General features: G+C 66.6%; 112 protein-coding genes, 2 tRNA genes and 2 pseudogenes (2 of these 116 cut by a window edge). 74 read left to right on the plus strand and 42 right to left on the minus strand.

Annotation, left to right across the window (positions count from 1 at the left end; translation table 11 throughout):
• A protein-coding gene (gene aroQ / locus SMN802W_RS0106320; protein ID WP_019516058.1) for a type II 3-dehydroquinate dehydratase crosses the window boundary here: on the minus strand, positions 1-66 show its beginning. The gene continues 381 nt to the left of window position 1, outside the view; the window shows 66 of its 447 coding nt (coding positions 1-66); the start codon lies at positions 64-66; the stop codon falls past the left edge of the window.
• Positions 67-248: 182 nt separating this feature from the next.
• Between aroQ and thiS the strand changes: the two genes are divergently transcribed.
• Both thiS and SMN802W_RS0106330 read left to right on the plus strand, forming a co-directional pair.
• Entirely contained in the window at positions 249-1,256 is a 1,008-nt protein-coding gene (gene thiS / locus SMN802W_RS0106325) for a sulfur carrier protein ThiS (RefSeq protein WP_019516059.1), read from the plus strand.
• A gap of 85 nt (positions 1,257-1,341) precedes the next feature.
• Positions 1,342-1,524 carry a CsbD family protein gene (locus SMN802W_RS0106330; protein WP_019516060.1) on the plus strand — a complete coding sequence of 61 codons (183 nt, stop codon included), beginning with the start codon at positions 1,342-1,344 and terminating at the stop codon, positions 1,522-1,524.
• Positions 1,525-1,608: 84 nt separating this feature from the next.
• Here the strand turns inward: SMN802W_RS0106330 and SMN802W_RS0106335 are convergent, their stop codons facing one another.
• Positions 1,609-3,270, minus strand: a complete 1,662-nt coding sequence (locus SMN802W_RS0106335) for a thiamine pyrophosphate-binding protein (protein ID WP_019516061.1) — start codon at positions 3,268-3,270, stop codon at positions 1,609-1,611.
• 94 nt (positions 3,271-3,364) lie between these two features.
• Between SMN802W_RS0106335 and SMN802W_RS0106340 the strand changes: the two genes are divergently transcribed.
• From SMN802W_RS0106340 to SMN802W_RS0106430, 19 genes are all read left to right on the plus strand, one after another.
• Positions 3,365-4,285 (plus strand): SMP-30/gluconolactonase/LRE family protein, encoded by a 921-nt coding sequence (locus tag SMN802W_RS0106340; RefSeq protein WP_019516062.1) that lies wholly within the window; start codon positions 3,365-3,367, stop codon positions 4,283-4,285.
• A gap of 65 nt (positions 4,286-4,350) precedes the next feature.
• Entirely contained in the window at positions 4,351-5,001 is a 651-nt protein-coding gene (locus tag SMN802W_RS0106345) for an HAD-IA family hydrolase (protein WP_019516063.1), read from the plus strand.
• A 102-nt stretch (positions 5,002-5,103) separates the two neighbouring features.
• Positions 5,104-5,835 (plus strand): 3-oxoacid CoA-transferase subunit A, encoded by a 732-nt coding sequence (locus SMN802W_RS0106350; RefSeq protein WP_019516064.1) that lies wholly within the window; start codon positions 5,104-5,106, stop codon positions 5,833-5,835.
• A gap of 130 nt (positions 5,836-5,965) precedes the next feature.
• Positions 5,966-6,793, plus strand: a complete 828-nt coding sequence (locus SMN802W_RS0106355; RefSeq protein ID WP_019516065.1) for an HAD family acid phosphatase — start codon at positions 5,966-5,968, stop codon at positions 6,791-6,793.
• Entirely contained in the window at positions 6,793-7,440 is a 648-nt protein-coding gene (locus SMN802W_RS0106360) for a CoA transferase subunit B (protein WP_019516066.1), read from the plus strand. Before SMN802W_RS0106355 ends, SMN802W_RS0106360 begins: the two co-directional genes overlap by 1 nt.
• Positions 7,441-7,459: 19 nt before the next feature.
• A complete protein-coding gene (locus SMN802W_RS0106365) occupies positions 7,460-8,362 on the plus strand; it encodes an alpha/beta hydrolase fold domain-containing protein (RefSeq protein WP_019516067.1) in 903 nt (300 codons plus the stop codon).
• A gap of 70 nt (positions 8,363-8,432) precedes the next feature.
• Positions 8,433-9,860: a 3-isopropylmalate dehydratase large subunit gene (leuC, locus tag SMN802W_RS0106370; RefSeq protein WP_026325825.1), complete on the plus strand. Its 1,428-nt coding sequence runs from the start codon at positions 8,433-8,435 to the stop codon at positions 9,858-9,860.
• A 23-nt stretch (positions 9,861-9,883) separates the two neighbouring features.
• A complete protein-coding gene (locus SMN802W_RS18815; protein ID WP_019516069.1) occupies positions 9,884-10,006 on the plus strand; it encodes a hypothetical protein in 123 nt (40 codons plus the stop codon).
• Between the two features lie 4 nt (positions 10,007-10,010).
• Positions 10,011-10,640, plus strand: a complete 630-nt coding sequence (gene leuD, locus SMN802W_RS0106380; protein WP_026325826.1) for a 3-isopropylmalate dehydratase small subunit — start codon at positions 10,011-10,013, stop codon at positions 10,638-10,640.
• Positions 10,603-11,604, plus strand: coding sequence for an NADPH:quinone oxidoreductase family protein (locus tag SMN802W_RS0106385; protein WP_019516071.1), 1,002 nt, complete (start codon positions 10,603-10,605; stop codon positions 11,602-11,604). Before leuD ends, SMN802W_RS0106385 begins: the two co-directional genes overlap by 38 nt.
• A 70-nt stretch (positions 11,605-11,674) precedes the next feature.
• Positions 11,675-11,998, plus strand: coding sequence for a DUF1476 domain-containing protein (locus SMN802W_RS0106390; protein WP_019516072.1), 324 nt, complete (start codon positions 11,675-11,677; stop codon positions 11,996-11,998).
• A 5-nt stretch (positions 11,999-12,003) separates the two neighbouring features.
• Positions 12,004-12,237, plus strand: coding sequence for a BolA/IbaG family iron-sulfur metabolism protein (locus tag SMN802W_RS0106395; RefSeq protein WP_026325827.1), 234 nt, complete (start codon positions 12,004-12,006; stop codon positions 12,235-12,237).
• Between the two features lie 39 nt (positions 12,238-12,276).
• On the plus strand, positions 12,277-12,603 hold the full coding sequence (gene grxD, locus SMN802W_RS0106400) for a Grx4 family monothiol glutaredoxin (protein ID WP_019516074.1): 327 nt from the start codon (positions 12,277-12,279) through the stop codon (positions 12,601-12,603).
• A 316-nt stretch (positions 12,604-12,919) separates the two neighbouring features.
• A complete protein-coding gene (locus tag SMN802W_RS0106405) occupies positions 12,920-13,288 on the plus strand; it encodes a BlaI/MecI/CopY family transcriptional regulator (protein WP_026325828.1) in 369 nt (122 codons plus the stop codon).
• A complete protein-coding gene (locus tag SMN802W_RS0106410; RefSeq protein ID WP_019516076.1) occupies positions 13,285-14,937 on the plus strand; it encodes a M56 family metallopeptidase in 1,653 nt (550 codons plus the stop codon). Before SMN802W_RS0106405 ends, SMN802W_RS0106410 begins: the two co-directional genes overlap by 4 nt.
• Positions 14,938-14,993: 56 nt before the next feature.
• Positions 14,994-15,863: an MBL fold metallo-hydrolase gene (locus tag SMN802W_RS0106415; protein WP_019516077.1), complete on the plus strand. Its 870-nt coding sequence runs from the start codon at positions 14,994-14,996 to the stop codon at positions 15,861-15,863.
• Entirely contained in the window at positions 15,860-16,555 is a 696-nt protein-coding gene (locus SMN802W_RS0106420; protein ID WP_019516078.1) for a DUF4230 domain-containing protein, read from the plus strand. The genes SMN802W_RS0106415 and SMN802W_RS0106420 overlap by 4 nt, the downstream gene beginning before the upstream one ends.
• A 65-nt stretch (positions 16,556-16,620) precedes the next feature.
• A complete protein-coding gene (gene nadA, locus SMN802W_RS0106425) occupies positions 16,621-17,619 on the plus strand; it encodes a quinolinate synthase NadA (RefSeq protein ID WP_019516079.1) in 999 nt (332 codons plus the stop codon).
• Between the two features lie 51 nt (positions 17,620-17,670).
• Positions 17,671-17,976 carry an excalibur calcium-binding domain-containing protein gene (locus SMN802W_RS0106430; RefSeq protein WP_019516080.1) on the plus strand — a complete coding sequence of 102 codons (306 nt, stop codon included), beginning with the start codon at positions 17,671-17,673 and terminating at the stop codon, positions 17,974-17,976.
• Positions 17,977-17,988: 12 nt separating this feature from the next.
• Here the strand turns inward: SMN802W_RS0106430 and ppk2 are convergent, their stop codons facing one another.
• Positions 17,989-18,738, minus strand: coding sequence for a polyphosphate kinase 2 (gene ppk2, locus SMN802W_RS0106435; protein WP_019516081.1), 750 nt, complete (start codon positions 18,736-18,738; stop codon positions 17,989-17,991).
• A 71-nt stretch (positions 18,739-18,809) separates the two neighbouring features.
• On the opposite strand from ppk2, the gene SMN802W_RS0106440 reads away from it, so the two are divergent.
• From SMN802W_RS0106440 to SMN802W_RS0106450, 3 genes are read left to right on the plus strand one after another with little or no spacing between them, the layout of a single operon-like run.
• Complete coding sequence (locus SMN802W_RS0106440; protein ID WP_019516082.1) at positions 18,810-20,888, plus strand: prolyl oligopeptidase family serine peptidase; 2,079 nt, start codon at positions 18,810-18,812, stop codon at positions 20,886-20,888.
• Between the two features lie 48 nt (positions 20,889-20,936).
• Positions 20,937-21,713 (plus strand): metallophosphoesterase family protein, encoded by a 777-nt coding sequence (locus SMN802W_RS0106445; protein ID WP_019516083.1) that lies wholly within the window; start codon positions 20,937-20,939, stop codon positions 21,711-21,713.
• The gene (locus SMN802W_RS0106450; protein ID WP_019516084.1) at positions 21,710-22,081 is read left to right on the plus strand and encodes a hypothetical protein; all 372 of its coding nucleotides are present in this window, start codon (positions 21,710-21,712) and stop codon (positions 22,079-22,081) included. The genes SMN802W_RS0106445 and SMN802W_RS0106450 overlap by 4 nt, the downstream gene beginning before the upstream one ends.
• A 3-nt stretch (positions 22,082-22,084) precedes the next feature.
• On the opposite strand, the gene SMN802W_RS0106455 is transcribed toward SMN802W_RS0106450, so the two are convergent.
• The 4 genes from SMN802W_RS0106455 to SMN802W_RS18175 form a co-directional block, all read right to left on the minus strand.
• Entirely contained in the window at positions 22,085-24,511 is a 2,427-nt protein-coding gene (locus SMN802W_RS0106455; protein ID WP_019516085.1) for a TonB-dependent receptor, read from the minus strand.
• Between the two features lie 356 nt (positions 24,512-24,867).
• Positions 24,868-29,157: a DNA-directed RNA polymerase subunit beta' gene (gene rpoC / locus SMN802W_RS0106460; RefSeq protein ID WP_019516086.1), complete on the minus strand. Its 4,290-nt coding sequence runs from the start codon at positions 29,155-29,157 to the stop codon at positions 24,868-24,870.
• Positions 29,158-29,232: 75 nt separating this feature from the next.
• The gene (rpoB, locus tag SMN802W_RS0106465; RefSeq protein WP_019516087.1) at positions 29,233-33,414 is read right to left on the minus strand and encodes a DNA-directed RNA polymerase subunit beta; all 4,182 of its coding nucleotides are present in this window, start codon (positions 33,412-33,414) and stop codon (positions 29,233-29,235) included.
• Between the two features lie 116 nt (positions 33,415-33,530).
• Entirely contained in the window at positions 33,531-34,037 is a 507-nt protein-coding gene (locus SMN802W_RS18175) for a hypothetical protein (RefSeq protein WP_156818741.1), read from the minus strand.
• Between the two features lie 421 nt (positions 34,038-34,458).
• On the opposite strand from SMN802W_RS18175, the gene SMN802W_RS0106475 reads away from it, so the two are divergent.
• Complete coding sequence (locus tag SMN802W_RS0106475; protein WP_019516089.1) at positions 34,459-35,028, plus strand: hypothetical protein; 570 nt, start codon at positions 34,459-34,461, stop codon at positions 35,026-35,028.
• A 257-nt stretch (positions 35,029-35,285) separates the two neighbouring features.
• On the opposite strand, the gene rplL is transcribed toward SMN802W_RS0106475, so the two are convergent.
• Together rplL and rplJ are read right to left on the minus strand one after the other, a co-directional pair.
• Positions 35,286-35,660 (minus strand): 50S ribosomal protein L7/L12, encoded by a 375-nt coding sequence (gene rplL, locus SMN802W_RS0106480; RefSeq protein ID WP_019516090.1) that lies wholly within the window; start codon positions 35,658-35,660, stop codon positions 35,286-35,288.
• 66 nt (positions 35,661-35,726) lie between these two features.
• Entirely contained in the window at positions 35,727-36,242 is a 516-nt protein-coding gene (gene rplJ, locus SMN802W_RS0106485) for a 50S ribosomal protein L10 (protein WP_026325829.1), read from the minus strand.
• A 430-nt stretch (positions 36,243-36,672) separates the two neighbouring features.
• On the opposite strand from rplJ, the gene SMN802W_RS0106490 reads away from it, so the two are divergent.
• Together SMN802W_RS0106490 and SMN802W_RS18820 are read left to right on the plus strand one after the other, a co-directional pair.
• Positions 36,673-39,201, plus strand: coding sequence for a PhoX family protein (locus SMN802W_RS0106490; protein ID WP_019516092.1), 2,529 nt, complete (start codon positions 36,673-36,675; stop codon positions 39,199-39,201).
• 179 nt (positions 39,202-39,380) lie between these two features.
• Positions 39,381-39,515, plus strand: a complete 135-nt coding sequence (locus tag SMN802W_RS18820) for a hypothetical protein (protein ID WP_019516093.1) — start codon at positions 39,381-39,383, stop codon at positions 39,513-39,515.
• Positions 39,516-39,536: 21 nt separating this feature from the next.
• Here SMN802W_RS18820 and SMN802W_RS18480 read toward each other — a convergent pair whose 3' ends face one another.
• From SMN802W_RS18480 to secE, 7 genes are all read right to left on the minus strand, one after another.
• Entirely contained in the window at positions 39,537-39,815 is a 279-nt protein-coding gene (locus SMN802W_RS18480; protein WP_162139998.1) for a TonB family protein, read from the minus strand.
• 485 nt (positions 39,816-40,300) lie between these two features.
• On the minus strand, positions 40,301-41,470 hold the full coding sequence (locus SMN802W_RS0106505) for an alpha-hydroxy-acid oxidizing protein (protein WP_019516095.1): 1,170 nt from the start codon (positions 41,468-41,470) through the stop codon (positions 40,301-40,303).
• A gap of 72 nt (positions 41,471-41,542) precedes the next feature.
• Entirely contained in the window at positions 41,543-42,862 is a 1,320-nt protein-coding gene (locus tag SMN802W_RS0106510) for an OmpP1/FadL family transporter (RefSeq protein WP_019516096.1), read from the minus strand.
• 259 nt (positions 42,863-43,121) lie between these two features.
• Complete coding sequence (gene rplA, locus SMN802W_RS0106515) at positions 43,122-43,814, minus strand: 50S ribosomal protein L1 (protein WP_019516097.1); 693 nt, start codon at positions 43,812-43,814, stop codon at positions 43,122-43,124.
• 4 nt (positions 43,815-43,818) lie between these two features.
• Positions 43,819-44,250 carry a 50S ribosomal protein L11 gene (gene rplK, locus SMN802W_RS0106520; RefSeq protein ID WP_019516098.1) on the minus strand — a complete coding sequence of 144 codons (432 nt, stop codon included), beginning with the start codon at positions 44,248-44,250 and terminating at the stop codon, positions 43,819-43,821.
• Positions 44,251-44,449: 199 nt separating this feature from the next.
• A complete protein-coding gene (gene nusG, locus SMN802W_RS0106525; protein ID WP_019516099.1) occupies positions 44,450-44,986 on the minus strand; it encodes a transcription termination/antitermination protein NusG in 537 nt (178 codons plus the stop codon).
• Between the two features lie 20 nt (positions 44,987-45,006).
• On the minus strand, positions 45,007-45,234 hold the full coding sequence (secE, locus tag SMN802W_RS0106530) for a preprotein translocase subunit SecE (RefSeq protein WP_019516100.1): 228 nt from the start codon (positions 45,232-45,234) through the stop codon (positions 45,007-45,009).
• Between the two features lie 188 nt (positions 45,235-45,422).
• On the opposite strand from secE, the gene SMN802W_RS0106535 reads away from it, so the two are divergent.
• Both SMN802W_RS0106535 and SMN802W_RS0106540 read left to right on the plus strand, forming a co-directional pair.
• Entirely contained in the window at positions 45,423-45,833 is a 411-nt protein-coding gene (locus tag SMN802W_RS0106535) for an acyl-CoA thioesterase (RefSeq protein WP_019516101.1), read from the plus strand.
• Between the two features lie 71 nt (positions 45,834-45,904).
• Positions 45,905-46,159, plus strand: coding sequence for a hypothetical protein (locus SMN802W_RS0106540; protein WP_019516102.1), 255 nt, complete (start codon positions 45,905-45,907; stop codon positions 46,157-46,159).
• A 29-nt stretch (positions 46,160-46,188) separates the two neighbouring features.
• Here the strand turns inward: SMN802W_RS0106540 and SMN802W_RS0106545 are convergent.
• From SMN802W_RS0106545 to SMN802W_RS0106555, 3 genes are all read right to left on the minus strand, one after another.
• Positions 46,189-46,265, minus strand: a tRNA-Trp gene (locus SMN802W_RS0106545).
• A 56-nt stretch (positions 46,266-46,321) separates the two neighbouring features.
• Entirely contained in the window at positions 46,322-48,628 is a 2,307-nt protein-coding gene (locus SMN802W_RS0106550; RefSeq protein ID WP_051083525.1) for a putative bifunctional diguanylate cyclase/phosphodiesterase, read from the minus strand.
• Positions 48,629-48,752: 124 nt separating this feature from the next.
• The gene (locus SMN802W_RS0106555; protein WP_026325831.1) at positions 48,753-50,492 is read right to left on the minus strand and encodes a fatty acyl-AMP ligase; all 1,740 of its coding nucleotides are present in this window, start codon (positions 50,490-50,492) and stop codon (positions 48,753-48,755) included.
• A gap of 230 nt (positions 50,493-50,722) precedes the next feature.
• Here SMN802W_RS0106555 and SMN802W_RS16575 point away from each other — a divergent pair, with 230 nt between their 5' ends.
• From SMN802W_RS16575 to SMN802W_RS18720, 4 genes and pseudogenes are all read left to right on the plus strand, one after another.
• Positions 50,723-51,199, plus strand: coding sequence for a regulatory protein RecX (locus SMN802W_RS16575; protein WP_019516105.1), 477 nt, complete (start codon positions 50,723-50,725; stop codon positions 51,197-51,199).
• A 94-nt stretch (positions 51,200-51,293) separates the two neighbouring features.
• Positions 51,294-51,851, plus strand: a complete 558-nt coding sequence (locus SMN802W_RS0106565; protein ID WP_156818743.1) for a cold shock domain-containing protein — start codon at positions 51,294-51,296, stop codon at positions 51,849-51,851.
• A gap of 39 nt (positions 51,852-51,890) precedes the next feature.
• Entirely contained in the window at positions 51,891-52,286 is a 396-nt protein-coding gene (locus SMN802W_RS0106570) for an NADH:ubiquinone oxidoreductase subunit NDUFA12 (protein ID WP_019516107.1), read from the plus strand.
• 221 nt (positions 52,287-52,507) lie between these two features.
• A pseudogene (locus SMN802W_RS18720) lies at positions 52,508-52,741 on the plus strand (DUF2155 domain-containing protein); the annotation flags it as partial.
• A 35-nt stretch (positions 52,742-52,776) separates the two neighbouring features.
• Here SMN802W_RS18720 and aat read toward each other — a convergent pair.
• From aat to SMN802W_RS0106590, 3 genes are read right to left on the minus strand one after another with little or no spacing between them, the layout of a single operon-like run.
• The gene (aat, locus tag SMN802W_RS0106580) at positions 52,777-53,502 is read right to left on the minus strand and encodes a leucyl/phenylalanyl-tRNA--protein transferase (RefSeq protein ID WP_019516109.1); all 726 of its coding nucleotides are present in this window, start codon (positions 53,500-53,502) and stop codon (positions 52,777-52,779) included.
• The gene (locus SMN802W_RS0106585; RefSeq protein ID WP_019516110.1) at positions 53,502-54,209 is read right to left on the minus strand and encodes a ParA family protein; all 708 of its coding nucleotides are present in this window, start codon (positions 54,207-54,209) and stop codon (positions 53,502-53,504) included. The genes aat and SMN802W_RS0106585 overlap by 1 nt, the downstream gene beginning before the upstream one ends.
• Positions 54,210-54,261: 52 nt before the next feature.
• Positions 54,262-54,645, minus strand: a complete 384-nt coding sequence (locus tag SMN802W_RS0106590) for a hypothetical protein (RefSeq protein WP_026325833.1) — start codon at positions 54,643-54,645, stop codon at positions 54,262-54,264.
• 164 nt (positions 54,646-54,809) lie between these two features.
• Between SMN802W_RS0106590 and SMN802W_RS0106595 the strand changes: the two genes are divergently transcribed.
• The 20 genes from SMN802W_RS0106595 to SMN802W_RS0106690 all read left to right on the plus strand — a co-directional run bounded on the left by SMN802W_RS0106595 (position 54,810) and on the right by SMN802W_RS0106690 (position 78,772).
• On the plus strand, positions 54,810-55,787 hold the full coding sequence (locus tag SMN802W_RS0106595) for a cysteine synthase A (RefSeq protein WP_019516112.1): 978 nt from the start codon (positions 54,810-54,812) through the stop codon (positions 55,785-55,787).
• 46 nt (positions 55,788-55,833) lie between these two features.
• Complete coding sequence (locus tag SMN802W_RS0106600; RefSeq protein WP_019516113.1) at positions 55,834-56,121, plus strand: hypothetical protein; 288 nt, start codon at positions 55,834-55,836, stop codon at positions 56,119-56,121.
• A 343-nt stretch (positions 56,122-56,464) separates the two neighbouring features.
• The gene (locus tag SMN802W_RS0106605) at positions 56,465-56,965 is read left to right on the plus strand and encodes a division/cell wall cluster transcriptional repressor MraZ (RefSeq protein WP_026325835.1); all 501 of its coding nucleotides are present in this window, start codon (positions 56,465-56,467) and stop codon (positions 56,963-56,965) included.
• 8 nt (positions 56,966-56,973) lie between these two features.
• Positions 56,974-57,924, plus strand: coding sequence for a 16S rRNA (cytosine(1402)-N(4))-methyltransferase RsmH (gene rsmH, locus SMN802W_RS0106610; RefSeq protein ID WP_026325836.1), 951 nt, complete (start codon positions 56,974-56,976; stop codon positions 57,922-57,924).
• Positions 57,918-58,604 carry a hypothetical protein gene (locus SMN802W_RS0106615; protein ID WP_026325837.1) on the plus strand — a complete coding sequence of 229 codons (687 nt, stop codon included), beginning with the start codon at positions 57,918-57,920 and terminating at the stop codon, positions 58,602-58,604. Before rsmH ends, SMN802W_RS0106615 begins: the two co-directional genes overlap by 7 nt.
• Complete coding sequence (locus tag SMN802W_RS0106620; RefSeq protein WP_019516117.1) at positions 58,601-60,316, plus strand: peptidoglycan D,D-transpeptidase FtsI family protein; 1,716 nt, start codon at positions 58,601-58,603, stop codon at positions 60,314-60,316. Before SMN802W_RS0106615 ends, SMN802W_RS0106620 begins: the two co-directional genes overlap by 4 nt.
• A 67-nt stretch (positions 60,317-60,383) precedes the next feature.
• A complete protein-coding gene (locus SMN802W_RS0106625) occupies positions 60,384-61,811 on the plus strand; it encodes a UDP-N-acetylmuramoyl-L-alanyl-D-glutamate--2,6-diaminopimelate ligase (protein ID WP_019516118.1) in 1,428 nt (475 codons plus the stop codon).
• Positions 61,808-63,178, plus strand: a complete 1,371-nt coding sequence (locus SMN802W_RS0106630; RefSeq protein WP_019516119.1) for a UDP-N-acetylmuramoyl-tripeptide--D-alanyl-D-alanine ligase — start codon at positions 61,808-61,810, stop codon at positions 63,176-63,178. The genes SMN802W_RS0106625 and SMN802W_RS0106630 overlap by 4 nt, the downstream gene beginning before the upstream one ends.
• Entirely contained in the window at positions 63,179-64,249 is a 1,071-nt protein-coding gene (gene mraY / locus SMN802W_RS0106635; protein WP_019516120.1) for a phospho-N-acetylmuramoyl-pentapeptide-transferase, read from the plus strand.
• Positions 64,246-65,520 carry a UDP-N-acetylmuramoyl-L-alanine--D-glutamate ligase gene (gene murD, locus SMN802W_RS0106640; RefSeq protein ID WP_019516121.1) on the plus strand — a complete coding sequence of 425 codons (1,275 nt, stop codon included), beginning with the start codon at positions 64,246-64,248 and terminating at the stop codon, positions 65,518-65,520. Before mraY ends, murD begins: the two co-directional genes overlap by 4 nt.
• A gap of 51 nt (positions 65,521-65,571) precedes the next feature.
• Positions 65,572-66,786 (plus strand): FtsW/RodA/SpoVE family cell cycle protein, encoded by a 1,215-nt coding sequence (locus SMN802W_RS0106645; RefSeq protein ID WP_019516122.1) that lies wholly within the window; start codon positions 65,572-65,574, stop codon positions 66,784-66,786.
• Positions 66,783-67,928 carry an undecaprenyldiphospho-muramoylpentapeptide beta-N-acetylglucosaminyltransferase gene (gene murG, locus SMN802W_RS0106650; RefSeq protein ID WP_019516123.1) on the plus strand — a complete coding sequence of 382 codons (1,146 nt, stop codon included), beginning with the start codon at positions 66,783-66,785 and terminating at the stop codon, positions 67,926-67,928. The genes SMN802W_RS0106645 and murG overlap by 4 nt, the downstream gene beginning before the upstream one ends.
• The gene (murC, locus tag SMN802W_RS0106655; protein WP_019516124.1) at positions 67,925-69,340 is read left to right on the plus strand and encodes a UDP-N-acetylmuramate--L-alanine ligase; all 1,416 of its coding nucleotides are present in this window, start codon (positions 67,925-67,927) and stop codon (positions 69,338-69,340) included. The genes murG and murC overlap by 4 nt, the downstream gene beginning before the upstream one ends.
• Before the next feature lie 29 nt (positions 69,341-69,369).
• Complete coding sequence (gene murB / locus SMN802W_RS0106660) at positions 69,370-70,251, plus strand: UDP-N-acetylmuramate dehydrogenase (RefSeq protein WP_037523464.1); 882 nt, start codon at positions 69,370-69,372, stop codon at positions 70,249-70,251.
• Positions 70,248-71,216, plus strand: coding sequence for a D-alanine--D-alanine ligase (locus SMN802W_RS0106665; RefSeq protein ID WP_019516126.1), 969 nt, complete (start codon positions 70,248-70,250; stop codon positions 71,214-71,216). The genes murB and SMN802W_RS0106665 overlap by 4 nt, the downstream gene beginning before the upstream one ends.
• A complete protein-coding gene (locus SMN802W_RS16585; protein ID WP_019516127.1) occupies positions 71,213-72,139 on the plus strand; it encodes a cell division protein FtsQ/DivIB in 927 nt (308 codons plus the stop codon). Before SMN802W_RS0106665 ends, SMN802W_RS16585 begins: the two co-directional genes overlap by 4 nt.
• Before the next feature lie 26 nt (positions 72,140-72,165).
• The gene (gene ftsA, locus SMN802W_RS0106675) at positions 72,166-73,425 is read left to right on the plus strand and encodes a cell division protein FtsA (protein ID WP_026325839.1); all 1,260 of its coding nucleotides are present in this window, start codon (positions 72,166-72,168) and stop codon (positions 73,423-73,425) included.
• Positions 73,426-73,542: 117 nt separating this feature from the next.
• Entirely contained in the window at positions 73,543-75,141 is a 1,599-nt protein-coding gene (ftsZ, locus tag SMN802W_RS0106680; protein ID WP_019516129.1) for a cell division protein FtsZ, read from the plus strand.
• Between the two features lie 150 nt (positions 75,142-75,291).
• Entirely contained in the window at positions 75,292-77,565 is a 2,274-nt protein-coding gene (locus SMN802W_RS0106685) for an SPOR domain-containing protein (protein ID WP_026325840.1), read from the plus strand.
• A gap of 40 nt (positions 77,566-77,605) precedes the next feature.
• Positions 77,606-78,772 (plus strand): deoxyguanosinetriphosphate triphosphohydrolase, encoded by a 1,167-nt coding sequence (locus tag SMN802W_RS0106690; RefSeq protein WP_019516131.1) that lies wholly within the window; start codon positions 77,606-77,608, stop codon positions 78,770-78,772.
• A gap of 61 nt (positions 78,773-78,833) precedes the next feature.
• On the opposite strand, the gene SMN802W_RS0106695 is transcribed toward SMN802W_RS0106690, so the two are convergent.
• Positions 78,834-79,124: a hypothetical protein gene (locus SMN802W_RS0106695; protein WP_019516132.1), complete on the minus strand. Its 291-nt coding sequence runs from the start codon at positions 79,122-79,124 to the stop codon at positions 78,834-78,836.
• A gap of 178 nt (positions 79,125-79,302) precedes the next feature.
• Here SMN802W_RS0106695 and argS point away from each other — a divergent pair, with 178 nt between their 5' ends.
• From argS to tatC, 8 genes are read left to right on the plus strand one after another with little or no spacing between them, the layout of a single operon-like run.
• Complete coding sequence (argS, locus tag SMN802W_RS0106700) at positions 79,303-81,030, plus strand: arginine--tRNA ligase (RefSeq protein WP_026325841.1); 1,728 nt, start codon at positions 79,303-79,305, stop codon at positions 81,028-81,030.
• On the plus strand, positions 81,030-81,758 hold the full coding sequence (locus tag SMN802W_RS0106705) for an SPOR domain-containing protein (protein WP_019516134.1): 729 nt from the start codon (positions 81,030-81,032) through the stop codon (positions 81,756-81,758). Before argS ends, SMN802W_RS0106705 begins: the two co-directional genes overlap by 1 nt.
• A gap of 60 nt (positions 81,759-81,818) precedes the next feature.
• Entirely contained in the window at positions 81,819-82,820 is a 1,002-nt protein-coding gene (nagZ, locus tag SMN802W_RS0106710) for a beta-N-acetylhexosaminidase (RefSeq protein WP_019516135.1), read from the plus strand.
• Between the two features lie 10 nt (positions 82,821-82,830).
• Complete coding sequence (locus SMN802W_RS0106715; protein ID WP_019516136.1) at positions 82,831-83,559, plus strand: segregation and condensation protein A; 729 nt, start codon at positions 82,831-82,833, stop codon at positions 83,557-83,559.
• Positions 83,556-84,143 carry an SMC-Scp complex subunit ScpB gene (gene scpB / locus SMN802W_RS0106720; RefSeq protein WP_019516137.1) on the plus strand — a complete coding sequence of 196 codons (588 nt, stop codon included), beginning with the start codon at positions 83,556-83,558 and terminating at the stop codon, positions 84,141-84,143. Before SMN802W_RS0106715 ends, scpB begins: the two co-directional genes overlap by 4 nt.
• Before the next feature lie 26 nt (positions 84,144-84,169).
• On the plus strand, positions 84,170-84,409 hold the full coding sequence (locus SMN802W_RS0106725) for a twin-arginine translocase TatA/TatE family subunit (protein WP_019516138.1): 240 nt from the start codon (positions 84,170-84,172) through the stop codon (positions 84,407-84,409).
• A 29-nt stretch (positions 84,410-84,438) separates the two neighbouring features.
• The gene (gene tatB / locus SMN802W_RS16590) at positions 84,439-84,918 is read left to right on the plus strand and encodes a Sec-independent protein translocase protein TatB (protein ID WP_019516139.1); all 480 of its coding nucleotides are present in this window, start codon (positions 84,439-84,441) and stop codon (positions 84,916-84,918) included.
• Positions 84,915-85,682: a twin-arginine translocase subunit TatC gene (tatC, locus tag SMN802W_RS0106735; protein ID WP_019516140.1), complete on the plus strand. Its 768-nt coding sequence runs from the start codon at positions 84,915-84,917 to the stop codon at positions 85,680-85,682. The genes tatB and tatC overlap by 4 nt, the downstream gene beginning before the upstream one ends.
• Before the next feature lie 147 nt (positions 85,683-85,829).
• Here the strand turns inward: tatC and SMN802W_RS0106740 are convergent, their stop codons facing one another.
• The 3 genes from SMN802W_RS0106740 to SMN802W_RS18725 form a co-directional block, all read right to left on the minus strand.
• Positions 85,830-85,964: an entericidin A/B family lipoprotein gene (locus SMN802W_RS0106740; protein ID WP_019516141.1), complete on the minus strand. Its 135-nt coding sequence runs from the start codon at positions 85,962-85,964 to the stop codon at positions 85,830-85,832.
• A 309-nt stretch (positions 85,965-86,273) separates the two neighbouring features.
• A complete protein-coding gene (locus tag SMN802W_RS0106745) occupies positions 86,274-87,860 on the minus strand; it encodes a sensor histidine kinase (RefSeq protein WP_019516142.1) in 1,587 nt (528 codons plus the stop codon).
• A gap of 7 nt (positions 87,861-87,867) precedes the next feature.
• Positions 87,868-88,026 (minus strand): NepR family anti-sigma factor, encoded by a 159-nt coding sequence (locus tag SMN802W_RS18725; protein ID WP_019516143.1) that lies wholly within the window; start codon positions 88,024-88,026, stop codon positions 87,868-87,870.
• Positions 88,027-88,262: 236 nt separating this feature from the next.
• Here SMN802W_RS18725 and SMN802W_RS0106755 point away from each other — a divergent pair, with 236 nt between their 5' ends.
• From SMN802W_RS0106755 to SMN802W_RS0106805, 11 genes and pseudogenes are all read left to right on the plus strand, one after another.
• A complete protein-coding gene (locus SMN802W_RS0106755; RefSeq protein ID WP_019516144.1) occupies positions 88,263-89,057 on the plus strand; it encodes a response regulator in 795 nt (264 codons plus the stop codon).
• 69 nt (positions 89,058-89,126) lie between these two features.
• Entirely contained in the window at positions 89,127-89,264 is a 138-nt protein-coding gene (locus SMN802W_RS18570; RefSeq protein WP_019516145.1) for a hypothetical protein, read from the plus strand.
• A gap of 106 nt (positions 89,265-89,370) precedes the next feature.
• A complete protein-coding gene (locus SMN802W_RS0106765) occupies positions 89,371-90,012 on the plus strand; it encodes a sigma-70 family RNA polymerase sigma factor (protein ID WP_037523211.1) in 642 nt (213 codons plus the stop codon).
• Between the two features lie 170 nt (positions 90,013-90,182).
• Complete coding sequence (locus SMN802W_RS0106770) at positions 90,183-92,816, plus strand: bifunctional [glutamine synthetase] adenylyltransferase/[glutamine synthetase]-adenylyl-L-tyrosine phosphorylase (protein ID WP_019516147.1); 2,634 nt, start codon at positions 90,183-90,185, stop codon at positions 92,814-92,816.
• Entirely contained in the window at positions 92,809-93,255 is a 447-nt protein-coding gene (locus tag SMN802W_RS0106775; RefSeq protein ID WP_026325842.1) for a peroxiredoxin, read from the plus strand. The genes SMN802W_RS0106770 and SMN802W_RS0106775 overlap by 8 nt, the downstream gene beginning before the upstream one ends.
• Positions 93,252-94,046 carry a ferritin-like domain-containing protein gene (locus SMN802W_RS0106780; protein WP_019516149.1) on the plus strand — a complete coding sequence of 265 codons (795 nt, stop codon included), beginning with the start codon at positions 93,252-93,254 and terminating at the stop codon, positions 94,044-94,046. Before SMN802W_RS0106775 ends, SMN802W_RS0106780 begins: the two co-directional genes overlap by 4 nt.
• A 125-nt stretch (positions 94,047-94,171) precedes the next feature.
• Complete coding sequence (locus SMN802W_RS0106785) at positions 94,172-94,894, plus strand: M23 family metallopeptidase (RefSeq protein ID WP_156818744.1); 723 nt, start codon at positions 94,172-94,174, stop codon at positions 94,892-94,894.
• A 100-nt stretch (positions 94,895-94,994) separates the two neighbouring features.
• A pseudogene (erpA, locus tag SMN802W_RS17865) lies at positions 94,995-95,332 on the plus strand (iron-sulfur cluster insertion protein ErpA).
• Positions 95,333-95,342: 10 nt separating this feature from the next.
• The gene (gene xth / locus SMN802W_RS0106795) at positions 95,343-96,113 is read left to right on the plus strand and encodes an exodeoxyribonuclease III (RefSeq protein WP_026325843.1); all 771 of its coding nucleotides are present in this window, start codon (positions 95,343-95,345) and stop codon (positions 96,111-96,113) included.
• A gap of 158 nt (positions 96,114-96,271) precedes the next feature.
• Positions 96,272-96,919, plus strand: a complete 648-nt coding sequence (locus SMN802W_RS0106800) for a transporter (RefSeq protein ID WP_019516153.1) — start codon at positions 96,272-96,274, stop codon at positions 96,917-96,919.
• 144 nt (positions 96,920-97,063) lie between these two features.
• Positions 97,064-97,309, plus strand: coding sequence for a hypothetical protein (locus SMN802W_RS0106805; RefSeq protein ID WP_019516154.1), 246 nt, complete (start codon positions 97,064-97,066; stop codon positions 97,307-97,309).
• A 70-nt stretch (positions 97,310-97,379) separates the two neighbouring features.
• Here SMN802W_RS0106805 and SMN802W_RS0106810 read toward each other — a convergent pair whose 3' ends face one another.
• Complete coding sequence (locus SMN802W_RS0106810) at positions 97,380-98,564, minus strand: hypothetical protein (RefSeq protein ID WP_019516155.1); 1,185 nt, start codon at positions 98,562-98,564, stop codon at positions 97,380-97,382.
• Positions 98,565-98,651: 87 nt separating this feature from the next.
• Here SMN802W_RS0106810 and SMN802W_RS0106815 point away from each other — a divergent pair, with 87 nt between their 5' ends.
• A complete protein-coding gene (locus tag SMN802W_RS0106815; RefSeq protein ID WP_019516156.1) occupies positions 98,652-99,731 on the plus strand; it encodes a fatty acid desaturase in 1,080 nt (359 codons plus the stop codon).
• 55 nt (positions 99,732-99,786) lie between these two features.
• Here SMN802W_RS0106815 and lptG read toward each other — a convergent pair whose 3' ends face one another.
• The 13 genes from lptG to hspQ form a co-directional block, all read right to left on the minus strand.
• Positions 99,787-100,881, minus strand: a complete 1,095-nt coding sequence (gene lptG, locus SMN802W_RS0106820) for an LPS export ABC transporter permease LptG (protein ID WP_019516157.1) — start codon at positions 100,879-100,881, stop codon at positions 99,787-99,789.
• Entirely contained in the window at positions 100,878-102,074 is a 1,197-nt protein-coding gene (gene lptF / locus SMN802W_RS0106825; RefSeq protein WP_019516158.1) for an LPS export ABC transporter permease LptF, read from the minus strand. The genes lptG and lptF overlap by 4 nt, the downstream gene beginning before the upstream one ends.
• 98 nt (positions 102,075-102,172) lie before the next feature.
• Positions 102,173-104,098, minus strand: a complete 1,926-nt coding sequence (locus SMN802W_RS0106830) for an ATP-binding protein (RefSeq protein WP_019516159.1) — start codon at positions 104,096-104,098, stop codon at positions 102,173-102,175.
• A gap of 84 nt (positions 104,099-104,182) precedes the next feature.
• Positions 104,183-105,451, minus strand: coding sequence for a serine palmitoyltransferase (gene spt / locus SMN802W_RS0106835; RefSeq protein ID WP_019516160.1), 1,269 nt, complete (start codon positions 105,449-105,451; stop codon positions 104,183-104,185).
• 1 nt (position 105,452) lies between these two features.
• A complete protein-coding gene (locus SMN802W_RS0106840) occupies positions 105,453-105,695 on the minus strand; it encodes an acyl carrier protein (protein WP_019516161.1) in 243 nt (80 codons plus the stop codon).
• A 44-nt stretch (positions 105,696-105,739) separates the two neighbouring features.
• Complete coding sequence (locus tag SMN802W_RS0106845; RefSeq protein WP_019516162.1) at positions 105,740-106,633, minus strand: SDR family oxidoreductase; 894 nt, start codon at positions 106,631-106,633, stop codon at positions 105,740-105,742.
• On the minus strand, positions 106,630-107,748 hold the full coding sequence (proB, locus tag SMN802W_RS0106850; protein WP_019516163.1) for a glutamate 5-kinase: 1,119 nt from the start codon (positions 107,746-107,748) through the stop codon (positions 106,630-106,632). Before proB ends, SMN802W_RS0106845 begins: the two co-directional genes overlap by 4 nt.
• A gap of 90 nt (positions 107,749-107,838) precedes the next feature.
• Entirely contained in the window at positions 107,839-108,885 is a 1,047-nt protein-coding gene (gene obgE, locus SMN802W_RS0106855) for a GTPase ObgE (RefSeq protein WP_019516164.1), read from the minus strand.
• 51 nt (positions 108,886-108,936) lie between these two features.
• The gene (locus SMN802W_RS0106860; protein ID WP_156818745.1) at positions 108,937-109,524 is read right to left on the minus strand and encodes a TetR/AcrR family transcriptional regulator; all 588 of its coding nucleotides are present in this window, start codon (positions 109,522-109,524) and stop codon (positions 108,937-108,939) included.
• Positions 109,525-109,568: 44 nt separating this feature from the next.
• On the minus strand, positions 109,569-110,144 hold the full coding sequence (locus tag SMN802W_RS0106865; RefSeq protein WP_019516166.1) for a GNAT family N-acetyltransferase: 576 nt from the start codon (positions 110,142-110,144) through the stop codon (positions 109,569-109,571).
• Between the two features lie 147 nt (positions 110,145-110,291).
• Positions 110,292-110,561: a 50S ribosomal protein L27 gene (gene rpmA, locus SMN802W_RS0106870; RefSeq protein WP_019516167.1), complete on the minus strand. Its 270-nt coding sequence runs from the start codon at positions 110,559-110,561 to the stop codon at positions 110,292-110,294.
• 30 nt (positions 110,562-110,591) lie between these two features.
• Positions 110,592-110,891, minus strand: a complete 300-nt coding sequence (gene rplU, locus SMN802W_RS0106875) for a 50S ribosomal protein L21 (protein WP_019516168.1) — start codon at positions 110,889-110,891, stop codon at positions 110,592-110,594.
• 111 nt (positions 110,892-111,002) lie between these two features.
• The gene (gene hspQ / locus SMN802W_RS0106880) at positions 111,003-111,386 is read right to left on the minus strand and encodes a heat shock protein HspQ (RefSeq protein ID WP_019516169.1); all 384 of its coding nucleotides are present in this window, start codon (positions 111,384-111,386) and stop codon (positions 111,003-111,005) included.
• Positions 111,387-111,552: 166 nt separating this feature from the next.
• Between hspQ and SMN802W_RS0106885 the strand changes: the two genes are divergently transcribed.
• Positions 111,553-111,642: transfer RNA gene (locus SMN802W_RS0106885), tRNA-Ser, on the plus strand.
• A gap of 238 nt (positions 111,643-111,880) precedes the next feature.
• On the opposite strand, the gene SMN802W_RS0106890 is transcribed toward SMN802W_RS0106885, so the two are convergent.
• Both SMN802W_RS0106890 and SMN802W_RS18185 read right to left on the minus strand, forming a co-directional pair.
• The gene (locus SMN802W_RS0106890; RefSeq protein WP_156818746.1) at positions 111,881-112,162 is read right to left on the minus strand and encodes a hypothetical protein; all 282 of its coding nucleotides are present in this window, start codon (positions 112,160-112,162) and stop codon (positions 111,881-111,883) included.
• 36 nt (positions 112,163-112,198) lie between these two features.
• Positions 112,199-112,386, minus strand: the 3' portion of a protein-coding gene (locus SMN802W_RS18185; protein ID WP_156818747.1) for a hypothetical protein. The gene runs 286 nt beyond the window's last position; the window shows 188 of its 474 coding nt (coding positions 287-474); its start codon lies beyond the right edge, outside the window — the gene reads right to left on this strand; the stop codon is at positions 112,199-112,201.

Raw genomic sequence — 112,386 nt, forward strand, 5'->3', positions numbered from 1 at the left:
CGTGCCGAGCAGGTTGAGGTTGGGGCCGTTCAGGACGAACACGGTGGTGCTATCGGGTGCAGGCATCGGCGAGCGGCTTTCTTGAACACCGGCGGCGCCGGGATTAGGTGGCGGGTCGTCACCTCTCTAGCCCGCTCGCCCCTCGCTTGTCGAAGGGCCGCGCTTCGTTCCGCCGGGAAGACGAGGCACGGGGCTGGCGATCACGCAACCCGTATTGGACGGGGGCGCGCGCCCTCGAAGCGACCACCATGCCCCATTCCGACGGAACCGTCTCGATTGTCGTCAACGGCGAGCACAAGCGCGTCAAGGCGGGGCTGACGATCGCGGACCTCGCCGAACAGCTGGGACTGATACCCGAGAAGGTCGCGGTCGAGCGCAATCTGGAGATCGTGCCGCGCTCGACGCTGTCGCAGGTCTGCGTCGAGGACGGCGACGAGTTGGAGATTGTCCATTTTGTTGGCGGGGGCGACCATGCTCAGCCGATCGCGGACGACACGTGGACTGTCGCGGGCAAGACCTTCCGCTCGCGCCTGATCGTCGGCACGGGCAAGTACAAGGACTTTGCGCAGAACGCCGCTGCGCTTGAGGCATCGGGCGCGGAGATCGTCACGGTCGCGGTGCGGCGCGTCAACGTCAGCGATCCCAAGGCGCCGATGCTGACCGACTTCATCGATCCCAAGAGGGTGACGTACCTGCCCAACACCGCAGGCTGCTTCACCGCCGATGACGCGATCCGCACGCTCAGGTTGGCGCGCGAGGCGGGCGGCTGGGACCTCGTCAAGCTGGAGGTGCTGGGCGAGGCGCGGACGCTCTACCCCGACATGCGCGAGACGCTGAAGGCGACCGAGGTGCTGGTGCGCGAAGGCTTCAAGCCGATGGTCTATTGCGTCGACGATCCGATCGCGGCGAAGCAGCTGGAGGAAGCAGGTGCGGTCGCGATCATGCCGCTTGGCGCGCCGATCGGGTCGGGGCTGGGCATCCAGAACCGCGTCACGATCCGCCTGATCGTCGAGGGCGCGAAGGTGCCGGTGCTGGTCGACGCCGGCGTCGGCTGCGCCTCGGATGCGGCGGTGGCGATGGAACTCGGCTGCGACGGCGTGCTGATGAACACCGCGATCGCGGAGGCAAAGGACCCGATCCTGATGGCGGCGGCGATGAAGGCGGCGGTCGAGGGAGGGAGGATGAGCTACCGCGCCGGGCGCATGGGACAGCGCCGCTACGCCGACCCGTCGAGTCCGCTTGCCGGGCTGATCTGAGTCAAACCGGGCGCGGAACAAGTTTAGTGCCGCCTCGTTTCTTCTTCACCGGGTTCAATCAGCCTGAAACGAAGGAGTAATCGCGATGGGTGAACTGACCGACAAGATCAAGGGCAACGTCAACGAGGCGATTGGCAAGGCCAAGGAAGCACTTGGCGACCATAACAACGATGCCAGCCTTGCCGCAGAAGGTGAAGCGCAGCAGGCGAAGGGCAAGGGCGAGCAGATGAAGGGCAGCGTCAAGGGCGCTCTCGGCGACAACATCTGATTTCGTTCGGCTTTACTGCCGACAGGGCCGTTCCGCACCGCGGAGCGGCCTTTTTGTTTGCGGGATCTGGTCGTCGATCCTGCGTTAGCGGCTGCGGATCGCTTCAAGCGTCGTCGCAGCGGTGATGGCCTCGACGTCGGTCTTTAGATGCAGCAGCCGCACGCCGTCCTGTGCCATCGCGCGGTCGAGCGCGGGTGCGAAATCAGCTGTTGTTTCGATGGTCTCCGCCCAGCAGCCGTAGGCTCGCGCGAGCGCCGCGAAGTCGGGATTGTGGAGCTGCGTCGCCGACACGCGGCGGGGAAACTCGCGCTCCTGGTGCATGCGGATCGTGCCATAGGCGCCGTTGTCGACGAGGATCAGCAGCAGCGACGCATCGTGCTGCACCGCGGTCGCAAGCTCCTGCCCGTTCATCAGGAAGTCGCCGTCGCCTGCCACCGCGACGACCGTCCGCCCGGGGCGACGCAGGCTTGCCGCAACCGCCGCGGGCACGCCATAGCCCATCGCGCCGCTGGTGGGCGCAAGCTGCGTGCCCGGACCGGCGTAGCGCCAGTAGCGGTGCCACCAGCCCGAGAAATTACCCGCCCCGTTGCAGATGATCGTGTCGGCGGGCAGGCGCTCGCGCATCGCGGTGACGCATGGGCCGAGGTCGAGCGCCACGCCTTTGCGGGAAGCCGGCGTTGTCCACGCTTCGTACTCGGCGCGCGCCCCGGCGGCACTCGGGTGAGCGGGGCCGTCGATCGTCAGCAGTGCCTCGGCGAACTCCGGCATGCCGGCGCAGATCGCAAGATCGGTGCGATAGGTCATGCCGAGCTCGTTCGCGTCCGGGTGAACGTGAACCAGCCGCTGCCCGGGATGCTCGGGTGTGACGAGCGTGTAGCCGTCGGTCGTCGCCTCGCCCAGGCGCGGACCGATCGCCAGCAGCAGGTCGGCGTCCTTTACCCGCGAGACCAGTCTGGGGTTGGGGCCGTAGCCAAGGTTGCCCGCATAGGCCGGGCAGTCATTCGGCACCGCGTCCTGTCGCCGGAACGCGGCCACCAGCGGTACGCCGGTGCGGTCCGCCCAGGCGGCGATATTCTCGGCCGCGCGCTCGTCCCAGCCCGCGCCGCCGATCACCGCCACCGGCCGCTCGGCAGTGGCGAGCAGATCGGCGAGTTGCGCCATGGCCGCGGTGCCGGGTGCCTGCGCCGCGCGCTCGACGCGCGGGCGATCGACCGCCTCGACTCGGTCGAGCAGCATGTCCTCGGGCAGCGCTAGCACGACCGGGCCGGGGCGTCCGTTCATCGCGACCGCATAGGCGTGCGCGACATATTCGGGAATACGGCGCGCGTCGTCGATGCGAGCGGCCCATTTGGCGACGGGGGCGAACATCGCCTCGAAGTTTATTTCCTGAAACGCCTCGCGGTCGCGCGTGCCGCGGTCGACATCGCCGACGAACAGGATCATCGGCTGCGAGTCCTGCCGCGCGACGTGAACCCCGATGCTGGCGTTGGTCGCACCCGGCCCGCGCGTGACGAACGCGATGCCGGGACGATGCGTCAGCGCGCCATCGGCACAGGCCATGAAGGCGACTCCGCCCTCCTGCCGGCACACCACCGTCTGGATTGCGGGCACGTCGACCAGCGCGTCGAGCACCGCCAGGAAACTCTCCCCCGGTACGGTGAAGATCCGCTCGCAGCCTTGTGCGACGAGCTGGTCGACGAGGATGCGCCCGCCGGTCCTGATGGTCTCGGTCGTGTTGCTTTGCATGGTCGCTGCCTAGCGCGCGGCAGCGTGAGGCGGCAAGCGCTTGCGCTCGGTGACGGCCTGTTCGATCCTCCGCTCAGAACAGAAGGAGAGGATCATGGCGGCGTTCGAGCTGGTGGCGGATGGGTTGCGCTTTCCCGAGGGGCCGGTCGTCATGCCTGATGGCAGCGTCATTCTGGTCGAGATTGAAGCGGGGCGCATCACGCGCGTGACGCCTGATGGGCGCAAGGTGGTGGTGGCGACCCCCGGCGGCGGCCCCAACGGCCTGGCACTCGGCCCCAACGGGATGCTCTATTGCTGCAACAACGGCGGGTTCCATTATGTCGAGAGCAACGGAATGCTCGCGCCCCACGGCATTGCGGCGGATTATTCGGGCGGACGGATCGAGCGGATCGATCCTGCGACCGGCCGCGTCGAGGTGCTGTACCGCTCGGGCGATCACGGCGTTACCCTGCGCGGCCCCAACGACATCGTGTTCGATGCGCACGGCGGCTTCTGGTTCACCGATCACGGCAAGATCGACTATGCCAAGCGTTGCCACGACGTCGTCGGCGTCTTCTACGCGAAAGCGGACGGCAGCTTCATCGAGGAGGTGATCTTTCCGTCGATGAACCCCAACGGCATCGGCCTCTCGCCCGATGGCCAAACGCTCTACGCCGCGGAAACCTACACCTGCCGGCTGATGAAGTTCAACGTGACCGCACCGGGCAAGGTCGCGGCGGACGCGGGGCCGGGGGGTCCGGGCATCCCGCTGTACCGACCGGCGGGGTACAAGTTCTTCGATTCGCTGGGCATGGAGGCGTCGGGCAACATCTGCATCGCGACGATCGGCGAATGCGGCATCAGCGTCGTCTCGCCCGCAGGCGAGCTGGTCGAGTTCGTCGCCACCGACGACGTCTTCACCACCAACATCGCGTTCGGCGGCGCGGACATGATGGATACGTACATCACGCTGTCAGGCACCGGGCGGCTGGTGAAGACGCGCTGGGCGCGGCCTGGATTGACGCTGCAGCATTGACCCACGTGGACAAGCGTCGCGGGAGCGGCGATGAGCGCGGCGAACGATGAAGGGGGCAGGGCCAAGTGCGTGACACGGTGATCTTCGACTTCGGCGGCGTCATCACGTCGTCACCCTTTGAGGCGTTCGCGCGGATGGAGCGTGAGCGCGGGCTGCCGGAGAACCTGATCCGCCGCATCAACGCGACCGATCCCGACACCAACGCCTGGGCGCGTTTCGAGCGCGCGGAGATCGACGCCGCGGGCTTCGATGCCGCCTTCGCCGCAGAAGCGCGCGCGCTGGGGCACGAATTGCGCGGCGACGACGTGCTGGCGCTGCTGGCGGGCGACATCCGGCCACGCATGGTCCACGCGCTCGATTGGTTGAAGCACAACGGCTATCACCTCGGCTGCATCACCAACAACGTGCCCGCAGGCGAGGGCGCCGGCATGTCGCGCAACGCCGAAAAGGCTGCGCAGGTCGCGGAAGTGCTCGAACGCTTCGACCATGTGATCGAATCGAGCAAGGTGGGCCTGCGCAAGCCCGATCCGAAGATCTACCGCATGATGCTCGACACCCTTGGGAAGGCGGCGGACCAGTGCGTCTACCTCGACGATCTCGGCATCAACTGCAAACCGGCGGCGGCGCTGGGGATGGCGGCGATCAAGGTCGAGAGCGAGGGGCAGGCGCTCGACGATCTAGCGCGCGCGCTCGGCGTCATGCCGGGGTCGTTTTGATCGCGGCGGCCCTCGTCCTTGCCCATTCGACCGGCCGGTTCTCTGCGACGTTGACCGCGTTGCCTGCGCCCCGTTAAGCGACTGGCCGAGAGAGAGGCTGTGATGAAGAAGCTTTACCCCGATGCGGCCGCGGCGCTCGACGGTCTGCTGTTCGACGGCATGACGATCTGTGCCGGCGGGTTCGGTCTGTGCGGCGTGCCCGAGCGGCTGATCGACGCGATCCGCGACGCGGGGACCCGCGACCTGACAATCGCCAGCAACAATGCCGGGATCGACGGCGAGGGGCTCGGCAAGCTGTTGCGCACGCGCCAGGTCAGGAAGATGATTTCGAGCTACGTCGGCGAGAACAAGGAGTTCGAGCGGCAATATCTGTCCGGTGAGCTCGAGGTCGAGTTCTGCCCTCAGGGGACGCTTGCGGAACGGTGCCGCGCGGGCGGTGCGGGCATCCCCGGCTTCTATACCAAGACGGGCGTCGGCACGCTGGTAGCCGAGGGCAAGGAGGTAAAGTCGTTCGACGGAGAGGATTACATCCTCGAACGCGGTATCCGCGCCGACATCTCGATCATCAAGGGGTGGAAGGCGGACGAGAGCGGCAACCTCATCTTCCGCAAGACAGCGCGGAACTTCAACCAGCCGATGGCGACCGCAGGGCGCGTCTGCGTCGCTGAGGTGGAGGAAGTGGTGCCAGTCGGCACGCTCGACTCCGATCACATCCATTTGCCCGGCATCTACGTCAAGCGGATGATCGTCGGCGCGCCATATGACAAGAAGATCGAGTTCCGCCTGACCCGACCGCGCGCCGAGGCGAGCGCGGCGGCGGGCAGCGAGGTCTGACGCCGTGCGGCTAACGCTAATCGGGGTGCTCGCGGCGGCAACGGCGCTGGTCGGGTGTGCGACGCAGCCACGAGTTGACGTGGCTTTACCCGGCATGCCGCCGATGATCCCGTCGGCGCCACCCGCCAGTATGGCGTACCTCTACGGCTCGGCCGAGGCGGATGCGCTGAGCGAGCAGGCGTATAACGGGATGCTCGGCTACGTTCGCGCGCTGCTCGACCGTGCGCGCGACGCACGCGGGCGGCTGCCGCACCAGCGTGCTGCCGGCACGCTGCCGCGCTGGCCCGTGAGTGCGTCGGCGGTACTGGCGGCGGGATCGACCGCCGCGGTGCCGCAGCCGACGTCGTGCGGCACGCTGCCGCCCGCGGTGGTGCTCGACATGGACGAGACGACGGTCCTGAACCTCGGCTACGAATATAACGACGCGCAGACCGGGCAGGCGTATGACGCCAAGCGATGGGACGCGTGGGAGCGTGGCGGCGCGGACAAGGTCGTGGCGGTACCCGGCGCGGTGGCGGCGTTCCGGCAACTGCACGCGGCGGGCGTCGCGGTCGTCATCAACACCAATCGCAGCGCCGCCAACGCCGCCGACACCGCACGCGCGCTTGCCGATGCCGGGCTCGGCACGTTCGAGCACGGCAAGACGTTGTGGCTGAAGGGCGACGCAGACGGCAAGTCGGGCAAGGACGGCCGCCGCCAAGCGATTGCTGAGCGTTACTGCGTTGTCGCGCAGATGGGCGATCAGCTCGGCGACTTCGCCGATTTCTTCAACCCGCCAGGGCCAGCGCCCGCCTCGGGCCGGCGCCTGTTGCCCAGCACCAGCCGTCTCGTTGCACGCTGGGGCGCAGGGTGGTTCATCCTGCCCAATCCCGTCTACGGCACCGGGCTCGGCTCGGGCTGGGACGATACCTTTCCCGCGGAGCGCCGCTGGAGCCAGACGCCCGAAGGAGTGAGATAATGGCTGAGAAGACGGGCTGGGACCGCAACGGCATGGCCGCGCGCGCGGCGAAGGAGCTGCAGGACGGCTTCTACGTCAACCTCGGCATCGGCATCCCGACGCTGGTCGCGAACAACATCCCCGATGGCATGACGGTGACACTCCAGTCGGAGAACGGGATGCTCGGCATCGGCCCATTCCCGTACGAGGGCGAGGAGGACGCCGACCTGATCAACGCCGGCAAGCAGACGATCAGCGAACTGCCACAGAGTGCCTATTTCGGATCGGAGCAAAGCTTCGCGATGATCCGCGGCGGGCACATCGACCTGACCGTGCTCGGCGCGATGGAGGTGGCACAGAACGGCGACATCGCCAACTGGATGATCCCGGGCAAGATGATCAAGGGCATGGGCGGCGCGATGGACCTCGTTGCGGGCGTCAAGAAGATCATCGTCGTGATGGAGCACACGTCCAAGGACGGCAGCCCGAAGTTCATCCCGGCGTGCTCGCTGCCGCTGACGGGCAGGAACGTCGTCGACATGATCGTTACCGATCTGGCGGTGTTCCAACGCCCCGATCACCAGTCGCCGTTCCGGCTGGTCGAGCTCGCGCCCGGCATCACCGCGGACGAGGTCGAGGCCAAGACGACCGCCAACTACGTTTCCTGAATCTGATGGTGGCGCGGCGATGATGTGGCGCTGGTCGATCGGCGCGCTCGCCGCGGTGTTGCTGGTGGCGGCTGCGGTCTACCTGTTCGTGCCTGCGCCGCGCGTGCTGAGTTGGTTCGACCGGGCGATGGGCGGCGGACGCGGCGTCGAACTCGCCGGCGACGCGGTGCCGTTCGGGAGCAACGGGCAGACGCTCGATGTGTGGCGCCCGACCAAGCCCGCGGCGGGCAAGCGGCCGGTGATCGTCTTCATCTACGGTGGCGGCTGGGCGAACGGCGATCGGCGCAGTTACGCCTTTGCCGCACGCGCGTTCGCTCGTGCCGGGTTCGTCGTGGTCGTGCCCGACTACCGCAAGGTCCCGCAGGTGCGCTTCCCGACCTTCGTGCAGGACGGCGCGGCGGCGGTGCACTGGGTGCGCGACCACGTCGCCGAATACGGCGGCGACCCGGCCCGAGTCGCGCTCGCGGGGCATTCGGCGGGCGCATACAACGCCGTCATGCTCGCGTTAGACCAGCGCTGGCTGCGCGCGGAAGGCGTCGACCCGCACATCGTCAAGGCAGCGGTGGGTTTGAGCGGTCCCTACGATTTCTACCCCTTCGACAAGCCGCGCTCGCGCGAGGCGATGCTGGGCGTCGCCGATCCGATGGCGACGCAGCCGGTCACGTTCGCGCGCGGTGACGCCCCGCCGCTGCTGCTCGTCACCAGCAGCCGCGATACGCAGGTGCGACCGTACAACGCTTATCACCTGTTCGAGCGCGTGAAGGCGGCCGGCGGTCGCGCGAAGCTGGTCGAGCATGACGGACTGACCCACGAGAATGTCGTCATGGCGCTGTCGGTGCCGTTTCGTCGGCTGGCACCGGTGCTGGACGAAAGCGTCGCCTTCATCGACGCTGCGGTGAGCCGCAGTGATCGAGTGAAATAAACGAAGCGTTCTTCGCTGTTTCTGCATTGTTTCCTTTCGCCAGCGGCGCTTCTTGGTTAAGGCGCGCGCGATGTCACACCAACCACGCACATTGTACGAAAAGGTCTGGGACGCCCATGTCGTGGAGCGTCGCGACGATGGCTCCTGCCTCCTCTACATCGACCGCCACCTCGTTCACGAAGTGACCAGTCCGCAGGCGTTCGAGGGCTTGCGCGTCGGCAATCGCCGGGTACGTCGCCCCGACCTGACGCTCGCGGTGCCCGACCATAACCTGCCCACAACCGCGCGGGTCGACGCCGCTGGGCGCGAGTTGCCGATTGCCGATCGTGACAGCGCGGAGCAGTTGGACGCGCTGCGCCGCAACGTGGCCGACTTCGGCGTGCCGTACATCGATGCGCTGGCGGCGGAGCAGGGGATCGTCCACGTCGTTGGGCCGGAACAGGGCTTTACCTTGCCCGGCACCACGGTCGTGTGCGGCGACAGCCACACGTCGGCGCATGGTGCACTCGGCGCGCTCGCCTTCGGAATCGGCACCAGCGAGGTCGAGCACGTGCTCGCGGCGCAGACGCTGATCCTGTCGCCGTCGAAGACGATGGAGGTGCGCGTCGACGGCACGCTCGGCTTTGGCGTGTCGGCGAAGGACGTGGTGCTGTCGATCATCAGCCGCATCGGCGCGGCCGGCGGCACGGGCTATGTGATCGAATTCACCGGCGAGGTGATCCGCAACCTGTCGGTCGAGGGGCGGCTGACGGTCGCCAACATGAGCATCGAGGGCGGCGCGCGCGCCGGCATGATCGCGCCCGACGAGACGACCTTTGCATATCTGAAAGGCCGCCCGATGGCGCCTTCCGGCGCCGACTGGAACCGCGCGGTCGAATGGTGGCGCACGCTGCCGAGCGACGCGGGTGCGCGCTATGATCGCACCGTGACCTTGTCGGCGAGCGACATCGCGCCCGCGCTCACCTGGGGCACCAGCCCCGAGGATGTGGTCGCGATTACCGGCGTCGTGCCCGAGCCGGAGAGCTTCGCCGATCCGTCGAAGCAGGCGGCGGCGCGCAAGTCGCTCGACTATATGGGGCTGACGCCGGGCACGCGGATGCAGGACGTGGCCGTCCAGCACGTCTTCATCGGCAGCTGCACCAACAGCCGGATCGAGGATTTGCGCGCCGCCGCGCAGGTAGCGAGCGGCCGGCGTGTCGCCGCTGGCGTCCGCGCGATGGTCGTGCCGGGCTCGGGCCTCGTCAAGCGTCAGGCTGAAGCGGAGGGGCTCGATCGCGTCTTTGCGGAAGCCGGGTTCGAGTGGCGCGAACCGGGCTGTTCGATGTGCCTGGCGATGAACCCTGACAAGGTGCCGCCTGGTGAGCGCTGCGCGTCGACATCCAACCGGAATTTCGTCGGGCGGCAGGGTCCCGGCGCGCGTACGCATCTGCTAAGCCCCGCAATGGCGGCGGCGGCGGCGGTCAGCGGTCGATTGACCGACGTGCGCGACCTGATCTGAACAACGACAACGGGGACAAAACCATGAAGATCGTTCTGGCACTTCTCGTCGCAGGTGCAGCCGTGAGCGGCGTCGCGGCCTATGCGGCGGTCGGCAAGGTGGCTGCGGGCGCCAATACGCCGCGCCCGGCCAAGTCGGCGCGCTGACGCGATGGAGCCGGTGATGCGCGTCTTGGGCACGGCTTATCCGTGGGGGCAAAAGAACGTCGATACTGACGTCATCATCCCCGCGCATTGGCTCAAGACGATCAAGCGCTCGGGGCTAGGCCGCGGCGCGTTTGAGGTGGTGCGCGCGCAACCCGGCAACATTTTCGACGATCCCCGCTTTGCCGGCAGCCCGATCCTGATCGCGGGCGATAACTTCGGCTGCGGGTCGAGTCGCGAGCATGCTGCCTGGGCGCTCGCCGACATGGGCGTACGCGCGGTGATCGCGCCGAGTTTCTCCGACATCTTTTCCGGCAATGCGTTCAAGAACGGCATCGTCACGGTGGTGCTGCCGCAGGAGGCGATCGACCGACTGATCGCGGTCGCGCAGGATCAGGAGATCACCGTCGATCTGGAGACGATGACGGTCACCACGCCGTACCAGGACCGCTTCACCTTTGCGCTCGATCCGTTTCGTCGCCGCTGCCTGATGGAGGGGCTGGACGAGGTCGGTCTGACGCTGGCAAAGGATACCGCGATTTCGAAATTCGAGGAGGCGATGCATCAGCAGCGCCCCTGGATCAAGGATAGGAGCGGAAATGCGGGCATTGCTGTCGAGGGCGCCGGGCGGACCTGAAACACTGGAGATCGGCGAACTGCCCGATCCCGCCGTTGGCGAGGGGCAGGTCGTTGTCGCGATCAAGGCGTGCGCGATCAACTTTCCCGACGTGCTCGTTATCGAGGACAAGTATCAGATGCGCCCGCCGCGCCCGTTCGCACCGGGTGGCGAGGTGTCGGGCGTGGTCGAACAGGTCGGCGCGGGGGTGACCCGCTTCAAGGTCGGCGACCGCGTCATGGGCAACACCAGCATGGGCGGGTTGAGCGAGAAGGCGCTGTTCGCCGAAAACGCGCTCTATCCCGTGCCCGAGGAACGCAGTTTCGAGGAAGCCGCCGCGCTGCTGCTGACTTACGGCACGACGATCCACGCGCTGGTCGATCGCGGACATATCAAGGCAGGCGATAACCTGCTGGTGCTGGGTGCGGCGGGCGGAGTCGGGCTGGCGGCGGTCGAACTCGGCAAGGCTTTCGGTGCGCGCGTGATCGGCGCGGTGTCGAGCGAGGAGAAGGCGCAGGCAGTGCGCGACGCGGGTGCGGACGACGTGATCGTCTATGGCCGCGGACCGTTCAACAAGGACGAGTCGAAGGCGCTGGCCGAACAGTTCAAGGAAAAGGGCGGCAAGGCCGGCTTCCAGCTGATCTACGACGCGGTGGGCGGCGACTATGCCGAACCCGCGCTGCGCTCGATCGGCTGGGAAGGGCGCTACCTCGTCATCGGCTTTCCCGCCGGCATCCCCAAGCTGCCGCTCAACCTCACCTTGCTGAAAAGCTGCGACGTGTGCGGCGTGTTCTGGGGCGCGTTCGCCGCGCGTGACCCGGAAGCCAATCGCGCCAACATCCAGCAGCTGTTCGAGCTGTGGAAGGATGGCCGCATCGCACCGCGCGTTACGCAAGTGTTTCCGCTCGAGCAGGGCGGTGACGCGATCGCCAAGATGGCGGCACGGCAGGCGATCGGGAAGCTGGTGGTGCGCGTCGCCGACTAGGCCGGCAGGGGCCCCGTTGCTTGTGCCGTGCGCGCGCTCTATCCGTCGAGGACGAGCAACGGGAGCTGCCATGACGACCTTTGACGACCGTGATCGCGGATTCGAGAACCAATATGCGCGCGACGAGGACATGGCGTTCCGCGTCACCGCGCGGCGGAACAAGCTCGTCGGACAATGGGCGGCGGCGCTGATGAAGCTGACGCCCGAGGAAACCGACGCCTACGCCAAGTCGGTCGTCCAGGCCGACTTCGAGGAGGCCGGCGATGAGGACGTGATGCGCAAGCTGCTGGGCGACCTGACTGCGGCCGGCGTGGCGACCGATGAAACGCAGGTACGTCAGGCACTGGCGCAGCAGATGATCGAGGCGCGTCGTCAGCTCCTCAAGGCGGAGTAGGCGCGATGCCGATGGAAGGTGATGAGATCGCCGCGCTGATCCGCGCCGGTATTCCCGATGCTGAGGTCGAGATGACCGATCTGGCCGGCGACAAGGACCATTGGTCGGCGCGGGTCACCAGCGCGTCATTCGCGGGCATGCCGCGCGTGCGCCAGCATCAGGCGGTCTATGCGGCGCTGGGCGGACGGATGGGCGGCGTGCTCCACGCCTTGCAGCTTACCACCGCCGTACCGAAATAACGGCGAGCGCATCGCTTACATAACAGGATTGCACAGACCATGACCGACGACGCCAACGCCCGCATCGATGCCGTGGTGAAGAACAATGCCGTGGTGCTGTTCATGAAGGGTACGCCGCTGTTCCCGCAATGCGGTTTCTCCAGCCGCGCGATCGCGATCCTGGAGCGGCTGGGCGTCGACTTCGAGAGCGTCGACGTGCTGCAGGATCAGGGTATCCGTCAGGGCATCAAAGCCTATTCCGATTGGCCGACGATCCCGCAACTGTATGTGAACGGCGAGTTCGTCGGCGGCTCCGACATTATGATGGAAATGTACGAAAGCGGCGAGCTGGCCGAGTTGTTCGCCGGGACGGCCGCCGCAGAGTAATTCGCCTGACTTTGGGGCGACGCTGTGACGGCGCGTCTTGGGCGGGCAGGACTTGCGTGAATGCCGGGTTGGGCGGGCGTCGCGAGATCGATACAGCGACGACCCGCCCAGCTGAAGCGTCATGCGCTCGGTAGCACAGCCAGTGTTGCAGATGTCATGCCATGTTGGCTGATTGGCGGCCAGCGCCGTTTCCATTGGTTAACTGGCGATGGCTGCGCGCTTCATCTGTAAAGGCAGTCGACACTCACGGCGTAGTTGACAACGCTTGTAGTCGATGCGACAAGACTACAGCTGTAGTTGACGAGAGGTGGCGCAAGTGGCCGAGCGGATCAGTGATGCCGAACATGCGGTGATGGAGGTGCTGTGGGACGAGAGCCCGCTCACCGCGCAGGACGTGACCGAGCGCGTCGACCCCGCCCGCGCCTGGAGTGCCGCGACAGTCAAGACGCTGCTCGGTCGGTTGCTCGGCAAGGGCGCGGTGCAGCATGAGGTCGATGGTCGTCGCTACCTCTACTCGCCCGCGGTCGCGCGCGAGGATTATGTCTCCGGCGAGTCGCGCCGGCTGATCGACCGACTGTTCGGCGGCAAGCTGACGCCCTTGGTCGCGCATCTGGCCGAGCGCGACGAATTGTCGCGGCAGGACATCGCCGAGATCGAAGCGTTGTTGAAGGCGCTGAAACAATGATCGCGCTCGCCGTGGAGGCGCTGGTCGCCTCAAGCGCGCTGATGCTGCTGGTGCTGGTCCTGCGCGCGCCCGTGCGGCGCGCGTTCGGGGCGCAGGTGGCGTATCTGCTCTGGCTGCTGCCGTTGCTGCGGCTGGTGTTGCCGCCACTGCCCGACGACTGGCACGCGACCGTCACGACGCCGATGACCGGCATGGGCGAGCGCGCGCTGGTGCTGATGGCGAACACCGCGCCTGCCGATGCCCCCGCGCTGGTCGCACCGGTGACGCAGCCGGCCGGGGCGGCCGGGTGGCTGGCGCTGTTGTGGCTCTCGGGTGCGGTCGCGATCCTGGCAGTGCAATTGACTCAGTATCTTCGTTTCCGCGCTCGCGTCCTGCGCACTGCAGTGCCGCTGACGCACATCGGCTCGGTCGAGGTGGTCGAGAGCGCCGCCGCGACCGGCCCGCTCGCGTTCGGGCTGTGGCGGCGCGTGGTCGCGTTTCCGCGCGACTTCGCCGAGCGCTACGATGCACAGGAACGCGAACTCGCTCTCGCGCATGAGGTCGGCCACCACCACCGCGGTGACCTGTGGGCGAACTGGGTCGCGCTCGGGCTGCTCGCGCTGCATTGGTTCAATCCGGTCGCCTGGATCGCCTTCCGCGCTTTTCGCGCCGACCAGGAGATGGCGAACGACGCCGGCGTCTTGGCGGGCGCCGGGCCCGAGTTCCGCCACGCCTACGGCTGCGCGATCGTGAAGGCCGCGCACGGGCGCGCGCTGACGCCGGCGTGTCACCTCAACACGATCAACGATCTGAAGGGCCGGTTGCGGATGCTGGCGCGCGGGCGCGTGTCACGCCGCCGCCTTGCCGCCGGCGGCGGCGCGGTGGCGCTGCTGGCCGGCACCGGCCTCGCGCTGACCGCCTCGGGCATGCCGGCCGCCGCGCGCGTTCGCGACGGGGTCGAGCACGTCACCGGCCTGCGCCTCGACACGCTCGACCGCACGTTCGCAGAGGCGATGCGCCCGCTCGCCCATGCGCGAACGACGAGCCGTGTGACCATCGTGGAGAACGGGCATGCCACGGTGCTGACGGGTGACGAGGCCGCTGCCTATGTCGCTCAGAACCCGGTGCCGATCGCACCGGTGCCGCCGGTACCCCCTCCGCCGCCGTCGACCGGTTACAATGCGCAAGCACCCGTTCCGCCGGCGACGCCGGTGCCGCCCGCCGTGCCCGTCGCGGTGAGCAGCGGACGCGGTGGTTGCGTCGATGGTGCGACCTCTGTCGTGCGCTCAAGCAACGGGCGTCGAGTGCTGATCTGTGAGACCGGCAGCGACGGCGATGTGACCGGGGTCAGCAGCGAGGCAATGGCTGACGCTCGCGAAGCGCAGCGTGACGCGAACTCGGCGCGGCAGGAAGCGCTGCGCGAAAGTATGGAGGCTCGCCGCGAGGCAATGCGAGAGGCGCGGGAAGCGCAGCGCGAAGCGATGCGTGTGCGACAGGAAGCGCTCCGCGAGAGCAACAGCGCGCTTCGATCCGCGCTCGGCAGCCTTGCGACGACCCGCGCAAGCCTTGCCGCCGACCGTGACCTGTCGGGCAGCGAGCGCGCCGATGCCTTGCGCGAGGTCGACAAGGCGCTGGCGCAGGTAAAGGCGCAGATGGCCGGTATCGACTGATGCCATCCGGGCGCGGCGCTTGCGTCGTCGCGCCCGACCCGCCATCTGGTCAGGCGATGGACGCCACGCCGCCGCCACCGACCGGGCTCGCGATCGAGCTCGAACCGCTCGTCACCCGCGTGCTTGCGCCCAATGCCTCACCGTACACCTACACGGGGACGCAGACCCATCTGGTCGGGACGACCGACCTCGCGATCATCGATCCGGGACCAGCGGATGACGCGCATCACGCCGCGCTGCTGCGCGCGATCGGCGGTCGGCCGGTCACCGCGATCCTCATCACGCATCACCACCGCGATCACAGCCCCGGTGCGCGTCGGCTCGCACAGGAGACGGGCGCGCCGATCGTCGGTGCCGCGCCGTTCGCGCTCAGCGACGGGGGTCCACGCGCCGACGCCGCCTTCGATCCCGACTATGCGCCCGATCGCGTTCTAGCCGATGGTGAGCGGGTGAGCGGCTCCGACTGGACGTTGGAGGCGATCGCAACGCCGGGCCATACCAGCAACCATCTCGCCTTTGCGTTGCATCAGACGAATGCGCTTTTCTCGGGCGATCATGTGATGGGATGGGCGACCAGCGTCATCTCGCCCCCCGATGGCGACATGGGTGAGTATATGGCGAGCCTCGAGAAGCTGCTCGGCCGTGACGACCGCGTCTATTACCCCGGCCACGGCTTGGAGATCGATCGGCCGCAGCGGCTGGTCCGCGGTATGCTAGGACATCGCAAGCAGCGCGAGGGGCAGATCATGCGCCTGCTCGCCGAAGGCGCGCGGACGATCCCGACGCTGGTTGAGAAGATGTACGTCGGGCTCGACCACCGGCTGCGTGGTGCCGCCGAGCGGTCGGTGCTCGCGCATCTGATCGACCTCGACCGGCGCGGTCTGGCGCGTGGAAATGGTGAGCAGTGGCGGTTGGCGGCGGCATGAACAACCTCGTCAAGACGGCGATCGGCCTCGCGGTCGCGGCCGCGATCGTGCTGGTCGCGGTGGCCGGCTATCGCCGCTACACCGACACTTACACCGTTGCGACCGATGAGAACGGCCTGGCGGTCGCGCGCGTAGTCACGGGGCGGCTCTATGGCAGCAGCGACCTTCGCGTCAGCCGCCTGTCGGGTATCGTGCAGGCGACCGCGGCCACCAGCCGGATGTGGGGCTGGCTGACATCGAGCCGCGTGGTGAAGGCGCCGTACGAGGTCGATTACTTTGTCGAGCTACAGTCGCTCTCTCCGCGCGACTTCCGCTACGACGAGGCGAACCGCCGTCTGCTCGTCGAGGTGCCCGATGTGGTGGTCGGACGCGCCAACATCGACGAGGCCAACGTGACGGTCGACCAGACCCGTGGCATGATCGTTTCACGCGACGCGATGGCGGAATTGCAGCGCCGCGTGTCGGGCACCGCGACGCGCGTGGTCCAGGCGAAAGCGCGCGAGCCGCAGAACATGCTCAAGGCGCGCGAGAACGGTCGCGCCGCGCTCGAACGGCTGTTCGGCGGTACGCTCGCCGCGGCAGGGCTGCCGGTCAGCGTCGAGGTGCGCTTCCGCGGTGAGCCGCGCGGTCGCGATGCGACGCAGTGGGATCTTACCCGCAGCCTGGAGGAAGTGCTCGGCAACGCTGCCTGATCGGTAGCGCTGACCACGACGCGAATGACTTGATCGCGCGCGCGCGCCGGGCCACATCGCGGCGCATGGAACAGCCGACCAACCTCGCGGGTCTCGATCTGCGCGCCGAGATCGACCGCCTTCGCCGTGAGCGCAATGCGGTGATCCTCGCGCATTACTACCAAAAGCCCGAGATACAGGATCTGGCCGATTTCGTGGGCGACAGCCTCGACCTCAGCCGCAAGGCCGCTGACACTGATGCCGACGTGATCGCCTTCTGCGGCGTGCGTTTCATGGCCGAAACCGCGAAGATCCTCAGCCCGAACAAGACGGTGGTGCTGCCCGACATGGACGCGGGCTGCAGCCTGGAGGACAGCTGTCCGCCCGAACAATTTGCCGCGTTCCGTGCGCAACACCCTGACGCGATCGCACTGACCTACATCAACTGCTCGGCCGAGGTGAAAGGGCTGTCCGATGTCATCGTGACGAGCAGTTCGGCCGAAAAGATCCTGAGCCAGATACCGGCATCACAGCCGATCATCTTCGGGCCGGACCGCAATCTCGGCGGCTATCTCGCGCGAAAGACCGGGCGCGACCTGATCCTGTGGCCGGGCGTGTGCATCGTCCACGAGGCGTTCAGCGAGACCGAGCTCCTGAAGCTCAAGGCGCAGCACGCGCACGCGCCGGTCGCGGCGCATCCGGAATGCCCGGCGGTGATCCTCGACCACGCCGATTACGTCGGCTCGACCCGCGGCATCCTCGACTATGCGATGGCGATGCCGGGCGACACGCTGATCGTCGCGACCGAGCCGCACATCATCCACCAGATGGAAAAGGCGCTGCCGGACAAGACCTTTATCGGTGCGCCGGGCGCGGACGGGAACTGCAACTGCAACATCTGTCCGTACATGGCGCTCAACACGATGGAGAAGCTCTACGTCGCCCTGCGCGACCTGACGCCTAGGATCGAGATCGAGGAAGGGCTGCGGCTCCGCGCGAAGAAGAGCCTCGATGCAATGCTGGCGATGGCGAGCGGGTCGGTCGGGCTGGGTGACCTTGGCCCGGTGCGCATCACCGGCGACTGAGCGACGGCGGCGCTTACCGCGCATTTACGATCGGCGACTAAGCTCGGCTCCATGTCGGAGCATAATCATAAGCAGAGCATCGCGATCCTGATCGGGGCGGGCGTTGTGGGCGCCGTTGTCGGTGTCGGCTCGACCACGACCGCCGGTACAGGCCGTGCTGCCGTGACGAAGGTGGCTCATGGCGTCGCTGTGGCTACAGGGGTGAAGCGTGCGCGCGAGCCGCAGCCGGGCGATCACTGGGGCGGATGCAACGATGCGCGCGCAGCCGGCACTGCACCGATCTACCGCGACGAGCCCGGCTACCGCGAGAACATGGACGGTGACGGCGACGGGATCGCGTGCGAGCCGATCCGCTGACGCGTGCGCGTCCTATTTCGCCAGCCTTCCGTCCTTCAACGCGTCCAGCTCGAAGGTAAACGATACCTCGCTGTTCGGTTGCTTGATGTCGTGCGACACCTCATCGTCCGCGACGGCGTGGAGCAGGTGACGGATCACCGCCTTGTGCGCAGCGGGCTTGTCGTCACCGCGCACGCAGGTCCACGGCGCCCACACGCTATGCGTCCGCTCCAGCATCACGTCGCGTGCGGCCGAATATTCGTCCCATTTGTCCTGCGCGACTGCGTCGAGCGATGACATCTTCAACGCCTTGAGTGGATTGGTGCGCCGCATGTCCAGCCGCCGCGCCTGCTCGTCCTTGTCGATGTCGAGCCATAGCTTGACCAGCTTGATCCCGTTCTCGACCAGCATGCGCTCGAAATCGGGTACGTCGCGCAGGAACTGCGCCTGCTCGGCGCGGGTGGAGAAGCCGTTGACGACCTCGACGCCCGCGCGATTGTACCAGCTGCGGTTGAAGATCACGAGTTCGCCGGCCGCGGGCAGGTGTGACACGTAGCGCTGGAAGTACCATTGCGACTGCTCGCGGTCACTCGGCTTCGGCAGCGCGATGACGCGGGTGTTGCGGACGGACAGATGCCTGGTGATCGCCTTGATCGTGCCGTCCTTACCCGCGGTGTCGCGACCTTCGAGCACGACGACCGCGCGCTCGCCGCTCTTCGCCATCGCCGCCTGCATCCGGACCAACCCGAGTTGCAGTTTGTGATCGTGCTTGGCCTTCCCCACCGTGCCTCCATACGCTTCATCGCCGCGACACGCCGGTTGAGCGGGTGCGGCAGGAAGGCTACGCTTAAGCCATGAAATCGCTCCTTCCGCTCGTTTCGCTTCTCGCTGTCGCCGCTGCCCCCGCGGCTGATCCCTATGCCTGGTTGGAGGATATCGAGGGCAGTCGCGCGCTGGGCCAGGTCAAGGCGTGGAATGCCGAGACCGAGCAGCTGCTGACGCGCGATCCGCGCTACGAACAGGATCGCGCGCGCGCCAAGGCGATCCTCGACGACGAGGCGCAGATCGCAGAGCCGGAAAGCATCCTGGGTGCCCGCGTCACCAACCTGTGGCGCGATGCGGCGCACCCGCGCGGGCTGTGGCGGGTGGCCAGCCTCGCCAGCTACACCGCGGGCAAGCCCGCATGGCGCACGCTGATCGACGTCGATGCGCTCGGCAAGGCGGAGGGCAAGAGCTGGGTGTGGCATGGCGCGCAGTGCCTCGAGCCCGATTACACGCGCTGCATGGTCGCGCTCAGCCCCGGCGGCACCGACGCGCAGGTGGTGCGCGAGTTCGACCTGAAGACCGGCGCGTTCGTGCCCGGCGGCTTCGTCCTGCCCGAGGCGAAGAGCCGCTATACCTGGATCGACCGCGATCACCTGCTGGTCGCGAGCGACTGGGGCGCGGGATCGCTGACCGTGTCGGGCTATCCCCGGATCGCCAAGGTATGGACGCGCGGCACCGCCATCACGGCGGCGAAGACGGTGCATGAGGCTCCCGCCTCGATCGTCGGGCTTGAGGTGAGCGCCCCCGTCGACGCAAAGCAGCGCTGGCCGATGATCGCGGTCAACACGACCTTCTTCCAGAGCGATTATATCGTACGGATGCCCGACGGGCGCTTCGTGCCGCTGTCGCTGCCGCAGGGAGCGGACGTGCGCGACGTGATCGATGGCCGCGCGATCGTGTCGTACAGCAAGCCCGCGAACGGCTTCGACGCCGGCGTGCTCGTCGCCTATTCGCTTGCTGACGCCGCCGCGGGGCGTGCGACGCCCGAGTTGGTCATGGCACCGACGAAGAGCCAGGCGGTCGAGGAGGTCAGCGCGACCGACAATGTGCTGTGGGTCAAGGTGCTCGACGACGTGTCGGGCAAGCTGATCGCGCTGCGTCGCGGCGCTGACGGCCGCTGGTCGCAGCGTGCGATGCCGCTCGCCGCCAACAGCACGATCCACATCACCGGCAGCTCGGGCGCGCGCGATATGGCGTTCGCGACCGTGGAGGGGATGCTTACCCCGCCGACGCTCTATGCGATCGGCGCCGATGCGAAGGTCACGTCGGTCCAGTCGCTCCCGCCGAAGTTCGACGTGAGCAAATATGCGGTAGCGCAGCATTTCGCGACATCGAAGGACGGCACGCGCGTGCCCTATTTCCTCGTGACGAAGAAGGGCGCGTCGCAGCCCGCGCCCGCGCTGATCCACGCTTATGGTGGTTTCCGCAACGCGCAAACGCCGACCTACCTGACCGACCAGCCGTACCGCGCCGGACCGCTGGCGCTGTTCTGGGTCGAGCAGGGCAATGCGTTCGTCCTCGCCAATATCCGCGGCGGCGGCGAGTACGGGCCGCGCTGGCATCAGGCGGGCCTGCGCGAGAAGCGGCAAAACGTGTTTGACGACCTGCATGCAGTCGCCGAGGATTTGGTCAAGACGGGGGTAAGCGCGCCGAAGAAGATCGCGATCTCCGGCCGCTCGAACGGCGGCCTGCTGGTCGGCGTCGCGATGGAGCAGCGCCCCAATCTGTACGGCGCGGTGATCGCGGGCTCGCCGCTCGAGGACATGCAGCGCTACTCGCATTTGTCCGCCGGCGCCTCGTGGATCGATGAATATGGCGATCCCGACAAGCCCGCCGAGTGGGCGTTCATCAGCAAATATTCGCCGTACCAGAATGTGAAGGCGGGCGTACGCTATCCGCCGGTGCTGTTCTATGGCTCGACCAAGGACGACCGCGTCCATCCCGGCCATGCACGGAAGCTCGCTGCGCTGCTGAAGGCGAACGGCAACACGGTCTACTTCCACGAATATCTCGAGGGCGGGCACTCGGTCGGCGCCGATCACGCAGAGGACGCGCGCCGCGCCGCATTGCTCGACGCGTTCCTCCGCCGTGAGTTGATGGGGAAATAGGCACCCGTGTGGCCGCTCGCGCGTTGTGGGCGGCCAAAGGGAGGCAAGATGACCAAGCTGTTCCACGTCAGCGACGTGCATTTCGGCGCCGAGGACCCGGCAGCGATCGCCTGGTTTAGTGAGCGTGTCGCCGCGGAGAAGCCCGACGCCGTCATCATGACCGGCGACCTGACGATGCGCGCCAAGCCGAAGGAGTTCCGCGCAGGCGGCGACTGGCTACGCTCGCTCGGTGTGCCGGTGACGCTTGAGGTCGGCAACCACGACATCCCTTATTACTGGGACCCGCTCCGCCGGCTGTTCTCGCCCTATTCGCGCTACGCCGCGGTGGAAAAGATGATCGAGCGTCCGCTCGACGTTGCCGGGATCGCGGTCATTCCGCTCAAGACGACCGCGCGTGCGCAGTGGCGCTGGAACTGGTCGAAGGGTCGCGTCAGCCCCGGCTCGCTCCGCCGCGCGCTGTCGCTGATCGCAGGCGTGCCGAAGGATCACCTGATCATCGTCGCCGGGCACCATCCGCTGATCGAGGGACCGACCAAGGGAACAGCCAGGACCAAGTACGGCGACCAGGCGCTGGTCGCGCTGGCAGAGGCGGGGGCGGATGCGGTGCTGTCGGGCCATGTCCACGATCCGTTCGACGTACCTTACACCCACGCGGGCCGTACCGTGCGACTGATCGGCGCGGGGACGCTGTCGAAGCGCGTGCGCCACTCGCCACCCGCGTTCAACGAACTCCGCATCGAAGGGCAAGCGATCACCACCATCGTGCGCACGATGGAGGGTGACCAGACGCTTGCGATCGGCGAACCGGTGCGCGAGCCCGCATGATGCGCCGACTGCTCGCCTTTACGATCCTGCTGGTCGCCGCCGCGCCCATCGACAAGGCCGGCGTGACGCGGAGCGACAAGGCGGGGCCATCGCGCGCGGACCGGCGGCTGAAGGCGGACGTGCTGAAGGGCATGCAACGCTATTCGGTGGCGGCCTACCGCTGCGCGCGGCTCGACCGGGTGCAGGCGCAGTCGCTGCCGAACCGCTTTCGCGCCGGCTCGCCGATCTACCGCCGCGGCGGGCATTGGGAGGAATGGTCAGCACGCGCGTGCGGACAGCGCCGGACCTTTCTGGTGGCGATGTCGCCGAGCCGCCGCGGCGGGATCGACTTCACGATTGAGCCGCTGCGCTCGTCGAAGCGACGCTGAGGCTCAACGCCTGAGCCGCAGCGTCGCGCCGATCGTCCGCGGGTCGCTGGGGGTTGCCAGGATCAGTCCCGAATTGCCCGCCTGCACGGTTACGTTCTGCACGTAATCGCTATCGAACAGGTTGCGCGCGAACAGCGCCACCTCCAACCCGTCGCGAAAGCGGTAGCCGATGTTGGCGTTAGTTAGATTGTAGCCGCGAATATAGGTGAAGCGCGACAGGCTCGGGTCGCCGCTATAGCCGCTGCGCGACGCGGTATCGACGTGGAGGAACACCGATCCGTCGCCCAGCGGCTGCTCGATGTCCGCGCCCGCGGTGGCGCTCAATCGCGGCAGCGACGCGAGCCGCCGTCCGGTCAGGCTGCACCGCGTTGTTGCCGCGGTCTGCACCTCGAGCGGGCAGGGGCCGGCGGGATAATCGCTATACTCGCCATCGGCGTAGGCGAGCCCGGCGCGCAACGACACGCCCGGCAGCACCAGCGCGGTCGCATCGGCCTCGATCCCCTTCACCGTGACCTCGGGAATGTTCGACAGATAGCCACGCAGCTGCGCGGTCTGCGTCACAGAATTCTCGACCACCGTTGCCTGGAAATCGCGCACCTTGGTGTAGAAACCGTCGATGTTGAACACCAGCCGCCGGCCGAATGCCTGCGTCTTCAGGCCGACCTCATAGGTCTCGTTGCGCTCGGGCCGTACCACCGCGGTCGCCAGCACCGGGCGGTTGTTGCTGTCGAGCGGCAGGCCCGACATGTTGATGCCGCCCGACTTGAACCCGCGCGCGTAGCTCACGTAGCCGAGCACGCCGTCGGTGATGTCGACCGCGATGTTGCCGCGCCCCGACAGGCTGCCGTCGCTATCGTGCGCGGAATAGGATTGCGCGCGCAGAATGTTGAGCCGCGCGTTGTTGAGCGCGGCGATCGACGTCGCCGGACCGCCTGACACGGTCGTGTCGTAAAAGCCGTCCTTGTTCTCGTGCGTGTAGCGCAGCCCCGCGGTTAACGTGACGCGGTCGATCACGCGCCAGTTCGCTTCACCAAAGGCGGCGTAGCTGGTGCTGCGGAACTCGGTGCGCCCGTCCTGACCGTAGCCGTCGAGCAGGTTTGACGGCACCGCGATCGGCGTCGCGTTGGTGGCACTGGTCGGCACGCTTTGCCCGATCAGCCAGCCCGCCCCTGCGGGACCGTAAATGCTGATCGGCCGCCCGGTGATCTTCTGTGAGAAAGCGTAGAGGCCGACGACATAGCCGAGCCGCCGTTCACCGTTGGAGGCGAGCCGCAGTTCCTGGCTGATCTGGTCCTGCCGCGACGGAATGTGCTGGCTTAGCTGGATCGGCAGACCGATATAATCGCGGTCGTTCTCCGCATCCCAGTTCCAGAACCGCCATGCGGTGACCGAGGTGATCGTCGCCGGTCCGATGTTCCAGTCGGCGATCGCCGACACGCCGCCCTCGTTGGTGTCGGTGCCGAGCGGACCGTCGATGTCGGTCACGCGGTTGCGGTAGTCGAGCGAGGGCAACGTATAGCCGAACTGTCGCGCGAGCGCGGGAAACTGCCGGTTCGCCGCGCGCAGGCTGCTGCCGACGACGTATGGCACCTGCGTGCAGCAATAGGCTTGGAAGTTGGTGAAGTCGGCCGACAGTTTCAGCTGGATGCGGTCGTCGGGCTTGAACAGCAATTGTCCCCGTACGGCCTGCGTGCCGAGCGTATTGGCGTCGCGCCCGGTGCGGACATTGTCGATCACGCCGTCCCGCCGCGTCGACACGCCCGACAGGCGATAGGCGACCGTGTCGCTGATCGGACCCGATACCCAACCCTTCGCCTGCACGAAATTATAGCTTCCGTAGGACAGCTCGGCGAAGCCCTCGGGCGTGAAGCTCGGCGCGCGTGTCGTGATGTTGATCGCGCCCGCGGTCGTGTTCTTGCCGAACAGGGTGCCCTGGGGTCCGCGCAGTTCCTCGACCTGCGCCACGTCGGCGAAGTCGAATGCGGCGGTCGCCGGCCGCGCGTGATAGACCTGGTCGACATAGAAGCCGACGCCCGATTCCAGCCCATCGTTCGCCTGACTGACCGCGACGACGCTCGATCCGAGCCCGCGGATCGTGAAGGCGGTGTTGCGCGGGTTGGCGGAGGAATAGTTGAGGCTGGGTATGAGCGTCGTCAGTGCCTGCGTGTTCACCGCATAAGCCTGGTCGAGCAACGTGCCGCCGACGACCGACAGCGACGTCGGAATCCGCTGCGCATCTTCGGCGCGGCGGCGAGCGGTAACGATGACGGTGGGCAGCCCCTCTGCGTCGTCGCTGGCCGTCGCTTCACTGGTCGCGGTGGTCGGCGCTACGTCGCTGGTGGGCGTGGCGACCGGTTCGGCCGTCTGCGCCGTCGCGGGCAGTGCAAGCGTGGCAAGCGCGACCGAAGTCAGCAATGATGCGAAGTTCATGAAAACGGCCCCTTTGGCGTGCCGGCGGCGGTTTGACGCTGTCCGGTGCGAAGGTGCTCATGGCGCTATGTCCGACTGAATACAACAGCCATATTCAAGCGGATATGACTCGTTTGGCGTGGACCATTTCTCCGACATTGCGCTGTGTCACCAGCGTCGCTTCTATCGTCACCTCGAACTTGATCCGGGTTCTGCTCCATCCGAGACGTGACGACGGCGGTAACGTGACGCTCGCACGTCCCGAAAGCGGGGAGGGCGCCTCTGATCTGCGCCAGTCTGCACGATCCCGCCCAAACGAAAACCGCCGTCCGGTTACCCGGACGGCGGCTCGCGTTTTCACGTCGTGACCTGAACGATCAGTCGTTCAGATACTCGCCTGCATCGGCGTCGGTGCCGGTGCCTGACGGCACGACCTCGGCCAGCGGATCGCTGCCGGTGCCGGTGTCGTCGCGCGGGCTGCGCGCGTCCTCGGCGGCCTTAACCTGCGCCGCGGTGCCGGCCGCGATCATCGCGTCCTGCAACTTGCGCTGCTGTACCCGCAGCGCTGCGTCACGCGACGAGGCTGCGACACGCAGGCGGTTCATGCCCGCGCCGGTGCCCGCCGGGATCAGGCGGCCGACGATCACGTTCTCCTTCAGGCCCATCAGCGTGTCTTGCTTGCCCTGGACCGCCGCCTCGGTGAGGACGCGGGTGGTTTCCTGGAACGACGCCGCCGAGATGAACGAACGCGTCTGCAGGCTCGCCTTGGTGATGCCGAGCAGCACGGGCTTGCCCTGTGCCGGCGCCTGACCCTTTTCGAGCTTGGCGTTGATCGCGTCCATTTCCTCGCGATCGACCTGCTCGCCCGCCAGCAGCGTGGTGTCGCCGCCCTCGGTGATCTCGACCTTTTGCAGCATCTGACGAACGATCGTCTCGATGTGCTTGTCGTTGATCTTCACGCCCTGCAATCGATAGACCTCCTGGATCTCCGACACGAGGTATTCCGCCAGTGGCTCGATCCCGAGCACCTCAAGGATATCGTGCGGATCGGGCGAGCCGCCGATCAGATTGTCGCCACGCTTGACGTAGTCGCCTTCCTGAACGTCGATCACCTTCGACTTCGGAATCAGATACTCGACGACCTCGCCGCCATCCTCGGGCTGGATGCCGATCTTGCGCTTCGCCTTGTAGTCCTTGCCGAACACGACGCGACCGGAGACCTTTGCGATGATCGCATTCTCCTTCGGCTTGCGCGCCTCGAACAACTCGGCAACGCGCGGCAGACCGCCGGTGATGTCGCGGGTCTTGGCCGACTCGCGCGCCACGCGGGCAAGCACGTCACCGGCGTGGACGGTCGCATTGTCCTCGACCGACAGCACCGCGCCGGGTGCGAGCATGTAGCGTGCCGCCTCACCCGAACCCTCGTCGAGGAGCGTCATGCGCGGACGCAGATCCTCCTTCGACTTGGTGGTGGCGCGGTGCTCGGTCACGACGCGCTGGGCGATACCCGTCGCTTCGTCGACCTGCTCGGTCAGCGTCTTGCCCTCGACCAGATCCTGGAACTTCACGGTGCCGCCGGTCTCGGTGATCACCGGCATGGTGAACGGATCCCACTCGGCCATCCGGTCGCCCTTCGACACGATGTGACCGTCGTCGAACATGACATACGCACCGTAAGGGATGCGATCGACCGACAGCTCGCGACCGTCCATGTCCTTGATCACGATCTCGCCCGACCGGCTCAGCACCACGCGGCGGCCGCGCTGGTCGACGATCACGCGCAGGTCGCGGTATTCCGCGGTGCCGTCTGCGTGCGCCTCCAGGTTGGACGTCTCGTTCAGCTGCGCCGCACCGCCGATGTGGAAGGTGCGCATCGTCAGCTGCGTGCCCGGCTCACCGATCGACTGCGCGGCGATGACGCCGACCGCCTCACCGATGTTGACCGGCGTACCGCGCGCGAGGTCACGGCCGTAGCACTTGCCGCACACGCCGATCTTGCTCTCGCAGACCAGCGGCGAGCGGATCTTCATGCCCTGCACGCCCATCGCCTCGATCTGCGCCACCATCGGCTCGTCGAGCAGCGTGCCGATCGGGATGACGACCTTGCCATCCTTGTCGACCACGTCCTCGGCCGTGGTGCGGCCCAGGATACGCTCGCCGAGCGACGCGATCGTGCTGCCGCCCTGAACGATCGCCTTCATCTCCAGCGCCCGCTCGGTGCCGCAGTCAAGCTCGACGATGGTGCAGTCCTGCGACACGTCGACCAGACGACGGGTCAGGTAACCCGAGTTCGCCGTCTTGAGCGCCGTGTCGGCCAGACCCTTACGCGCGCCGTGGGTCGAGTTGAAGTATTCAAGGACGGTCAGGCCTTCCTTGAAGTTCGAGATAATCGGCGTTTCGATGATCTCGCCCGACGGTTTGGCCATGAGGCCGCGCATGCCGGCCAGCTGCTTGATCTGCGCCTGCGAACCACGCGCACCAGAGTGCGCCATCATGTAGATCGAGTTGATCGGCTTCTCGCGACCCGCGTTCGCACCCGCGTCGTCACCATAGTGACGGACGGCCTTGATCTCGTTCATCATCGAGTTGGCGACCTGGTCACCGCAGCGCGACCACGCGTCGATCACCTTGTTGTACTTCTCCTGCTGCGTGATCAGGCCGTCCTGATACTGCTGCTCGAAATCCTTCACCTGATCGCGCGTCTCGTCGACCAGCACGTCCTTGTCGGGCGCGATGATCATGTCGTCCTTGCCGAACGAGATGCCGGCCTTGAACGCGTGACGGAAACCGAGCGCCATGATCGCGTCGGCGAACAGCACGGTTTCCTTCTGACCAGTGTGGCGATACACCTCGTCGATCACGTCGCCGACGTCCTTCTTGGTCAGCAGCCGGTTGACGGTGTCGAACGGCACCTTGTGGCTCTTCGGCAGCGTCTCTCCCAGCAGCATGCGGCCGGGCGTGGTCTCGAAGCGCTTGAGGTATTGCTTGCCGGCCTCGTCGGTCTGCGGAACGCGGCTGATGACCTTGGTGTGGAGCGTCACCGCACCCGAGTCGAGCGCCTGATGCACCTCGGCCATGTCGGACAACAGCATGCCTTCGCCCGGCTCCTTCTCCTTCATCATGGAGAGGTAATACAGGCCCAGCACCATGTCCTGCGACGGCACGATGATCGGCTTGCCGTTGGCGGGCGAGAGGATGTTGTTGGTCGACATCATCAGCACGCGCGCTTCCAGCTGCGCTTCCAGCGACAGCGGGACGTGCACAGCCATCTGGTCACCGTCAAAGTCGGCGTTGAACGCCGAGCAGACCAGCGGGTGAAGCTGGATCGCCTTGCCCTCGATCAGCACCGGCTCGAACGCCTGGATGCCCAGACGGTGGAGCGTCGGTGCGCGGTTCAGCATGACCGGATGCTCGCGGATCACCTCGTCCAGGATGTCCCAGACTTCCTTACGCTCCTTCTCGACCCACTTCTTCGCCTGCTTGAGCGTCATGCTCAGGCCCTTGGCGTCGAGGCGCGCGTAGATGAACGGCTTGAACAGCTCGAGCGCCATCTTCTTGGGCAGCCCGCACTGGTGCAGCTTGAGCTCCGGTCCGGTCACGATGACCGAGCGGCCCGAATAGTCGACGCGCTTGCCGAGCAGGTTCTGGCGGAAGCGGCCCTGCTTGCCCTTGAGCATGTCGGACAGCGACTTGAGCGGACGCTTGTTGGCACCGGTGATCGTGCGACCACGGCGGCCATTGTCGAACAGTGCATCGACCGCTTCCTGCAACATGCGCTTCTCGTTGCGCACGATGATGTCGGGCGCGCGCAGCTCCATCAGCCGCTTCAGGCGGTTGTTGCGGTTGATGACGCGGCGGTAGAGATCGTTCAGGTCCGACGTCGCGAAGCGACCGCCGTCGAGCGGCACCAGCGGACGCAGCTCGGGCGGAATGACCGGCACGACCTCGAGGATCATCCACTCGGGACGGTTGCCCGATTCAAGGAAGCTCTCGACGACCTTCAGCCGCTTGATGATCTTCTTGGGCTTCAGCTCCGACTTGGTGGTCGCCAGCTCTTCGAGCAGCGCAACCTTCTCACCCTCGAGATCGAGGTTCTCGAGCATGACGCGCACGGCCTCGGCGCCGATGCCGGCCGAGAAGGCGTCCTCGCCATATTCGTCCTGCGCCTCGAGCAGCTCATCCTCGGTCAGCAGCTGGAACTTCTCGAGCGGGGTCAGGCCCGGCTCGATCACGATATACGCCTCGAAGTAGAGCACGCGCTCGAGCTGCTTCAGCTGCATGTCGAGCAGCAGGCCGATGCGGCTCGGCAGCGACTTCAGGAACCAGATGTGCGCGACCGGCGCGGCGAGCTCAATATGGCCCATCCGCTCGCGACGGACCTTCGACACGGTGACTTCGACACCGCACTTCTCGCACACGATGCCCTTGTACTTCATGCGCTTGTACTTGCCGCACAGGCACTCGTAGTCCTTGATCGGACCGAAGATGCGCGCGCAGAACAGGCCGTCACGCTCGGGCTTGAACGTGCGGTAGTTGATCGTTTCCGGCTTCTTGATCTCGCCGAACGACCACGAACGGATGCGATCGGGCGATGCGATGCCGATCTGGATCTGGTCAAAGGTTTCCGGCTTCGCGAGCGGATTGGCGAAATTGGTCAGTTCGTTCATGATTTCGTCCCTCTAGGGGTAAGCTGTCCAGGCGGGAGGGCCGGGCGTCGCATTCGTAATGCGACGCCCAAACCGTTACTCCGCGGCCTCGGCCATGCCGTCGTCCTCGGACTCTTCCATCGACTTCAGGTCGACGTTGAGGCCCAGCGAGCGCATTTCCTTGACCAGCACGTTGAAGCTCTCGGGGATGCCGGCCTCGAACGTGTCGTCGCCCTTGACGATCGCCTCGTAGACCTTGGTGCGGCCGACCACGTCGTCCGACTTCACCGTCAGCATCTCCTGCAGCGTATAGGCGGCGCCGTAGGCCTGGAGCGCCCAGACCTCCATCTCGCCGAAACGCTGACCGCCGAACTGCGCCTTGCCGCCCAGCGGCTGCTGGGTGACGAGGCTGTACGGCCCGATCGAACGCGCGTGGATCTTGTCGTCGACCAAGTGGTGGAGCTTCAGCATGTAGATGATGCCCACGGTCACCTTGCGATCGAACTTGTCGCCGGTACGCCCGTCAAACAGATCCGACTGACCCGACGAGTCGAGGCCTGCCAGCGCCAGCATGTCCGACACGTCCTTCTCGACGGCGCCGTCGAACACCGGAGTGCCCATCGGAACGCCACCGCGCAGGTTCTGCGCCAGCTCAACGATCTCCTCACCCGAACGGGCGCGGATGTCGTCGAGGTAATGCTCGCCGTAGACTTCCTCCAGCCGCGCCTTGACCGCGTCGGGCATCGCGCCCGCCGCCGCATCAGGGTTCGCCTCGCGCCAGTCATCGAGCTGCTGTGCGATCTGCTGACCGAGACCGCGCGCGGCCCAGCCCAGGTGCGTCTCGAAGATCTGCCCGACGTTCATGCGGCTCGGCACGCCCAGCGGGTTGAGCACCAGGTCGACCGGCGTCCCATCGGCGAGGAACGGCATGTCCTCGGCCGGCAGGATGCGGCTGATGACGCCCTTGTTGCCGTGACGGCCGGCCATCTTGTCGCCCGGCTGCAGCTTGCGCTTCACCGCGACGAACACCTTGACCATCTTGAGCACGCCCGGCGGCAGTTCGTCGCCACGCTCCAGCTTCTCGCGGCGATCCTCGAACTTGTCGCGGATACGCTTGGCCGCCTCGTCGTACTGGCCCTTCACGGCTTCCAGGTTCGCCTGAACGGCATCGTCCTGCACCGCGAACTTCCACCATTCGTGGCGGTCGACCGAGTCGAGCAGGTCCATGTCGATGGTCGAGCCCTTCTTGACGCCCTTCGGCGCCGCGGTCGCGACCTGATCGAGCAGCATCTCGCGCAGACGGCTCCACGTCGCCCGGTTGAGGATCGTGCGCTCGTCGTCCGAGTCCTTCTTCAGGCGCTCAATTTCCTCGCGCTCGATCGCCATCGCGCGCTCGTCCTTGTCGATGCCGTGACGATTGAAGACGCGCACGTCGACGATCGTGCCGGCAACGCCCGGCGGCAGGCGCAAGGACGTGTCGCGCACGTCCGACGCCTTTTCACCGAAGATCGCGCGTAGCAGCTTCTCTTCCGGCGTCATCGGGCTCTCGCCCTTCGGCGTGATCTTGCCGACCAGGATATCGCCCGGCTCGACCTCGGCACCGACGTAGACGATGCCCGCCTCGTCGAGGTTGCGCAGTGCTTCCTCGCCGACGTTGGGGATGTCGCGGGTGATGTCCTCCGGCCCCAGCTTGGTGTCGCGAGCCATCACTTCGAACTCGTCGATATGGATCGACGTGAACACGTCGTCCTTCACGATCCGCTCGCTGATGAGGATCGAATCCTCGTAGTTGTAGCCGTTCCACGGCATGAACGCGACCAACGCGTTGCGGCCCAGCGCCAGCTCGCCGAACTCGGTCGACGGACCGTCGGCCAGCACGTCGCCTGCCTTCACCACGTCGCCCACCTTTACCAGCGGACGCTGGTTGATGCAGGTCGACTGGTTGGAGCGCTGGAACTTCATCAGCGTGTAGATGTCGACGCCGCTCTCGTTCGCATCGACCTCACCGGTCGCGCGAATGACGATACGGGCCGCATCGACCTGATCGACCACGCCGGCGCGCTTGGCCGAGATCGCGGCGCCCGAATCGCGCGCCACCGTCTCTTCCATGCCGGTGCCGACGAACGGCGCCTCGGCCTTGACCAGCGGCACCGCCTGGCGCTGCATGTTCGAGCCCATCAGCGCGCGGTTCGCGTCGTCGTTCTCAAGGAACGGAATGAGCGAGGCCGCGACCGACACGAGCTGCTTGGGCGACACGTCCATCAGCGTCACCGTCTCGGGCAACGCCATCAGGAACTCGCCAGCCTGACGCGCGGAGACCAGCTCCTCGGCGAACGAACCGTCCTCGTTCAGCTCGGCCGACGCCTGCGCGACGGTGTGCTTCTGCTCCTCCATCGCCGACAGGTAGACGACCTCGTTGGTGACCCGACCGTCGACGATCTTGCGGTACGGCGTTTCGATGAAGCCGTACTTGTTGACGCGCGCGAACGTCGAAAGCGAGTTGATCAGACCGATGTTCGGGCCTTCCGGCGTCTCGATCGGGCAGATGCGGCCGTAGTGTGTCGGGTGAACGTCGCGGACCTCGAAGCCCGCACGCTCACGCGTCAGACCGCCCGGCCCGAGCGCCGAGACGCGACGCTTGTGCGTCACTTCGGACAAGGGGTTGGTCTGGTCCATGAACTGCGACAGCTGCGACGAACCGAAGAACTCGCGCACCGCGGCAACCGCGGGCTTCGCGTTGATCAGGTCGTTCGGCATCACGGTCGAGACGTCGACCGACGACATGCGCTCCTTGACCGCACGCTCCATGCGGAGCAGGCCGACACGGTACTGGTTCTCCAGCAGCTCGCCGACCGACCGCACGCGGCGATTGCCGAGGTTGTCGATGTCGTCGATCTCGCCCTTGCCGTCCTTGAGCCCGACCAGCGTCTTGACGACCGCCAGGATGTCCTCGGTACGCAGCGTCGTGTGCGTGTCCGGCGCATCCAGCTCCAGGCGCATGTTCAACTTGACGCGACCGACCGCTGAAAGGTCGTAGCGATCGGGATCGAAGAAGAGGCCCGCAAACAGCGACTCTGCGGTCTCCAGCGTCGGCGGCTCGCCCGGGCGCATAACGCGGTAGATGTCCGACAGCGCCTGCTCGCGCTCCTCGGCCTTGTCAGCCTTGAGCGTGTTGCGGATCCACGGACCCGTCGTGACATGATCGATGTCGAGCAGCTCGACACGGTCGAGCCCGGCCTTGTCAAGCTTCTCCATGCTGTCGGGACCGATCTCATCACCGGCCTCGACGTAGATCTCGCCCGTCTGCTCGTTGATGAGGTCGTAGGCCGAGTAGCGACCGTAGATTTCTTCGGTCGGAATCAGCAGCGTCTCCAGACCATCCTTCGCGGCCTTGTTGGCGGCGCGCGGGGTGATCTTGGTGCCGGCGGCGAAGATCACCTCGCCCGACTTCGCGTCGACGATGTCGAACGACGGCTTCACGCCGCGCCAGTTCTCGGCCGCGAACGGGATCTGCCAGCCACCCTGACCGCGCACAAAGGTGACGCGGTTGTAGAACTGGTTGAGGATTTCCTCGGAGTTGAGGCCGAGTGCATACAGCAGCGCCGTCACCGGCAGCTTGCGCTTGCGGTCGATGCGGACGTTGACGATGTCCTTGGCGTCGAACTCGAAATCGAGCCACGAGCCGCGGTACGGGATCACGCGTGCGGCGAACAGGAACTTGCCCGATGCGTGCGTCTTGCCACGATCATGGTCGAACAGGACGCCCGGCGAGCGGTGCATCTGGCTGACGATCACACGCTCGGTACCGTTGATGAAGAACGTGCCGTTCTCCGTCATCAGCGGCATGTCGCCCATGTAGACGTCCTGCTCCTTGATATCGAGCACCGAGCGGGTCTCCGTATCGGGATCCACCTCGAACACGATCAAGCGCAAAGTAACGCGCATCGGCGCGGCATAGGTGATGCCGCGCTGGCGGCATTCCTCGACGTCGAACTTCGGCGGCTCGAGCTCGTAATTGACGAAGTCGAGTTCGGCGGTGCCCGCGAAGTCGCGGATCGGGAAGACGCTGCGCAGCGTCTTCTCGAGACCCGAGACATAACCGATCGACGCGTCGGAGCGCAGGAACTGCTCGTAGCTTTCGCGCTGCACCTCGATCAGGTTCGGCATCTGCACCACTTCGTGGATGTTGCCGAACACCTTGCGGATGCGGCGCTTGCGCGTTCCGCCGTTGGTGTCGCCCGAGCGGGCGGTGCCCGCGTCGATCGCCTTGGTTGCCATGTTGAGCGTTGCCTCGTCAGCGAAAAAGAAATCACGAAGCGCAAAGAACGGCGAAAGGCCGCACGTCTGATCCCGTGAGGGAGACGGCAGCCTCAAGCGTCCTGTATCCAGCATCTCTATCCGTACGAGGCGCTGCGCGACGGCGCCCCATGTCCCGAAATGCTGGAAGAGATCGCGATATAGGGCAGGGGTGCCATCCAGTCAATGAACGACGGCCGCCACAAACGTCGATCGCCGCGAAACGATCCCGTCGCGCCGGCCGCTCGGATCGGCGCAGTCGACGGGATCGGCGATGTGTCGCCGCGGCTGAAATGGTTGACCTCCACCGCGTTCGCGCTAGCGCCACGCATCATGATCGTTCCGTGTCGTACCCGCGTATCGCCCGCGCGCCTTTCGCTCGCCTTGTTGCTCGTGACGAGCGCGCCCGCGGCACTGGCGCAATCCTCGACGCCCGCCGCGACCCCGACCCTGTCATTGCCGCCGATCACCTTTTCACTGCCCTCGGGCACGCCGACGCCCGCCGCGACGCCTGAGCCGGCGCCGACGCCCAGCCCGACACCGCGCGCGACTCCGGCCCCGCGCGCCAAGCCCAGCCCGCGTACAACGCCAGCGGCGCTGGCCACGCCAATTCCGCGTACCGCTCCATCACCGCAGGCCGCTCCGACGCCGCGCGCCACCCCCGTCGAACGCACAGGTGCGACCCCGGTGGTGGCGATAACACCTTCGCCGGCACCGACACCCGCACCAATGCCTTCGCCCACGATCGCAGCGCCGACGCCGAGCCCGAGCGTCAGCTCTTCAGCCGCCGCGGCTGTGACGCCGGCCAGCGAAGACGGGGGAGGCTTGAACTGGCTTTGGTTGGTCGGCGTCGCGGTTATCGCCGGAGCCGGATGGTGGTGGTGGCAACGCCGCACTGCCTCCGCGATTGCGGAACCAGAAGACGTCTTTGTCGCCGATCCGGTCACTGCTGAACCAGTCGTTCCAGAGCCTTTAGCAGCGGGGTCGATCCCGCCAGCAGCAGCCGTTGCCACCTCGGCACCGCGAATGCTCGCACGGCGCAGTTCGGCCGCCGCGACACTTCCCGCGTCGGATAGCGTCGCGCAGCCGCGCGCCTGGATCGAGCTGGAGCTGCGTCCCCGTCGCGCCGGTGTCAATCTCGTCACCGCGACTGCCGACGTGGAGATCGTCGTACGTAACCGCGGCGAGATCGAGACGCGCAACGTCCGCCTCGACGCGCGGCTCACCAGCGCGCGCGCCGACCAGGATGCGGAACTCGGACAGATCTTCGCGCAGATCGGCGGTCGTCCGGCAGCGACGCCGTTCTCGCTCGCGCCGGGAGCGGAGCGGGTGGTGCGCGCGTTAGTGACGCTGCCGCGCGACAACATCAACGTGCTGACCGCTGCCGATCGTCCGATGTTCGTGCCGGTCGTGACGGTCAACGCGCGCTACGTGCCGAGCGATGCAGCAGCAGGCGAGGGGCAGACCGCGCAGGCGTTTGCGCTCGGGATCGAGCGTCCCGGCGCGGCGAAACTCGCACCTTTCTGGCTCGATGGCCCGGCGCGCATGTTCGAGACGGTGGCGGCGCGCCCGCATGCGCTGGCAGTGTCGAGCTGAGGCTTCAGTAGGCGCTAGGTGAGGGCGCCCACGCGGGGCCGTCGACAATGTAATGACGCAGCCTTGAGCCACGCTGATGCTGGCTTCGTAGGTAGCGCAAAAGAAAAGGGCGGCGCCGCCGGAGCTGGCCGCCCTTGTTCTGGTGGCCGCGGCGTCATGGAAGTGAAGTCCATGACGTCGACGCTCGGCGGAGCCGAGCCCCGGCCGGCCTTGCGGCAGGTCAGGGTTGGCTTGCCAACCCCGCCCGCCGCTGCGGCTTACTTCAGCTCGACGGTCGCGCCGGCTTCTTCCAGCTGCTTCTTGACCTTCTCGGCCTCGTCCTTGCTCACGCCTTCCTTGACGGGCTTCGGCGCGCCTTCGACCAGGGCCTTCGCCTCGGTCAGGCCCAGGCCGGTGATCGCGCGGACTTCCTTGATGACGTTGATCTTCTTGCCGCCGTCGCCGGTCAGGATCACGTCGAACTCGGTCTTCTCTTCGGCGGCCGGAGCAGCGGCGCCGCCGGCTGCCGGAGCCGCTGCAACCGCCGCTGCGGCCGAGACGCCCCACTTCTCTTCGAGCATCTTCGAGAGCTCAGCGGCCTCGAGGACGGTCAGTTCGCTCAGCTGGTCAACCAGCGCGTTCAGGTCTGCCATGATTTTATTCCCATTTGCGGGGACCATTGGTCCCGTTCGTCAACAAAATGAACTTGCCCGAAGAACTCAGGCGGCTTCCTTCTCGGCATAAGCCGACAGGACGCGCGCGATCTGAGCCGCGGGTGCCTGCGCGATCGTCGCCAGCTTCGTGGCGGGTGCCACGACGAGGCCGATGATCTTGGCGCGCAGCTCGTCAAGCGAGGGCAGCGTCGCCAATGCCTGTACGCCCGCCAGGTCGAGCGCGGTTGCGCCCATCGCGCCGCCGACGATCTCGAACTTGTCGGTCGTCTTGGCGAAATCGACCGCGACCTTTGCCGCCGCGACCGGATCGACCGAGGTGGCGAGGCCGACCGGACCGGTCAGCATGTCGCCGATCGAGCCATAGTCGGTGCCGTCGAGCGCGATCCTGGCAAGCTTGTTCTTCGAGACCTTGTATACCGCGCCGGCATCCCGCATCCGGTTGCGCAAGTCGGTCGACTGCGCGACCGTCATGCCGAGGTTGCGGGTGACAACCACCACGCCGACCTCGGAGAAGGTGCTGTTCAGCTCGGCAACGGCTGCGCTTTTCTGCGCACGATCCATGCCATTCTCCACGTTCATGAGCGCCCGCCCGAAAGCGAACGCCCGGTTGCTTGCCCCGCACGCGCCGAGTGGCACGAACGGTGTGTCCGACGATGGGGAAGGGGATGCCCGCTGGGAGCAGCATCGCGGGCGGCGCTTGGCCGGACCGGGACACGTTCAAATCCTGTTTCCCCGTCTCGGTGGGAGATTAAGCCGCGGCAGATCCGCGGCACCCACTGTCTTGGACGGATGAGCCGAACGGGGCGAGCCCCACGCGGTTCGAGCGTGCCTTTAGCAGATTGCGTCCGGCGCGCAAGCGGCAAGCGCTTTGTCGCATAACTGCAACGCACACGTCATCCGATCATCACCGAATTGCCACCGCCGTGTCGTGCTAGCCAGTCAAAGCGTCGGCATGGCGCCGTGGGAGTGGCGCGATTTCGGGGGATTTCACATGACCGGGTTCAGCCTCACCGCCATCGACTATGACGATGGCGACATCGATACCAACGCCAGCGGCAACCCGCATTTGAATGAGATCGTCCGGCAACGCTATTCGCGGCGGCAGACGCTGCTTGGCGGTCTGTCGGCGATGACCACCGCCGCGTTCGGCTCGGTGCTGCTCTCGGCGTGCGGCGGCGACGAGCTCGACGATCCAGGCGTGGTGGTGAGCGCAGGCGGCGCGATCACGACCTCGGCCGGCCGTACCGTGACGCTGAACGGCACCGCCGGCAACAACGCGACCGGCTCAGGCTTCACGCAGGTGAGCGGCCCGGCGGTGACGCTCAGCACCGTAGGCGGCGTCACGTCCTTCGTCGCGCCGGCCGTGTCTGCCGCGACCGTGCTGGTTTTCCGCTTCTCGGCCAGCGGAAAGAACGGCCAGACAAGCAGCAGCGACACGACCGTCACGGTCAACCCGGCGTCGCTCGCCTTCACCGCAGTGTCGAAGAACCTGAACGACGTCGTTACCGTGCCGGAGGGCTATTCGGTCGGTGTCTTGTATCGCCTGGGTGACCCGATCGCGTCGAGCGTCGGCGTGTTCGCCAACGACGGACAGGACACCAACTTCGCACAGCGTGCCGGCGACCACCATGACGGGATGAGCTTCTTCGGCCTCGGCGCGACCGGCAGCGCACCCGATGCCGCCAACAACATCCGTGGCATGCTGGTGCTCAATCACGAGAATATCACCCAGGCCTATCTCCACCAGGCCGGCCCGACGACTGTCGGCGGCCGCCGTCCCGAAGCGGAGGCGATCAAGGAGATCGAGGCGCACGGCGTCTCCGCGATCGAGATCACCCGCGCGAGCGGCGGGGCATGGAGCTACGTTCAGGCGTCTGCGCTCAACCGCCGCGTGACCCCCAACACCCCGACCGTGTTCAACGGGCCCGTTCGCGGCAATGCGCAGCTGCGCACGCTCTACTCGCCGGACGCGACCGCGGGGCGCGGAACGATCAACAATTGCGCCAACGGCCAGATGCCGTGGCACACCTATCTGACCAACGAGGAAAACTGGGCCGGCTATTTCCGCCGCACGGCGGGCGATGCCGCGATCCGTACCGCTGCGGGTCTGTCGAAGCAGAACGTATCGTTGGCGCGCTACGGTGTGCGTGAGGGGGCGAGCGGCAATTACGGCTGGTCGACCGTCCAGCCTTTGACTGCGGGTGACACGCGCTTCGCCAAGTGGAACGCGACGGCGACCCCCAGCCTCGCCGCCGACGGCAGCGCCGACTTCCGCAACGAGCCGTTCCAATACGGTTGGGTGGTCGAGATCGACCCGTTCAACCCCGCCGCGCCCCCGCGCAAGCGCACCGCGCTCGGCCGCATGAACCACGAGGGGTGCTGGCCCGGCCGCACGGTCGCGGGCACGCGCCCAGCGTTCTACATGGGCGACGACGCGCAGAACGAGTACATTTACAAGTTCGTGTCGACCACTGCGTGGGCGGACGCTGACGCGAGCAACGCCGACCGGCTGGCGATCGGTGACAAATATCTCGATGCGGGCACGCTCTACGTCGCGCGCTTCAACGCCGACGGCACGGGCCAGTGGCTGCCGCTCGTCTTCGGGCAGAATGGGCTGACTGCGGCGAACGCCACCTATCCCTTCGCTGACCAGGCCGACGTGCTGATCAACACCCGGCTCGCCGCCGACGTGCTGGGCGCGACCAAGATGGACCGGCCCGAATGGACTGCGGTCAATCCGGTCAACGGCGAGATGTACTGCACGCTGACCAACAATTCGTCGCGCATGCCCGCGAACACCGACGCGTCCAATCCGCGCGCCTACACCGATCCCAAGCTGCCGCAGGGTGATGTCGTCAATGCCGATCCGCCCACCTCGGCGCAGGCGACGCGCGGCAACGCCAACGGCCATGTCATCCGCCTGCGCGAGAACGGCGACACGACCGAGGCGACCGCCTTCACCTGGGACATCTACGCGTTCGGCTCGGGCGCGGACCTCGATCGCGCGAACATCAACCTGTCGGGCCTCGACGCGACGAACGATTTCTCTTCGCCAGACGGATTGTGGTTCGGACGCAATACCAACGTGACCGGACAGGTTGCGCCGGTGCTGTGGATCGAGACCGACGACGGCGCCTATACCGATGTCACCAATTGCATGCTGCTCGCCGCCCTTCCGGGCCGCGTCGGCGACGGCGGCACGCGCACGGTCAACAACACGCTGACCACCGCGGCGGGCGTGACGACCACCAGTACGACGACCACGCGCATCGGCGCCGCACCCGGCGCGAACCTGAAGCGCTTTCTCGTCGGACCGAAGGAGTGCGAGATTACCGGCATCACCTCGACGCCGGACGGCCGCTCGCTGTTCGTCAATATCCAGCATCCGGGTGAGAACGGCAGCGCCAGCAATATTACCTCCAGCTGGCCGGCATCGCAGAACGGGCAGGGCGGCAGCAGCCGTCCGCGCTCCGCGACGATCGTCATCACGAAGAACGATGGCGGCATCGTCGGGATCTGAGCGACGAGGGGGAGGGCGCCGGCACGCGCGTCCTCCCTCGCGACTTTGTGTCAGAACCGTGACGCAAGCAGCCGAACCGGCCGCGCCTTTGACACCGCCGTTCATCAGGCGTACACCATCACGACGGACCGGGTGACCCCGGACAGGTGGCTCCGGCTCCGTTTTGGAGAGGACGCCACATGACCACGATCAAGCAAGTCCAGCACACAGGCGGCATCGCCGCCGCGGCCCTTGGCCTGTCGGCCGCCGCGATCATCTTTGCGCAAGCCACGGCGAGCGCGATGGTGTTCCTGGGCGAACTGCTGATCCGATGAGTCCCGATCGGCTTTCGCCGATCACTCCAGCCACCAGCGCTGCCGCCAGCCGCGCTGCTCGCTGACGGGCACGCCTCCGGCTGAACGCGCGGGGGCGTAGCGAAACCGCGCCTCGACCAGCCGGCAGGTCGTCGTGTCGAGCGCGGTGTTTCCGCTCGTCCCGGTCACGACGCAGCCGCGTGCCCGGCCGTCCGCTCCGACCTCGAACGACACCGTCACGCTGCCGCCGATCCTGGCGGCGCGCTCCTGCTTGGGATAGTCGCGCGGCGTGATCGTCCCCGCGATCAGCCGCGCCCGCATGCCCCCTGATCCGTTCTCGTCACCGGCTCCCATACCTGATCCGGTGCCATCTACGCCCGCGCCGGTCCCGCCACCAGCCGAGGCCGTGCCGGCGTCCGATGCAATGCCTTGCTGCGGGAGGAGCGGCGCGAACTGCTCAACGGGTGGAGAAATGATCGCGACCGGTGCTACAACGGCGCTTCGCTCTGCCTTGGCGCCTGCGCGGCCATTCACTTTCGTTCGCGAAGGCGATGGCCGCATCCGAGAGCGCTCAGACGGCGGCGCTGGCGGGACGACGTCGAACGTCGTGAGCGTTCGATCGGGCGCGATCACCGGTAGCGGAGCACTTGCGTGCAGGATGAACCAGAGGAGCCCTGCGTGCAGTGCCGTCACCGCGCTGGCGCTGATCGCGCGCTCGCGTCCATTAGCGACCATGGCTGCACGATAGCGCGAAACGGTCGTCCAGCGTAGCCGGTACCGGACGCGACGAGCGCGTATTCCCCGCCTCAGCGATCGGTCCGCACCGCCCCCGCCGTGCGCACTGCGTCGAGCGTCGGCAGCCCGTTGACCGCCATCAACAGGTCGGCTTCGGCCAGGATCGCGCGCAGCACGTGCGCGCAGCCGTCCGCACCGCCCAGCGCAAGGCCGTAGCTGTACGGCCGCCCGACTCCGACCAGGTCGGCGCCGAGCGCGACCGCCTTGATCACATCGGTGCCCGACCGGACGCCGCTGTCGAACAGCACCGGCACGCGCCCGGCGACCGCTTCCGCGACCGGCCCCAGCATGTCGATCGCAGCGATTCCGCCGTTAGCCTGCCGCCCGCCATGGTTCGACACGTAGATGCCGTCCGCGCCGGTATCGATCGCGCGGCGCGCATCGTCGGGGTGGCAGATGCCCTTCAGCACGATCGGCAAGGTCGTCAGCGACTTCAGCCACGGCATGTCGTCCCACGTCAGCACCTTGCCGAACGTCGCCCCCCAGGTGCCGATCGCGGCGCGAAGGTCTTCTTCGGGCGGCTTGGCGAGCAGGCGATGGAAGGCGGGATCGTTGAAGTAATTTTGCAGCACGTGCCCGCGTAGTTGCGGAAAGTTCGACACGTTCAGGTCGCGCGGTCGCCAGCCGGTCACCCAGGTGTCGAGCGTGACGACGATCGCCTTGTACCCGGCGGCCTCGGCGCGTGAGACAAGGCTCGCCGCCACATCCTTGTCGCGCGGGGTGTAGAGCTGGAACATCGCCGGCGTCGCTTCGCAGGCGGCGTGCACGTCCTCCAGCGTGTCGTTTGACAACGTCGACGCTGTCAGCGGAACGCCGGTTGCCGCACTTGCGCGCGCAGCGGCGAGGTCGCCGTGGCCATCCTGCGTGCAGATGCCGGTCACCCCGATCGGCGCCATGAACAGCGGCGAGGCGAGCGTCATCCCGAACGCCTGCGTCGACAGGACACGCGCCGTGCAGTCGACCATCATCCGCGGCACCATGCCCCAGTGGCGGAACGCATGCGCATTCTCATCCTGCGTCCACTCGTCGCCGCAGCCGCCTTGAACATAATTGAGCACCGATGGCGGCATCGCGGCCTCGGCACGGGCTTTCAACGTCGCGAAATCGACCGGCCACGCCGGCTGCACGCCCGACAGACCCGCATAATAGATCGCGTTTTGGAAATCGCCGAACTGCGCCACGCTGACCTCTCCTGATTTGGAGAGCAGCATGGCGCAGCGGCGCGGCCCTTGTCGAGCCGCGCCGTTGTCACATCAGAAGGTGAAGCGTCCGCCCAGCGACAGCACCACTGCATGGGCGTCCTCAAGCCGGCCGTTGGTCACTACCGGCGTTTGCGCCGCCGTGCCGACATAGGCGGCGGTCACGCGATCGATTGTCTCGTTTTCGAAATCGACGTAGTTTGCCGCCGCATCGATGCCTAAGCGCGCGCTGAGCTGGTAGGACAGGCCGCCGCCATAGTTCCAGCGATTGGCATCGGGCACACGCGGGTCGCGCTCGCCGTCGCGCGTCGGCGTGATCGCACGCTGCACGCCCGCACGCAGCGTCAGCTTCGGCGAGGCGGCATAGTCGAGCCCGCCGGCGTAGCTCCACGTGTTGCGATAATTCTCCGGCAGCGCGGTGTTGAGCGGCGCGCCCAGACGGATCGCGTCGAACTTGTCCCAGGTATAGCGGATCACCTGCCCGTTGAGCGTCAGCGCATTGCCCGCGCGCTGGCGTACGCCCAGGATGATCTGCGCGGGAGTGTAGAAGCGCGCCTTGACCCCCGACAACTCGGTGTTCGATCCGGCGAGCGGACCGACGAGGCCGCTGATCGTCAGGTCACCCTTCAGCGTGTGCTTGATCGCCGACTTGTAGCTGAAGCCCACCGTGGTGTGCGCGTTGTGCATCTGGAACCCGGCAGTCCAGCCCAGATCCCAGCCATCGCCCTTGAGCTTCTGGCTGCCGTCGGGCAGCGAGGCGAGCACGTTGGGCAATGCGTTGCTGAGGCTCGCATCGGTATATTCGACGTTCGCCGCACCGCCCACGCGCAGCCAGTCGGTGACCGCCACCGCGATACCCGGCTGGATGTCGATCGTGAGGAGGTGCGTACGGTCGGCACCGTAGCGTGCCCAGCTGCCGGTCTCGTAATTGGTCGTGAAGCTGTACGGCGACGTCACCGCAAGCCCCAGCGCGACGCGATCGTTCAGCGGCAGCGCGAACGCCCCCGAGGGCAGCACGCCGTTGTTGATCGGATTGCGCGATACCGCGTTGCCGCCGACCGGCGCAAACGTCTGTGCGGGCAGACCGGGCAGCGAGGGGCGGCGGATCAGCGTGCCGTTGTCGACGACCTTGCCGCGCGGCAGGATCGCCGCTGCACTCACCGCGGCCTCGGCATCGGTGCTGCCTGCGATCGCGGCCGGGTTCCACCACAAGGAGGCCGCGCCGGTGTCGGCGACCTCACCCGAAAAAGCGCGACCCGCGGCGCGTGCGGACTGTTCCTGCAGGTAGAATGCCTGCGCATGCGCGACGCCTGCGCAGGCGGAGGAGGCGAGAACGGCCGAGACGACCGCGGAAATCTGGAAACGCGAGAACATGCGCGCTGACACTCCAAGGATAAGCGGCGCGACCGCGTCGCTGCCGGGGCGCGTCGGCTAGCGAAGAAAGGTCAGTGCTACAAACCCTTTCCGCCTTCGCAGCGCTGCTTGAGGTGGATGGCTGCACGTTCGCACAGGCATTGTGGCACACGAACCACAGCCGGGTGCCTTCCGGTCGCCGAGCTGTTGTCACCCACGAAAAAGGGGCCGGAAGCGTGATGCTTCCGACCCCTTGATCGTCTCGGCAATGCCGCAGCGCCTACGCGCCGGCGATTTCCGCCACGTCGACCTTGATCCCGGGACCCATCGATGAGCTCACGGCGACCTTCTTGACGTACTTGCCCTTGGCGCCCGACGGCTTGGCCTTGACCACCGCATCGATCAGCGCGTCGAAGTTGCGACGCAGGTCTTCCTGCGCGAACGACGCCTTGCCGATCCCCGAGTGGATGATGCCGGCCTTTTCGACGCGGTACTCGACCTGACCGCCCTTGGCAGCCTTCACGGCTTCCGCGACGTTCATCGTGACCGTGCCCAGCTTCGGGTTCGGCATCAGGCCCTTCGGACCCAGCACCTTGCCCAGGCGACCGACGACGCCCATCATATCGGGGGTCGCAATGCAGCGGTCGAACTCGATCTTGCCGCCCTGGATTTCCTCCATCAGGTCCTCGGCGCCGACCACGTCCGCACCCGCGGCGCGCGCCTCGTCGGCCTTCGGACCGCGCGCGAACACGCCGACGCGCACCGTCTTGCCGGTGCCCGCGGGCAGGGTGACGACACCGCGCACCATCTGGTCGGCGTGACGCGGGTCGACGCCCAGGTTCAGCGCAACCTCGATCGTCTCGTCGAACTTCGACGTGGCGTTGGTCTTCGCCAGACCGATCGCTTCATCGATCGCGTGCAGCTTCTCGGCGTCGATCGTCCAGGTCTTCTGCTTCTTGGTCAGCTTGGTCACGAGCTCAGCCCTCCACCACTTCGAGGCCCATCGCGCGGGCCGAGCCTTCGATGATCTTCGTCGCCGCTTCGATGTCGTTGGCGTTCAGATCCTTCATCTTCGCCTGCGCGACCTCGACCAGCGCCGAGCGCTTGATCTTTCCGGCCGACACCTTGCCCGGCTCCTTCGAGCCCGACTTGAGGTTGGCGGCCTTCTTGATCAGGAAGGTCGCCGGCGGCGTCTTCGTGATGAACGAGAACGAGCGGTCGGCGTAGACGGTGATGACGGTGGGGAGGGGCGAGCCCTTTTCCATGTCGGCGGTCTGCGCGTTGAACGCCTTGCAGAATTCCATGATGTTGACGCCGCGCTGACCCAGCGCCGGGCCGATCGGCGGCGACGGGTTTGCGGAGCCCGCGGGCACCTGCAGCTTGATGTAACCTGTGATCTTTTTCGCCATGTCACTCTCTTCAGTTTAGCGGTGGTAGCGGCGCCTGAAAGGTGCCTCCCGCGGGCTTGTCACTGGTCGACCTGGTCGACCGGGTGATTTATTGTGGCCTCCTGAACGTGGAGGCCGACACGGGAGTCAATCCCGTGTCGTCAGTCCTCGGCGGTGCCGAGGCTGGCCGGTCGAGCGCTGATCGCGCATAAGCCTCCGCTTACTTGCTGCGCTCGACCTGATCGAACTCCAACTCCACCGGCGTGGATCGACCGAAGATCGACACCGACACCTTGACGCGGCTGCGGTCGAAATCGAGTTCCTCGACCGTACCGTTGAAGCTCGCGAACGGGCCTTCGAGCACCTTGACCGCGTCGCCGATCTCGTAATCGACCTTGACCTTCTGCTTCGGCGCGGCGGCTGCTTCCTCCTTGGAGTTGAGCATGCGCGCGGCCTCGGCTTCCGAGATTGCCTGCGGCTTGCCCGACGAACCGAGGAAGCCCGTGACCTTGGGCGTGTTACGCACCAGATGGTAGACGTCGTCGGTCATCGCCAGCTTGGCGAGCACATAGCCCGGCATGAACTTGCGCTCGACCGCGATCTTCTTGCCGCGACGCGCCTCTGTCACCGTCTCGGTCGGAACCTCGATCTGTTCGACCAGCTGCTCCAGGCCGAGGCGCTGCGCCTCCGCCATGATCGAATCGCGAACCTTGCCCTCGAAACCCGAATAGGCGTGGATGATGTACCAGCGTGACATCGTGTTGTGCGTTCCGCCCTTTACTTGGCCAGGCTCAACAGCGCCTTGACGACCGCGTTGAACACCGAATCTACCCCGAGGAAGAACAGCGCCAAGATCGTCGTCATGATGACGACCATCACGCCCGTCATCACCGTTTCGCGGCCCGTGGGCCACACCACCTTCGCGGTTTCGGCGCGAACTTGGTTGATGAATTCGATCGGGGTCGTCTTCGCCACGCGTGTTGAACCTTCGATATCGCCCGGCATAAGCTTTCCACCGCTGCCTCGCTCAAGGTAGCGGTGAAGAACCGTCCGTGCTGTCGGATGTGGGCGGGACTTAGCGGCAAGGGCGCGCAAACACAAGGGTGGCTGGAGCGACCGGCTGCCAAGAAACGCTGTCGCGTGTTGCCGCCTTTGCGTTGGTGATCCGACGCGGAGAAGCGTATAGCAACTGTGTGAACACCGCGTCCCCTCATCGCTTTCCGATCGGCATCGATCCGACCGACATCGACTTCATGGGGCACGTCAACAATGCCAGCTATCTCAAATGGGTGCAGGAGGCGGTGATCGACCACTGGCGCGCGCTTGCGCCGGCAGAGGCGGTGGCGCAGCACCTGTGGGTCGCGCTGAAGCATGAGATCACCTACCTGAAGCCCACCTTCCTCGGCGACGACGTCGTCGCGACGGTGCTGCTGGAGAAGGTTCAGGGCGCGCGCGCCTTCTATGAAACCGTGATCCGGCGCGGCGAGGACGTGCTCGCCGAAGTGAAGTCGAGCTGGTGCTGCCTTGATGCCGACACGCTTCGCCCCGCACGGCTCGCGCGCGAGATCGTGCAGCATTTCTTCCCCTCCGACGCGAAGGTCTGATCGCGTCGGGCACCTTCGTACCGGATGGACGTTCCGCCTGCGGATCGACCTGGATCAGCGAAGAGGCCCGTATGCACATCATCCGACTGCCCTTAGGGAAGACCGCGCCGCCCGAGGCCGATTGCGTCGCGATCGAGCAGCGCGCCGACGGTCGCTTCGACCTGAATGCCACTGCGCTGATGGCATGCGGCGATACCGATGAGGCCGAGTCTGTCTCGCTGATCGGCAGCGAACCCTATGATCGTTACGATGACGCGGAAGCTGCCGGGCTCGCCTGGGCGGCCGAGCATTGTGCGGGCGAGGTTTACATCAGCACGCTTGGCTGATGCTAGGGTCGTCACTGCTGTTGCTGAAGTGGCAGGGGAGCTCGGACTCGAACCGAGGGCCTTCGGTTTTGGAGACCGACGCTCTAACCAACTGAGCTACACCCCTGTGCGGCTGCGGCTATTGGCCAAAGCGCGCGCTTTCGTCAACCGCAGATCGTCGTCTCACGCGGCGCGTGCCTTGGCCAGACTGCGGCGGATCATGTCGCGCGCTTCCTCGACCGGAACGGCGCGTCCGAAATAATGTCCCTGGACGTTGGTGCAGCCGAGCTCGCGTACCAGCGCCAGTTCCGTCTCGGTCTCCACACCTTCGGCAATCGTGCTCATGCCCAGGCTGCGCGCGAGCGCCACGACCGCGCGGATGATCGCCAGCGGCTCCGCCACGCCTTGGGCCGCCGACACGACGAAGCTGCGGTCGATCTTGATCGACGAGAAACGCGTACGGCTGAGATAACCAAGTGACGAATACCCTGTCCCGAAATCGTCGAGGCTAAGCCTGACGCCCAGGTCGAGCACCTGCTCGAGCACGCGCGCGGCACCCATGCCTTCGCGCATGAATACGCCCTCGGTGACTTCCAGCTCGAGCCGCTGCGGCGCCAACCGGCTTTGCGCCAGCGCGGAGGCGATCACGGTCACGAAATTGGGATTGGTCAGCTGCTCAGGCGAAACGTTGACGGCGATCCGCAGCTCGCCCGGCCAACGCGCCGCTTCCGCGCAGGCGGTCCGCGCAACCCATTCGCCGATCGGCGCGATCAAGCGTGTTTCCTCCGCGATCGCGATGAACTTGCTCGGTGCGACCACGCCCAGCCGCGGATGATTCCATCGCAGCAACGCCTCGAACCCGCGCAACTGTCCGGCGCCGGTATCAACAACCGGTTGATAATGAAGCGACAGCTGTCCCTGTTCGAGCGCCTGGCGTAGCTCCAGTTCCAGCACGCGCCGCTCCTCCGCGTCGGCGTGCAACTGCGGCTCGTACGCGTGGAACACGCCACCGCCGCGGTCCTTCGAGCGGTACAACGCCAGATCGGCCGAGCGGATCAGCGTTTCCGCGGTGCGGCCGTCGCGCGGGCTGGTCGCGACGCCGACCGACGCGCCGATATACAAGGTGTGGTGGTCGACCTCATACGGGCGCGACAACGTCTCGATGATCGTGCGGGCGAGCCGTTCGACCCGCTGCGGATCGGAGGCGTCGCGCACCACCACCGCGAACTCGTCGCCGCCCAGCCGCCCTATCAGTTCGTTGTCGCTCATCAACTGGCCCAGCCGCTCGGATACGCGCCCCAGCAGCCGGTCGCCGACCGGATGGCCGAGCGTGTCGTTGACCGCCTTGAAGCGATCCAGGTCGATCATCATGAACGCGGCGCGCGCGCGCCAGCGTTCCGCATCGGTCAGCGCTCGCGACAACGCTTCGTTGATGTTCAATCGGTTGGGCAGACCGGTCAGCGTGTCGAACCGCGCCATGCGATGGATCCGATCGGTCGTGGCGCGCTGCTCGGTCACGTCCGAGCAAACCCCGCGAAACCCCAAAAAAACGCCCTCCGCATCATGCCGCGGACTGGCGGCGATCTCCCACCAACGTTCCTCTGCGTCGATCACGATCGGCAGCACGAGGTCGCGGAAACTCTCGCGCTGCTTGAGCTTGTCGGCCAGCTTGCGAAGCCCGGCGGAGAAGTTGCCGCCTTCCCATGTCGGGCCGGCGAGCACCTGAAGGAAGGGCAGGCCGTTCATTGCTGCGGGGCTCAGGTGGCAGGCATCGGCGAACCGCTGGCCGGCGTGAACGATACGCCGCGACGCGTCGATCTCCCACAGCCAGTCGGCGCGCGCAATCTCGAATTCGCGCAATAGCAGGCTTACCGTCTCGTCACGCTCAGCCACGGTCGATTCGGCGAGCATGAGGGCCATGAACCCGCGCGCACGCGACCAGGAGGCGACGATCAGCAATCCGGCCAGCGCGGTAAACGAGCCGAGCGGCAGATAAGCGTGTGCGGAAATCAGCGGCGCCGCGAGGCCCACCGTCAACGTACAGAGGAATACCAGCGTTGCCAGCAGCAGCGGCGCGAGCGCCAACGTCGTTGCGGTCATCAGCACCGCCATGCTGGTCCACAGCGTCAGTTGCGTGAGCGTGTCGGTGGCGGCGGCAAAGAGCGAAGCCGCGATCGTCCACGCAAGCGCGAGCAGCATGGCATCCATGGCTGCCGCGACGAAACGACGGCGTAGCGGCACGGTCGCGATCGCGTCAGCAGCGCGCCAGCGTCGCCATGCAACGCCGCTCGACACGGCGACCAGAACGCCCGCGAGCGCGGCAACCTTGAGCGGTGCGATCGCCGGGAGTAACGCCAGCGTGACGATCGCGACCGTCGCCAGATGAGCGACCAGGAGCAGCAACGTCCGGCTTCGTACCGCCCGGAGCTGTGCCGCACGCACCTGCGCCCAGGTACGCGCATCATCGCCATCGCGCCAGCCGAGCAGCATGCCCGGCGCGATCGGCGTCGATGACAAGGGCGGGGCAGACGGCACGACCCTGCCATAGCCGGGACGGGTTGATTAAAGGTTTAGGCCCGACCGCTCTTGCATCGCTACCCGGACGCGTCGCAACTTACGCCGCGATATCGTACGGCTTGATCTCACCGGCGAGGTACAGATTGCGCGCCTTGGCGCGGCTGAGCTTGCCCGAGCTCGTGCGCGGCAGCGTGCGCGGCGGGATCAGCTCGACGACACAGTTCATGCCGGTGACCGAGCGGACGCGATCGCGGATCTCGTCGCGCAGCCGCGTCCGCTCGCCGTCATCGGAGCTGCGGCATTGCACCAGCACCGCCGGCGTTTCCTCGCCACCCGGCGTCGTGATCGCAAAGGCGGCGATATCGCCCGCCTTGAATCCGGGGAGCTGTTCCACCGCCCATTCAATATCTTGCGGCCAATGGTTGCGACCATTGATGATAATCATGTCCTTGGCGCGGCCGACGATATAGATGTAACCGCCGGACATGTACGCCATGTCGCCGGTGTCGAGCCAGCCGTCGACCAGGCAGGCGTCGGTCGCCGCCTGATCGCGGAAATAACCGACCATCACCGACGGGCCGCGGCACCACAATTTGCCGATCGCCCCGTCTGGCAGCGGCGTGCCGTCCTCCTCGCGCACCTCGACCTGCATGTCGCGTACCGGCCTGCCGCAATTGACGATCGCGCGGTAACGCTGCGGGCGATCCTCGCCATGGCTCATACCCGACAGCTCGGTCTCCTCGACCAGCTCGACACGGATACCCTCGCCCGGCGGCATCAGCGACACCGCCAGTGTCGCCTCGGCCAGCCCATAGCTCGGCAGGAACGCGCCCGCATTGAAGCCGGCGCTGTGGAACGCGTCGACGAACGCCTGCATGACGTCGGGCCGGATCATGTCCGCGCCATTGCCGGCAACGCGCCAGCGCGACAGGTCGAAGCGGTCAGATGCCTTGGTCTGGCTGGAAATCCGGCGTGCGCAGATGTCGTAGCCGAACGTCGGCGAGTAGGAGAGGGTGGTGCCCTCGTTCCGGCTGATCAGGTCGAGCCATGAAAGCGGCCGCCGCGCGAAATCCTCGGTCTTCAGATAATCGGTCGAGACCTGGTTCGCCATCGGCGACAGGAAGCAGCCGACCAGCCCCATGTCGTGGTACCACGGCAGCCACGACACGCAGCGATCCGTGTCGCCGATCTCCATGCCGTGCGCATGCGCGGCGAGGTTGCTCAGGAGCGCGCGGTGCGTGATCGCGACGCCGTGCGGAAACCGGGTCGAACCGCTCGAATATTGCAGGTAGCAGATATCGTCGGCGCTTGCCGTCGGCAGTGCCGTTTCGGTCGGGGGACGAGACAGCAACTCGCTCCAGTCGACCCCCGAAACGCCTTCCGCTTCCGCCGCCGCTCCCGCCATCTGCTCGAGCTCGGCCGGGTAGATCAGCATGCGCGGATCGCAGCTCGACAGCTGATTGCGCAGCTGGTCGATATACGAATCGCGTCCGCCGAACGAGGTCGGCAGCGGCAGTGGCACCGGCCATGCGCCGGCCAGCACGGTGCCGAAGAACAATTGCGCGAACTCCGCGCTCGTCTCCGCGACCAGCGCGACGCGGTCGCCCGGCGCGACCCCGGCGGCGATCAACCGGAACGCAGTGTCGCGCGCATCGTCGCGCAGCCGGGTGTAGGAATAGACGCGCACCAGCGTGGCGCGCGCGTCATGGAAGTTCAGTCCCCGTGCCCCTTGCGCGGCATAGTCCAGCGCTTCGCCCAGTGTGCCGAAGTCGGAGAACCGGCGCGGCAGTGCATCGGTGGTCGGGGTCGGCTGCATTGGGGCGAGGTCACTGGTCATTCACGTCGGTCCTGTCGCGGCGCATCGCGCACGTGCATGGATCAAGGGCGGTATCGAACGGGCATTCAAACCCATGCTTCCATCCTCCGACCCTAGTGTGGCACAATCAAGGCGTGAACGCATGGAAGGGCAGGACGCGCCGGAACGAGCGCACGGACGGCGGTGACGACGCACCGGCGGCGGACGCTCGCCGGGAACGCCGAATACCACCTCCGCTTGATCGTGCCGCGTTGGAAGCGCTGGCGCTCCGCTATGTTGAGCGGTTCGCGACCACACAGGGCAAACTGAGCGATTACCTTCGCCGCAAGATCCGCGAACGCGGCTGGCAGGGAGAGGCGATCGAGGTAACGGAGATCGCGGCGCGCTTCGCCGAACTCGGTTATGTCGACGATCGCGGCTACGCCGAGATGAAAAGCGCCTCGCTCGCGCGGCGCGGCTATGGCGAGCGCCGGATCACCGTCGCGCTGCACGCCGCGCGCGTCGGCGCTGCGGATGCCGAAGGCGCGCTGGATCAGGTTCGCGACGGGGCGCTCGATCACGCGCTCGCCTTTGCCCGGCGCAAGCGGATCGGGCCGTTCGCGACCCAGCCCGTCGACGAGGATCAGCACCGCCGCCAGCTCGCCGCGATGCTTCGGGCAGGGCATTCCTTCACGATCTCCGCCAAAATCGTACGATTGACTGACGCAGACGACGCCATCGACGATTGACGCCCGCGTGAAATTTACCAATCATTGTGCGGCGCATGATGAACGCTGCGTGCGCGGGCGGGAGTGTAAAGCGACGGTGCCGGAGCAAGCGGCCTTGGCCGACGGGGATGAACACGCGCGCGCACTCGGTGACGAGGGCGAGGCGCTGGCGGTCGCCGGAACGCTGAAGTGGTTCGATGCGACGCGCGGCTTCGGCTTCCTCGTCGCGGACGATCCCGCGGTCGGCGATGTGCTGATCCACTTTTCCGTGCTGCACGACCACAACCGCCGCACCTTGCCGGAGGGTACGCGGATGGAGGTGTCGGCGGTCCGACGTGCCCGCGGTTTCCAGGCGAGCGTCGTTCACACGATCGACGTGGCGGCGGCAGCGACGTTGGTGCGCGAGCGCGACCGCGACCGGATCGATCCGGAGACGATGATCGATGACGACGACGACTGGCAGGACGTCACGGTCAAATGGTTCAACCGGCTGAAAGGCTATGGCTTTCTGAACCGGATCGACGTGGCCGGCGACATTTTCGTCCATATGGAGACGCTACGCCGCGCCGGAGTGGGCGAGGTCGAGCCCGATCAGCCGTTGCGCGCGCGCATCGTCGACGGACGCAAAGGCCCGCTTGCCGTCGCCGTCGCGGCGACCGCCTCACGCGAATAGCCGTTTACCCGATCCCGGCACGGCGGTAAGCGGGGCGCGATGGGCATCAATCTCAATCCGTTCACCTGGTGGAATGGCGCAACGATCGGCACCATGATCTACGGCCTGCGCGGCAAGCGTCAGGTCGGCGAGGATGGTCTGGGCAACACCTATTGGGAGGGTGGCAGCACGCCGCAGGGGACCACGCGTCGTTGGGTCATCTACAAGGGTGCGAACGACACCAGCCGCGTTCCGCCCGATTGGTTCAGCTGGCTGCATCATCAGATCGCCGACGTGCCCGATCAATCGCTGCCTGCGCCGCGTCAGTGGCAGAAGCCTGCGGTTCCCAACATGACCGGTACCGCTTATGCCTACCGGCCGTCGGGCGCGCTGGAGAAGGGGGGGCATCGTGCCTCCGCAACCGGCGATTATGAGGCGTGGAGCCCCGACGCGTGAACCGCGCGGCCGCGATCGGCGGCCTGATGGTCCTGGTCGCCGGTGCCGGCGCGGCATGGTACGGCTTCGATCATCGGTCTGGTTCCGCCGTAGCGCCGGCGCAGGCCCGCGTGACGCGTACGGTTCCGGCGGCCGCTCGCCCTTCCGCAGCCGACGCCGAAGGCGCGTCCGAAGTGGTCGAAACCGGCGCGGGCGGCCCGACAGACGCGGGCACGACGCCGATGGCCAAGCGCGTCGCGGTGATCGGCTTGCTCAACAAGCGCAACGGCGTCAGCCGCGATCTGACGTTGAAGCCCGGCCAGGCGGTGCGCGTCGGCGACGTGATCGTGCGCCTGTCGGCGTGCGAACAGACCGCGCCGTGGGAGCAGCAGACGCTGACCGGCGGGTTCGTCCAGCTCGACGTGCAGAATGTCGACCGGCATTGGCAGCGCGTTTTCTCGGGCTGGCTCTACAAGGAGCGGCCGCAGCTGAACGTCGTGCTGCACCCGGTCTACGATGTCTGGATCAAAAGCTGCGCGATGAGCTTCCCCGGAACAGGCCCTGCGCCGACATCGACATCGTCGCCGGCCGCAACAGCCAAACGGTCGATCGCGCCGAAGTCGCCGTCACCCGCGACCGACTCCGATGCATCGCCCGAGCCGCCCAGCGCCGAGGCCAGCAACGCCATATAATCGCCGCGGCTGACTTCCACCGCGCCCAACGTGGCGAGGTGCTGCGTCATGAACTGGCAGTCGAGCAGCATGTATCCGCCCGCGCGTAATCGCGCGACCAGCGCGGCGATCGCGACCTTCGACGCGTCGGTCACGCGGCTGACCATGCTTTCACCAAAGAACGCTCGTCCGATCGCCAGGCCGTAGAGCCCGCCGACGAGTTCGTCGCCGATCCAGCATTCGACCGAGTGCGCGTGGCCCATCGCGTGCAGCTTGGTGAAGGCGTCCTCGATCGAGCGATTGATCCATGTCTCGGGGCGATCCGCGGCGCTTTCGGCGCACAGTTGCAGCACTTGCTTAAACGCGCGATCGGCGGTGACCCGAAAGCGATCCGCTACCACGACCTTGCGCAGCGACCGGGCGAGATGGAAGCCGTCCAGCGGCAAGATCGCGCGGCGGCGGGGCTCGACCCAATACACGCTGCGCGCATCGCGACTGTCCGCCATCGGGAACACGCCGACCGAATAGGCACCGAGCACCAGGGCGGGGTCGAGCGGCTCGAACATCAAACGAGACGTTTCTCGATCCTCTTCCATAATTCGTCAAAGGCGCCAGCCGCCAGGCTGCGCGGCGCGACCTCGCCGACGCAGCGGCGCGCGGTGGCGGCGCTTTCCACCACGCTCGCCATCGGCACGACCGGCCAGTCGGGATGGCGCGCCAGCGCCTCCAGATGCAGCGCGCGGCGGCGGTCGACCATGACATGCACCGGCAACGTGTGCGTTCGTCCACCCAGATGCCGGTCCACCTCGCCCCACGCACGCTCCGACAAGGCGGAGGGAACGACAGGCACGACGATCAGGTCCGCGGCGCGCGCGACCTGGTCCGCGGTTTCGGTTAGGCCGGGCGGACAGTCGAGGATGACACGCTCATGGTCGCCCAGGTCATTCAGCAAGCGCGCGAGCCGCCGCTTCTTCGCCACCGTGCGAAACAAGTGGTTGAGGTCGCGCAGCGAGGCATCGGCGGGCAGCAGATCGAGCCGTTCGATCGTGGTCACCCGGATCAGTCGCGACGGCGGTACGTCGCGCGAGAAGACGGCATGGGCGCGTTCGCCACCGCCATCCTCTCCCAGCATCCAGCTGGAGGCGGCCTGCGGGTCGAGATCCCATAACAAGGTGCGCCGCGACGAGCGTGTCGCGGCGCACCAGGCGAGATTGGCAGCGAGCGTCGATTTTCCGACGCCGCCTTTCAGACTGTAGATCGCGATCGTCGCCATCGGCCGTGCTGGTTAGGCCCGGCGCGGCACGATGACAAGCGGGGCGGCGCGATCAGGCGTGGCAGGAAAGTGCCGACTTGCCGGGCTGCGTCAGCTTGATCTCGGTCGTGTCGCCGGTCATCGACCAGCCACCGTCCGCGGTCAGCGGCTTGCCCGCCTCCGCCGTCTTCAGCGTGACCGGCGCGCCATCCTTTTTGGTGCGCACGACCGCCTGCTTGTCGCCCTGGAAGAAGGTGACGTAGACCAGGCTGCTGTCCTTGCAGCGCATCGTCTTGTCCGCTTTGATCGCGGGCGGCAGCTCGACCGGAGCGGCCTTGGCGAGGTTGGCGGCCATGGGATCGGGGTTGGTATCGACCACTTCGGGCGACTTGGAGTTGCAGGCCGCAAGAGCGAACAGCGAAGCGGCGACGGCGGGGAGGAGGAGGCGGTTTACCATAGCGCGGCGGCGCTTCGCGCATGCGGCATAATAGGTCAAGCTCCGTGCCGCGCTGCGACATAAAAATACGAACGGCCACCGGCTTGGGGGCGACGGTCATCGCTACGCCGCTGACAAGCTAGGCTTGCTTGCGGGATCACCGAAACACCACCTATGTGGTTGCGATGGATACGACCCCCAACACCCTGTCCCTGATCGGCAACACCCCGCTGGTCCGCTTGGCCGGACCCAGCGCGGCGACCGGATGCGACATCTTCGGCAAGTGCGAGTTCGCCAATCCGGGTGCGAGCGTGAAGGATCGCGCCGCGCTGTCGATCGTGGCGGATGCCGAGGAGCGCGGCCTGCTCGCACCCGGCGGCACGATCGTGGAGGGCACCGCGGGCAACACCGGCATCGGTCTGGCACTGGTGGCGAATGCCAAGGGCTATCGCACGATCATCGTCATGCCCGACACGCAATCGAAGGAGAAGATGGACACGCTGCGCGCACTAGGGGCGGAACTGGTGACGGTGCCCGCTGCACCATATTCGTCGCCGTGCCACTTCGTGCACACCTCGCGTCGCATTGCCGAGGAAACGCCGGGCGCCGTCTGGGCCAATCAGTTCGACAACATCGCCAATCGCCGCGCGCACATCACCGGCACGGCCGAGGAAATCTGGACGCAGATGGGCGGCCGCGTCGATGGCTTCACCTGCGCGGCGGGCACCGGCGGCACGATCGCGGGCGTCGGGCTGGGACTGAAGGCGAAGGACGAGCAGGTGTGCATCGCGCTCAGCGATCCGCACGGCGCCGCGCTCTACGATTATTATGCGCACGGAGAGTTGCGCTCGGAAGGGTCGTCGGTCGCCGAAGGCATCGGCCAGGGGCGGATCACCGCCAATCTCGAGGGCGCGCCGATCGACACGCAGTTCCGCATCTCCGATCAGGAGGGCCTGGACTGGGTTGACCGGCTGCTGCGCGAAGAGGGCCTGTGCCTCGGGCTGTCGTCGGGGATCAACGTCGCCGGTGCGGTTCGGCTCGCCCGGCATCTCGGCCCGGGCAAGAGGATCGCAACGATCCTGTGCGACACCGGATTTCGCTATCTCTCGACGCTGTACAATCCGGCGTGGCTGGAGGCGAAAGGGCTGCACCGCGCCGCATGACGCGGTTCGACACACGCGCGGCGATCCGTTATGATGCTGTGGTCAAATGAAGCAGCAAAGCAACCCCCGTTATCTGGCCGATCAGGCGCGCCAGCGCGTACGCGTCGGCATGATCGGGCTTGCGGCCGTGGTACTGCTGATCGGCTTGGCCAGCGCGATCTTTTCCACCGTCTCGCGTGAGCGTCCACTACCGCCGGTAACGGGTGCGCGTGGCGAGGTCATCACGCGCGCGGGCGCTCCGGTCCCCGCACCGACCGCCGGGAACGAGCCGCTCGCCGAACTCGGTGTTACGCCCAGCATCGCCAACAGCACGGGCCCTGCAAACCCTCGTTGATACGGTGGCGCGTAAGAAGGCAAGCGCGCGGGTGGCGATCCGAGTGGGAGCAGATAAGACAAAACTCCTTTCCCAACTTGGAGCTTGCTAACCGATATCAACCATTCAGCAACGAACAAAACAAGAACTTTGCCGCGGTGTTGCACGGCAACCACGTCACTCCAAACACTTTTACAATTTCCCCGGATTTCCCCGGAAATCCCTTCCGCTCCCAGCTAGCTTGCGCTACATCAATATCGACATTGGGGGCAGCACCAACGTTGTAAACAGGCAGGCATGAGCGGCGGACGGCGATGGTCGTTCGGCGGGCAGCGCGGCCTTGTGCCCCGAGTGCGAGGTGAGCGTGGCCGAACGGGTGGACTATCAGGGAAAGGGGCTTGGTCTTGTCGATGACAAGGGCCGTGTCGCGATTCCCAATAGCCTGCGCGCCGCGCTCGCGAAGAACAGCCCGCGCGACGATGGCAAGGATGGTGGCACCGTCATCATCGCGGCGCATCCGCATTACCGTTGCCTGATCGCCTACGATCCCGGCTTCGTGCCGATTCACAAGGCGAAGCTGGAGGCGCGGGAGGCTGCGGGTGAGCTGAAGGACGGTCGCACCGACTGGAACATCCTCGATCGCGCCGGTGCAGCGGAACCGCTGCCGTTCGACGGGTCCGGCCGCTTCATCATGCCTGCGTTCGAGCGTCGCTATGCGCGGATCGGCGGCGCGGCGGTGTTCCTCGGCTCGTTCAACTGGATCACGATCTGGTCGCCGGCGCTAATGCTCGAGAACGACGACGTCGATCCGTTCATCCGCGAGTTCGTTGAATTCACCTGCGAGGAAAAGGGGATCGCCCTGTGACTGGCGGCGTGAGTGAGCAATCCCCGCATATCCCCGTTTTGCTCGCTGAGGTGATCGCCGCGCTTTCCCCTACGCCGGGCGAGCGCCACGTCGATGCGACCTTCGGTGCCGGCGGTTATACGCGCGCGCTGCTCGCCGCCGGCGCGGAGGTGATCGCGTTCGATCGCGACCCTGATGCGATCGCTGCCGGCCGTGCGCTCGAGGCTGCCGAGTCGCGGCTGACGCTGATCGCGGGTGACTTTTCGACGATGGAGCGGGCGCTGGCGGAACATGGCAAGCTGCCGGTCGACGGTGTGACGATGGATATCGGCGTCTCCTCGATGCAGCTCGATCAGGCCGCGCGCGGCTTCTCGTTCCAGGCCGACGGTCCGCTCGATATGCGGATGAGCCAGGATGGGCCGAGCGCAGCCGATTTCCTCAATGCCGCCGATGAGGAAGAGATCGCCAACATACTCTACCGCTACGGCGATGAGCCCAAGTCGCGGCGGGTCGCACGCGCGGTCGTCGCCGCACGCCCGCTCGCCACGACGGCGCAGTTCGCTGCCGTCGTCCGCCGCGCCCTGGGCCACCGTCCGCACGAGAAGAAGGATCCCGCGACGCGTGCGTTCCAGGCGGTGCGCATACACATCAATCGCGAGCTCGATGAGTTGGCCGACGGTCTCGCCGCTGCCGAGCGCGTGCTGGCACCGGGCGGTCGTTTGGCGGTGGTCAGCTTCCACAGCCTGGAGGATCGCATGGTGAAGCGTTTCCTGCGCGAGCGTGGCGGGGCTGCGCCCGCGGGATCGCGTCACCTGCCGATGGCGGCGTCGCCGCTGCCCGCGGCGTTCGACAATCTGTCCCGCGCGATCCGCGCGGGCGAGGCGGAGCTCGCAGCGAACCCGCGCGCGCGCTCCGCGACCCTTCGTGCCGCGCGGCGTACCGCGGCATCTGTTCAGCGTGTTGGAGACGTGTCGTGGTAGCATTGTACCGCTTGAAAGGGCTCGGGTGGCTGTCGAGCTGCGCGCTGGTCGCGATCGGCTTCTACCTTGTGTCGTCGCAGGTCGCGGCCGAGCGAAAGCGATTGCAGCAGGTCGACGTCAAGATCGCGGGCGCAGAGCGCGACATCCGCGCACTCGAGACCGAGTTCGACGTGCGCGCGAACCTGGTCCAGCTCGAGCGCTGGAACGGCAACACGCTGGCGCTGACGGTGCCGACCACGCAGCAGTTCGTTCGTGACGAGACGACGCTCGCCAGCCTGTCGCCGCGCGACATGACGCCGCTTAAGCCGGGCCAGTCCGGCGGCGTGCAGACCGCGTCGCTGATTGTGCCGTCTTCGCCGCTGACCGTTGCGCCACCCGCATCGAGCAGCAACGCCGCACCGACAATCGTCAAGGCGGTGATCAACAAGCCCGTCAGCGCGCCGCGCTACGATGCCGTCCGCATCGCCCATGTCGTGCCGGCAACGCCCGCGGCGCGACCGGCTCCCGCCGTGGCGGCCGCGCGCGTGCTGATCCGGCAGGCGATCGCTCACGCCGACGAGCGACCTCGCGTCGACCGGAACGTCCGATCGGTTGCGATGGTCGACAATTCGCTGCTGAGTGCCGGCACGCTCGGCGATCTGGCAAGCGGCGCACGCGCGGAGCGGAGCCGCTTGCGGTGACCACGCTGGTCGCGCGTCCGATCAGACAAACACGCAACGTCGAACAGCGCCACGCGCTGGTCGCGACGCAGCACATGCGGCTGATGGTGCTGATGCTGCTGTTCGCCGCCGGCGTGCTGGCGGTGATCGCGCGGCTGTTCCTGCTCGGCGTGCTGTCGAGCGGCGGTGAGGATGTCGCCAACAAGCTGACCGCGCCGCGCGGCGACATCGTCGACCGCAACGGCCAGCCGCTCGCGCGGACGATCGACGCCTGGACGATCGCGGTGCACCCGCGCAAGCTGATCGGCGACCCGACCGAGATCGCGCAGCGTCTCGCCGACCTGATGCCGGATCGCGGCAACCAGGCGTGGTTCTATGCGCAGCTCACCAAGCGGTCGAGCTTCGCCTATCTCAACCGCCGCGCCAGCCCCGCGCTGGTCGAGGCGGTGAATGCGATCGGAGAGCCGGGCATCGTCTTCGAGCGCGAGACGCAGCGCCTGTACCCGCAAAGCTCGCTTGCCGCGCACGTGCTCGGCTTCATCAGCAACGGCACGGGCATGAGCGGGATTGAGCGCGCGCTGAACGAGCGGCTGACCAATCCCGCGACCGAGGCGAAGCCGGTCCAGCTGTCGATCGACAGTCGCGCACAGGCGGCGATGGAAAGCGAGCTCGGCCGTGCGATGACGACCTTCTCCGCGCGCGGCGGCGGCGGGATCGTGCTCGATGTCGCGACCGGCGAGGTGATCGCAATGGTGTCGTTGCCGACGTTCAATCCGAACCGCGTCGGACGCGCCGGAACGGACGAATTACGCAACGTGACGACGCAGAGCGTGTTCGAACTCGGCTCCACCTTCAAGCCGATCACGATGGCGACCGCGATCGACAACGGCGTCGTGACGTCGATGCAGCGGCGGTTTGATGCGACGCATCCGCTGCAGGTCGGCCGCTTCACGATCCATGACGAGCGCGGTGACCCGAAACGCTGGCTCAACATGGCGGAGACGCTTATCTATTCCTCCAACGTCGCGACCGCACGCGTCGCCGATGAGGTCGGGCCGGCGCGGATGCAGGCGATGTTCAAGAAGATGGGCTTCGACACCCCGCCCGACATCGAATTGCGCGAAAAGGGGCGCCCGCTGCTGCCGAGCTACTGGGCGCGGACCACGACGATGACCACCGCCTACGGCCACGGCATCGCGGTGACCCCGCTGCATCTCGCCAGCGCCTATGCCGCGCTGGTGAACGGCGGTACGTGGCGCCCGGCGACGCTGCTGAAGGTCGCGCCGGGTCACCAGGCGGCGGGACGGCGCGTCATCAGCGAGGGGACCAGCGCGCGGATGCGCCAGATGCTGCGGCTGGTCGTGATGCGCGGCACCGGGCGGAAGGGCGATGCGCCGGGCTACCGCGTCGGCGGCAAGACCGGCACCGCCGAGGCCGCGGTCGCAGGCGGGTACGACCGGTCGCGCAACGTCGCGACGTTTGCCGCCGCCTTCCCGATGGATGCGCCGCGCTACGTCGTCGTCGCGATGCTCGACTCGCCGCTCGGCACCAAGGAGACCTATGGCTGGAAGACCGCGGCGTGGAACGCGGCGCCGGTGGTCGGGCGCACGATCGCGCGCATCGGCGCGATGCTGGGCGTAACGCCGGATGACCGCCGCGACGTTGACGTGTCTGACATTCTGCCGACATTGTGGCAGGACCCCTCGCGCGCGCCGACCAGCGGCGGCCAATGAACGGCGGAGTCGGGATTGAACGAGCTTGGACGGTTGAAGGGGCTGGACGATTGAAGAGGCTGGGCGAATGAGGCTGTCGGCCCTGACCGATGCGATCGACGGGGCGGATGATGCGATCGTCACCGGTTTCGCGATCGATCATCGCAAGGTCGCGCCGGGCACAATCTTCGGCGCGTTCGAGGGCACGCGCGTCAACGGCGAGGACTTCATCCCGGCCGCGATCGAGGCGGGGGCAGTTGCGATCGTCGCGCGAACGGACGCTCGGGTCGAGGGCGTGCTCCACATCGCCGACCATTCGCCGCGCGAGTGTTTCGCCAAGCTCGCCGCACGCTTCTTCGCACCGTTTCCGCATGCCACGGTCGCGGTAACGGGCACCAACGGCAAGACCTCGACCGTGGAGATGACGCGGCAATTGTGGCGCATGATGGGACACCACGCCGCCTCGGTCGGTACGCTGGGCGTGACCACCGCCGACGAGCGCGTCGTGACCGGGCTGACGACGCCGGATGTCGTCACCTTCCTGTCGAACGCCGCCGGGCTCACGCGCGAAGGCGTGACTCATCTGGCGTTCGAAGCGTCCAGCCATGGATTGAGCCAGTACCGCACCGAGGGGCTGCGCGTCGCTGCGGCGGCATTCACCAATCTCAGTCGCGATCACCTCGACTATCACGGCGACATGGCGGCATATTTCACTGCCAAGCTGCGGCTGTTTTCCGAAGTGCTCAGCCCCGATGGCGTGGCGGTCGTGTGGGCGGACGATCCGCAGTCGGAGCGTGTGATCGACCTGGCACGTGAGCGCGGCAACCGCGTGATGACGGTGGGCGAACACGGCGACGACCTGCGCCTTGTCTCGCGCGCGCCGACGTTGCTGGGGCAGGGGCTGGTGATCGCCACCGCCGATGGTGCCGAGCACCGCGTCAACCTGCCGCTGATCGGCGGCTATCAGGCGGCGAACGCACTGATCGCGGCGGCGTTGGTGATCGCGACGGGCGGGGAGGCGGCCGCGACGCTCAAGGGGCTCGCAAGATTACAGCCGGTGCGTGGACGGCTGGAGCGTGCCGCGATCGCGAAATCGGGCGCGCCGATCTACGTCGACTACGCGCACACACCCGACGCGCTGGAGGCGGCGATCGCGGCGCTGCGCCCGCACGTGGCCGGGCGGCTGATCCTCGTCTTCGGCGCGGGCGGTGACCGCGACCAGGGCAAGCGCGCGCCGATGGGCAAGGTCGCGTCCGATCACGCCGATGTGGTGATCGTCACCGACGACAATCCCCGCGGCGAGGATGCGGCGGTGATCCGCCGCGACGTGCTGGAAGGTGCGGCCGGCGCGACCGAGATCGGTGATCGCCGCGCCGCGATCGCGCACGCGGTCGCACTCGCGCGCGCCGACGATATCGTGCTGATCGCGGGCAAGGGGCACGAGCAGGGGCAGATCGTCGGCGACATGGTGCTGCCGTTCGATGACGTCACGGTCGCACGCGAGGTCGCGGCATGAGCCTGTGGACCGCCGCCGAAATCGCGGCCGCCACTCGCGGCCGCGCGACCGCAGACTTCGCGGTCGACGGGGTCGCGTTCGACTCGCGTGAGGTCGGGCCCGGTGACCTGTTCGTCGCGCTGACCGGAGAGACGACCGACGGTCACCGCTTCGTCGATCGGGCATTCGCGCAAGGAGCGACAGGCGCGCTCGTGTCGCGCCCTCAGACCGAGCCCGTGGTCGCGGTTGCCGACACCTTCGCCGCGCTCGAAGATCTTGGCCGCGCGGCACGTGCACGGGTCGCAGGCAAGGTGATCGGCGTCACCGGCTCGGTCGGCAAGACCTCCACCAAGGAAGCGTTGTTCGCCGCGCTCGATCGTTCGCCGGCCGCGAGGGCGCATCGCTCGGTCAAGAGCTACAACAATCACACGGGCGTGCCTTTGAGCCTCGCGCGCATGCCGCGCGACAGCAACTATGCGGTGCTCGAAATGGGGATGAACCATCCAGGCGAACTCGCGCACCTGACCACGCTGGTGCGTCCGCACGTCGCGCTGGTGACCGCGATCGCGCCCGCACATACCGAATTCTTTCCGCACGAGGCCGCGATCGCCGATGCGAAGGGCGAAATCTTTCGTGGGCTCGAGCCCGGCGGCGTCGGAATCGTGCCCTACGACAGCCCGCATCGTGACCGGCTGATCGCCGCGGCAAAGCCCTATGCAAGCCGGATCGTCACCTTCGGGCTCGACCGCGCGGCGGATGTCCATGCGGTGGAAATGGCACGGGCGAGCAGCGGCGGCACCTTCGTCACCGCGCGCGTCGGTGAGCACGAGCTGAGCCTGACCGTGTCGCAGGCGGGTGCGCACTGGGTGTCGAATGCGCTGGCGGTCCTCGCCGCGGTCGATGCGGTCGGTGGCGATCTCGCGCTCGCCGGGCTCGCGCTGGCGGAACTGGGCGGGCTCGCCGGGCGTGGGGCACGGATCGAGATAGCCGTGGGCGACGGGCGCGCCTTGCTGATCGACGAGAGCTACAATGCCAACCCCGCTTCGGTCGCCGCGACGCTGGCGGTGCTGGGCGATCAGCCGGGCCGCCACCTTGCCGTGCTGGGCGAGATGCGCGAGCTCGGCGACAAGAGCGCCGATTATCATGCCGGCCTCGTGCCCGCGGTGATCGCCGCGCGGGTCGAGGCGGCCGTGCTGGTCGGCGAAGCGATGCGTCCGCTCGCGCAAGCGCTTGAGGGACAGGTTGATTTCGTTCATGTGCCCGACGCCGCTGCGGCGCTCAAACATGTTTCGCGTGTGATCGCGCCGGGCGACGCGGTGCTCGTCAAGGGGTCGAACGGGGTGGGACTGGCGCGCGTCGTCGCCGGGCTCTCGAACGGGATTAGTTAAGTGCTTTACTGGATCGCGCAGCACCTCGGCTTCCCGGGCCTGCTCAACCTCATCCGTTATCAGTCGTTCCGTACCGGCGCGGCGGTCGCGACCGCGCTGCTGATCGGGCTGATCATCGGACCGAAATTCATCGGCTGGCTACGCGTACGTCAGGGCAAGGGGCAGCCGATCCGCGCCGACGGGCCGCAAACGCATCTTGCCAAGCGCGGGACGCCTACGATGGGCGGGTTGATGATCCTGACCAGCGTGTCGCTCGCGATGCTGTTGTGGATGGACCTGCGCAATCCGTTCGTCTGGGCGTGCGCGTTCGTGACGCTGGGGTTCGGCGCGATCGGGTTCCTCGACGATTACGACAAGGTGCGAAAGGCGAGCACCGCGGGGGTGCCCGGACGCGTGCGGCTTCTGCTCGAATTCCTGATCGCGGGCGTCGCCGCTTGGATCATCATGCAGGAGAACGGCTCGGGGCTCTTCCTGCCGTTCACCAACCGCTATTACATCGATCTGGGTTACTTCTACCCGCTCTTCGCCGCGTTCGTGATCGTATCGTTCGGCAATGCGGTGAACCTGACCGACGGGCTTGATGGCCTCGCGACGATGCCGGTCATCATCGCCTCGGTCGCGTTCATGGTGATCGTCTATCTGGCGGGCAATGTGAAGTTCGCCGACTATCTCGGCATCCCGCACGTACCGCGCGCAGGCGAGCTCGCGATCTTCTGTGGCGCCGTGGTAGGGGCGGGGCTCGCCTTCCTGTGGTACAATGCGCCACCCGCCGCCGTCTTCATGGGCGATACCGGCAGCCTTGCACTCGGTGGTGCACTCGGCACGATGGCGGTGGTCGCGCACCATGAGATCGTGCTCGGCATCATCGGCGGCTTGTTCGTGGTCGAGGCGCTGTCGGTGATCATCCAGGTGTTCGTCTACAAGCGGACGGGCAAGCGCGTGTTCCGCATGGCACCGATCCACCACCATTTCGAGCAGCTCGGCTGGAGCGAGCCGACCGTCGTGATCCGCTTCTGGATCATCAGCCTGGTGTTGGCGCTCGCCGGCCTGTCGACGTTGAAGCTGCGATGATCGTCGCGCGCGCCTGGGCGGGAAAGCGGTACGCCGTGCTCGGGCTCGCGCGCTCGGGCGCCGCGACGGTGCGCGCGCTCGTGGCCGCCGGGGCGCAGGTCGTGGCATGGGACAGCGATCCCATGAAGCGTGACGGCTTCGCGGGTGTCGAGATGGTCGATCTCGACACGCTCGACCTGACCGGCTTTGACGCGTTGGTCGTCTCGCCCGGCGTGCCGCTCAACACGCACCCGCTTGCCGCCAAGGCACGCGCGGTAGGCGTGCCGATCATCGGCGACATCGAACTGTTCGCGCAGGCGGGTAGCGAGCTGCCGTCGCACAAGGTCGTCGGGATCACCGGGACCAACGGCAAGTCGACCACCACTGCGCTCGTCCGCCACATCTGCGCGGAGGCAGGGCTGCCGACGCTAATGGGCGGCAACATCGGATTGCCGATCCTCGGACAGGAGCCGCTCGCCGAAGGTGGCATCTACGTGCTCGAACTGTCGAGCTACCAGGTTGACCTGACGGAGACGCTCGACTGCGATGTCGCGGTGCTGCTCAACGTCACGCCCGATCATCTGGACCGCTACGAGGGTTTCGAGGCATATGCGGCGTCGAAGGCGCGGTTGTTCGCGATGCAGTCGTCCGGCCATGTTGCGGTCGTCGGCGCCAGTGATGCCATGTCGGCGCGAATAGCCGATGAACTCGGCGCGCGCGCGATCCGCCTCGACGCCAACGCCAGCGTCGATCAGTCGCGCTGGCCCGCGCTTCAGGGACCGCACAATGCGCAAAACGCCGCCGCCGCGATCGCAGTCGCGCGCGCGCTCAATATCGGGGATGAGGTGATCGAACAGGCGCTCGCCAGCTTCGCCGGTCTTCCGCACCGCATGGAGCGCGTCGCGACGTTGGGCGGCGTCACCTGGTACGACGACAGCAAGGCGACCAATCCGGAGAGCACCGCGCCGGCGCTCGCCGCCTTTCCGCGCATCCACTGGATTGTCGGGGGCCGTGCGAAGGGCGACGATCTCGACGCCTGCATGGCCCACCTCGTCCATGTCGCGCGCGCCTACACGATCGGCGAGGCCGGCCCACGCTTCGCCGAGGTGCTGCGCCCGCACGTGCCCGTTGCCGAGGTCGAGACGCTGGAGCGCGCGGTGAAGCTTGCCGCGCAGGAGGCGGAGCGCGGCGACGTAGTGCTGTTGTCGCCCGCCGCCGCCTCGTTCGACCAGTTCAGCGACTATGAGCATCGCGGCCGAGCCTTCCGCGAAGCGGTGGAGGCGTTGGCATGACGAGGGCGGCATGAAGCGCGCTCCGGGTATGTTCTGCGTAGGGGTCCGGCCATGAACGACATGCAGGCGATCCGCCGCGGGCGGTTGCAGGGACGCGGCGGGCGCGGCGATCCGTCGCCGCTCGGCACGTGGTTCTGGGACATCGATCGCGTGCTGCTGCTGCTCGCATTGTTCCTGATCGCGATCGGGCTGATCGCGGTCGCCGCCGGCTCGCCTGCCACCGCGGTGCGCTATTCGGGCGAGCACGTGAAGTTCACGCCGCTGCATTATTTCTGGCGACAGGTGATCTGGGTGGCGGTCGCGCTGCCGGTGCTGTTCGGCGTTTCGATGCTGCCCGTCACGGTCGCCCGGCGCATGTCGCTGGTCGGTGCGGGGATCTGCGTCGCGCTCCTGGCCGTCACGCCCTTCGTCGGGATGACCGTCAACGGTGCGCGGCGCTGGATCGGGTTCGGCTTCGCGCAGTTCCAGCCGTCGGAGTTCCTCAAGCCCTTCTTCGTCGTGACGGTCGCGTACCTGCTGTCGCTCAAGGCGCGTGACGAGGAACTGCCCGCGACGATCATCACTGCCGCTTTGACCGGATTGGTCGCGGTGCTACTGATGTTGCAGCCCGATTTCGGTCAGACGATCATCTTCTGCTCGATCTGGCTCGCGTTGATCGTCATCGCGGGGACGCCGCCGCGCACGATCCTGGGATTGCTGGCGATGGTACCGGTCGGGCTGATCGCGGCCTACACTTTCTACGGCACCGCCCGCGCGCGCATCGACGCGTTCCTGTTCCCCGGTATCGAAGGGGAGGGTGCCAGTGATCATTTCCAGACCAACGCCGCGCATAATACGCTGACCGCGGGCGGCTGGTTCGGCACCGGACCCGGCGGCGGCACCGCGAAGTTCGGCCTGCCCGAGGCGCATACCGACTATATCTTCTCCGTCATCGGCGAGGAGTTCGGGCTGATCGCGTGCATGATCGTGGCGCTCGTCTTCCTGGCGATCGTGGTGCGCGTGTTCGTCAAGCTGCTCGACGAACAGGACAGTTTCAAGCTGCTCGCCGCCTCTGGTCTCGCGGTGCAGTTCGGCGCGCAGGCGCTCGTCTCGATGTCGGTCAATACCGGGCTTGCTCCGTCGAAGGGCATGACGCTGCCGTTCATCAGCTACGGCGGATCGTCGATGGTCGCTTTGTCGATCGGGATGGGGTTGCTCCTCGCGTTCACCCGGCGCAACCCGTTCCTGATGCGTAGTCCCTACATCAACCGCTGGAATGCCGCATGACGCGTGCGCGCTCGTTCGTTCTCGCTGCCGGGGGCACCGGCGGCCATATGGTTCCCGCCGCCGCGCTGGCGGCCGAGTTGATGCGGCGCGGCCACCGCGTCGCTTTGGTCAGCGACGCGCGCGGCGTGCGCTTTCCCGGGCTGTTCGACGGCGTTGAGACGCACGTTATCCCGGCGGGGCGTTTCGCCGGCGGCCCGCTCGGCTGGGCGAATGCGGCGCGGCAGATGGTCGAGGGGCGTCGCACCGCCCGCGAACTCTATCGCTCGTTGAAGCCCGCGGCGGTAATTGGTTTCGGGGGCTATCCCGCATTTCCCGCGTTGTCAGCCGCGTTCGCGCTGCGTATCCCGACCGCCGTCCACGAACAGAATGCCGTGCTCGGCCGCGTGAACCGGCTGGTCGCGCGTCGCGTCGACGCGATCGCGACGAGCTACCCCAACACTGATCGCCTCAAGCCTGCCTACGCCAACAAGGTGAACCTCGTCGGCAATCCGGTGCGCGAAGCAGTGCTGGCACTGCGCAGCCGACCCTATCCGTTGCTGGAGGAGGACGGCATCTTCCGCGTGCTCGTCACCGGCGGCAGCCAGGGCGCCAGCGTGCTGAGCCAGGTGGTGCCCGACGGTCTCGCGATGCTGCCGGTCGCATTCCGCCGCCGGTTGCAGGTGACGCATCAGGCGCGGATCGAGGACATCGACGCCGCGCGCGAGAAGTATGCCGCGCTCGACATCGCCGCCGATCTCGCGACCTATCTGCCCGACATGCCCGAGCAGCTCGCCTGGGCGCACCTCGTCATCGCGCGCGCGGGCGCGTCGACGATCGCGGAACTGACCGCCGCGGGTCGTCCGGCGATCCTCGTGCCGCTGCCGGGCGCAACCGACGATCACCAGACCGCCAACGCGCGCGCGATCACCGATGCGGGCGGCGCGCGCACGATCCCGCAGCCGCAGTTCACGCCGACCGAGCTTGCCAAGCAGATGCAGAAGCTGGGACTCGATCCCTCTGCGCTGGAGAACGCGGCTGGTCGCGCACGTGCCTGCGGGATGCCCGACGCGGTCAGCGACATGGCCGATCTGGTCGAAAGCCTCGACGCACCGCGCGCGCCGGTCCACGTCGGGCGCGTGCAGCCGAAGGAGGCTTTCGCGTGAAGGGCGTCGCGACCGACATTGGCACCATCCACTTCGTCGGCATCGGCGGCATCGGCATGTCAGGCATCGCCGAGGTGATGCATAATCTCGGCTATTCGGTGCAGGGCAGCGACGTGGCGGAAGGTTATGTCGTCGAGGGGCTGCGCCAGCGCGGGATCGCCGTGACGATCGGCCACGCGGCCGAGAATGTCGACGACGCCGCGGTTGTCGTCACCTCCACGGCGGTGAAGCGCGGCAACCCTGAGGTCGAGGCCGCACTCGATCGCCGCGTGCCGGTGGTGCGCCGCGCCGAGATGCTCGCCGAGCTGATGCGGCTGAAATCGACGGTCGCGGTGGCGGGCACGCACGGCAAGACGACAACCACTTCGATGGTCGCGGCGCTGCTCGATGCAGGGGGTGTCGACCCGACCGTCATCAACGGCGGCATCATCAACAGCTATGGCTCGAACGCACGGCTGGGCGCATCCGACTGGATGGTGGTCGAGGCGGACGAGAGCGACGGCAGCTTCCTGCGGCTCGATGGCACGATCGCGGTCGTGACCAACATCGATCCCGAACACCTCGATCATTACGGCAGCTTCGAGCGCGCGAAGGACGCCTACGTCGAGTTCGTCGAGAACGTGCCTTTCTACGGCGCGGCGCTACTGTGCCTCGACCATCCGGAAGTGCAGGCGCTAATCCCGCGCGTGCGCGACCGCCGGATCGTCACCTATGGCTTTGCGGCATCGGCCGACGTGCGCGGCGTCAACGTGTCGCCTTATCCCGGCGGCAATCGGTTCGAGGCGCTGATCCGCTCGCGCGACGGCGCGACGCGCTCGATCGAGGGCATCGATCTGCCGATGCCCGGTCGGCACAACGTGCAGAACGCGCTCGCCGCGATCGGCGTCGCGCTCGAACTCGGCATCGATGACGCGACGATCCAGCGCGGATTCGAGAAGTTCGGTGGGGTCAAGCGACGTTTTACCAAGGTCGGCGAGGTTGCGGCGGAGAACGGCGTCGCGACGATCATCGATGATTACGGCCACCACCCGGTCGAAATCCGAGCCGTGCTCGCCGCCGCGCGCGAGTCGGCGCAGGGGCGCGTGATCGCGGTAGTCCAGCCGCATCGCTACTCGCGGCTCGGCAATCTGATGGAAGACTTTCAGGGCGCGTTCAACGACGCCGATGCGGTCTACGTCACCCCGGTCTATGCCGCGGGCGAGGCCCCGGTTGAGGGCGTCGACGCCGATGCGTTGGTCGCCGGCTTGCGCCGCCGCGGACACCGCGACGTGCAGACAGTCGGCGACGCTGACGCGCTCGCCGAGGCGCTGGCGAGCGAGGTTCGCGGCGGCGATCAGGTGATCTGCCTCGGCGCGGGCGACATCACGAAGTGGGCCGCCGGCCTTGCGCCCGCGATCGCGTCGCATCGGTGAGCATGGTAGCTGCCTTGACCTCTGACACGATGCCTGCGGTCCGCGGTCGGCTGACGCCCTGCGCCCCGCTCGCGCCGCTTGTCTGGTTCAAGGCGGGCGGCGCGGCGGAGTGGCTGTTTGAGCCCGCCGACGTGGCCGATCTCTCCGCCTTTCTGCGCAACCTCGATCCGGCGGTACCGGTGCTGGCGCTCGGGCTCGGCAGCAACCTGATCGTGCGCGATGGCGGCGTGCCGGGCGTGGTGATTCGGCTCGGGAAACCGTTCGCACGCGTGGAGGTGCTGAATGCGACCACGCTGCGGTGCGGCGCGGGGGCCAGCGGCATTCTCGTGTCCTCGACTGCGCGCGACGGCGGCATCGCAGGCGTGGAATTCCTCCGCTCGATCCCCGGCACGGTCGGCGGGTTCGTGCGGATGAACGGCGGGGCGTACGGCCGCGAGGTCAAGGACGTGCTGGTCGAGGCAGAGGTGGTGTTGCGCTCGGGCGAGCGGCGGACGCTGCCGGCCAGTGAACTCGGTTACACCTACCGTCACAGTATGCTGCCTGAAGGGGCGGTGGTGATCGCCGCGACCTTCCGTGGGGAACCCGGCGAGCCCGCGGCGATCCAGGCCGAGATGGACCGTATCGCCGCTGCGCGAGGGGCGTCGCAGCCGCTCCGGTCGAAGACCGGCGGCTCCACCTTCAAGAACCCGGACGGGCACAAGGCGTGGGCGCTGGTCGATCAGGCCGGCTGCCGGGGCAAGCGGCTGGGCGACGCGCAGGTCAGTGACAAACATACCAACTTCCTGCTCAACGTCGGTCAGGCGACCAGTGCCGATATCGAGGCGCTGGGTGAGGAAGTGCGCGCGGCGGTTAAGGCGCATAGCGGCGTGACGCTCGAGTGGGAGATACAGCGGGTGGGCGTGCAGGCATGAGCGAAGCATTGCACATCGCGGTTTTGATGGGCGGCTGGTCGGCCGAACGCGAAGTCTCGCTCTCATCGGGCGCGGGCGTCGCCGACGCGCTCGAGTCGCTCGGCCACCGTGTCACCCGGATCGACATGGCGCGCGACGTCGCCGTACGGCTGGCCGATGCGAACGCCGATCTCGTCTTCAACGCGCTCCACGGCACGCCCGGCGAGGACGGCAGCGTGCAGGGGCTGATGGACCTGATGGGGCTGACCTATACGCATAGCGGCATGGCGACCTCGGTGATCGCGATCGACAAGGTGCTGACCAAGCAGGCGCTGGTGCCGCACGGCATCCCCATGCCCGGCGGGCGCATCGTCAAATCGGCGGAGGTGTTCGAGGCCGATCCGCTCGCGCGGCCTTATGTGCTCAAACCCGTCAACGAAGGCTCGTCGGTGGGCGTCGCGATCGTGACGAGTCAGGGCAATTACGGGAACCCGATCGCGCGCGACGCGAAAGGCCCGTGGGCCGAGTTCGATGAACTGCTCGCCGAGCCATACGTGCGCGGGCGCGAGCTGACGACCGCGGTACTGGGTGGCGCCGACGGCCCCCGTGCGCTGGGCGTCACCGAGCTGCGCCCGAAATCGGGCTGGTACGATTACGACGCCAAATACACTGACGGCATGACCGAGCATCTGTTTCCCGCGCCGATCCCTGACGAGATCACGCAGGCCTGCATGGCGCTGGCGGTCGACGCGCACCGCCTGCTCGGCTGTCGCGGCGCGAGCCGTTCCGACTTCCGCTGGGACGACGAGCGCGGCGTCGACGGACTGTTCCTGCTTGAGGTCAACACGCAGCCGGGCATGACGCCGCTCAGCCTCGTGCCCGAACAGGCGCGGCATACCGGCATGAGCTACCCCGAGCTCGTTCAGGCGATCGTCGACGAGGCGTTGCGCGATGCCGCCGAGCGTGCGGAGAAGCGCGCGCCATGAGCCGCACGATCCGCCGCGAGCCCGCCGGTGGTCCGCGCCGAACCGTCAACCGCCGCAAGTCCGCGCCGAAGAAGACGTTCGGGCAGCGCATGGTCGCGAAGCTGCCGTTCAACGAGGCGTTCCTGCGCCGCGCGGTCACCTGGACGCTGTTGGGTGCTGGCGGCGCGGCGGCGATCGCAGTCGCATCGTGGATCGGCATCCCCTCGGCGATCGGCATCGGCATCGCCGAAACCGCGGCGCAGGCGGGGCTGCGTGTCGAGCAGGTCGACATCACGGGGCTGAAGCGGATGGACCGTGAGACGGTCTATGCGGTCGCGCTCGAACAACCCTCGCGCGCGATGCTGCGGCTCGATCTCGAGGCGGTGCGGCAGCGGTTGCTCGCCTATGGCTGGATCGAGGATGCGTACGTGTCGAGGCGGTTGCCCGATCGCCTGCTAATTCACGTCACCGAGCGTGAACCCGCTGCGGTGTGGCAGGATAACGGACAATTGACGCTGATCGATGCGACCGGAAGGCTGCTCGCGCCGGTCGACCGCGCCAACATGCCCAATTTGCCCCTGGTGATCGGCCCCGGTGCGGATCAGCAGGAGCCGGCGTACCAGGCGCTGCTGGCGGCCGCGCCGGCGCTTCGTCGCCGCGTGAAGGCCGCGGCGTGGGTCGGCAATCGCCGCTGGGACCTGACCTTCACGACCGGCGAGACGCTGGCGTTGCCGCAGGACGGCGCGCAGGCGGCGTTGGTCAAGTTCGCCGACATGGAACGCGCCAGCCCGCTGCTCGGCAAGGGGTGGCTGCGGTTCGACATGCGCGATCCGGCGAAGCTCGTCGCGCGAAAGCCGGGGCAGGACGCGCAAACGCCGCAACCTGTCGACACGCCCGAGACGTCGGAGGCGAGTGCGCGTCCGCTCGGCGCGGGCGAGGTCTGAGGCGGGGCAACAGGGGGGCAGCGCAGATGGCGAAACCGGCACCGGAAGGATTGATCACTGCGCTCGACATTGGATCGTCGAAGGTGTCGGCGATGATCGCGCAGAAAGGCGATGGCGGCGAACTGGTCGTGCTTGGTACCGGGCAGCGCGAAAGCCGCGGCGTCAAGCGCGGCTATATCGCCGACATGGGCGCGACCGAGGTCGCGGTGCGCGAAGCGGTCGAACAGGCCGAGCGTGTCGCGGGCGTCGCGATCGAGAATGTCTGGGCGGGCTTCTCCGCCGGTGGCCTCGTCAGCGACGAAGCGTTCATCGAGGCCGAACTGGGCGGCACGCGAATCGAGCAGGCCGACATCGACGCGTTGTTGCAGGAAGGACGTCAGGCGATCGATCCGCAGGGGCGGATGGTGCTCCACGCGCAGCCTGCGCTCTACACGCTTGACGGATTGAACGGCGTCAAGAAGCCGCTTGGGCTCCATGCCGACCGGCTGGGCGTCCACATCCACGTCATCGCCGCCGACGGGTCGCCGGTGCGCAACCTCGACCTGTGTGTCCGTTCGGCGCATCTGGAGGTCAAGTCGATCATCGCCGCGCCGGTGGCAACCGGGCTGGCCTGCCTGACGCAGGAGGAGCGCGATCTGGGCGTCGCGCTGGTCGAGATCGGTGCCGGGATCACCAACGTATCGTTGTTCGCGGGCGAGATGCTCGTCGGGTTGAAGTCGATTGCGATCGGCGGTGCGGACATCACCGACGATATCGCCTCTGCCTTCGGGACGACGCGGTTGCAGGCCGAGCGGATCAAATGCTTCCACGGCTCCGCCAACGCCTCCCCGCGCGACAATCACGAGATGGTGACGGTGCGCGAGCGGAGCGAGGCGGAGGACAACGATTCGCTGCAGATCACCAAGGCGGCGTTGATCGCCGTGATCCGACAGCGGTTGGAAGTCCTGATGAACGAGGTGCAGGCGGCGCTCAAGGAGTTGCGTTTCGAAGGACCGGTCGGGCGGCAGGTCGTCATCACCGGCGGCGGCGCGGAGTTGAAGGGCATCGCCGACTATGCGCAGCAATTGCTCGGCCGCTCTGTCCGGGTCGGGCGACCGCGCGGGTTGACCAACCTGCCCGAGGCGCATTCCGGACCCGGGTTCGCGACGCTTGCCGGGCTCGCTTATTTCGCCGCGGCCGATCCGATCGACCTGCGCGGCGTTGCGCCCAGGCAGCAGACGGTCCACCGCAGCAAGGGCTGGCGTGGCTTGCGTCGCTTGATCCAGGCCGCAAGAGCGAATTATTAGTACCATTTCCCAATTTGGGTGGGTTTTCGCTGGTACGTTGGCCGCCCATGTGAAAAATACCTCAACGCCCCGTTCACAATCACAACAGCGGGGGCTTGTGACCGGAGTAAACAGGCGATGAGCATCGAATTCATTGCGCCCGACGTCGACGATCTGACGCCGCGCATCACCGTTGTTGGCGTGGGCGGCGCTGGCGGCAACGCGATCGCGAACATGATGCGCGCGGACGTGCAGGGCGTGAACTTCCTCGTCGCCAACACCGACGCGCAGGCGCTGCGCTCATCGGAGGCGGAGCAGAAGATCCAGCTCGGCACCAAGATTACCGGCGGCCTGGGTGCAGGCGCGCGGCCAGAGATCGGTCGCGCGGCGGCCGAGGAATCGATCGACGATCTGTCGCGGCTGCTTGAGGGCAGCCACATGTGCTTCATCGCGGCCGGCATGGGCGGCGGAACCGGCACCGGCGCGGCCCCTGTCATCGCCAAGGCGGCGCGCGACATGGGCATCCTGACCGTCGGCGTCGTGACCAAGCCGTTCAGCTTCGAGGGCAATCGCCGCGGCAAGTCCGCCGATGCGGGCATCGAGGAGCTGCAGAAGTTCGTCGACACGCTGATCGTCATTCCCAACCAGAACCTGTTCCTGGTCGCCAATGCCAATACGACGTTCAAGCAGGCGTTCGAGATGGCGGACGAGGTGCTGCAGCAGGGCGTGCGCGGCATCACCGACCTGATGGTCATGCCCGGCCTCATCAACCTCGATTTCGCCGACGTCCGCTCGGTGATGCAGGAGATGGGCAAGGCGATGATGGGCACGGGCGAAGCCGATGGCGATGACCGCGCGATCATCGCGGCGCAAAAGGCGATCGCCAACCCGTTGCTCGACGGCGTGTCGATGCAGGGCGCGAAGGGCGTCATCGTGTCGATTACCGGCGGCGAGGACATGCGCCTGCTCGAGGTCGACGAGGCGGCGAATCACATCCGCGAGCTGGTCGATCCCGACGCCAACATCATCTGGGGTTCGGCGTTCAATCCCGACCTTGAGGGCAAGATCCGCGTCTCGGTCGTGGCCACGGGTATCGAGAGCGCAGGCGGGCCCGACAAGCCCGGCGCAACCGCTGCCGCCCCGACGCAGAGCGAGCCAGCCCGACCGTTCAGCTTCTCCGCGCCGCGTCGCGCCGAGCCGACCGCGGCTTCGGCACCGGCACCAACTCCGACCGCCGCACCGTCGGGCTATGCTGCCCCTGCGCCCGCGCCGACTAGTGCGGCGCCGCAGCACAATTACCAGGCACCGGCACCCGCCGCGGTTCCGCCTGCACCAGCCGCAACGCGCGGCTATGAGCAGGTGCCGCCGGTTGCCAGCCCCGCGCCGCAGGGCGATGCATTGTCGCAAGGTGTCATGCCGCACGGGCAGGGCGATGCGGGTTCGAACGGCAGCGATGACGAACTGCTGCTCGGCTCCGAAGCCATGCTGCCCGAGGCGAACGCCGCGCCGCAACCCGCACCCGCGCCAGCCGCGGAGCCGGGCATCGCACCGCGTCGCTTCCTCGCGCCCGAGGGTAACGAGGACGCACCGCCGCAGCCGCGCGTGAAGCTTGGCGGAACGCTGTTCGAGCGGATGCAGAATGCGACCCGCGGCGCGCCGCGCACCGGCGGTGAGCCGGCGGGCGATACGCCGGGGGGCGACCTGCCGCGGTTCTTGCACCGGCAGAACAATCAGTAACGATCAGCGATCGGCCGCACGCTCGTCCGTGCGGCCAGTGATAACAAGCGTGTAGCGAATGGGCTTCGTCGTTGCGGCGGCTCGGTTCGCCGCACCGCTTGATGCGCGTCATTGCCGGGCCATGCTCCAGCGGCTCTAGCATTTCACGACATGCGTTTACCGATGCTTTATCCCGCGTCGCTGCTGCTTGCCGGCGTCGCGCTCCCGCTTCCGCTCGCCGCGCAGGCGGTGGTGCAGCCACTGCCGGGCACCACCGACGCCGACAGGCTCGCCGACCTGGTACGCCAGATCGGGCGCAATCCGCGCGACGTGACGGCGCTGGTCGATGCGGGTGATCTCTCGGCCAAGCTTGGCGACACGACTGCGGCGGCGTCGCTCTACAAGCGCGCGTCGCAGGTCGACCCCAATAACGCGCGCGTACAAGCGGGGATCGCGCGCATCCTCGTCAACGGCGAACATCCGGGCGAGGCGCTGCGCTATTTCGGGCAGGCGGAACGCGCCGGCCTGTCCGCCGCGTCCTTCGCCGACGATCGCGGCCTTGCCTATGACTTGATCGGTGAGCAGGAGCGCGCGCAACGCGACTATCGCCTGGCGCTTGCGCGACCGGGCGAGGAGAATGAGGACGAGGTGCGGCGCCGCTACGCGCTGTCACTCGGCATCTCGGGGCGCAAGGACGAGGCGCTCAAGCAGATCGACACGTTGCTGCGCAAGAGCGATCGCGGCGCATGGCGTGCGCGCGCGTTCATCCTCGCGATGAACGGCGATGCGGCCGGTGCGAACAAGATCGCGACCACGATGATGCCCGCCGGCATGGCAGGCGGTCTCGCCGCCTTCTTCACGCGGCTGCCGACGCTCTCGCCTACCGACCGGGCCTTTGCGGTCCATTTCGGCGAGGTGACGCCGACACCCGAACGTGTGGCCGATGCGCGATTGGTGCCGCCGCTGCCTGCGCTCGCGCCCGATTCCTATGCGCGACCTGCGGGCGTTCAGGTCGCTAGCCAGAACGCGACACCGGCGCGCGTCACCTCCGACCAAGGACGCGGTCGAGCAGCACGCCGCGCGAATGCTGCTGCAACGCTGATGCCGACACGGCAGGTCGCTGCCGCAGCGACTCGCGCAGCTCCGCCGCAGTCGTCGGTGCAGCCGGTTCCCGCGCGACCGCCCGCGCCTCTGGCGTCCCCGCCGGTGACGACGGCAACGCAAGTCGCCCTAGCCGCGCAGCCGGCATGGGCCGGCTATTCGGTCGGCGGCACTGCACCATCGGCATCGACCCTTGCGGCCGCGGCGGAGACGCGCACGGTGGTGCCCGCATCGGCTGCGCCGATGACGGTCAACAGTACGACTGCTTCCCAGATGGCGGCGACCCCTGCCTCGCAAGCCAATGCCGCGATTCGTGCGCAGGCACCAACGCCGACACAGGTGGCTGCAATCGCCACGCCACAGCCGACGCAAAATGCTGCCGCGACCTCAACAGCGGCCCCTGGGTCAACGTCGGCGCTGCAACCGAGCGCGATCGCGGTAGCGACGCCGGCGAGCAACGCTGTTCCGGCACCCGTCCAACTCGCCGCAACGACGACGACCCCGCCTGCTGCTGTTTCCTCGCCGCAGCCAAGCGTGCAGCCGGTTCCAACGCCGCCGACGCGGATCGAGAATGAAGACACCATTCTCGCTCGCATCGTCGCCAACATAACGGTTCCGGCATCAGAGCTTGGCGTCGCGCCGATGCCGAACGCGGCGCCGCAGCCCGGCACCACCGCGACGATCGACGAAGCCGCGCGTGCTGCCGAGAACAGCCCTGCGGTGGTGGAACGCCGGCGCGAGCGCGTCGCGGCGGCCAAGGTTGCCCCGCCGTCGCGCCGCCCAGCCGCAGCCGAGACATCCGCAACCGAGGGGGAAGGCACGTCGCCCGCCGCTCGCCGACGTGCAGTGACCGCGGCCGAGACACGATCGCTCAAGTCCCGTCAGGGCAAGGCCAAGGAAGAGCTGGCCGACGCCGCGGCAGACGACGCGCCGGTGACGGCGAAGCGCGCCAGCCGCAAGAAGGACGAGCCGAAGCTGACCCCCAAGCAGGCGGCGGCAAAGGCGAAAGCGGATGCCAAGGCGGTCGCCGATGCCAAGGCGGAAGCGGCGGAAAAGAAGGCGGCACGCGCGCAGCCCGAGCGTTACTGGGTCCAGGTCGCGGGCGGCGCGACGCAAGGCGATTTGCACAAGGCGTGGAAGAACGTGCGCGGGAAATCGTCGTTGCTCGCGAGCCGCGCCGGCTACACCACGCCGCTGCGCGCGACCAACCGCGTCGTGACTGGACCGTTCAAGACGCAGGAAGAAGCGCAGGCGATGGTCAACAGATTGTCAAAGGACGGCGTCTCGGCCTTCACCTTCACCAGCGAGGCGGGGCAGAAGATGACCAAGCTCGGCGATAAATGAGCGCCGGGCAAAAAGTGAGCGGCGTGTTCGTGATCGCAGCGTGAGCACGCTCGCCCCCTGGGCTTCGCGGCCCGAGCGCAGTCGCGGGCGGCTGCACGAGGAATCGGGAGCCGCAGAACGTGGCCCCCGCGACGCGTTCCAGCGTGACCGTGATCGCATCATCCACTCGATCAGCTTCCGCCGGCTGCGGCACAAGACGCAGGTGTTCATGGCGCCCGATGGCGACCATTTCCGCGTGCGTCTGACGCACAGCATCGAGGTCGCGCAGATCGGTCGCACGATCGCGCGCGCGCTTGGTCTGAACGAAGATCTGACCGAGGCTTTGTGCCTTGCGCACGACATCGGTCATCCCCCGTTCGGTCACGCCGGTGAGGATGCGCTCGAACGCGCGCTCGAGGGCCGCGGCGGATTCGACCACAATGGCCACACGCTCCGCACGCTGATGACGCTCGAGCGGCCGTATCCCCGCTACGATGGCCTGAACCTGACGTGGGAAACGCTGGAAGGTCTCGCCAAGCACAATGGACCGATCGCGTCACCCGAATGGGCGCTGGCCGAGGCCGACGCAGAGGCGCGTCTGGAACTCGGCAGCTATGCCTCGCTCGAGGCGCAGGTCGCCGCGCTCGCCGACGATATCGCCTATGACAATCACGACATCGACGATGGCCTGCGTGCCGGGCTGCTGTCGATCGAGCAGCTATGCGCCGTTCCGCTGGTGGCGCGCGGCTGGGCCGGTGCGCGCGCGGCCTTTGCCGACCTACGCGATGATCGGTTGCACGGCGAGGTGATCCGCAGCCAGATCGGCGCGATGGTCAACGACCTGATCGCCGAAACGCAGCGTCGTATCGCAGACGCGGGCGTAGGCTCCGTCGAGCAGGTTCGCGACGCCGGGCGGCCGTTGGTCGGCTTCTCCGATCAGATGGCGGCGGACGAGCGTCAGTTGAAGGCGTTCATGTACGCCAACCTTTACCACCACCCGCGCCAGCTCGCTGCGGCCGAGGCGGCGGATCGCCTGATCGACGGATTGTTCGCCACCTATCACGCCGACCCGACGCTGCTGCCGATTGAGTGGCGAGTGCGACTGCCCGAAGCCGAGCCGCAGCTAAGCCGGCACATCGCCGACTTTATCGCCGGGATGACCGACCGCTACGCCGTCTCGCGCTACCGCGAAGTGGTCGGGCCGATCGACCTGCCCGAAGGTTTCTGACGGAGGCACAAAAACGGCGTCCACTGGCGGAGGCGGACGCCGGACTCGTCAGGCGTGGCGCTCAGTTCGCTGCTGCGCCGCTCGCCACCACGGTACCCTTGGTGCGGAACGACACCGGGTAGCCGTTGCTGGTGCCGCGCACGTGGTCGCCGTCGACCAAAAGGCGGAACTTCTCGTGGCTGTCGACCTCGTGACCCTCGATCAGCGTCTTGCCGTTCTCGCGCGTCGTCTGCGTGTAAACATAGGTCCGACCCTCGTGCGTGAAGCGCTGCTGCGCCGGCTCGGCGGCGATGCTGACGGTCGAGATAAGCGCGCTGGCAGCGGCGGCGGCGATGAAGGCGATCTTGCGCATATGAAGCTTTCGAGTTTGATGAAGCCCGCAACCGAGCCAGTTGCGCGGCACCTATTTGTGCATTGCAGCATCGGCAAATGACTTGATCGCCGATGCGATTGCAGCGCGTGCAAGCTGAGCACCGCCCGTGCCACACGCTTTTGCGTGCGCGCGCACCTTGGTCTAAGGCCACGCCACTATGACATTGTACGCCCGCTTCGCCGCCCATGTGGGTGACGCGCTCGACGCGCTTGTTTCCGCCGGAGAATTGCCCGCCGATCTCGATCGTCGCAACGTGACGGTGGAACCGCCACGCGACGCCAGCCACGGCGACCTCGCCACCAACGCGGCGATGGTGCTCGCCAAGCCCGCAAAGACCAACCCGCGCCAGCTCGCCGAGAAGATCGTCGCGCATCTGTCCGCGCTGCCCAGCGTCACCGCGGCCGAGGTTGCAGGACCTGGCTTCATCAACCTGCGCCTGAGCGACGACACGTGGCGTGACGAACTGCGCGCGGTTGCGGCGGCAGGTGCGGACTATGGCCGCTCGACGGCAGGCGAGGGCGTCAGCGTCAACGTCGAATACGTTTCGGCCAATCCGACCGGACCGATGCACATGGGGCATTGCCGCGGCGCGGTGGTGGGCGATTCGCTCGCCAACCTGCTCGCCTTTGCCGGACACCGTGTGATCCGCGAGTACGTCATCAACGATGCCGGCAGCCAGGTCGACGTGCTCGCGCGCTCCGCGCACATCCGCTACCGCGAGGCGTTGGGCGAGGATGTCGGCGCGATTCCCGAGGGACTTTACCCGGGTGACTATCTCGTTCCGGTCGGGCAGGCGCTCGCCGCCGAATTCGGTGATCGCTATGTGTCGGCGCCAGAGAGCGAGTGGCTGATCCTGTTCCGCACGCGCGCGGTCGACGCGATGATGGCACTTATCAAGGCCGATCTCGCATTGCTCGGTATCCACCACGACGTGTTCGCCTCCGAGGCGGCGTTGCAGGCGGCGGGGAAGCCCGAAGAGGCCGAGGGGTGGCTGCGCGCGCGCGACCTGATCTATGACGGCGTGCTCGATGCACCGAAGGGCGAGACGCCCGATGACTGGGAGCCGGTCGAGCTGCCGCTGTTCCGCTCGACCCGCTTCGGCGACGATCAGGACCGTCCGATCAAGAAGTCGAACGGCAGCTGGACCTATTTTGGCGCCGACATGGCGTACCATTTTCAGAAGGCGCAATCGGCCGATCAGTTGATCGACATCTGGGGTGCAGACCATGCCGGCACCGTCAAGCGCATCCAGGCCGCCGTCGCCGCGCTGACCGAAGGCAAAACGCGCTTCGACATCAAGATCGTGCAGATGGTGCGGCTGCTGCGCGCCGGCGAACCGGTCAAGATGAGCAAGCGCGCGGGCAATTTCGTCACACTCGCCGACGTGGTGCGTGAGGTCGGCAAGGACGTGGTGCGCTTTACCATGCTGACCAGGCGGGCCGACGCGCAGATGGATTTCGACTTCGCCAAGGTGGTGGAGGCGTCGAAGGACAATCCGGTGTTCTACGTCCAGTATGCGCACGCCCGTGTCGCCTCGCTCCACCGTCGCGCAGCCGAGGCTGGGATCAGCGTGAACGACGCCGATCTGTCCCGGCTTGACACGGAGGACCTCGCGCTCGTGAAGCTGGCGGCGCAGTTCCCGCGCATCGTCGAGACCGCGGCGGCGGCGCGCGAGCCGCACCGAATCGCTTTTTACCTCTATGACTTGGCGGCGGAGTTTCATGCCGCGTGGAATGTCGGTAACGATCGGCCTGAACGCCGTTATCTCATCGCCGATGACCATGGTGTCACCGCCGCACGCCTGTCCTTGGCGGCGGGCATCGGACAGATTATTCGCAATGGCCTCTCCATCATGGGCGTGGAGGCGGTTTCGGAGATGCATTGATGGCGACCTCGGATCAGTTCGAGCGCGACGAGGACCGGCTGCCATGGCTGGAGACGGTCGAGCCCGACGAACCGCATCGCTCCGGCGGCGCACGCGTCGTGTTGCTGGTTCTGCTCGGTCTTTTGGTGCTCGGCGGCGTGATCTTTGGATTGTACCGGTTGCAGACCGGGCGCGCTGCCGATGGATCGGGTGAGCTGATCGCGGCGCAGGAAGGCGATTATAAGATCAAGCCCGACGATCCTGGCGGGTTGAAGGTGAACGGTGAGGGCGATGCCGCGATCGCGACGAGCGCGGGCGCGAATCCAAACGGCTCGATCGATCTGAAAGCGGTGCCCGAGGCGCCGATCAGCGGCACGCGTCGCCCGGCCACGCAGCCGACGCCGCATGGCGGCACCACCTCGGCGAGTGTCGCGATTCCGTCTGCGAGTGCGCCGCTACGCGCGCAGCGTCCGATGACGGCGCCGGTCGCGGCGGTGCCGGGCGCAGGGTCCGGCGGCAGCCTGGTCCAGCTCGGCGCCTTCCCGAGCGAGGCGGCAGCGAACTCGGCGTGGAGCGCGGTCGCCAAGCGCTTCGGCTATGTCGCACCACTCGGCAAGGACGTGCAGAAGGCCGAGGTCAACGGCCGCACGGTCTACCGCCTGCGAGTCAATGCGGGCAGCGCCAACGCCGCCGCCGACATCTGCGGCCGGTTGAAGGTTGCGGGCGAGAGTTGTTTCGTCACCAGCTGAGCCGGGCAGGCGCTGTCGGCCGGGTTTCGCGATCCGCATGTTTCGCGTAACCGCCGGACCATGAAGCCCGTCATCTTCGGCCTGTCGGGGCCGGTCCTGTCCGCCGACGAGCGCGCCTTCTTCGCCGAGGCGCGCCCCGCCGGCTACATCCTGTTCAAGCGGAACGTCGAGACACGCGAACAGCTTCGCGTACTGACCGACAGCCTGCGCGCGCTCGAAGGGCGCGACGACGTGGCGATCCTGATCGATCAGGAAGGCGGGCGCGTCGCGCGGCTTGGGCCCCGCGAGTGGCCGAGCTTTCCCGCTGGCCCCGCCTTTGACGCGCTATACGAACGCGCACCGATGTCGGGGATTGAGGCCGCACGCGCCAACGCGCATGCGCTGGGCCTCATGCTCGCCGAGGTTGGCGTGACCGTGAACTGCCTGCCGCTACTTGATGTCGCGCGCGCCGACACGACCGAGGCGATCGCCAGCCGCGCTTACGGGCGCGAGCCGATGCGCGTCGCCGCGATGGGCCGCGCGACGCTCGAAGGTTTGCGCGCAGGTGGCGTGGTTGGCGTCGTCAAGCACATGCCGGGGCACGGTCGCGCGCTCGCCGATTCGCACCATCATTTGCCGACAGTGACCGCCTCAGCCGAGGAGCTGGAAGATGATCTTGCCCCGTTCCGTGCTCTCGGCGGCGCACCGATGGGGATGACCAGCCACATCGTCTACAACGCCTGGGACGCCGAGCGTCCCGCAACGCTGTCGCCGGTGGTGATCGAGCAGGTGATCCGCGGCCGGATTGGCTTTGACGGGCTGCTGATGACCGACGACATCGACATGAAGGCGCTATCTGGCACGCCGGCGGAGAAGGCGAGCGGTGCCATTGCCGCGGGGTGCGATGTCGTGCTCGACTGCTGGGCGCGGATGGACGAGATGCAGGCGATCGCCGCCGCGCTGCCGGAGATCGCGCCGCGTTCGCGCGAGCGGCTCGACGCGGCGATGACGAGCGTGGACGAGCCCGCAGGCAATTTCGCTGCGCTCATCGCCAAGCGCGACGCGTTGCTGGCGCTCGCCTGAGCTGCGAAGCGTGGCCGCGCCCGAGCAACTGCTGCTCGACCTCGATGGGTGGGAAGGGCCGCTCGACGTGCTGCTCGGCCTCGCGCGCGTACAGAAAGTCGATCTGAAGCAGATCTCGATCCTCGCGCTGGTCGAGCAATATCTTGCCTATATCGAGCGCGCACGACGAACGAAGCTCGAACTCGCCGCCGATTACCTCGTCATGGCGGCGTGGCTCGCCTACCTGAAAAGCGCGTTGCTGCTGCCGCGCGACCCTGAGGTGCAGCCTGACCCGGAGGAGCTTGCGCTCCGGCTCCAGCTACGGCTCGAGCGGCTCAACGCGATGCGCGACGCCGGCGCGCGATTGATGGCACGCGATCGGCTGGGTCGCGACGTGTTCACCCGGGGGATGCCAGAAGGCCTACGCACGATCCGCCGCAGCGATTGGGTCGTCGGGCTCTACGACGTGATCGCTGCCTATGGCCGCGTCAGCGCGCGTACGCGTCCGGTCATGCATGTCGTGCACGACCGCGAGGTGATGACGCTCGACGCCGCACTCGGCCGAGTCGCGGCGATCGTCGGGTCGGCTATCGATTGGCAGGTGATCGAGCGCTTCCTGCCTGAGAGCGGATCGGAGCAGCTGCGCCGTTCCGCGCTTGCTTCATCGTTCCTCGCCGCGTTGGAACTCGCGCGTCAGGGCAGGGTGGAGCTGCGGCAGGTCGGACCGTTCGCCCCGCTCTACCTCCGGCCGGCCGGATGACGCCGTGCGATGACGACGTCCGCGCGGTTGAGGCGGTGCTGTTCGCCGCACCCGCGCCGCTGTCGCTCGACCTGATCCGCCACCACAGCGGCGTCGCTGACGTCCGCAATGTCCTCTCGCGCCTCGTGCACGACTATGCCGGGCGGGGCATAGCGCTGGTCGAGCGCGCCGGGCGTTGGCAGTTCCAGACCGCGCCCGACCTCGCGCACCTGTTGCGACGCGATCGCGCGGAGCAGCGCCGCTTGAGCCGTGCCGCGATCGAGACACTGGCGATCGTCGCCTATCATGAACCGGTCAGCCGCGCCGATATCGAGGCGATCCGCGGCGTGCAGATCTCGCGCGGCACGCTCGACGTGTTGATGGAGGCTGGCTGGGTCCGACCTGCCGGCCGGCGCGAGGTGCCCGGTCGTCCACTCACCTATGCGACGACACCCGAGTTCCTCACGCATTTCGGGCTCGCGTCGCGACGCGACCTGCCCGGCATCGACGACCTGCGCGCGGCCGGGCTGCTCGATCCGGTCGATCTTGCCGCGGAACAGGGGCTCGGACAGGTCGAGGTAGCAAAGGCGGGCGATGACGATTAGATAGGGCTTGAACAGGAGACTACGTCATGGGCAGTTTCAGCCTTCCGCATATCCTCGTCCTCGCCGTGATCGCGATCCTGCTGCTCGGCGGCGGCCGCTTCTCCGCCATGATGGGCGACGTCGCCAAGGGCGTGAAGAGCTTCAAGAAGGGCATGGCCGAGGAAGATGACGATGCCGTCAGCCGTCCCAAGCCGCGCATCGAGGCGCAGTCCGCCGCGCATCCCGCCTATGACCGCGAGGCCGATCGCGTCCGTGAGGATCGCTGAGCCAAGCTGATCCGGTTCGGCCGCGCCTGATGTTTGATATCGCTCCATCCGAGTTTCTGCTGGTCGCGTTCATCGCACTGGTGGTGATCGGGCCGAAGGACTTGCCCAAGGCGATGCGTGTCATCGGCTATTGGGTCGGTCGCGCGCGAGCAGTCGGGCGGCAGTTCCGCTCTGGTTTCGACGAGATGGTCCGCGAGGCCGAGCTCGCCGAGATGGAGAAGAAGTGGAAGGCGGAAAACGAGCGGATCATGCGTGAGCACGCTACGCTGCCCGCCGATGCGGCCGCCGTGCCGGCGCTTCCTGCCAGCGCCGAAGACGGCGCGCCGGTAATGGTCGCGCAACCGCAGTTGATCGAGCACCCACATGTGGCCGCGAGCGAGCCGGCAATGGAGACGTCGATCAGCACGCCCGGCGGTCACGATGCCGACGTGGCTTTTGGCAGTGACGCGCCCAAGGCGACCGACTTCAAGGCACCCGACACCCAGTCAACTGACAAGGCCGCATCGTGAACGACGAGCTCGAAGACTCGCGTGCGCCATTGCTCGACCATCTACTCGAACTGCGCCGTCGGCTGCTTTATTGCATCGCCGCGATCGCGCTTGCGTTCTTCGTCTGCTGGTATTTCGCCGAGGACATCTTCGCCTTTCTGGTCCAGCCGCTGCTTCATGCCGGGCAGAAGACGGTTATCTACACGCAGATCTTCGAGGCGTTCTTCGTTCAGGTGAAGGTCGCGTTTTTCTCCGCGATGATGCTGTCGTTCCCGGTCATCGCCAACCAATTGTGGCAGTTCGTCGCGCCCGGCCTGTACCGGAAGGAGAAGCGCGCGCTGCTTCCATTTCTGCTCGCGACGCCGGTCCTGTTCATCCTCGGCGCGGCGATGGCCTATTATGTCGCGGTGCCGATGGCGCTTCACTTCCTGCTCGGTTACACCGGGATGATCGGCGGCGTGCAGCAACAGGCGCTGCCAGCGGTCGGCAATTACCTGTCGTTCATCATGCAGTTTCTGTTCGGCTTCGGGGCTGCGTTTCTGCTGCCTGTGTTGCTGATGCTGCTCGAGCGCGCCGGTATCGTCACGCGCAAGCAGTTGATCGCGTCTCGACGCTACGCCATCGTCGCCGCCTTCGCTATCGCGGCAGTCTTGACCCCGCCCGACGTCGGATCGCAGCTGTTGCTCGCGATTCCGCTCGTCATCCTCTACGAGCTGGCGATCATCGGCATCTGGTTCACCGAGCGACGCCGGGCGCGTGAGACGGCGGGCGAGGCGACAGCCTGATCGATAAGGCTCGAAGAGAGCATCCCCGAATACGTTCGGGCCGTGCTCGGGCCATCCAGCGCACAACAGCCTGTACCGCCAGGCCATAATAGAAAACGGCGGCCGACCCATTCGACCGCCCCATAACCTGAACGTGAAATCCTGCGCTTACTTCGCGTCGTCCGCCGTCTTTGCCACCGTTTGGCCGGCCGACGAAACGTCCTTGCCCGCGCCTTCGATGGTGTTGCATGCGCCGAGCGCCAAGGCACTGACGAGGATGGCGGCGGTCACGATCTTACGCATTAAACATCTCCTGCTCGGCTTGATGCCTGGAGCAACAATGTTCACATCGACGGTTCGTTCCGCCAGCGTCTCGATCTTGCAAGGAAAGAATAAGGCCCGGAAGCACCACCGGGGGGGGAGGGGTTGATGCTTCCGGGCCTATGTCGTGGACCGCGATAGCGGGGGGGCGTTTAGTCGCGATCCGGGGTGTAGAACGTCATCCTGCTACCGCAGTTCCGTTGCGACCAGGCTTTTTCTCGGAGCGCAACATAAACAGCGTTCGATGACCTTCGATGTGTAAATCGGTATCTGATCGAGCCGCAAAGAGGGTCAGTCGCTGTCGATCGTAATGATCTTGACCTCGTATACGCCCGTCATTGGATCATGCTGCAAGGTGGAGCGTAATTGCCTCGTCAGCCCCTCGATCACGCGACCGAAGCGGTTCTTCAATCCGTCACGCAGGCAGTCATTGTCGATCAGGGCGCGCGACGAAATGCGCAGTAGCGCGCGATCCGGCTCAGGCGCGGCGCGCAAGGTGATCCTTAGCTGTGCCGCCGCGTCGCAGGTCATGGCGAGCTCAACCAGTTCGGTAATCAAGAAGGCGACCGGGACGGCCACGTCTTGCGTCACGTATAAAGGATCGATCTCGAGACCGATTCCGATGTGCATATGCTCCGGCGCAGTGGCGCGCAGGTTCGACGCGAGCTCGCCGCACACCGAGCGCATGCTGACGCCGCGGTTCTCTTCCATTTCCGCAAAATGGTAGCGATGGACGACGGCGAGGGCATCGACGCGGCGCTGGATCGAATTGTACGCCTGTGACGCCTCGGGTGACTTGGCGCCGCGCGCATGGAAATTGATAAGGCTGGAAATGACCTGAAGGTTGTTCTTGACGCGGTGGTGTACCTCCCTCGTCAGCTTGGTCTGGCGCACCAGCCCCTCGGCGAGGCCGGCTTCGTGGACCGCGACGGTGCGGCTCAGCGCGCGGAATGTGTCGCCCAGGTCGCGTAATTCCTGCGCGGGCAGCGCCCGGTACAGCGTCATGTCAGGCTCATCGCCGGGCGCATAGGCCGCGATGCTGCTGCGAAGCGAGCGTAGCGGCGCGATGAGCAGCCGATCCACGACGAACCATGCGATCGCCGCTGCCGCCGCCCACATCAACAACGGCAACGCCAGCGCAAGGATCAGTGGTGAGCCGATCGGCGCGCTGCGCACCTGCATCTCCAGCGCCAGATCGGCGATGCCGAGATCCTCGCGGATCGCCTCACGCCGTTCCAGCGTCCGCTCGCGCGCGAGCGGCACAAGCGTCAACCGATCGTCGTCATCGACGAGTGTGGCGCCATATTCCGAAGAAAACCCGCTCGGCTGACCGATCTTGGAAAGAAACTTCTTCGGGAAATAAGCGATTCCGCTCAACCCGCGATCGTCGCCGCTGACGCGAAGAGCCAATCCGCGGTTCGCGATAAAGCGTGCCGCCGTTCCCGACACCGCCGGCTCTGCACGCATTTCACGTGCGCCGGCGACCTGGCGACCGCAGATAACGCGCCCTCTGGCGTCAACAATCGCGAACTCCGCGCCCGATACAGCTTGTTGCGCGAAGACGCCCTGAACGCGTGCGCAACTCGGTGCATTGCCCGGGTCAAGGCTGAGGGCGTCCAGCGCGACCCTCAACGCGGTCATGTCACCGACCAGTTCGATGGAGATCGAGCGGCTGCTTTCCGCCGCCGCGACGCGCAAGTGCGAGCGAAGTTCAGTGTCGGCGATTTGCGTGACCCGCAGCGTCGCAAATACCGCGATCAGAGCGAGCGGGAGGAGCGCGATGCTCAGGATCAGGAACAGTTTCGCGCCGGTCGGCCAGCGCGCAAGATAATCTTGCCGCGCGTCTCGCGTGACGCCCGCGGCAGATTCTTCACTCATCGTATCGTCAGTCGAGCTTGCCGAGGAGGGACATCAGGTCATCGGGAACCGCTTCCTCGACCGTCTTCTGATAGACCGATCGCAGCGCTGAGCCCATGTCGCGGTTCTTCGATTGCGCCGCCGTACCCTTTTTCGGCTTATCCGGCAGCTTCTTCTCGGACGTCAACGCAAGCCCCCCAATCGCCTCCGCTTTTCGGGAGGCCGGACGAAAGAAATAACTACAGCCCTTTTCACGGGTGTGTTCCCGCGTTGGAGCGATGAAACCAAACAGCCCCTCGATGGTTCCCGCTGCGAGTGACGAAAATCTGAAACCAGGGGCATGCGTTCCGGGGGATTAAGTTGCGCGTTTGAAACGGGCAAGCGCCGATCCGGTGCCCTTGCCCAAGGGAGGGCTTTCTACACATGTCGTTGGGTCAACAACTCGCACCGCATCTGCCGTTTCTGCGCCGCTACGGTCGTGCGCTCACCGGCAGCCAGGTGCAGGGCGACCGTTACGTGCGCGCCACGCTGGAGGCGATCGTGGCTGCACCGGAAGAGTTTCCGCGCGATGTCGATCCGCGGTTGGGTCTGTACCGGACCTTTCAGGCGATCTGGAGCTCGGCGCATATCGAGGAGAATGTTGACGCAGGCAGCGTCGACGACTCCGAGGCGATCGCACGCGCGCGGCTTGCGCGCATGAGCCCGCTGTCGCGTCAGGCGTTGTTGCTGACCGCGATGGAAGGCTTCACGCCGGAGGACGCGGCCTATCTGATCGATGCCGACACGCAGCGGGTCGAGGAGCTGGTCAACGAGGCGCTTGCCGAAATCGAGAAGCAGACACGTGCGCGCGTCATGATCATCGAGGACGAGCCGATCATCGCGATGGATATCGAGAGCATCGTACGCGATCTCGGCCATGACATCACCGGAGTGGCGGTGACCCGCGACGAGGCGGTCGCGCTTGCGATGGAGGATCGTCCGGGGCTCGTGCTGGCCGACATCCAGCTCGCCGACGACAGCTCGGGAATCGATGCGGTCAAGGATATCCTTGCTGAATTCAACGTCCCCGTCATCTTCATCACCGCCTTCCCCGAGCGGTTGCTGACCGGCGAGCGGCCCGAGCCGACCTTCCTGATCACCAAGCCGTTCCAGCGCTCCACCGTGAAAGCGGCGATCAGCCAGGCGTTGTTCTTCGACCAGAGCACGGTTCCGGCCTGACTGGCGCAACATCGTCATGGTTCGTTCGTTCGATACGGACCCAAAACGGTTCAGCGGGGTTGAGCGACCATGACGAATGATGACGGACGTGTTCACGTGGAAACCGATCAGGCGCGCGGTGCGTCGACCCCTGGCGTCGGGCGTTATGTCCTGGGCGTATCGCTGGTGCTGATCATCGTGATCTTCGCTGCACTGCTTCTGTTCTGATCGGAGCGATCTGGTGTTCGCAGGGGTGGCAAAGCCGGCTGACGGTGACTATCTTGGACAGGCTGACGCGCCCGCTGGCGGTGCGAAGCCTTTGCAACGGAGCGGCATGACCCAGACCCCAGTGAGTGCGCAAGGCACGGACGGCGGTCCGCCGGTCGAGCATGTTTCGCTCTCCGATCCTGAGTTCAAGGCGCAGCTGGCGCAGGTTATCCCTCATCTTCGTGCGTTCGGTCGCTCGTTGTCGGGCAACCGCGACCTGGCCGATGATCTCGTGCAGGAAACGCTGTTGAAAGCCTGGGCGGCACGCAAGCGCTTCCAGGCCGGCACGAACATGCGCGCTTGGACTTTCATCATCCTGCGCAACCTGTTCCTGTCGCAGATGCGGCGTGCGCGCTTCAAGGGCGAGTGGGACGATCTGGTCGCGGATCGCGTACTTGCCGCACCGGCAAGCCAGGACAAGCATGTCGAACTCGCCGACATGCAGCGCGCGTTGATGCATCTGCCGCAGCCGCAGCGGGAGGCGCTGATCCTCGTCGGCGCAGGCGGTTTCGCATATGAGGAAGCAGCCGAAATCTGCAACGTCGCGGTTGGCACTATTAAGAGCCGGGTTGCGCGTGGCCGCGTCGCGCTTGAAGCGCTTCTTAGTGACGGCACACTGAAATCTCGACGCGATCACGAGAGTGATAACGGGCGCTCTACACTCGACTCGATCATGGGCGAAGTTGACGTGCTGGCGCGCGAGCGTTGACGTGACGGCGGTGGCGGCAGGGTGCCGCCACCCTTTCTAAGATACCTGCGCCGGTCATGTGGTTGAGTGAAATCAGTGGCTTCGGTCGGCATATCGCTTGGCCGGTCGTTGACCGTGATGACAACGCTACGAGTTGACGGCGGTGACCTGACGCGCGCTATGCGTGGCCGATGAACCGTTCCGTTGAAAGCGCCATCGCACGCGCGACCGCCTTCGCGCCATTTCTATCCGGCCTGATCGCGCGTGAGGCTACTGACGACGTGCTGCTCGGTGACATCGAGCAATTGCCCGTTTCCAGACAATTGCGGATCAGGCGCCGCCGTGTTGCCCGCGAGGTCGCGATTGGCGACCTCTCCGGTGCGCTGGATCTAACCGCTGTCACGCAACGTCTGACGTGCTTCGCCGATGCGAGTCTCGACGCCGCGATCCACGCCGCCATCACGGAGCGAACACCCGGCGCGCCGGTACTCGGCTTCGCTGCGCTGGCACTCGGGAAACAGGGCAGCTTCGAGCTCAATTACTCTTCCGATATTGACCCGATCCTGATCTATGATCCCGCGACGCTACCGTGCCGGCCACGCGAGGAGCCGGGCGACGCGGCAGTCCGGATCGCGCGCCGCGTGCTCGAATTGTTGCAAGCGCGCGATGCCGATGGCTACGTTCTTCGCGTTGACCTGCGCTTGCGTCCATCGCCCGAGATCACGCCCTTGGCGGTGCCGGTCGAGGCTGCCATCGCCTACTACGAGTCACAGGCATTGCCGTGGGAGCGTGCCGCCTTCATCCGAGCGCGGGCGGCGGCGGGTGACCTGGCGCTGGGGCAGCGGTTCCTTGACACGATCCGTCCATTCATCTGGCGTCGCAGCCTCGATTTCGGCGCGGTGGGAGAGATCCTCGACATCACGCGGCGCATTCGCGACCACCATGCGCAGGGACAGGCGTTCGGACCCGGATTTGATCTCAAGCGCGGCAGGGGCGGCATCCGCGAGATCGAGTTCTTCGCGCAGATACACCAGCTGATCCACGGCGGACGCGATCCCGCGCTTCGCGCGCCCGCGACCCGCGACGCACTCGCCGCGCTCGCCGCCGCCGGCCGTATTCCTGCGACTGATGCTGAAGCGCTGATTGCGGCCTACACTCTGCTGCGAACGATCGAGCACCGCGTGCAGATGATCGATGATCGCCAGACGCACGCGTTGCCGCACGGCGACGCGCTCGACGGCGTGGCAAAGCTTCATGGACTGGCCGGCAGACAAGCCCTGCTCGATCTGCTGCGGCCGCACGTCGAACAGGTCGCGACGATCTTCGACCGCTTGGCGCCTGACGCGCGCAGCGACCTGCCGTTCGACCAGCCCGCGCTGGTCGGTCGATTGAGCGACACCGGCTTTACCGACGCCGGTGCGGTCGCTGCCCGGATCACTGACTGGCGCGATCGGCGCTACCCCGCGCTGCGCAGTCCCGCGGCGCAGTCCGCGCTGGAGGCGGTGTTGCCCGATCTGGTCGCTGCTCTCGCCGCTGCTCCGGTACCCGCCGCCGCGGTCGAGCGGCTCGACCGGGTGATCGAGCGATTGCCGAGCGCGATCAACTTCTTTCGCCTGCTCGAGGCGCAACCCGCGCTGACTGCGCTCGTCGCGCGCGTGTTGAGCCACGCGCCGACGCTGGCGGAGGAACTGGCGCGCCGTCCCGACCTGCTCGACGGATTGCTCGATGCAAGTGCGCTCGACCGCCCCGGCCCGATCGAAGAGCTTGCGCGATTGATGCGCCGGGTCGAGCCGGACGCCGACTATCAGCAGATGCTCGATCATGTCCGCCGCGTCGTGGGCGAGCAACGCTTCGCGCTCGGCGTGCAATTGGTCGCCGCCGCGGCCGATCCGTTGCAGATCGCGCAGGATTATTCGTCGGTCGCCGAGGCGGCCCTGCTGGTGCTTGCCGAGGCGACGGTGGACGAGTTCGCGAGCACCCACGGACGCGTGCCCGGCAGCGAGTTGCTGATCCTGGCGCTCGGCCGCTTCGGCGGCGGCGCGCTCACCCACGCGTCCGACCTCGATCTGATCTTCCTGTTCACCGGCGACTTCCTCGCCGAATCGGATGGTCCGAAGCCGCTTGGCGCGACGCTCTACTACAATCGGCTGGCGCAGCGGGTCGCCGCGGCATTGTCGGTACCGACTGCCGCTGGACCGCTCTACAAGGTTGATACGCGGCTGCGACCCTCGGGAGCGCACGGACCACTCGCGGTCACGATCGATTCGTTCGCGCGCTATCAACGCGAGTCGGCGTGGACGTGGGAGCATATGGCGCTGACACGAGCGCGCCCGGTGTTCGGATCGGCGAAGGCCATGGCGGACCTCGACGCCGTGATCGTTGACGTGCTGAACGGCATTCGGGCCACGCACGATGTGATCGCCGACGCGCGGTCGATGCGTGCCGAGATGGCGGCGCACAAGCCGCCGCAAGGACCGCTTGATGCCAAGCTGCTATCCGGCGGGCTGGTTGACCTGGAGTTCATCACGCATGTCGTGCAGTTGACGACACACGATGGGTTCAACCCCGACCTGGGCGAAGCGCTCGATCGGCTGATCGCCGACCGGCACGTGCCGGCGAGCCTGCGCGACGCGCACGACCTGCTGACGCGCCTGCTGGTGACCGCACGTCTCGTCGCACCCGACCTGGCCGAGCCGCCTGCCGAAGCGACGCGCGTGCTGATCGCGCAGGCGTTGCGATTGCCCGACTGGGCAAGGGTGCTTGCCAGCTTCGCGGCGGTACGCGAGGAGGTCGCGCGGTGCTGGCAGGAGTTGGTCGATGAATGAATTACCTGATGTGGCGGCGACAGGTGTCGATGACCAGCCGTTGCGGCTCACCGACCTGCCACGCCCGCTCGTGATCTATTTCTATCCCAAGGACGATACGCCCGGCTGCACGCGCGAGGCGCAGGACTTTTCCGCATTGTCCAAGGACTTCGCCAGCGCGGGCGTCCATGTCCTCGGCATCTCGCGCGATACCGTCGCCAAGCACGCGAAGTTCACCGCCAAGCACGACCTTCGCGTAGCGCTGGCCAGCGACCTCGACGGACAGGTCACGGAAGCGTTCGGCGTGTGGGGCGAGAAGCAGATGTACGGGCGAACCTATATGGGGATCGAGCGCGCGACGTTCCTGTTCGACCGCGACGGCAAGCTGGCACGCGCGTGGCGCAAGGTGAAGGTGCCGGGCCATGCCGCCGAGGTGCTTGCGGCCGCGCGCCAGCTTTGACCTCGATCGCACATGCCTGCCGCGAGGTGCTGACGACCGCGGCGCCGGTCGCAAAGCTGAAAGCCGCCCGACGGGTCGCACGCGCGTGGAGGAAGGGTGCGCTCGATCATGCGTTCGACGTCACGATGCCAACCAAGCCGGCCTGGCCGCCACGTCCCGAGCTGCTGCCGCCGGGCAAGATGCCGAAGCGCGGCAAGGCCGGATCGGAACGCGGCCGCATCGCGCTGCTCCACGCGCTCGCGCACATCGAGTTCGTCGCGGTCGATCTGGCGTTCGACATGGCGGGACGGTTCGGCGCGGCGTTCCCGCGCGCGTTCGTCGACGACTGGATCTCGGTCGGCGCGGACGAGGCGATGCACTTCGCGTTGCTCGACCGTCGATTGCGTGCGCTCGGCTCCAGTTACGGCGCGCTGCCCGCGCATGCCGGCCTGTGGGAAACGGCGGCGCGCACGGCAGATAACCCGCTCGCCCGACTGGCAGTAGTGCCGATGGTGCTGGAAGCGCGCGGGCTCGACGTGACGCCGACGACGATCACGCGATTTCGGCAGGGCGGCGACGAGGCGGGCGCGCGCATCCTGCAACGTATCTACACTGACGAGATACGCCACGTACGATTCGGCACGACATGGTTCGAATGGGCGTGTGCAGCGCAAGGATTGAACCCGCCGGCGCACTGGCGCGCATTGATCGAGCGACACTTTCGCGGGCTCGTCCGGCCACCGTTCAACGACTCGGCGCGCACCTTGGCCGGTCTGACGCGGGAATATTGGGGCGGACTTGCCTCGGAATGACACATTGCGCCACAAAGCTGCCATCAGGACGGGCGGGGGGTCCCTACCGATCCAGGTTCATTCACGCGGGCGGGCGCCGACCCTGACGGGCGGGCGTGCGGCTGATCGATCGACGATGGGGTTTGATGATTAAGCTCGCTTTGACGTCCGCTGCGGCGGTGGTGACGGTGGTAGGTCTCACACTCTCAGACGCTGCCGCTGCCGAGGCGCCGGCCGGTTTCCAGCCGGTTGCAGCGACCCAGGGCGCCGTTCCCGCCGGCGGTCCGCTCATCAGCGCGGCGAGCCCGGAGGCACGTAGCGACATCGCCGCCGACGCGCAGTTCCGCTCGCTGTTCATGAGCTGGAAGAAGCTCGACGGCGGCAACACCGGCGCGATCGCGATTCCTTCGGTTCAGCCGGTATCGAGCCTCAAGTTCACCAGCAACTTCGGCATCCGCTCCGACCCGTTCCGCGGCACTGCGGCGATGCATGCGGGTGTCGACATTCCTGGTCCGATCGGCACGCCGATCTACGCCACCGCCGACGGCATCGTCAGCCATGCGGGGCGCCAGGGCGGCTACGGTAATCTGGTTGAGATCAACCACGGCAAGGGGATCGCGACGCGCTACGGCCATCTGTCGCGCATCATCGTCGCCGACAATGCGCGCGTGAAGCGTGGACAGCTAATCGCGCTGATGGGCTCGACCGGCCGCTCGACCGGCTCGCACCTGCATTACGAGGTCCGCATCGACGGTCACGCGGTCAATCCGGTGCCCTTCCTGACCACCGCCGATTACCTGCTCGCCGCGCAGGATCGCTCGGTCGGCATGATCCCGGTATCGACCAGCGGCCCTGCACCGCAGGATTGATATCAGAGCCATATGAACCTCAACTTTCTCAACTTCGCTTTGGTATGAGGCACAGGCGGGGTCGGTTGCGGGTGCAGCCGACCCCGCTTACATGTCCGTCATGGCAACGCTCGCATCCGATATCGCATTGACTCCCGCCGCTGCGGCGCGGGTGTCCAGCATCGCCACCAGACAGGGCAAGCCCGCGATCCTGCGTTTGTCGGTTGAGGCGGGGGCTGCTCGGGTTTCCAGTATAAATTCGGTTTCGCTGATGCGCCCGATGCCACCGACACGATAACGGAAACCGATGGCGTTCGGCTGGTAGTCGATGACGTCAGCCTCGATCTGGTTCGTGGTTGCGCGGTTGATTACGTCGAGTCGCTTGGCGGCGCGTCGTTCCAGGTGAGCAATCCGAACGCAGCGTCCGGCTGTGGTTGCGGGACCAGCTTCTCGGTGTAAGGCTGTGACGGTGAAAATCGTCACCTATAACGTCAACGGGATCAAGGCGCGGCTCGAGCGGCTGGTCGAATATCTCACCGAGCAGCAACCCGACGTGGTGTGCCTGCAGGAGCTGAAATCGTCCGACGAGACGTTCCCGGAGGCCGCGATCCGCGACGCCGGATACGGTGCTGTGTGGCACGGACAGAAAGGCTTTAACGGCGTCGCCGTGCTCGCGCGTGGGCAGGACCCCGTCGAGCGCCAGCGGGGGCTGGAGGGTGAGCCCGAGGATGAGCACAGCCGCTACCTCGAATGTGAGGTCGACGGGCTCGTCGTCGCCTCGATCTACCTGCCCAACGGCAATCCGCAGCCCGGCCCCAAATTCGACTACAAGCTACGCTGGATCGACCGCTTGCGCACGCGCGCGCAGGTGCTGCTCGACAGCGAGGTGCCGGCGGTGCTGGCGGGTGATTACAACGTCATTCCCAACGACGACGACACCTTCTCCGTGTCCGCCATGGCGAGCGACGCACTGATGCAGCCGGAAAGCCGGCAGGGCTATCGTGCGCTGGTGGCACAAGGGTGGACCGATGCACTGCGCAGTCGGCATCCGCGCGGCGGCGTGTGGACGTTCTGGGACTATCAGGCCGGCGCGTGGCAGCGCGATGCAGGGTTTCGTATTGATCACCTGCTGCTCAGCCCGGCGATGGCCGACCGATTACAGGACGCTAACGTCGATAAGGCGTATCGCGGTCGCGAAAAGGCGAGTGATCATGCGCCGACCTGGGTACAGCTGTCATGAGGTGCATACACGCTCTGCTACTGGTGGTGTGTGCAGCGGGGGCCGCGCCGGTTGCTGCGCAGCAGCGCGACGATGAACGCTTCTGCCCCAATCGACCGAGCCTAGGCTCCAGCGGATGTACGACCTTGCCGGGGCAGGTTCAGGTCGAGATATCTGGCGTGGATTGGCAGCTCGACAATAATTCCGACGAGCGTGTCGACATGGTCCGTTTCGCCGACACGCTTGCACGGATCGGCGTGGGGCCGAAGACAGAGGTGCAGGTCGGGTGGAGCCCGCAGGTAATCGAGCGGTCACGCGACAAGGCCAGCGGTGCGATTTCGCGCGTGTCGGGCATCAGCGACCTGACGCTCGCGGTCAGGCAGAACTTCACGCATGCCGACGGACACGGACTGTCGACGGCGATCCAGCCGTTCGTCACCTTGCCGACCGGGCGCGGCGACATTAGCGACGGAACGTGGTCTGCGGGCGCGGTCGTGCCGGTCGTGTACGAGGTAAACGACACCTGGAGCCTCGGCTTCACGGGCCAGGCGGCGGCGCAGGCCGACGAGGATCGCCATGGCCGCCATCTCGACGCGAGCGGGATCGTCGAAGTCGGCTACACCGTCTCTTCCAACGTTACCGCGTTTGGTGACTTCATGCTCGAGCGCGACAACGATCCGATGCAACACGTCACGATGGCGCAGTTGGCAGGGTCGCTGGCGTGGCAGCCGACCAAGCGGACGCAGTTGGACGTGTTGGCGGTGGCGGGACTCAATCGAAACACACCCGATCTCCGGCTTGCGGTTGGCGGCGCGTTCGTGTTTTGACGCCACTTATCGGTGGGAACCGCGGGTAGTTGGTGTTTTATGAGGGTGGTACAGCTGCTAAGTCGTTGATTTTGCGTAACCGGGTGTTTGGCACGGCTAATGCACTTACCTGCTCGACGGCACTGAGCCGTCGGGAGAAGTGCCATGAAGTCGACCATCATCCTCGCCGCGCTCGCTGCTTCACTGACCGGCGCTGTCGCCAACGCCGAACCCAAGTCTCCGCCGCCGCCCGCTACCGAGATGCCTGCGCCAACGCAGGCAGTCAGCCCCGACCAGCGTTATTGTATCGACAGCGAGACGACAGGGTCGCGCCTCCGTCACCGTGAATGCCACACTGCGGCGCAGTGGAAGGTGCTCGACGTTGACGTCCTCGCCGCGGCGAAGCGGTGAGGCGGATGACCGGCGCGCCGACGGGGTGCGCCGGTACTGTCGGGGGGGGCGGCCTTAAAAGCGCGATCGCCTACAGCGTGCGTTCGTAGACCTGATAGACCTTGTTGACCTTGCTTTCGATCGCGGTCGCGATCGAGTTCATGCCTTGGTTGTCATCGAGCACCCAGCCGATCTCACCGCGGCGAGCGCCGTAATGCTCAACCGACGCCTTGCGGATCGCTTCGATCATCATGAAGGCGAGCTGGCTGGCGAGGCGCGAGGATTGCAGTTCCTTGCGCACGCCCATCAGCGGCACACGCATGGTGCGCACTTTTGGTTTGCGCAGCCACAGTAGCAGCTTGGCCCAGCCGAACGGCAGCAGCGAACCGTTCAGCGGCTTGATCGCTTCGTTCAGGTCGGGCAGCGTGATCATGAACGCGACCGGCTTTCCGTCAAGCTCGGCAATTCGGATCAGGTCGTTGAACACGATTGGCTTGAGCTTGACGCCGACATCCTTGATCTCGGGCGGGGTGAGGGGGACGAAGCCCCAATTGTCCGACCATGCATCGTTCAGGATGTCGAGGATGATCGCGGCTTCTTCCTCGAACTTTCGCTTGTTGACCTCGCGAATGACAATGCTCGGATTCGCCTCGCCGGACCTGATGATGCGTTTGACGAGCTTCGGGAATTCCTGTGTGATGTCGAGGTCGTAGGTGATCAGCTGCTTGGCCGGCGCGTAGCCGGCGCGTTCGATCCAGCCGCAATACTCGGGCTTGGCGTGACCCATCATGATCGTCGGGGGATGGTCGTAACCCTCGATCAGCAGGCCTGGCTCTTCCCAGATCGACTGCGAGATCGGGCCGAGCGCGCGGGTCATTCCCTTAGCCCGCAGCCAGTCTTCCGCGGCGGCGAGCAGGCCCACAAAGGCGTCCTCATCCTCCGCGTCCATCAGCCCCCACTGACCGACGCCGGGTCCGAAGCCCTGCGCCGCGGGCATGGTGAGCGCGAGCGTATCGATGTGCGCGGAAATGCGGCCGACTACCCGATTACCACGGTGCGCGAGAAACAACTGCACCTCGGCGTGGCTGTACCAGCCATTCTTCTCCGGCGTGATGAGGCCTAGCGCCTCTCCCTTCAGCGGCGGAACCCAGTTCGGGTCGTCGCGGTAGAGGCGGAACGGCAGGTCGACGAAGGTTTTGCGGTCGCGCTTGCTGGTGACCGGGGTGATGCGGAGAGGGTCGGACATAAACCGGAAATAACCGGCGCGATCGATCATGGCGAGTGAGCATTTGCGCCGCATCGTGGCAGCGCGCGCCTGTTACGGTCACCGTGTCGCCACTATATTCGGTCTATGGAGCAAGCCATGACCAGCATGACCCTAGACCGTGCGTCCGCCGCGGCCGCGAGCGTTCGCGTGCGCATCCCCGACGACAAGGCGATGCTGCGGGCCGCCGCGGAGCTGACACGAGACCTGGTGCAGCCGCGTGCCGGCATCTACTGGGCCGATCTGATCGCGTCTTCGGTGGTCGGTTATGGCGCATTGGCGTTGGCAATCGGCACCGCTTCGACTGCGGTGATGATCGTCGCGGGTGTCGTCTCGATGCTGGCGCTGTACCGCGGCATGAGCATGATCCATGAGTTGACGCACGTGAAGCATGCGCAGTTGCGCGGCTTTCGTGCCGGGTGGAACGCGCTGATCGGCGTGCCGATGATGATCCCGTCGTTCATGTACGAGGGCGTCCACAACCTGCACCATGCCAAGACACGCTACGGCACGTCGGAGGACCCGGAGTATCTGCCGCTTGCGCTGATGAAGGCGTGGACGTTGCCAGTGTTCGTGGTCGTGTCGATGCTTGCGCCCGTCGGGCTGCTGATCCGCTACGCGGTGCTCGCGCCATTGTCCGCTGTGTCGCCGCGGCTGCGCACAGCGGTCGTGTCGCGCTACTCGGCGCTGTCGATCAATCCGTCGTTCCGCCGCCGCATGCCCGAGGGCGAGGAGCGCGAGCGCTGGGTCCGGGCAGAAGCGGCGACTGCCGTGTGGGCGATTGCCTTAATCGTGCTGACGGCAACGGGCGGGATCCCGTTCAAGGCGTTTGCAATCTTCATGGTGGTGGGTGCGGGCGTTGCGCTGATTAACCAGGTGCGTACGCTCGTCGCGCATTTGTGGGAGAATGAGGGCGAGGCGATGAGCGTCACGGCGCAGTACCTCGACACTGTCAACGTGCCGCCGCCCGCGCTGCTGCCGGTGCTGTGGGCACCCGTCGGCCTGCGCTATCATGCATTGCATCACCTGCTGCCGGGCCTGCCGTATCATTCGCTGGCGGAGGCGCATCGCCGGTTGTCGAAGGTGCTGGAGCCCGCTTCCCCCTATCACAAGGCAAGCTACAAGGGCTTGCCCGCGCTGGTCGGCAAACTGGCCGTAGCGACGATCCGGCCGCGCTGATTGCAACAGCTTGGCTAAGAAAGGTCGGCGTCTCGGACCGAGACGCCGGCCTTTTTCATTCCTCTGTGCGCAGCAGCACCGCCTCGCCGATCAGCAGGAACAGCAGGAATGGCGCCCAGGCGGCAAGAAATGGTGGGTAGGCGCCAAGATTGCCCATCGCGAGCGCAAAATTGTCGGCGACGAAATAGGCAAAGCCGAGCGCCATGCCGATCACCGCACGGACGAACAGCTGGCCTGACCGCGCGATGCCAAACGCGGCGACAGCGCCGAGGAGCGGCATCAGCACCGACGAAAGCGGGGCCGAAAGTTTGTGCCACAGCGATCCCTCAAGCGCCTTCACCGGGCGTCCGGCCTCTTCAAGGTCGCTGATGGCGCCGCGCAGCGCGCCGAACGAGAGGCTGTCGGCGTCGACCGATGCCAGGGTGAACTGGTCAGTGCGCACGCCGCGACCGACGATCCGTTCACCCAGCATCTGAACGCGCCCGCTCGCCACATCGAAACGCTTGGTCGGGCCGATCAGCCAGCCATCGCCCGAGCGGCGGCCGTGTGGTGCCGTCAGCAGCCCGCGCAGGCCCCCGCTCGCGGACCGCAGGTAGACGGTGACGCCGCCGAGTTGCGCCTGATCGCCGCGGCCCTTGATCTGATCGACCTGGATCAAATCCTCGCCGGACAGCACCCAGACGTTTGATCGCTCGCCGTGATCGATCGGAAGCGGGCCGTAGTTGACGCGCTGCCACTGCGTCAGCGTCGCGGTCGATCTGCTGACGACACGGTCGGTGAAGACAAATGTCAGCGCGGCGACGCCGAGGCTGGCAAGGATGAGCGGCGCAAGCAATTGGTGCGCCGACAGCCCGGCGGCCTTGAGCGCGACCACTTCGCTGTTCGCGTTCATCGTGATGAGCGTTAGGATCGTCCCGAGCAGCACGGAGAAGGGCAGGAAGGTCGAAACGATCTGCGGCAGGCGCAAGCCCACGTAACGCCACACCTCTGTGTCGCCATTGCCGGTCACCGCCAGGATCTTGCCCGACTCGCTCAGCAGGTCGAGCGCCTGCAACACCAGCACGAGGCCGGCGAGGATGCCAAAGGTGCGCGTCAGGAAAAGCCGCGCCATGTAGAGCGCGACCGTGCGCGACGGAAAAAAGCCCTTCATGCCGCCGCTCCGCGACGATTGCGGCCCGGCAGATAACGCACGATCAGCTTCCATGTCTTGGAGAAGAACCGCTCAAGCGCGCCGATCGGCTGACCGCCGGGCACATGCGCGACGGTATAGTACATCCACACGATAAGTCCGGCGAACATGAGGAACGGCACCCAAAGCGCGATCAGTGGATCGATCGCGCCGCGTTCGCCGACGCTGGCGGCATATTGGTTCACCTTGTGATAGGTGACCACCATCACGATCGAGAGAAATACGCCGAGTGCCGAGCTAGATCGTTTCGGCGGCACGCCGAGTGCTACCGCGAGCAGCGGGAGCAGGAACATCGACACGACCTCGGCGAGGCGGAAGTGGAATTCGGCGCGGCTGCTGTCGCGCTGCGCCTCGCTGACGTTGGCATGGCCGAGCTTGGCGAGCTGCGGCAGCGTATATTCGAGATTCTTGCCGCCGCGGGTGCGGAAGCTCTCGAACTTTGGCAGGTCGATCGGCAGGTCGTGCGACGAGAAGGACAACGTGCGCGGGGTCGGGAAGTTGGCGCGGTTGTGGATCAGCGTGCCGTTGGTCAGGCGGAAGATGATGACGTTGGGATCGTCGGTGGCGAGGAACTGCCCCCCCTCGGCCGTTACGCCGACCCAGTCGCCCTTGGGTGTTTGTGCGTGGACGAAGATGCCCGACAGCTTGCGTCCCTTGTCGCGGCTTCCCTCGATTCGCATCGTCATCCGGTCACCCAGATGCGTGAACTCGCCGACCTTGACCGAAGCCCCGAGCGCGCCGGTCCGCAGTTCAAAGCGGAGCTTTTCGTAATTGTAGCGCGCGATCGGCTGCACATAGCCGACGATCGCGATGTTCGCCGCTGCCAGCACGATCGCGTACATGTACGGCACGCGCAGCAAGCGTGCGTAGCTCATCCCGACGCCGCGCATCACGTCAAGCTCGCTCGACGTCGCGATGCGGCGGAAGGCCAGCAGCACACCCAGCATCAGCCCGATCGGTATGCCGAGCCCGAGATATTCGGGCAGCAGGTTGGCGAGCATCTTCCACACCACGCTCACCGGGCCGCCCTGCGTCGCGACGAAATCGAACAAGCGGCGGATGCGATCTAGGATCAGCAGCATCGCGGCGATGAACAGGGTGGAGAACAATGGCAGCGCGATCAGCCGGGCCATGTAGCGGTCGATCGATTTCATGTGCGCGCGACGCGGCCTCGCAAGAACAACGGAAAGGCTTCGGCTATAGCAGGTGAATGCAAGCCGTCACCTGTTCGCTTGCGGCGATCCGGTGGCGATCATTCGGCGGCGATGGCGTGCGCGCGATCGCGTCGCGCGGCCGCGTCGACCGCGTGTTCGAGCGCCGCGAGCGTGAACGGCTTGCGCAGGACCGGACGATTGCCGAGGTTGACGGTGGCGGCGTCACCCGCGAACCCGGTGACGAACAGCACCGGGATGTGGCGATGACGCGCGTCCAACCCTGCGATCATCTCGGGTCCGGTCAGGCCGGGCATGAGCACGTCGGACAGGATCAGGTCGGGGGCGGGCATGTGCGCCAATGTGGTGGCGGTTCTGGTCGGATCATCGCACGAGGCAACGATGTGACCAAGTTCCTCCAGCGCGCCGACCGTTGCGGCGAGAACGCGGGGATCATCCTCCACCACCAGGATCGACAGCGCGGTGTCGTGCACCTTTTCGTGCAGTGCCATCTCATGGATGGCGGACGGGGTTTCGGCCTGTGTGTTCTCGATCTCGCGCGGGAGCAGCAGCGTCACGGTCGTGCCGCGACCTGGGGTGGATGCGATCAACACGTCACCATCGATCTGCTTGGCGAAGGAAAAGATCTGGCTGAGACCGAGGCCAGTGCCTTTGCCGACCGGCTTGGTGGTGAAGAACGGCTCAAACGCGCGGTCCAATACTTCGGCGGACATGCCGTGCCCGGTGTCGGTGACCGCGAGCGCGAGATAGTCGCCCGCCGCGCAGCCGTGCGTGCTAGTAGTCGCAAGCGTCTGTGCACGTGCCGTGATCGTCAGCGTGCCGCGACTGTCCATCGCGTCTCGCGCATTGACAGCGAGATTCACCAGCGTGTTTTCCAACTGGACGCGGTCAACCCGTGCGCACCAGCCGTTGCTGCGATCGTCGATCACTACGGTCACGCCGTCGCCAAGCGTGCGATCGAGCAGGTCGCGCAGGCCGGCGAACAGGTTCGCTGCGTCGATATATTCCGGATTGATCGCGGTTTCGCGTGCGAAGGCGAGCAGCCGCCTTGTCAGCGCGGCGGCACGGGTCGCGCCCTCCGTCGCGCTCTCGACGTGACGCAGCACGTCGAGACTTCCCGATGCGATGCCGCGCCGTGCGAGTTCCAGCCCACCGATGACGACCGCGAGCATGTTGTTGAAGTCGTGTGCGATCCCGCCCGTCAGTTGCCCGACCGCCTCCATTTTCTGCACCTGCCGCAGCCGCGCTTCCTGGACGCGCAGTTCGTCCGTCGCCGCCGTCACCGCACTGGCGAGATCATCGGCGCGCTCGCGCTGCGAATCGGCTTCTGCCTGCGCCACGGCGCGCCCGGCGAGCACGCGCATGGTCAGCCAGCCGAGCGCGATCATGCCGAGCAGCAGCAGCACGCCGAAGATCGACAGGATCTTCGCCGCATTGGTCGAGCGGTTCACCAGCGTCATCGCCTGCGACGTGCGCTGTTCCAGCAGCGTACGCTCATCGGCGATCAACCCGTCCAGCGCGGCGTTGATCGCCTCTAGCGCGGGCGAGGTACGCACCTGATAATAGCGCGACAATGCCTGGCTGTTCTTGCCGTAATTGGTTGCGAGCGCGGTTGCGGCCAGTTCCTCGCCGCGCTGCCGGAATGCGCGCTGCAGCCAGGCGAGGCGTTGTTGCTGGCCGGCATTATCTGCGGTCAACCGGCGGAGCTGCGCGACATTCTCTCCCGCCCGGCGCCAATCGTCGAAATAGGATTGGCCGAGCCGCTGGTCACCCGAAATAACGTAGCGACCGAGCGCCGCTTCGGACTTCGCCATCGTGCCCTGAAGTGCGCGCGCCAGGTTCATGACGTCGTAACTGTGACTCTGCGCCGCGAGGGCACGGTCGCGTTGCCGGCTCGCTTCGCCGAGCGTGATGACGAGCGCGGTCAGCACGGCCATGCCCGCGACCGCCATCGCGACCAGGGTTACCGTGCGCCAGGCCGACAACAGCCTGCGCCGCGCATCCATCTCGTCCCCGCTCACGCCGACCGGTTTAACGCAGCGGCGCGCCCGGTGCAAAGAGAGCGCCGCGCCACCGTGAGGGCACTTGGTCTAGTTGATCTCGCCGGTCGCGCGGCCCGCGTCGGCGAACATCGCGGTGATGCGGTCGATCTGCGCATCGCTGTGTTCGGCCGAGAGCGAGCAGCGCAGCAGGAAGGTGCCCGACGGCGTTGCCGGCGGACGCGCGACGTTGACGTACAGACCCTGCTCCAGCAGCGACTGCCAGATGCCGACGGCGCGCTCCTGATCCTTGCACATGACAGCGATGATCGCCGAGTCGGCGCTTTGCGTCCCGAGCGTGAAGCCGAGTTCGCGCAGGTTCGCGTGCAGGCGGCGCGCGTTCGACCAGAGCTGCGCGCGCTTCGCGTCGGCGTGCATCAGCTTGCGAATTGAGGTGGCGGCGGTTGCAACGACCGAGGGCGGCAGGCTGGCGGTGAAGATGTACGGGCGGCAGGCGAGGCGCATCGCCTCGAATTTCGGATGGTTGGAGACGCAGAAGCCTCCAACGGTGCCGACCGATTTCGAAAAGGTGCCGATGATGAAGTCGACGTCTTCGCCCAGGATCAGGCCCTGATCCTCGTACACGCCGCGCCCGTGTTCGCCGAAGAAGCCCATCGAATGCGCCTCGTCGACCAGCACCATGCAGCCGTGCTTCTTCGCGATCGCGACCATCTCCTTCAACGGCGCGATGTCGCCGAGCATCGAGTAGACGCCTTCGAGCACGACGAGCTTGCCCGGATCCTTGGGCAGGCGGCCGAGTCGCTTGTCGAGGTCCTCGACCGAATTGTGGCGGAAACGCACGACCTCCGCATCGCCCATCTTGCAGCCGTCGTAGATCGAGGCATGGCTGTCGGCGTCGAGGATGACGTACTCCCCCTTTGCCGCGATGGTTGAGATCGTGCCGAGGTTGGCCTGGTAGCCCGTCGAGAACACCATGGCATGATCAGCGGCGTAGAATTCGCGCAGCGCATCCTCGGCATCGACGTGGTCGCGAAAGGTGCCGTTGAGCATCCGGCTGCCGTTGGTGCCGCTGCCGAAGCGGTCGAGCGCCTGCTTGCCCGCCGCGATCACGTCGGCGTCGAAGGTCATGCCCATGTAATTGTAGGTGCCGAGCAGGATCGTCTCGCGTCCCTTGATCACCGCCTCGGTGGGGGAGCGAACCTCCTCCATCACGATACCGAACGGATCGCGCACGCCGGTGCCGAGCAGCGCCTCGCGCTCGGCGATCAGCGCGTCGAACTTACTGAACAGGTCACGCTCAGGGGCGACCGGAGCGGGATCGGCGGGCAGCGCCTCGGGCTCGAGGCCGGTCTCTGTCATGTTACGCCTTCAACCGTGCGACAGCGTCGACGAGCTGGCCGACGTTCTCGATCTCGGCCTGCATGTTCATCGTGATAATGATGTCGAACTCGTCCTCGATCGCGGCGACGAAATCCATCACGGTAAGCGAATCCCATTCGAGGTCGCCCTGGAAGGTCGTCGCGTCGATGACAGCCACGCCCTTCTTGTTGAAGGGTTCGATCTGGGCCTGAACGGTGTCGAAGATCTGGTTGCGGTCGCTCATGGTCGCTTTCGATGCGTGATGATTAAGGCCGGGGTGCGGCGGCGCTATAGCAAGTCGTGGGCGCGATACCACTCGGCCGTCGCGGCAAGCGCGGCAGCGGTGTCGTGCTCGGCGCGCCACAAGGCCGGTGAGGGGAGCGCGTGGGCGACCCAGTCGGGATGGCGGAAATAGCCGACGCGGTCGGGCGTCAGCTTGGCGCGCGACCCGCGGAACAGGCGATCAAGCCGCGCCGCGCCCGAAAGAATCGCGCCGGGCAGCGAGACGGGAAGCGCGCGACGTCCAACCGCGCGGCCGAGCGCGCGGGCGAAGTCGCGGTGGTCCCAGCCGCCAGGGCGGCCGTCATCGGGTTCGAGCACCATGTGACGTGCGCCGTCGCCGGTGGCGAGCGTCAGTAGCAGACGCGCCAGATCCTCGACCGCGATCACCGACAGCCGATTGCCGCGCGGGGGCAGCGGCACGAGCCCGCGGCGTGCGAAGCGGAACAGCTCCAGCATCTCATGGTCGCGCGGGCCAAAGACGGCGGGCGGACGCACGATGGTCCACTCCAGCCCGCTCAGCTGCACCAGCCGGTCGGCCTGAAGCTTCGACCAGCCATAATCGGAGAGATGCGGTTCGCGCGCGGCGAGCGACGAGACGTGGACGAAACGTTGGACACCGGCGGCACCGGCCGCCGCGATCATGCTGCGCGTGCCGTCGATGTTGCCGCTGACGAAGCCAGAGCGGTCGGCGGCGTTGACGATGCCGGCAACGTGGATCACCGCGTCGGCGCCGTCGACCAGCGCGCCTGGCCCGGCGAGATTGCCTGGTATCCAGGTCACACCCTCGCGCTCGGGCTGCTCCCGCCTGGCGAGCGCGCGAACCGTGTGGCCCGCGGCGAGCGCCTGATCGACCAGGTGACTGCCGACGAAGCCGGTTGCGCCGGTGATGGCGAGGATCATCGCGCGCTTCCTCCAAGGTAAGCCATGTGGTTGCGGTGAACGATCGCCGCTCGCGGTGCGTAGCCCAGCAGACTCGCGTGCTCGTCGCTGCGTCGACCGATCAGCCGTGTCGCATCGAGGGCATCATATTCGCTCAAGCCACGCGCGATCGTGCCGTGGTCATCATGGATTGTGACCAGATCACCGCGTGCGAACTCTCCCGAGATCTGCGTCACTCCGGCCGCGAGTAGGCTCTTGCCCGCCGCCAGCGCGGCGGCGGCGCCCGCGTCGACGTGGATCGTGCCGCGCGCGGTCAGCCCTCCGGCGAGCCATGCCTTGCGCGCCGGTGCGCCGCGTGTCGCGACGAAGATCGTGTGGCGCGACGGCGTCGACAGCGGATGGTCGATGCGCCCGCTCGCGATTGCCAGATGCGCCCCGGCGGCGTTGGCGATCCGTGCGGCGGCGATCTTGCTGACCATCCCACCCGACCCCATGCCCGAGCTCGATCCGGTGTCCGCCATCGTCTCGATCGCCGCGTCGATGCGTTCGACGCGCGAGATGTGCTGCGCGCCGGGTTGCGCCGGGTTGCGGTCGTACAGCCCGTCGATGTCGGACAGCAGGACTACCCCGTTCGCGCCCGCCGCCTGCGCGACGCGTGCGGCGAGCCGATCGTTGTCACCGAAGCGGATTTCCTCGGTCGCCACCGAATCGTTCTCGTTGATGACCGGCACGACGCCGAGTGTCAGCAACCGGTCGAGTGTCGCGGCAGCATTCAAGTAGCGGCGTCGGTCCTCCAGGTCGCCGAGCGTCACCAGCATCTGCGCCGCGGTGATCCCCTGCGCGGCCAGCAACTCGGCCCAGACGCCTGCGAGCGCGATCTGCCCGACAGCCGCGGCGGCTTGCGCATCCTCGAGGCTGGCGCGTCCGCCTTTGGCGAGCCCGAGCCGCCGCGCGCCAAGCGCGATCGCGCCCGAGGAGACGATCGCGACCTGCTGGCCGTCTGTGCGCCGGGCGGCGACATCTGCCGCGACGCTCGCCAGCCAGTCGCGTCGAATACTGCCGTCGGAAGCAACGAGCAGCGCCGAGCCGATCTTGACGATCAGCCGCGCGCAGGTGGGAGCGGGAAACAGCGACATGTGGATGCGATCGTTAGCGCACCGAGGCGGGGTGGCAAGCGTGCGCACGCTGGGTGAGGCGTCGCGAAACGGTACGCCCTCGCCCTATCGTCAGAGCGGCGACCACTCGACCGCGTCCTCATCGCCGTCATCTTCGACGGGCGAGTCGGTCGAGGGAATCGCCTCAAGCAGCTTGTTGAGGACCCAGTCGACGCCGGTGCCGCTGACGCCGGAGATTGGGATCACCTCGGCGCCGCTCGCATCCTCAAGCTCGGCCGACAGCGCGGCAATCAGCTCGTCGTCGAGTGTGTCGATCTTGTTGAGCGCGACCACCACCGGCTTCTCATCAAGCCCGCCGCCGTAAGCCGCCAATTCCTCGCGCACGATGCGGTAGCTTTCCGCCACGTCCGGGTCATTCGCATCCACCAGGTGGAGCAGCACGCGGCAGCGCTCGATATGGCCGAGGAAGCGATCGCCGATGCCAGCGCCATCCGCCGCGCCTTCGATCAGGCCGGGGATGTCGGCGAGGACGAACTCGCGGTTCTTGTGCCGCACGACACCCAGCTGAGGACGCGTGGTGGTAAAGGCGTATTCGCCTACCTTCGCCTGCGCGTTGGTCACCTGATTGATGAAGGTCGACTTGCCCGCATTGGGCAGACCGACGAGCCCGGCGTCGGCGAGCAGCTTGAGGCGCAGCCACACCCACGCTTCCTCGCTGGGCCAGCCGGTGCCATGCTGGCGCGGGGCGCGGTTGGTCGAGGTCTTGTAGCTGGCGTTGCCGCGCCCGCCGTCGCCACCGCGCAGGAACACGACGCGTTCGCCGACACGGGTCAGATCGGCGAGCAACGTGCGTTCGTCGTCGTCGGCCAGCACCTGCGTGCCGACCGGCACCTTTATGACGAGATCGTCGCCTCCACCGCCGGTGCGGTTGCTACCCGATCCGCCCTGACCACGCGGCGCGCGGAAATGCTGCGTGTAGCGAAAGTCGATCAGCGTGTTGAGGCCGGCCACGGCCTCGAACACGATGTCTGCGCCCTTGCCGCCGTTGCCGCCGTCGGGGCCGCCATATTCAATGAACTTTTCGCGCCGGAAGCTGACGGCGCCGGGACCACCGGCGCCCGAGCGGACGAAGATCTTTGCCTGGTCAAGAAAATGCATGGCGCGCGCCTAGCGCGTTCGCGGCATTAAAGCGACCCGGCGCGGGGCGGGTCAGCCGGTCGGCTTACCCCGATCAGCGAGCAGCATCGCGCGCGCAAGCTCGCGTGCCCGCTCGCGTGGCAGCCCCAGCGCACGCGCCATCGGTGTACCAAGCAGTGCGTCGCCAAGCGCCATCAGCACGAGCTGCAGCGTCTCGTCGTGGATCGGTGCGCCCGGATCATTATCCTGCGCCAGCTCCTCGACCAGATCGTGGATTGCGGTCAGGATGGGATCGAGCGCGTCCTCGTTGCCCGATAGGATCATCCAGCTGGCGAGCGCGCCCGCACCATTCTTGCCGAACGCATCGAACGTGAGATCGACCACTTCGGCCGGGTCCTCGCGCTCGCGTGCGCGCAGCACCGCCGACTTGATTGTGCCAACGATGCGGCTCGCCATGCTGGCGATCAGTGCCTTCTGCAGCCCGTCGGCCGAGCCGAAATGATGGAGCAGATTGGCATGCGTGCGCCCGATCCGCCCCGCGACCGCCTTCAGCGTCACCGCCTGCGGGCCGACCTCGACCAGCAGCGCACGTGCGGCGTCGAGCGCGGCCTCGCGCGATTGCTCGGGGCTGAGACGGCGGGGCAGGGGAGCTATGGTCATCACGCTCTGATCCGCGATCGCACGCCGCCGCGCAACATCGCGGGTCACGCCGCGATCGGCATCGCGCATGCAGTGTCCGCCGCCGCGCACGGTCGTGCGAGATCGAGTGCCAGGTCGACGCACTCAACCTCAGCCCCGCGCGCGAGTGAGAACAGGCGGCTGCACCCGGTCTTGACGAAGCCGAGCCGGCGCAGCACCCGCCCGGATGCGTGATTGTCGACCATGTGACGTCCGATCAGCCGTTCGCTCCCGAGTGCGTGGCGCGCGATGTCGACAACGGCTCGTGCCGCCTCGGTCGCATAGCCATGACCCCATGCATCAGGCGTCAGCCAATAGCCGAGTTCGCGGGTGCAAGCTCCGAGCGGGATTAGCTCGATCCCGCCGATCAGGCGGTTCTCGCCCCGCGTCATGATCTGAAAACGCGGCTGATGCGCATCGCGTGGCAGGGACAGGAACGCCTCGGCGTCACCCAGCGCGTACGGCCACGGCGCGCGCGACAGGTTGCGCACGACTGCCTCGTGCCCGATCGCGCGCGACAGGGCGGGTGCGTCCTCAGGCCAGCCGGGCCGCAGGGTCAGTCTTCTTGTCAGCGCGAACACGGTTTCGCTCTCCTTGGCCAAGGCCCCAAGCACGCCAGCGTGACGCGCCCGAGACAGGATGGAGGGAGACACGAAAAAAGGGAGCCGGGGTGACCCGCCTCCCTTGTTGGTTTGGTGCCGTTTGGCACTCGGGTCACCCTGGTAGGCAACCCGGATGGTTACCCGATGTTACTCAGCCGCCATCGGCATCATGTCGACCGAGCAAAATTTGCGGCCAAGCTTGCCATCGTGGAACACCACGCGCCCGTCGACGAGCGCGAACAGCGTGTGATCCTTGCCGATGCCGACGTTGCGACCCGGATAGAACTTGGTCCCGCGCTGACGCACAAGGATGTTGCCTGCGATCGCTTCCTGACCGCCGAACTTCTTCACGCCGAGACGACGACCGGCTGAGTCGCGACCGTTGCGCGACGAACCGCCTGCTTTCTTATGTGCCATTTCGAATAACCTCCTGCGAGCCGCTGTTCGTTACGCGCCGATCGACACGATCTTGAGGATCGTGTGCTGCTGGCGGTGACCATTGCGGCGGCGATAATTGTGACGGCGGCGCTTCTTGAACACGATGACCTTGTCGGCCTTCGCCTGCGCGATGATCTCCGCCGCGACCGACAGTCCGTCAATCGGCTTCAGATCCGAACCTTCGCCCGCGAGCAGCACGTCGCCCAGCGTCACCGACGCCCCGGCATCACCATCGATCTTGTCGACGACGATCTTGTCTCCGGCGGCAACGCGGTACTGCTTGCCGCCCGTGCGCACGATAGCGAACATGGCTCTTTTCACTTCCCAAATGTCTATGCCCGCCGGGGCAGACCCCGCGGAAGAAAGCGCGCTGCTAATTAAAGGCGGCGCGCCTGTCAACCGCTGCGCGCCTGCACCTACCTAGTGGCGATGCTGTCGCTTCAAGCCGTATCGGCCATCAGCCAGGCGATCGAATAGACCCGCAATAGCGGGATGTTCGACCGGCTCGTCAGTGTCGTCATGGACCAGGTTCTGTTGGCTGACGTAGGCGACATAGCTCGACTCGGCGTTCTCGGCGAGCAGATGGTAGAACGGCTGATCCTTGCGTGGGCGGAAGCTTTCGGGAATCGCCTCATACCATTCATCGGTGTTGGCGAAGACCGGATCAACGTCGAAAATAATACCGCGAAAGTCGAGCATCCGGTGGCGCACAACGTCGCCGATTGAGAAGCGCGCGTGTGAGATGGGCGGCGCGATCGGGCGCGCAGGGGTAGGATCCGGGACGGCAGACACGGTGTCGTTCATGCGCTTCAAGATAGTGCGAGTGCGGGAGGGCACAACAGCGTGTTCGCGCCGTGCGGCTAGGGTAGAGTGCTATCTTCACGAAACGCTTGCGCCTCACCCGGCGCATCGCTAGAGGCCGCCCTCCGACCACTTCACCGGCCTCGACGGCCGGACCGAAGGACCTCGCGGAGAGGTGGCAGAGTGGTCGAATGTACCGCACTCGAAATGCGGCGTGCCCTCACGGGTACCGTGGGTTCGAATCCCACCCTCTCCGCCACGGTTCGCCGTTAAGTAATTGTATTTGTTGTTCATTCTGCGCTGCGGGTGGTGAATGTCACCATCTGCCCACCAACGCTGTCTGCAACAGAATGCACCATCACGCGGCATCAATCGGGTTGATCGTCGGTGCGCTATCGAGCCGCTGTTGTAGCGCCGGACGGTTTATCGGCGTGTCTCTCTCGATTCGAAATAGGCGAAACGACGCACCGGATTGAGCCGGTCTGATCCAATCCGCTTCAATCGTCCACAGGGGCAGCGCCACACTTGGCCAGTTCCTTATCGGATAGGTGGCCAAACTTCTTGGCTGTCTCGATCCTGTCGGGATAGACCGTCACGTCACGTACTCCGCGACCGTAATGCAGCCCGATCCGATCAGCCATTTGCAAGATGCTTGGTGATACGAACGGATCGGCCACGTGTGCTAGGCACAGCGCCACCTCCGTCATGGGTCGCGACGACGGAACGCTGACCATCTTTGGTGTTTCGACGGCAGCTACAAGCAAGAGCCATGCGATCATCGTCCACGCCTTTCGAGTCGAGCAAGCGCGATACTGTCAGGGATTGTTAGTCAGTCCACGTCGTTTCTGGATGCGACGTTGGGCCAAATCGATCAATGAGACCCAATCACGAGCAACTGCGCTGGCGTCCTCATCAGGTAGCCATATGCGTAACCAGCGATCCAGGCTGCTAGACTTGCCGCCGCAGAGTGCTTCGCTTGCCCATGTGGTCGACCGATCGGCTG

This window comes from Sphingomonas sp. Mn802worker (assembly GCF_000382485.1).
Classification (GTDB): domain Bacteria; phylum Pseudomonadota; class Alphaproteobacteria; order Sphingomonadales; family Sphingomonadaceae; genus Sphingomonas.

What these genes read in the sequence shown, in the direction of transcription:
- thiS (WP_019516059.1), top strand. Translation starts at nt 249, where the DNA reads ATGCCCCATTCCGACGGAACCGTCTCGATTGTCGTCAACGGCGAGCAC.
- SMN802W_RS0106330 (WP_019516060.1), top strand. Translation starts at nt 1,342, where the DNA reads ATGGGTGAACTGACCGACAAGATCAAGGGCAACGTCAACGAGGCGATT.
- SMN802W_RS0106335 (WP_019516061.1), bottom strand. Translation starts at nt 3,270, where the DNA reads ATGCAAAGCAACACGACCGAGACCATCAGGACCGGCGGGCGCATCCTC.
- SMN802W_RS0106340 (WP_019516062.1), top strand. Translation starts at nt 3,365, where the DNA reads ATGGCGGCGTTCGAGCTGGTGGCGGATGGGTTGCGCTTTCCCGAGGGG.
- SMN802W_RS0106350 (WP_019516064.1), top strand. Translation starts at nt 5,104, where the DNA reads ATGAAGAAGCTTTACCCCGATGCGGCCGCGGCGCTCGACGGTCTGCTG.
- SMN802W_RS0106355 (WP_019516065.1), top strand. Translation starts at nt 5,966, where the DNA reads ATGGCGTACCTCTACGGCTCGGCCGAGGCGGATGCGCTGAGCGAGCAG.
- SMN802W_RS0106360 (WP_019516066.1), top strand. Translation starts at nt 6,793, where the DNA reads ATGGCTGAGAAGACGGGCTGGGACCGCAACGGCATGGCCGCGCGCGCG.
- SMN802W_RS0106365 (WP_019516067.1), top strand. Translation starts at nt 7,460, where the DNA reads ATGATGTGGCGCTGGTCGATCGGCGCGCTCGCCGCGGTGTTGCTGGTG.
- leuC (WP_026325825.1), top strand. Translation starts at nt 8,433, where the DNA reads ATGTCACACCAACCACGCACATTGTACGAAAAGGTCTGGGACGCCCAT.
- SMN802W_RS18815 (WP_019516069.1), top strand. Translation starts at nt 9,884, where the DNA reads ATGAAGATCGTTCTGGCACTTCTCGTCGCAGGTGCAGCCGTGAGCGGC.
- leuD (WP_026325826.1), top strand. Translation starts at nt 10,011, where the DNA reads ATGGAGCCGGTGATGCGCGTCTTGGGCACGGCTTATCCGTGGGGGCAA.
- SMN802W_RS0106385 (WP_019516071.1), top strand. Translation starts at nt 10,603, where the DNA reads ATGCGGGCATTGCTGTCGAGGGCGCCGGGCGGACCTGAAACACTGGAG.
- SMN802W_RS0106390 (WP_019516072.1), top strand. Translation starts at nt 11,675, where the DNA reads ATGACGACCTTTGACGACCGTGATCGCGGATTCGAGAACCAATATGCG.
- SMN802W_RS0106395 (WP_026325827.1), top strand. Translation starts at nt 12,004, where the DNA reads ATGCCGATGGAAGGTGATGAGATCGCCGCGCTGATCCGCGCCGGTATT.
- grxD (WP_019516074.1), top strand. Translation starts at nt 12,277, where the DNA reads ATGACCGACGACGCCAACGCCCGCATCGATGCCGTGGTGAAGAACAAT.
- SMN802W_RS0106410 (WP_019516076.1), top strand. Translation starts at nt 13,285, where the DNA reads ATGATCGCGCTCGCCGTGGAGGCGCTGGTCGCCTCAAGCGCGCTGATG.
- SMN802W_RS0106415 (WP_019516077.1), top strand. Translation starts at nt 14,994, where the DNA reads ATGGACGCCACGCCGCCGCCACCGACCGGGCTCGCGATCGAGCTCGAA.
- SMN802W_RS0106420 (WP_019516078.1), top strand. Translation starts at nt 15,860, where the DNA reads ATGAACAACCTCGTCAAGACGGCGATCGGCCTCGCGGTCGCGGCCGCG.
- nadA (WP_019516079.1), top strand. Translation starts at nt 16,621, where the DNA reads ATGGAACAGCCGACCAACCTCGCGGGTCTCGATCTGCGCGCCGAGATC.
- SMN802W_RS0106430 (WP_019516080.1), top strand. Translation starts at nt 17,671, where the DNA reads ATGTCGGAGCATAATCATAAGCAGAGCATCGCGATCCTGATCGGGGCG.
- SMN802W_RS0106440 (WP_019516082.1), top strand. Translation starts at nt 18,810, where the DNA reads ATGAAATCGCTCCTTCCGCTCGTTTCGCTTCTCGCTGTCGCCGCTGCC.
- SMN802W_RS0106445 (WP_019516083.1), top strand. Translation starts at nt 20,937, where the DNA reads ATGACCAAGCTGTTCCACGTCAGCGACGTGCATTTCGGCGCCGAGGAC.
- SMN802W_RS0106450 (WP_019516084.1), top strand. Translation starts at nt 21,710, where the DNA reads ATGATGCGCCGACTGCTCGCCTTTACGATCCTGCTGGTCGCCGCCGCG.
- SMN802W_RS0106455 (WP_019516085.1), bottom strand. Translation starts at nt 24,511, where the DNA reads ATGAACTTCGCATCATTGCTGACTTCGGTCGCGCTTGCCACGCTTGCA.
- rpoC (WP_019516086.1), bottom strand. Translation starts at nt 29,157, where the DNA reads ATGAACGAACTGACCAATTTCGCCAATCCGCTCGCGAAGCCGGAAACC.
- rpoB (WP_019516087.1), bottom strand. Translation starts at nt 33,414, where the DNA reads ATGGCAACCAAGGCGATCGACGCGGGCACCGCCCGCTCGGGCGACACC.
- SMN802W_RS0106475 (WP_019516089.1), top strand. Translation starts at nt 34,459, where the DNA reads ATGCTCGCACGGCGCAGTTCGGCCGCCGCGACACTTCCCGCGTCGGAT.
- rplL (WP_019516090.1), bottom strand. Translation starts at nt 35,660, where the DNA reads ATGGCAGACCTGAACGCGCTGGTTGACCAGCTGAGCGAACTGACCGTC.
- rplJ (WP_026325829.1), bottom strand. Translation starts at nt 36,242, where the DNA reads ATGGATCGTGCGCAGAAAAGCGCAGCCGTTGCCGAGCTGAACAGCACC.
- SMN802W_RS0106490 (WP_019516092.1), top strand. Translation starts at nt 36,673, where the DNA reads ATGACCGGGTTCAGCCTCACCGCCATCGACTATGACGATGGCGACATC.
- SMN802W_RS18820 (WP_019516093.1), top strand. Translation starts at nt 39,381, where the DNA reads ATGACCACGATCAAGCAAGTCCAGCACACAGGCGGCATCGCCGCCGCG.
- SMN802W_RS18480 (WP_162139998.1), bottom strand. Translation starts at nt 39,815, where the DNA reads ATGCGGGCGCGGCTGATCGCGGGGACGATCACGCCGCGCGACTATCCC.
- SMN802W_RS0106510 (WP_019516096.1), bottom strand. Translation starts at nt 42,862, where the DNA reads ATGTTCTCGCGTTTCCAGATTTCCGCGGTCGTCTCGGCCGTTCTCGCC.
- rplK (WP_019516098.1), bottom strand. Translation starts at nt 44,250, where the DNA reads ATGGCGAAAAAGATCACAGGTTACATCAAGCTGCAGGTGCCCGCGGGC.
- nusG (WP_019516099.1), bottom strand. Translation starts at nt 44,986, where the DNA reads ATGTCACGCTGGTACATCATCCACGCCTATTCGGGTTTCGAGGGCAAG.
- secE (WP_019516100.1), bottom strand. Translation starts at nt 45,234, where the DNA reads ATGCCGGGCGATATCGAAGGTTCAACACGCGTGGCGAAGACGACCCCG.
- SMN802W_RS0106540 (WP_019516102.1), top strand. Translation starts at nt 45,905, where the DNA reads ATGCACATCATCCGACTGCCCTTAGGGAAGACCGCGCCGCCCGAGGCC.
- SMN802W_RS0106550 (WP_051083525.1), bottom strand. Translation starts at nt 48,628, where the DNA reads ATGCTGCTCGGCTGGCGCGATGGCGATGATGCGCGTACCTGGGCGCAG.
- SMN802W_RS0106555 (WP_026325831.1), bottom strand. Translation starts at nt 50,492, where the DNA reads ATGACCAGTGACCTCGCCCCAATGCAGCCGACCCCGACCACCGATGCA.
- SMN802W_RS0106570 (WP_019516107.1), top strand. Translation starts at nt 51,891, where the DNA reads ATGGGCATCAATCTCAATCCGTTCACCTGGTGGAATGGCGCAACGATC.
- aat (WP_019516109.1), bottom strand. Translation starts at nt 53,502, where the DNA reads ATGTTCGAGCCGCTCGACCCCGCCCTGGTGCTCGGTGCCTATTCGGTC.
- SMN802W_RS0106585 (WP_019516110.1), bottom strand. Translation starts at nt 54,209, where the DNA reads ATGGCGACGATCGCGATCTACAGTCTGAAAGGCGGCGTCGGAAAATCG.
- SMN802W_RS0106590 (WP_026325833.1), bottom strand. Translation starts at nt 54,645, where the DNA reads ATGGTAAACCGCCTCCTCCTCCCCGCCGTCGCCGCTTCGCTGTTCGCT.
- SMN802W_RS0106595 (WP_019516112.1), top strand. Translation starts at nt 54,810, where the DNA reads ATGGATACGACCCCCAACACCCTGTCCCTGATCGGCAACACCCCGCTG.
- SMN802W_RS0106600 (WP_019516113.1), top strand. Translation starts at nt 55,834, where the DNA reads ATGAAGCAGCAAAGCAACCCCCGTTATCTGGCCGATCAGGCGCGCCAG.
- SMN802W_RS0106625 (WP_019516118.1), top strand. Translation starts at nt 60,384, where the DNA reads ATGAGGCTGTCGGCCCTGACCGATGCGATCGACGGGGCGGATGATGCG.
- SMN802W_RS0106630 (WP_019516119.1), top strand. Translation starts at nt 61,808, where the DNA reads ATGAGCCTGTGGACCGCCGCCGAAATCGCGGCCGCCACTCGCGGCCGC.
- murD (WP_019516121.1), top strand. Translation starts at nt 64,246, where the DNA reads ATGATCGTCGCGCGCGCCTGGGCGGGAAAGCGGTACGCCGTGCTCGGG.
- SMN802W_RS0106645 (WP_019516122.1), top strand. Translation starts at nt 65,572, where the DNA reads ATGAACGACATGCAGGCGATCCGCCGCGGGCGGTTGCAGGGACGCGGC.
- murG (WP_019516123.1), top strand. Translation starts at nt 66,783, where the DNA reads ATGACGCGTGCGCGCTCGTTCGTTCTCGCTGCCGGGGGCACCGGCGGC.
- murB (WP_037523464.1), top strand. Translation starts at nt 69,370, where the DNA reads ATGCCTGCGGTCCGCGGTCGGCTGACGCCCTGCGCCCCGCTCGCGCCG.
- SMN802W_RS0106665 (WP_019516126.1), top strand. Translation starts at nt 70,248, where the DNA reads ATGAGCGAAGCATTGCACATCGCGGTTTTGATGGGCGGCTGGTCGGCC.
- SMN802W_RS16585 (WP_019516127.1), top strand. Translation starts at nt 71,213, where the DNA reads ATGAGCCGCACGATCCGCCGCGAGCCCGCCGGTGGTCCGCGCCGAACC.
- ftsA (WP_026325839.1), top strand. Translation starts at nt 72,166, where the DNA reads ATGGCGAAACCGGCACCGGAAGGATTGATCACTGCGCTCGACATTGGA.
- ftsZ (WP_019516129.1), top strand. Translation starts at nt 73,543, where the DNA reads ATGAGCATCGAATTCATTGCGCCCGACGTCGACGATCTGACGCCGCGC.
- SMN802W_RS0106685 (WP_026325840.1), top strand. Translation starts at nt 75,292, where the DNA reads ATGCGTTTACCGATGCTTTATCCCGCGTCGCTGCTGCTTGCCGGCGTC.
- SMN802W_RS0106695 (WP_019516132.1), bottom strand. Translation starts at nt 79,124, where the DNA reads ATGCGCAAGATCGCCTTCATCGCCGCCGCCGCTGCCAGCGCGCTTATC.
- argS (WP_026325841.1), top strand. Translation starts at nt 79,303, where the DNA reads ATGACATTGTACGCCCGCTTCGCCGCCCATGTGGGTGACGCGCTCGAC.
- SMN802W_RS0106705 (WP_019516134.1), top strand. Translation starts at nt 81,030, where the DNA reads ATGGCGACCTCGGATCAGTTCGAGCGCGACGAGGACCGGCTGCCATGG.
- nagZ (WP_019516135.1), top strand. Translation starts at nt 81,819, where the DNA reads ATGAAGCCCGTCATCTTCGGCCTGTCGGGGCCGGTCCTGTCCGCCGAC.
- scpB (WP_019516137.1), top strand. Translation starts at nt 83,556, where the DNA reads ATGACGCCGTGCGATGACGACGTCCGCGCGGTTGAGGCGGTGCTGTTC.
- SMN802W_RS0106725 (WP_019516138.1), top strand. Translation starts at nt 84,170, where the DNA reads ATGGGCAGTTTCAGCCTTCCGCATATCCTCGTCCTCGCCGTGATCGCG.
- tatB (WP_019516139.1), top strand. Translation starts at nt 84,439, where the DNA reads ATGTTTGATATCGCTCCATCCGAGTTTCTGCTGGTCGCGTTCATCGCA.
- SMN802W_RS0106740 (WP_019516141.1), bottom strand. Translation starts at nt 85,964, where the DNA reads ATGCGTAAGATCGTGACCGCCGCCATCCTCGTCAGTGCCTTGGCGCTC.
- SMN802W_RS0106745 (WP_019516142.1), bottom strand. Translation starts at nt 87,860, where the DNA reads ATGAGTGAAGAATCTGCCGCGGGCGTCACGCGAGACGCGCGGCAAGAT.
- SMN802W_RS0106755 (WP_019516144.1), top strand. Translation starts at nt 88,263, where the DNA reads ATGTCGTTGGGTCAACAACTCGCACCGCATCTGCCGTTTCTGCGCCGC.
- SMN802W_RS18570 (WP_019516145.1), top strand. Translation starts at nt 89,127, where the DNA reads ATGACGAATGATGACGGACGTGTTCACGTGGAAACCGATCAGGCGCGC.
- SMN802W_RS0106765 (WP_037523211.1), top strand. Translation starts at nt 89,371, where the DNA reads ATGACCCAGACCCCAGTGAGTGCGCAAGGCACGGACGGCGGTCCGCCG.
- SMN802W_RS0106770 (WP_019516147.1), top strand. Translation starts at nt 90,183, where the DNA reads ATGAACCGTTCCGTTGAAAGCGCCATCGCACGCGCGACCGCCTTCGCG.
- SMN802W_RS0106775 (WP_026325842.1), top strand. Translation starts at nt 92,809, where the DNA reads ATGAATGAATTACCTGATGTGGCGGCGACAGGTGTCGATGACCAGCCG.
- SMN802W_RS0106785 (WP_156818744.1), top strand. Translation starts at nt 94,172, where the DNA reads ATGATTAAGCTCGCTTTGACGTCCGCTGCGGCGGTGGTGACGGTGGTA.
- SMN802W_RS0106805 (WP_019516154.1), top strand. Translation starts at nt 97,064, where the DNA reads ATGAAGTCGACCATCATCCTCGCCGCGCTCGCTGCTTCACTGACCGGC.
- SMN802W_RS0106810 (WP_019516155.1), bottom strand. Translation starts at nt 98,564, where the DNA reads ATGATCGATCGCGCCGGTTATTTCCGGTTTATGTCCGACCCTCTCCGC.
- SMN802W_RS0106815 (WP_019516156.1), top strand. Translation starts at nt 98,652, where the DNA reads ATGACCAGCATGACCCTAGACCGTGCGTCCGCCGCGGCCGCGAGCGTT.
- lptG (WP_019516157.1), bottom strand. Translation starts at nt 100,881, where the DNA reads ATGAAGGGCTTTTTTCCGTCGCGCACGGTCGCGCTCTACATGGCGCGG.
- lptF (WP_019516158.1), bottom strand. Translation starts at nt 102,074, where the DNA reads ATGAAATCGATCGACCGCTACATGGCCCGGCTGATCGCGCTGCCATTG.
- SMN802W_RS0106830 (WP_019516159.1), bottom strand. Translation starts at nt 104,098, where the DNA reads ATGGATGCGCGGCGCAGGCTGTTGTCGGCCTGGCGCACGGTAACCCTG.
- spt (WP_019516160.1), bottom strand. Translation starts at nt 105,451, where the DNA reads ATGACAGAGACCGGCCTCGAGCCCGAGGCGCTGCCCGCCGATCCCGCT.
- SMN802W_RS0106840 (WP_019516161.1), bottom strand. Translation starts at nt 105,695, where the DNA reads ATGAGCGACCGCAACCAGATCTTCGACACCGTTCAGGCCCAGATCGAA.
- SMN802W_RS0106845 (WP_019516162.1), bottom strand. Translation starts at nt 106,633, where the DNA reads ATGATCCTCGCCATCACCGGCGCAACCGGCTTCGTCGGCAGTCACCTG.
- proB (WP_019516163.1), bottom strand. Translation starts at nt 107,748, where the DNA reads ATGTCGCTGTTTCCCGCTCCCACCTGCGCGCGGCTGATCGTCAAGATC.
- obgE (WP_019516164.1), bottom strand. Translation starts at nt 108,885, where the DNA reads ATGCATTTTCTTGACCAGGCAAAGATCTTCGTCCGCTCGGGCGCCGGT.
- SMN802W_RS0106860 (WP_156818745.1), bottom strand. Translation starts at nt 109,524, where the DNA reads ATGACCATAGCTCCCCTGCCCCGCCGTCTCAGCCCCGAGCAATCGCGC.
- rpmA (WP_019516167.1), bottom strand. Translation starts at nt 110,561, where the DNA reads ATGGCACATAAGAAAGCAGGCGGTTCGTCGCGCAACGGTCGCGACTCA.
- rplU (WP_019516168.1), bottom strand. Translation starts at nt 110,891, where the DNA reads ATGTTCGCTATCGTGCGCACGGGCGGCAAGCAGTACCGCGTTGCCGCC.
- hspQ (WP_019516169.1), bottom strand. Translation starts at nt 111,386, where the DNA reads ATGAACGACACCGTGTCTGCCGTCCCGGATCCTACCCCTGCGCGCCCG.
- SMN802W_RS0106890 (WP_156818746.1), bottom strand. Translation starts at nt 112,162, where the DNA reads ATGATCGCATGGCTCTTGCTTGTAGCTGCCGTCGAAACACCAAAGATG.